The following is a 112,053-nucleotide window of genomic DNA, read 5'->3' as shown; positions in this document are numbered from 1 at the left end:
TTCCACCCCGATCAGGATAAGCCGCCAGGCGGGCCGGTCGGCTTCGGCAAGGCCAGTCCTTTGCGCCGGCGTCAGGCGACGCACATCGCAGGCGAGCACGTGCCGGCAATCGGCGCGATGCCCCCCCTGCCCGTGGCACAGCGTCCATCCCGCCTGCCGCAAATCCCATTGCGGTGCGGGCATTTCTTCGGCAGCGACCCAGCCGAATGTTTTCACATTGCCACTCCCGCCATTGTGGGCTGTGCATGGCAAAGGCAATCGGGCGTGAAGACAAGTCCGGGATGATTGCGGACCCGGTCAATAATGCGCGATCAGGCGGCCGTTGAATTCACACCCATGCTTTGCAGATAGCGTTTGATGTTGCGGGCCGCCTGGCGCAGCCGCTGTTCGTTTTCCACCATGGCAATCCGCACGAAGCCTTCGCCATCCTCGCCATAGCCCACGCCCGGCGCCACCGCGACTTCGGCATGGGTGAGCAATTGCTTGGAAAATTCCAGGCTACCCATTTCCTTGAGCGCCGGTGGCAGCGGCGCCCAGGCGAACATCGAGGCAGGCGGGGCAGGAATGTCCCAGCCAGCGCGGCCGAAGGCTTCCACCATGACATCGCGCCGCTTGTGGTAAAGCTGCCGGTTCTGCTCCACGATGTCCTGCGGGCCGTTGAGCGCGGCAACGGCGGCGGCCTGCATCGGGGTGAAGGCGCCGTAATCGATATAGCTTTTCACCCGCGTCAGCGCGGCAATCAGCGTCTGGTTGCCCACCGCAAAGCCGATGCGCCAGCCGGCCATCGAATAGGTCTTGGACAGGCTGGTAAATTCCACCGCCACATCCTTTGCCCCTTTGACCTGCAGAATCGAGGGGGTCGGCTTGCCGTTGTAATACAGTTCGGAATAGGCAAGATCGGACAGCACCCACACCTTGTGGAAGCGCGCCCAGTCCACCAGCTTTTCGTAAAAGGCCAGATCCACCACTTCGGCGGTGGGATTGCTGGGGTAATTCACCACCAGCACCGTGGGGCGCGGCACGGTAAAGTTCATCGCCTTTTCCAGTTCCGCCCAATAGCGGTCATCCGCCGTGGTCGGCACGTTGCGGATGCTGGCGCCGGCAATGATGAAACCGAATGTGTGGATCGGATAGCTGGGATTGGGGGCCAGAATGGTGTCGCCCGGTGCGGTGATGGCGGTGGCAAGGCTGGCGAGGCCTTCCTTCGAACCCAGCGTCACCACCACTTCGCGTTCGGGATCGACTTCGACGCCCCAGCGCCGTTCGTAATAGGCGGCCTGGGCGCGGCGAAGCCCCGGAATCCCCTTGGACTGCGAATAGCCGTGCGCGCCCGGATCGCGCGCCACTTCGCACAATTTGTCGATCACGTGCTGGGGCGGCGGCAAATCGGGATTGCCCATGCCCAGATCGATGATGTCGCGCCCTTCCGCACGGGCGGCCGCGCGCATCGCGTTGACTTCGGCGATGACATAGGGCGGCAGGCGCTTCATGCGGTAGAATTCGGTATCCATGGGCACTTTCGAAAAGACAGGTTGATAGGCTCTACGCAAATGTGGACGAATCCGCTGCTTTGCGCAACGCGCCGCTAACAGCTTGCTTGCCCTTGCCCAAGAGGGTGCGTGGCAATCTGTGTCTCCTCATCGGCGATTTTCCTGCTTATGCTGACGGCATGAGCAAGGGCAGCGTCACAAAGGGCGGCGGCAGCGATGCCGCGGATATCTTCACCGAACTGCTGCGCATCCAGGGTGAAGCCGCGCGGCAGGTGATGGCGGCCTTCGTCCCCGCCGCCGCCGAAGCGCTGCCGGACAAGCAGGATATCGACGCGCTGGGCGCGTCCATCCTCGCGTTTCAGGACAAGTGGTTCCGCCTCAATTCGCGGCCCGACGGGCAGGGCGGGGCAATGCCTTTTCCCTTCTGGGCGGATCCGGCGCAATGGCTGGACATGGCGCAGGCGATGCAGCGCCAGTTTCCCGCGCTGGACCCGGCGCGGCAGGCGCAATTGTGGGAAGAAGGGGCAGAACTGTGGGATCGCATCCTCGCCCACTTCACGCCAGAGGGTGAGGAACAGGACGCACAGGCCGGCGCGATCGATCCGCATTTCCCACGGGCCGATCGCCGCTTTGCCGATCCGCGCTGGCGCGACCAGCCGGTGTTTGCACTGATCCATCAGACCTATCTGCTGCTGGCCGAACGCGTGGCCGAGGCGGTGGACGCGGTGGACGGGCTGGACGAGGAGGAGCGGGCCCAGCTTCGCTTTGCCACCCGCGCGGCGCTGGACGCGATGAGCCCGGCGAATTTTCCGCTGATGAACCCGGTGGTGCTGGAGCGGACAATCGAAAGCCAGGGCGAAAACCTTGTCAAAGGGATGCAGCGGCTGGCGGCCGACCTGGAAAAGGGGCAATTGACGCACACCGACACCAGCCGCTTCGTGCTGGGCGAGAATGTGGCAGCGACACCGGGCAAGGTGATCTACCGCGGCCGGCTGTTCGAAATCATCCACTACACGCCCACGACCGAAAGCGTGCTGGCGGTGCCGCTGCTGATCTTTCCGCCGTGGATCAACCGGTTCTACATCCTCGACCTGAACCCGGCCAAAAGCTTCGTGCGCTGGGCAGTGGAGCAGGGATTGTCGGTGCTGCTCGTCAGCTGGCGTTCGGCGGATGAAAGCATGGCCGATGTGGGCTGGGATGATTATGTGCGCGCGCAGATCGCGGCGATCGATATCGTGCGCGACCGGCTCAAGGTTCCCGCCGTGCACACTATCGGCTATTGCGTGGCGGGCACCACGCTGGCCGCGACGCTGGCGGTGCTGGCACGCCGGGGGCAGGCCGACAAGGTTGCCAGCGCCACCTTCCTGACCGCACAGGTGGATTTCTCCCACGCCGGGGAATTGAAGCTGTTCATCGACGATGCGCAGATGGAACTGATCCGGCAGGCGAGCCAGGGCGGCTATCTGGATGGGCGCTACATGGCCGCGACCTTCAACCTGCTGCGCGGGACGGACCTCATCTGGAACTACGTGGTCAATCATTATCTGCTGGGCGAGGATTACCCGGCCTTTGACCTGCTGTACTGGAACGGCGATGTCACCAACCTGCCGGCCAAATGGCACCAGGCCTATTTGCAGCATTGTTACCGGGACAATCAGCTGGTGGTGCCCGATGCGCTGGAAGCGGATGGCACGCCGATCGACCTGACGCGCATTACCGTTCCCGCCTATGTGCAGGCGGGGCGCGAGGATCACATCGCCCCGCCCGAAAGCGTGTTCCGGATGCTGGGGCAGCTGCACGGCCCGGTGCGCTTCGTGTTGGCGGGCAGCGGACACATCGCCGGCGTGGTCAACCCGCCATCGGCCAACAAATACCAGTACTGGACCGGCCCGGCGGATGCGCCAACGCTGGAGGATTTTGTGTCCGTGGCGGACGAACACAAGGGCAGCTGGTGGCCCGATTGGCTGGCGTGGGTGGAGAGCCTCAACCCTGCGCGCGTCAAGGCCAGCGGGCGCCGCATTCCCGGCGGCAGGGGGAACCCGGCGCTGGATGATGCGCCCGGTTTGTACGTGCGCCAGCGGTAACGCCGCTCGCTGGTCATATCAGTGCCGCAAAGTGGCCCGATATGACCAAATTGTGCACTGCACCATTTTTCTTGACTTGCGTCCCTTCCATACTTATTGTGCGATGCAACATGACGCATTTGCGCGTCGATGGACGAAGCACGCAACAAAGGTTGAACCATGGCAGAGCAGAGTGAAACAAGGCCCGAAACGCCCGCAAAGGCGGACGAGGCTGCCGTTCCCGCGCCCGCCTCGCCTGTGCCTGTTGTAAAGCAGACAACGCCTGCGCCGGTTGCCACAAAGCCGGCCGATGTGCCCGTTGGCACACCGGCAGCGTCGGCGCCGAAGGAGCCTGCCGCCAAGGCTGCTGCTCCCAAACCGGCGCCCGCCAAACCGGCGCCCGCCAAACCGGCCTCGGCCAAATCCGCAAAACCCGCCTCTCGGCGAGCAAAGCCGGCAGCACGCAAGGCCACCCCCCGGCCTGTGCCTGCTTTCGCCGTCAACTCCACTGTTACCGAATTGAAGGAAAAGATCATGGCTACCAAGAACACCGCTGCCGACCTGACCGGCATGATGAGCAAGTCGATGACCGATGCCGTGGCTGAAATGCAGGCCAAGGCGCAGGAAGCCTATGACAAGGGCACCGGCATGGTTTCGGAAATGACCGAAATGGCCAAGGGCAATGTCGAAGCGCTGGTCGAAAGCGGCAAGATCCTGGCCGCTGGCGTGCAGGACATGACCAAGTCCTATGCCGAAGAAGCCAAGGCCGCTTACGAAACCATGACCGCCGACCTCAAGGAAATGGCGAGCGTGAAGAGCCCGACCGAGCTGTTCCAGCTTCAGGGCAAGATCCTGCGCCGCAATTTCGACGCGATGATGGCCTCTACCAGCAAGGCTCCCGAAAGCGCGATGAAGCTGGCGAACGACGTGATGGCCCCGATCACCGCGCGCGTGAACCTGGCGGTCGAAAAGATTTCCAAGGCCGCCTGAGGCACCTTCACGAACTCTCCCTCGCCGGAATCTCTCCTCTCTCCCTTCCGGCGAAACGAGCGGGCCGGGCAGGCAACTGCCCGGCCCGTTTGCTTTGGCAGCCGATTCCACCCTGCCCCACCCGACCAAGGGCCACGATGCGCGTGCGCCTGCCATGCGGCAAAAATGCGCGCGCCATCTTGCACCCCGCATTGCGGATACGATATTCCAAGGCCCGATGACCTGCCCGTATGATCCCCATCTGTTGCCGCTGGCCGCCTTTCCCGTTTTCGCGGGGGATGACGATGATGCCGGTGATGGTGGCGGGGCAAGCGGTCCCGGCACGGGCGGACAGGTCGGCCTTGCCACCCGCACCCGCACACGGCCCAAGAAGCCCAGTATGTACAAGGTGCTGATGCTGAACGATGATTACACCCCGATGGAATTCGTGGTGCTGGTGCTCAAACGCTATTTCCGGATGGATCTGGAACAGGCGACGCGCGTGATGCTCCACGTCCACCAGCGCGGCGTGGGCGTGTGCGGCATCTTCCCGCTGGAAGTGGCGGAAACCAAGGTCAACCAGGTGATGGACTTCGCCCGCCAGAACCAGCACCCGCTGCAATGCACGCTGGAAAAGGCGTGATTGCGCGCGGGTGAGTTTCGCGCAGGCCTGACAATTTGCGGATTACGTCAACCCGGCTCACGGCGTCGCCTTGCTGTCGGCCACAAGCCGTGCACAGCTTGACCTCTCGCCCGCCCGGCCCGCTTCCCTTAGGACAGCGTCGGCGAACGTCGATGCCGCATTCAGGAACCGGGCTTCAAACGCGTTCACATCGGACAAGGTGGCCGCGCTTAGCTGGTCATTGCCGTCGTTGTTGAAGGGCGCGAAATATTCCGCCAACCGCGACAGGATCGCCCTGCGCGCGGGCAGGTCAAGTACCTCTGGCGCGCCCGCAGCCTCGGAAACCTTCTCCCCTTTCGCCGCATTGTAGTCTTCGATGAAGCTTATGGCGTTATTGTAAAACGCAATTCGTGCTTGGTCACGTTCCACTTCGGCTTGCCTTGTCAAGGTGCAGGTCTCGCCTGCGGCAGGCAAGTAGGAGGAATAGAGGCGCGCCTTATCCACTGTTGCCGTCCAGGCCGCACCGAGATTGCCATCGAGCGAACGTGCCCTGACCCTTGCCAATTCGCGCGTCAGAACGGTGTTGACCTCGCTCAGCGGCGCAGCCCTTTCATTCATCGCGCGCTCCAGATTCTCGTTGAAGGTCGCAAGGGTGGTGAAAGCATAACCGGATGGCCGTGTGCCGGCCGGGTGCTTGACAACGTTGACCGTGAAGTAGGTGCGATTGGCCGTGGCAACGGGACGATCGGAGGTCGAGGGATATTCGTAAAGGCGCCCGTCATTGTGATCGAGACGCAGATTCTGCCAGAGCATATCGGTATTGCGGAATTCTGTGCGCAGAAGGACATAGCGCCCCTCCTCGAAAGGCGCAGATGAGGGGATCGCTTGGCCGGTAGAAGCAGGGTCCAGCACCATCCGGTATTCAAAGATCATGTCGTCGCTGTTCTGTTCCAGCAGCGACGAGCCCAGCGAAAGCAAGGTTTCAGCAACCGGGCCGCCGGGAATAAGGCCCGAACTCGTGCCCAATTCGGCAAGGCGCCGGATGAGCGATTGTGCCGGGCCGCTTGTGCGATCCAGTTCCAGCACGATGATCTGTATACCTACCGGATTGCCGCCATATTCGCTGGGAGCCAGAAGCGGAATGTTCGAAAAGTTGAGATCCTGGCTGGGCGACACGTCATCGCTGTAATAGATCACGCGCGCCGTCGTGACATCCGAAGGGTCGAGGAAGCGCGGGTTCTGATCGCCGAATTCGAACACATTGGCGAGAACCACGATTTCGCCAACCGGGGCCAATGGATTGGGAACGCGCCTGTAGGAGCGCTGGCCTATGCCAAATTCAGACAAGGTGGCGATCAGTCCGTGATCCAGCCGTATCGAATAGACATCGCCCGACTGGATAGGCCGACCGAAGCCTATGTTCTGCCGATCAAGCCGAGCCTCCAGAAAGAGAGTGCATTTTCTGTCTACTGCGGCCCCCCATATGCCAGGGCAATTTTGTTCGTAGTTCACAGCCGCCCTTGCCAGATCGCCGGGCGGGGTAGCCCGGCGATAGGAAATCTCACCCGTGTTGGTATTTGCACACGCGCCCAGCAGGGCGCAGCACGCAAGGGCTGTCAGCTTTTTCATGTTTGATCCCCCAAGACCACCGGATGACGATTCCGGCCAAGTGTGAGAATTTCATGGATTATCCTGCGGACAAAGCGGTAAATGTCCCGCACTTGCGCATTTTCGGCAATCGGGTGCATGACCCGGCCGCCATTCTGCGTTAAGGCGGGGTGGTCCAGTCCAATCCCACACCATCCCCCTGCCGCTTCCACGCCTGAACGAGACCACCCTCCTTGTCCCGCTTCATCACCGCTATAGACCGTTATATCTTCCGGCTCGTGCTGGTGCCGATGCTGGGCATTTTCGTGCTGGCGGCAAGCCTGCTGATGCTGGAGAAGATGCTGCGATTGTTCGAATTCGTGTCCACCGAAGGCGGGCCGATCAACATCGTGTTCCAGATGCTGCTGAACCTCATCCCCGAATATGCCGGGCTGGCGATCCCGTTGGGGCTGATGCTGGGCATCCTGTTCGCGTTCCGGCGCCTCGCCACCACCAGCGAGCTCGACGTGATGCGCGCGGTCGGCTGGTCCTATTTCCGCCTGCTGCGCGTGCCCTATCTGATGACGATTGCGCTGATGGCGCTCAATTTCGCCATTGTCGGCTATATGCAGCCCAAGGCGCGCTTTGCGTATGAGGAGATGGAGTTCCAGCTGCAATCGGGCGCGCTGGGCGCATCGATCCGCGTGGGCGAATTCAACGCGATCGAGGATCGGATGGCTCTCCGGATCGAGGAGAGCCGCGATGACGGACGCCAGCTCGTGGGCATTTTTGCCCGCGTGGCGAATGACAAGGGGCAGGTGCTGTCCATATCGGCGCGCGAAGGGCGGTTTCTGGCCAATCGCGAAGACCGCAACACCATCATCCTGCGGCTTACCGATGGCACCATCATCCATTCGGTGCCCAATGGCAGCCCGCGCGTGCTCAGCTTCAGCCAGCACGATCTGCCGGTCGATCTGCCTGCGCTTGAACGCTTCCGCGCCAGGGGCGAGGATGCGCGCGAATTCGTAATCCCCGAATTGCTCGAAATTGGCTGGAGCCGCGATGCGACGGTTGAGGAACGGCAAAGCAGCCTTGCCAATTTCAATTACCGCATGGTCGAAGTGGTGATGATGATCATGCTCCCGCTGCTGGCGGTGGCGCTGGCGGTGCCGCCCAAACGATCGACATCGGCGCTGGGCATATTCCTGTCGATCGTCATTGTGGTCGCCTATCACAAGATCAACCAATACGGCGAAAGCGTGGCCCAGCTGGGCCGGCTCGATCCCTTTCTGGCGCTGTGGGGGCCGTTTGGGGTGCTGTTCTGCCTGATCGCCTGGATGTTCTACCAAATCGCCTTCGTCCCCGGCGGGCAGCCGATTGGCGCGCTGGAAAATGTCTATGGCAAGCTGGCGCGCAGCGTGAAGAAGCTGCTGCGGCGCGGGGACCGGCGACGGGGCATTACCCATGCCGATGACGCGGATTATGCCGACGCTTCAGAGGAAGGGGGCCTGCGTGCTGCTTGATTTCTTCCCTTCGCGCCAACTGACCTTCTACATCGGCAAGATGTTCGCGGTGCGCATCATCGCGGTGCTGGCCATGCTGGTGCTGGTGCTGATGATGCTCGATTTGCTCAGCCGCACGGGCGACATCCTCGCCTATGCCGGCAATGGCGAGGCGGAACTGCTGCAATATGCCTCGCTGCGGATGCCGCAATTGGTGAAGCGCTTCCTGCCCTATTCGGTGCTGCTGGCGACCATCATCACGCTCGCCACGCTGAACCAGAACAGCGAAGTGACCGCGATGAAAGCGGCAGGCCTTTCAGCCCACCAGATCCTGGCGCCCCTGCTGCTGGTGGCGGTGGTGGTGGCAGGCGCCAGCTTCACCTTCAACGAACGTGTGGTGACGCGGGCGACTGCTACGCTCAAGGCGTGGGAGCGGGTGGATTACGGCACGATCCCCACCGATCCCGATCTGCGCACCAATGTCTATTTCAACGATGGCAACGATGTGCTGATGGCGCGCGAGTTGAGCGGGCAGGGGGCCGGCACGGTGCTGACCGGCGTCACCTTTTACGAACGCGACGATGCCGGAATGATCGCGCGGCAGATTACCGGATCGCGGGCCACCTGGGCCAATCCGGGCTGGCTGCTGGAAGATGCCGAAATTTTCTCCGTCGCCACCACGCAAACCGAAAAGGCCGAGGCACCGCTGCTGGTCGCACCGGGGACCACGCTTGATCAGGTGGCGCTGCGGCGGGTGGATGCCGATGCCGAAACGCTGGCGCAGCTTGCTGCTTCGATTGCCGCGATGAAGGCGGCTGGCCGCCGCACGGCGGAGCTGGAGGGGCGCTGGTGGGCCAAGATTTCCGGCCCGATGTCCGCCATTCTGATGCCGCTGCTCGGCGCGGTGGCGGGCTTTGGCCTTGCGCGCAGCGGCAATCTGTTCATCCGCGCGGTGATCGGCATGGCCTTGGGCTTTGCCTATTTCGTGGTGGAGAACGCCGCGCTGGCCATGGGCAGTTTCGGCGGATATCCGCCGCTGCTTGCCGCCTGGTCGCCTTTCGTGCTGTTCCTGCTGGTGGGCGAGACGGTGCTGATCCGCACCGAGGAATAGCTTAGCGCGGCTCCAGCGTCGTCGCCCCATCCACATTGTATTGCACCGGGCAACCCATCACGAAACGTCCGCGCGCTTCCGCGGTGCGGCAATATTCGCCTGCGGCTTCGATCTGCCGGCGCGTATTGGCGAACACCTGCGTCATCGGGATCGGGCCTGCCCCGTGGACCGGCACATTGGTTTCCGGCGCAATGCCATAATGGCGGATATTGGCGGCATAGGCGCTGCCCCACCAGTGGAGCTGCCACGCCTCATCCGCCAGATCGCCTTCCAGCAAAATCCGCTCGGCCGGCAGATAGCCAAACACGGCATTGGGCATATGGCTGTGTTCGATCACGCGGTAGAGTTCGAGCCGCCGCGTCGCGTCCTCCAGCACCATCTGGTCGTCGACCGGGATGAAGCGCAGCGGATGCGGATGGCGCGAAAGGGCATCGGGGAAATGCACGGCGGGACGCTCCGCCATTTCGCGGATGATGCCTTCATTGCCGCGGTGCGAGATCACCTCCAGCCCGCGCGACAGAGCCGCGCGCAGGCCGCCAGTATGGTCGAAATGGTGGTGGCTCACGATCACCGCCTCCACCTGCTTGCCGGGCACGAGGCGGTTGGCGGCATCGATGCGGAGCAAGGTCTGCGCTTCGCCGCCATAGGCCTCGAACATCACCAGACGGTTCGCAAATTCCACCACCGCGCCGCCCGCGCCGTTCACCCGCACGTCCCACACGCCGGGGGCTAGGCGGGTGACCTCGGCCCGCGGGGCGGGGGCGGGCCGTCCCGCCATGGGAAGCGGGAAGCGCGGCAATTGCTCGGCAGGCACGTTCACACGGTAGGAATCGATCTGGAACATCAGGTTCACCTGATCGCGCCAGTCGAGCACCTGCATCAGCCCCATCGGCAGCTGCACGCCAGCGAACGGGAGATAGCCGGAAAACCACGCCGTCGTCGTCAGATCCCCCAGATTGGTGTGCGGGGCGACCCAGCGGGTAAAGCGCGGCAGGTTGGTGACAGGGTCGATCCCGATCCACGCCGGGGTCCGTGTCATGCTCAGGGTGAAGCGGACGACCAGCAGCCCGTCCTCCTCGGTCACCTCGCCCAGAGTGGTTCCCCGGTGCAGCGCGGCCAGCAGGGCGGACAGCGGGTGGTCGAGCACCTGATCGCGTGTCTGCAAGGTCTCGCGGCGCGGAAAGTCCATCCCGAACAGGCCGGCAAAGGGGAATTCCTGCCCCCAGCGTTCCTGATAAAGCGCCCGGCCGCCGGGGAGCATATCGTCCGACAGATCGAAGGTCCGCTGCACATCGGCAAGCGCTTGCCACTTGGTGGGCGCCAGCGCATCGCCGGTGATATTGCCGCCACCCTGAAAATAGGCGCGCTGGCCAAAGCCGGTGTAGACCACGTTATGCAGGCCTTGCAGCCGCTCCAGCCCGCCCATCGCCTCCGCCGCGCGCGTCAGCATGGCACGTGCGTCTTCCTGCGCCAGCGCCGGGTGCGCAGGGCCGAACGCGGCGCACAGCATCAGGCAGGCAGCGGCAATTATGCGGCGCATGGTCATGGTGGTCCCCTCCCGGCAATCTCTCCGCCGGGGAATAGACCAGCAAGCGCGCCCTGGTGCAACAGGGGCGCTACAGCCGTGAAAACGGGGTTAGCCGCGCCGCATCGTGCTGCGGGCGATCTTCATCACCAGCGGGATCATGCCTTTGTGGTTTGCCCCGTCATAGGTCGAACCGGCCCCCAGATGCGCGGTAATGCGGCGATGCGCTTCGTGCAGCGAGTGATAGGGCAGGCTGGGCAGCAGATGGTGCGTGGCGTGATATCGAAGGCCCACCGGCGCCCAGATCGCCGCCGACCAATGCGGCACATTCACCGAATCGAGATATTGCGCGGTGGTGGACAGGCGATCTCCGTCATTCTCCCACAGATGCGCGACCAGCGTGCGCAACTGGTTGAAAACCGCCACCAGCGAAGTGATCGCCAAGGCGACCAATAGCGGCTTCCACCCCAGCCAAAAGGGCGTGGACATGACGAACAGCGCCCAGATGCTTGCGCCCACCTGCTGCCAGGCGAACCAGCGGCGCTGCTCCTCCGTCTCGGGCGCGCGGCGGCGGAAATCGGGGTTGATCGAAAGCGAGGAGCCGCGCTCCCACGCGAAACGCCGTACCGCCGGAATCACCGCGCCCAGCGGTGCAAGCACACCCCAGCGGAACAGCAGCGCCACCGGAGCCAGCGCGGCAATAAGGATGAAGGCGGGCAGGCTCCACGGCTTCATCAGCGCAAGCGGAAGATATTCGGGATCCTCCGCCGTGCCGTAACGCATCCGCGAATGATGGATGGTATGCACCTGTTCATACATCAGGCTGGGGGTGAGCATCGGGATGCCGACCAGCAGGTTCCATGCGGTGCGGAAGCCCGGCAAGGCGTTGCGATGCAGATGGGTGATTTCGTGAATGAACAGCAGCGCACGATACAGCGCCATCACCGCCACCGCGCCGCTCAGCACCGCCAGCCACACCGGCTGCAACAGGATCGCGCCAGCCAGCGCGGCATAGCCGATCGTGGCAGAGACCAGCATATCGGGCCAATAGATATCCGGCCGGGCCTTCGAGATATCGCGGGTAAGCTCCGCCGCGGCGCGCAACATGGCCATATCGTCCGCAATGGCGGACTTCCTCACCGGCGCGGCGCCGGCCGTGTCGATCGCAGTGGTCATGTTCATCTTGCGGCCTTTGGCCAAACCTTTGCATTTTTGCCCTGTATCCGCTTTGTCGCGGATCAAGGCCAATATTCGGTCACGTATCCGGTTCCACCGGCGCTTGACATCGCCGCCCAAGCACACGCACTGAAAATCGCGCATGAACGCATCAGGGAACACGCAGCTTGAACCACAAAATAGATATCGCACCCGTATCCGGCAAGCGCGACCTCGATGCCTTTATCGATCTGTCTTATCGGCTGAATGCAAATGACCCCAATTGGGTGCCGCCCCTGCGCGCGGATATGGTGGAATTGCTCACCCCCGGCCGCAACCCGTTTCACGACCACGCGCGCGTGCAATATTTCCTTGCCCGCCGCGAGGGCCGGGTGGTGGGCCGCATTTCGGCGCATATTGATGAATTGGCGCTGGCACAGCCGGTGGAGCAGGGCATGGGCCCCGGCACGGGCAATTGGGGGCTGATGGAGGCCGAGGACGAGTCGGTGATGCACGCGCTGATTGGCGCTGCCGAAAACTGGCTGCGCGAACAGGGGATGACACGCGTGGTCGCGCCGCTGTCCATGTCGATCTGGGAGGAGCCGGGCCTGCTGACCATGGGGCACGATCATCCGCCGATGATCATGATGGGCCATCACAACGCCGCCTATCAGGGCTGGGTGGAAAGCGCAGGCGGTTACGAAGTCGCCAAGAAGCTTTACACCTATGATCTCGACCATGTGCGCGAAGGGTTTCCCGAACTCGTCAACCGGATCGTGGCGATGGGGGAGAAAAGCGACCGCATCCGCATCCGCCGCGTGAACAAGGCCGACTTCGAAAACGAGGCGCAGATCATCATCCGCATCCTCAACGAAGCCTGGTCGAAGAACTGGGGCTTTGTGCCCTTTACCGAGCGGGAAAAGGCCTATGCCGGCAAGAAGCTGAAGCCGATCATCCTGGAAGGCACCAACATGATCGCGGAACTGGATGGGGAACCGGTCGCCTTCATGATGAGCCTGCCCGATATCAATACCCGGCTGATCCACATGGGCGGAAAGCTGTATCCGTTCAACTGGATCAAGCTGCTCTGGTGGCTGCGCAATCCGCAATGCGAAAACTTTCGCGTGCCGTTGATGGGTGTGGTGACGCGCCTGCAGAACAGCCGCATGGCCAGCCAGCTCGCTTTCATGATGATCGAATATATCCGTCGCAGCGCCGTGGAATATGGCGCGCGCCGCGCCGAAGTCGGCTGGATCCTGGAGGACAATCAGGGAATGGTGGCGATTGCCGATGCCATCAATTCCAAGCCCAACCGCGAATACACGATTTGGTCGAAGAAGCTGTAGCGGTGCAGGAAAAGGGGCCTTCGTTCGGGGGAGCGGAGGCCCCAAGCGGCGCAGGAAAAAGGGCCTCCGTTCGGGGGAACGGAGGCCCTGGGGATCGTGTCACCGTCGGCTTGGACGGGAGGGGGGTGTCTCGGCGGTGACACTGGAATAACGCCGACCCCGCGGCCCGGTTCCCGCCTGGCGCAACATTTTTATCCTTGGCGATCATGCCCCTGATCCGGCAAAATATGTGTAAGCCGGGAACCGCAGGCGCAGCAGCGCGTTGGGCCGGGGTAGAGTTCAATCCGGGAAGGGACCCTCCATGTCGATCGGGGCTGAAATTGCCGCTCATTTGCCATTCCTGCGCCGTTACGCGCGTGCGCTTACCGGTTCGCAGGCGACCGGCGATGCCTTTGTAAAGGCCACGCTGGAAGCGGCGATTGCCGATGCCGAACTGGCGGAAAGCCTTCGCGGCGGTCGGGTTCCGCTCTATCGCGCCTTCAGCAAGCTGTGGGCCAGCGCTTATCTGGAACCCGTGGGCGATCCGCGCGGCGCTTCGCTGCACGAACTGGCAGCGCAGAACCAGCTTGCCCGCATCACCCCGCCCGCACGCCAGGCGCTGCTGCTGACCACGGTGGAAGATTTCAGCATTGCCGAAGCGGCGCAGATCATTGATCAGGATGAAGAAACCGTCCGCGCGCTGGTGTCAGAGGCGATTGCGGAGATCGACCGCGAAGCCGCGACCAGCGTCCTCATCATCGAGGACGAGCCGCTGATCGCCATGCAGTTGGAAGATCTCGTCTCCTCGCTCGGCCACGAGATTTGCGGCACTGCTGCCACCCGCACACAGGCGGTGGAAGTGGTGGAGGCGCGGATGCCCGGTCTGGTGCTGGCCGATATCCAGCTTGCCGATGGCTCGTCCGGCCTTGATGCGGTGGACGACATCCTCGCCATTGCCGAAGTGCCCGTGATCTTCATCACTGCCTATCCCGAACGCCTGCTGACCGGCAACCGGCCCGAACCGACCTACCTTATCACCAAGCCGTTTCAGGAAGATACGGTGAAGGCTGCGATCAGCCAGGCGCTGTTCTTCGGATCCAGCCGCCCGCTTTGATGCGCTATCCTGTCGCATCCCCTTTGCGGCGGTGCGACAGGAAATACCACGCCAGCGCCATGGATACCGCGCCGCCCAGCAGATTGGCGGCCAGTTCGGCGCCATAGACCGCATCCGCGCCCCATGAGGGGCGCAGGATCATGGCAAAGGGCACCATCACCAGCGCCACGCGCGCCACGGACAGGGCCAGCGCGGTGCCTGCATGGTCGAGCGCGTTGAACGCGCCATTGCCCATGATGAACAGGCCATAGGCGGCATAGCCCCACACGGCGATTTCCAGATAACGCGCGGCGGCATCCACAGTGGCCGGATCGCTGGCAAACAGCCCTGCCAGCCAATGGCGGGAAAAATACAGGATCAGCGCGGCGGCAAAGCCGTAGACTACGCAGAACAGCCCCGCCTGCACCAGGGCAAGGCGCGAACGGTCGGGCAGCCCCGCGCCCCAGTTCTGTCCCACGATTGCCCCGATGGATCCGGACAGCGCCAGCAGCGGCACAACGGCGGCAATCTGCAAGCGTCCGCCAACGCCAAAGCCGGCAATCGCCGCTTCGCCCGCGCCCGCCAGCAGGCCGGTCATCACCGCAAGGCCAACCGGATTGATCGAACTGGTCACCGCCGCAGGCACCGCAACGCGCCCCACCGCGCGCAGCGAAGGGCCAAGATCGCCCCTCAGCAGCAGGCGCGGACGGAACGGCACCTCGCCATTTCGCAGCAGATAAAGGCCCAACGCAGCGCCGATCACCCATCCCGCAACCGTGGCCCATGCCGCGCCTGCGATACCCATGCCCTGCCAGCCGAAAATGCCATGGATCAGGATCGGGTCAAGCGCCCAGTTCGCCCCTGCAAAGCACAGCGATATCAGCGTGCTCCTGGTGGCTGCACCCTGTGCGCGCAGCACCCCGTTCATCCCCGATATCGCCAGTAGCAGCGGAAAGCCCAGCGCATAAGGCAGCATATAAAGGCTGATCTGGCGCAGCATCTCGCCATCCGCTCCCATCGCGCCGAACAGCAGATCGTGTCCCAGCGCCAGCAAGGTGGCGGCCACCAACCCGGTGGCAAGTCCCAGCACCACGCCCAAGGCCGCACAGCGCAGCGCGCGTTCCCGGTCGCCCGCGCCGATTGCCCGCGCCACAACCGAGGATGTGCCCGCCATGACCCCGACGCCCACACTGCCCAGCGCGGTAGAGACAGGGAAGATGAAGCTCATCGCGGCAAGCTCTGTCGCCCCCAGCCAGCCGACATAATAGGCATCGACCAGACCGATGGACATCATCGCGGTGACGCCCACGACCAGCGGCGCGGTCTGCCGCAGGAGATGTCCGGCAATCGAGCCGCGCGTCAGCCGCGCCTGCTGGCTCATCGCTGTGCGGGGAAGTTTGCCATCACGGCGCGATCATGACCTTGCATTGCTGCGTGCGATGTTTGAGCGCTTCATACACCGCAGGCGTTTCGGCAAGCGTTATTGTGCCGGTGACCATCACCCGCGGTTCGACAGCGCCCATCTCCAGCGCCTTGAGCGCGGCCTCATATTCCTGCACGGTGAAGAAGGCGGAGGTGACGAGGCGCACTTCCTTGCTCAGCATGGCAAAGGAATTGAACGTATCTGGCTTCGTGCACAGGCCCAGCAGCAGGATGGTGCCGCGCGGGCGCACCTGCTCCACCCCTTGCGCGATCAGGCCGGGAACGCCGACGCATTCGAACACCACATCGGCCTTGCCGCCCAGCGCGGCTTCGGCACTGGCAACCGGGTTTGCGGGATCGACCACGAAGACATCCGCGCCCATGTCCAGCGCGCGTTCCTGCTGGAAGGTGGCGATATCCTGCACCGCGACGCGGCCCGCGCCCAGCCGCCGCGCCCAGAAGGCGACCGCCAGGCCAATCGGCCCCGCGCCCAGCACCAGCACCTTGTCGCCCGTCTTCATGCCCGACAGGTTCACCCCGTGCAGCGCCACGGCCAGCGGTTCGATCAGCGCGCCATCGGCCAGCGTCAGGCCGGATGGCAGGGGAACGCACTGGTTGGGGCGCGTCACGGCATATTCGGCATAGCCCCCGCCCTGCAGGCCGAAGCCGGTGCACCACTGCACTTCACCGCGCAGGCAATGCGCGCATTGCCCGCAGCTTTTGAGCGGGATGACGCTGACCAGATCGCCCACTTTTGGCCCGGTGGTGTTCTTGCCCAGCGCCACCACTTCGCCGGCGAATTCGTGGCCGAGGATATCGCCGTGCTTGCAGCCATAGGCGGCGTCCTCGGTCATGTGCAGATCGCTGCCGCAAATGCCGCAGCGGCCCACCTTCACCACCAGTTCGCCCGTCCCCGGCGTGGGATCGGGCACATCCTCGAAGGCGAGCGGGGTGTGCAGACCCTGGAAGGTGACGGCTTTCATGAGAGACTATTCCTATTCGGTCCAGATCGGCTGCTCGCCCTTGGCAACCTCGGTCGAGTTCACAAGGATGAAATTGTCCAGCACATCGATCGTGGTGGGGAAGGCGCTGCGCACGCGCGCCTGCATATCGGCGGCATTGGCGGATGCGGCGACAAGGCCCGGCCATGCGGCCAGATAATCGCGGGTGAAGTGGAGGCCGGAAATGTCATCGGGCAGGCCGGGGCGGGCATGGCCTGCCACCACGATGGCGGGGTTGAGCGCCAGCAATTGCTCCACCGTCTCGCTCCACGCGGCTACGGCGGCGGCATCGTGTTCACCCAGCCACAAATGCACTTCGTTGAACACGATGTCGCCCGGCAGCAGCGCGCGGATCGCGGGGATCCACAAGGCGGTGGAGTGGCGGTGATCGCCCATCATCGGCCCCAGAACGCGCAGTTCGTGCCCTTCCAGCATCAGCACATCGCTCGTCAACGCCTGCGGGGCGGAGGGGTAGGCGGGGCCGTTCGCGCCCAGCATCGGGCTCCACCGCACCACCTTGAAAGGCAGGCTGCGCCAGATATCCGCAACCACGGTGGGGTGCGCCACCACGCGGGCATTGGGAAAAGCCTCGGTCAGAACTTCCATCGCAAAGAAGTGATCGGGGTGATCGTGGGTGACGAAGATGTGCGTCAGCACCCTGCCACTGTCGAGCACCATGCCCGCCACGCGATGCGCATCGGCAAGGGTGAAGGGCGGATCGACCAGCACCGCCTCTCGCTCTCCCATGATGAGCGCGGAATTGACGTGGAGCGAGCCTTCGCTGGTGCGCAGCACGTCGATGGTGAGGGGAGGGGGCGCGGTTTCCTGCGCCGCTGCGGGAACCGCCACAAGCACTGCCAGCAGCCAGACAAGCCATTTTCCCATGCGTTCCTCCCCCCGTTTGTGCGGTCGTTTACTCCGCTGCCATGCGCAGAACGGGCTTCACCACATGGCCCGCTTCGCTTGCTTCGATCGCCTCGTTGATCTCGGTGAAGTCGAAGTGCCGGATCAGCCGGTCGAACGGGAAATTGCCCGCCACATGATGGTCGAGCAGTTCGATCAGGAAGGGCGCACCGTCCGAATTGCCACCCAGAATGCCCATCACCGTGCGCCCGCCGCCCATGAAGGCAGCTTCATTGAAGGTGAGGTTGTCGGCCGGATCGCTGGCGCCCACGATGCCGCAAATCCCCTTGGGCGCGAGCAGGCCCCAGGCATCCTCGATCACCTTGTTGATGCCGGTCGTATCGAAGGCATAGCCAAGCCCCTGCGGCACCAGCGCCTTGATCTGCCCGATGGCGTCGTCCTTGGCGTTGAAGGCGTGGGTTGCGCCCAGTTCCCTTGCCAGCGCCAGCCGCTCGTCATTCACGTCGACTGCGATGATGGGGTTCGCGCCGGCGATCTTCGCCGCCATGATCGCGGCGATGCCCACCGTGCCCGCGCCAAACACGGCAATCGGCAGCCCGGCACGCACCTGCATTGCGTTCAGCACCGCGCCCGCGCCGGTCATCAAGCCGCAGCCGATGGGGGCCATCATGTCGAGCGGGATGGAATTGAACCGTTCGGGCAGGACAATCGTGTTGCGTTCATGCGCGATGGCATGGGTGGCAAAGGCGGACTGGCCGAAGAAATTGGCCGCCATCGGCTTGCCTTCGTGATGCATGGTGGGCGTGCCATCAGCCCGTGTACCGCTCCAATTGTGCGGGAAGAAATTGTAGCAATAGGTGGGCGCGTTCACATCGCAACTGGGGCAGGTGCCGCAGGAATTGAAGCTCATCACCACCCGGTCACCCGGTTTGACGGATGTGACGGCGCTGCCCACCGCCTCGACAATCCCTGCGCCTTCATGGCCCAGCACCACGGGCAGCGGCACGGGCAATTGCGCATCGCGCACCGCCAGATCGGTGTGGCAGATGCCGCAGGCGACAATCCGCACCCGGATTTCATCGGGCGCCAGATCAGCCAGTTCCACCGGCTCGATGGTAAAGGGATGGTCGTGCCCGCGGCAGATGGCGGCCTTGGCGGTGGTGGTCATGTTCGGTCCTCAATTCGCCTAACGGTTTCAGTTCAACGGCTTGATCGGCCCCAATTGCATCCCCCCATCGATCATGACGTGCGCGCCGGTCATATAGCTGCCCGCATCCGATGCCAGCAGCAGCGCGAGCGGCTTGATCTGGTAGGTTTCGGCCATGCGGCCCACGGGCACCAGTTCGTCCCACGCCTTCTTGGCTGCGGGGTTCTTCTTCACCCAGCCGTCACCGATATTGGTGACGAAGGGGCCGGGCGCGATGGCGTTCACGCGGATGCCATAGGCGGCCAGTTCATAGGCGGCATGGCGCATGAAATGCTTCACGCCTGCCTTTGCCGCCATATAGGGCACGCCGACAATGGCCTCGTTCACCTCGGCCGCGTTGGAACTGGTGATGACGATGGAGCCGCCCCGGCGGTGTTTATTCGCCTTCATCACGCGGGCCGCTTCGCGCACCGTATGGAATACGCCGTTCAGATTGATGCCGATGCTCTTGTACCAGCGGTCAGGGTCGTAAACGTCGATCTGGCCATCGGGGTTGCGCTTGCCTTCAGGCGTCCAGAAGCCGTTGCCGACATCAAGGCCGGCATTGGCAAAGGCGACATCGCATCCCCCATAGGCCGCGACATGGTGATCGAAGGCGCGCGCCACTTCGGCCAGCTTGGACACATCGCACACATCCCAGCGCGCCTCGTATCCCTGATCCACCAGCCGCGCACATTCGCGCGCCGCGCCCTCGGCGTCGATATCGGTGAGCGTCACCTTCGCGCCCGCTTCGGCCAGCACTTCGGCATAGGCAAGGCCGATGCCGCTGGCCGCCCCGGTGACAAGTCCGGAACGGCCAGTCAGGTCAAACTGGTCGAGCGTCTTTGGCTCACTGCTCACAGATAGAGCTGCCGGTTGATCGGCAGTCCATGTTCCTTGCAGTAGTTTTCGTAGTGGCTCATGAACCACCACACATCGAGCGTTTCGACGAAATTGCCGTTTTCGTCGTAGAACTCGTTGGCGCCCTGCATCCAGAAAAAGGCCTTCATCCCGCCCGGTTCATCGGTGACGAGCGTATGCGCGTGGCCGGGAAACTCCGTGATGAAGTCACCGGGGCCGGCGACCCAGTCATATTCCAGATAGCGGAACGTGCCTTCCAGCCCGATTGCCCACACCATGCCGCGGTGCTTGTGCGTGCCGATCACGCCGGGCGATTTGATCCAGAGGATATTGGCATAGACATTGTTGCGCACATCGAACGCCAGATGGCGGATGGCGGCGTTGTCGCCAAAGGGAACCCAGGGGCTCTCCTCCTCGCTCTGGCCGACATAGGTGCCGGAAATGCAATACTGATCGAGCATCGCCTTGTGCGCTTCGGGCACGCTGACGATCTTGTAGGCCCCGCTGGGGGGTGCCTTCATCCCGCCCAGGCTGGACGGCTTTTCCTGCGTTGCCATGATGGCCCCTCCCTTAGAGATACAGCTTGGGGTTGGGCTTCATCTGGTGATCGCGGCAATGCGTTTCGTAATGGTTGATCATCCAGAACACATCGACCGTTTCCACCAGATTGGCATCGCCATCGTAAAAGTCGATCGGGCCTTCCATCCAGCCGAACAGCTTGCAGCCATTGGGATGTTCGGTGACGAGCGTGTGGCTTTCGCCCGGCACTTCCAGGATCAGCCCGCCGGGGCTGGCGACCCAGTCATACTCCAGATAGCGGACGCTGCCTTCGAGGCACACCATGGTGATCGTGCCGCGGTGGAAATGCGTGCCGATCACGCCGGGGCCCTTCACCCACAGGATGTTGGAATACAGGTTGCGGCGCACGTCGAAGGCCAGATGCTTGATCGCGGCATTGTCACCAAAGGGAACCCAGGGGCTGTCCACATCGGTCAGCGCGTCGATATAGCGGCCGCCGGGCGAGGTGCGTTCGACGATTTCCTTGTAGGGGTAGCCGATATCGACGATTTCGGCCTTGTCGCTGGGGGGTGCGGTCATGGTAGCCATTGGTAACTCTCCCTTACCTGATCAATGTGTCGACATAGGCGGCACCGATGCCAACCTGTTCGTAATGGTCGCGGGCCATTTTCATGTAATCGAACACGTCGAAATGGCCCACCGTGTTCCCCTGTTCGTCCAGCCACATTAGCGGGCCGGAGACGACGAAAAATACCTTCATCGGGTCAGGGTGTTCATAGGCGACGAGGGTATGGCTCTCGCCCGGTGTTTCATAGATGAAATCGCCCGCCGTCGCGGTCCAGTCGTGCTCCAGATAGGCCCATTTGCCGCTGATCGTGTAGGCCCAGATCGGCTTGGGATGGTAATGCCGGTTCACGATGCACGGCTTTTTGGCCATCAGCACATCGGCCCACATATTCAGCGTGGGGCTGATCCAGACGGGCTTGGAATAGACGTTCTCGACAATCGGCACCCAATAGCGCTCGTCACCCTCGGCGATCTTGGCCATATAGGCTTCGGGCATCGCGCCGGGGCGCAGCGCATGGGGCACAGGCGGGGTGCCGGCCCATGGCTCGGTCGTGGGGGCTTCGGGCATTTGCTCTCCTTGCAGGGCTCTCTCACATCCGGCCCCGTCTTGTGCGGGACTCGGCAAGTCCCGGCACTCTAACAGGCGTTAAAGTGCCGGGGAAGCTTCGCCGCGCCGCGCCAGCACGGCGGGGGCGGTTTCCTTCAGACCCATGGCGATGAAGCCACTGACGATCGACAGGCCGATCAGCAGCCACAGGAAGCTGTCCATGCCAAAGGCATCGTTCAGCGCCCCGCCGATGACCGGGCCGAACACGCCGCCCAGCACTTCGCAGCTGCCCATCGCCAGGCCCAGCACGGTCGCGTGATGGCGGGCTTCAAAGGTTTCGGACGGGATGGTGGCCATGAAGATCGGGAACACGCCGTTCACCGCCCACCCTACGAAGAAGATCGCGGCAAGGCCAATCGCCCCGCCTTCCCAATACATCGCGCCCAATGGGCCGAGCACGGCCAGGAAGGGCAACCACACCATCACCGGCTTGCGGCCGATGTAATCGGACAGGCCTGCAATGGTGAAGGAATAGATCGCCGCGGCAATGCCCAGCGACCCCATGATCCAGCTCATCGTGGTGGGGTCATAGCCCTTAACCGTGGTGAGATAGAGCGGCATGAAGGCCCAGGTGGTGACGAAATGCGCCACCATCAAAACGCCCACGACCACACAGATCCACATATTGCGCACCTTCATCGCCGCGCCGATTTCCTTCAGGTAATCGGAGAAGGAGGCGCCAAGGCTCTGCTTGGGCTTGGGCGGGGCCTTGGGCATTTCCGGCTCGCGCAGCATGAACCAGATCATCGCGGCGGAAATCAGGCCCGGCACGGCGGCAAGGTAGAACGCCTCGCGCCAGCTGAACATGGTCGCAAACCACACCAGCACCACCGGCGCGGCAAAGCTGCCCAAAAGGTTGGAGCCCAGATTCTGCGCCACGCCCTGCGCCAGCCCGCGTCGCTTGGGATCGACTTCGGAGGCGACCATCGCATGGCTGATCGGCATCACGCCGCCTTCGGCCGCGCCCATCAGCAGGCGGGCAGCGAACAGGAACAGGAAGCTGGTGGCGATCCCTGACAGGAACGAACACAGCGAAAAGGCCACGGTGGCGATCACCAGCAGCAGCTTGCGCTTGCCCAGGCTGTCGGACAGGCGGCCCACGAAGAAGGCGGCAATCGCCCAGCTGAACGAAAGGCCGCTGGCGAGCAGGCCGATCTGCGTCTGGCTGAGTTGCAGGTCGGGCTCCACAAACGGCATCAGCGCGTTGAGCGCCTGCCGGTCGAAGAACACGATGCCGAAATTGAGCGCCAGCAGGAACACCAGCAGCGTTTGGTAGGCGGGTGAGTTCTTCATCCAGTTGCCGGTGGTTCCGGCTGCGGTATCGGGTGCATGGGCCATTATGTCGTGATCCTCAGGCGAAGGGGCGGATGGGGTCGCGGCCGTCCCAGTTGCGGCTTGCTTCCCAGAAACGGGTGAAGGTTGCGTCCATGCCGGGTGTCACCGGCAGCAGTTCGATGAAGCCGGTGGCAGCGCCGCTGCCATTGTCGAGATAGACCACCTCGCCCCCGGTGGGCACTGCGGCGCGGTACGCCTCGTGCCAGCCGCGCTGCGAATAGGCGGCGACATCGGCTTCCACATCGGCGCAGGCGATCCCCATGTGGTGATAACCGTAACCGCGCGCCTCGATGGTTTCGCGGTAGACCGAAGGGTTGTCATCCAGCGGCTGGATCAGTTCGATCATCATGTGGCCGGCAAAGCCCATCGCCAGCGTCACATCAGCGCGGCTTTCGGCGCCGCGATAGGTTTGGCCCGGCACGAGCAGATGTGGCAGCACGAAGAACGGCCCGGCGCGCATATCGGTAGCCCAGTGGCGGATCGCCGCCTCCAGATCGGGCACGATGAAGGCGGTCTGCGCCACACCCCCCATTGGCTGGCCAAAGCCCAGCTCCTGCGTCACCCGCGAATCCTCCCCGAATTGTCCCGTGCCGCCGGTATGTTTCCGGTCGTGCACCTGCATCGCTCGCAACTCGCGCTGACAAAGTCAACTTCGCTGTGCTATCCGGTTTGCAGGAGAGAGAGGAACACAGCCATGGCCACGCAGATCAAACCCAGCGAAAGCACGCCGCCCATCGATTGCAGCCCGGAAGAATGGCAGGCGCGGCTGGACCTTGCCGCCTGCTACCGCATCTTCGACCACATGGGCTGGTGCGAAGGCATCTACAACCACATCACCCTGCGCGTGCCGGGGGAACGGGACGCGTTCCTGATCAACCCCTTCGGCCTGATGTGGGACGAGGTGACGGCGAGCAATCTCATCAAGATCGACGGCGATGGCAACAAGCTGTCGGACAGTCCGCATCCGGTGAACCTGGCCGGATTTACGCAGCACGCCACCTTCCACCGCGCGCTCGACTGGGCGCACGCCATCGTCCACACGCATACGCCCGATACGATGGCGGTATGCTGTTCGAAAGAGGGGCTGACCCCGACCAACTTCTATTCCTGCTTCTTCGAAGGGCTGGTTGGCTATCACGATTTTGAAGGCATCACCGTGCGCGCCGAGGAAGGCGAGCGGCTGGTGCGCAATCTGGGCAACCGTCAGGTGCTGATGCTGCGCAACCATGGCCCGGTGCTGATGGGCAAGACCATCTACGAGATGTTCTTCCTGTATTATATGTTCCAGCGCGCCTGCGAGGTGCAGGTCAAGACGCTGGCGATGGGCGAGCCGATCGTGGTGCCACCCGAAGTTATCGAGGTGCACCAGCGCGACCGTGACCTGATGCTTGTGGATGATTTCGGCAAGCTGGATTTCCGCGCGTGGACAAGACGGATAGACCGGATCGATCCCAGCTGGCGCAATTGAAGGTAACTTGCTGATTTTATGCCCGCTCTCACGCTCAATGACCGCCCGGTTCAGTTCGATATGGACGCGCAGACCCCGCTGCTGTGGGCGCTGCGCGATGCGGCGAACCTGACCGGCACCAAATATGGCTGCGGCGTGGGCGATTGCGGCGCGTGCATGGTGCTGATTGACGGCGAGGCGCTGCGATCCTGCCTTGTCACTCTGGCCGAGGCCGAGGGGCGCTTTGTCACCACGATCGAGGGGCTGAGCCGTGATCGAAGCCATCCGGTGCAACAGGCGCTGGTGGCCGAACAGGCGATCCAGTGCGGGTTCTGCACGCCGGGCATCGTGATGGCGGCGGCGGCGCTGATTGCGCGTAATCCCTCTCCGTCAGAGGAGGAGATTGTCGCTGCCGTGCCCAATCTGTGCCGCTGCGGCGTCTATCCGCGGCTGGTGGCGGCGATCCAGCGTGCGGGCCGCGTGGCGCGGCGGCGCGAACGCATCGACGCCGCGCCTGCGCCGGGGATCGACCCGGCCGATGCGGCGCTGGCCGTGCCCGCGATGAGCAGATCCCCGGCAGCGGAAGCGGGCGGCGATTAAACCCGCCGCCCCTTTTCGGTATCCTCAGAACCGGATCCGCGCGCTGAGCGTGGCGTTGAAAGGCTCGCCTGGCTGGATGTTGTTGTCGTTGTGCGACGAGGGGTAATAGGTCGCGTCGAACAGGTTTTCGACATTCAGCTGAAGCGTCAGTTCAGGGCTGACATCGTAATACAGCGCCGCATCGACGCGGGCATAGGACGGCAGCTCCACCGCATTGGTGAGCGTGGTGTACTGGCTCGACTGGTGGATCAACCCTGCGCCGATACCGAATTGCCGCGTCAGCTGATAGCGCGCCCAGGCGCTGACCTGATGGCCGGGCACCTGCGCCAATTCGCGGCCCGCCGGGGCAGAGCTGGTGGTGCGGGTGATCTTGCCGTCAAGCAGGGTGTAGCCCAGCGTCAGTTGCAGATCCCTGGACACTTCCCCCGCCAGACTCAGCTCGATCCCCTTGGTTCGCGTGGCCCCGGTCAGGATGATCTGGCCCGGATTGGCGGGATCGGGCGACTGGGTGTTGGTGCGGTCCAGCTGGAACACGGCGGCGGTTGCCACCAGTTCGGGCGTGATCGCGTATTTGACGCCAGCTTCCCAGTTCTCGAACTTTTCGGGCACCAGCGTTTCGGACACCGCAGACAGGACGGTAAACTGGTCGCCTGATTGCGGCAGGAAGCTGGTGGCATAGCTGGCATAAAGCGAAATGGCCTCGGTGGGCTTCACGATCACGCCCAGGCGCGGGCTCCACTTCTCGTCCACCCGCTCACCCGCAAAACCGCTGCGGATGTTGAGCGTTTCAAGATCAAACCGGTCGTAACGCAGGCCCGCCACCAGTTGCACAAGGCCGAAATCGATCTGGTCTTGCACATAGAAGGACAAGGTGTTCAGGCTGGATTCGCTTTCCGAATTGGGAACGATGGTGAAGGCGGGGATTGTGAAGCTGGTGGCCAGCGGCAACGTCACATTGCCCGCGCCGCCAAAGCTGACATTGTTGCGGATGGCGGTGGAATCCTGATCCATCGCCTCTGCGCCCACGAGCAGGGTGTGGGTGGCGGGGCCGGTGGCGAATTCGGCGATCAGATTGGCCTGGCCGATCAGGTTCTGGCGCGTATTGCCGCTTTCATAACCGGACAGGGTGACCGTGCGGGCATTTGCCGGGCCGCCAAGCGCGCCGGGCAGGATATTGCCATAGAACTTGTCGTAATCGGCAAACTGCACCGATGCGTTGAAGCTGAGCGCCTCGCTGAACGCATGATCAATCCGCGCGCGGGCAATGTGCACCTGGTTGGTGCTGGTGTTATACCCGTTGGTGTCACCAAAGAAGACCTTGTCGAACCCGCGCAGCGGCGCGCCGTTCTCCGAAGGGATGCCGCGATCCACCACGCGCCGGTCATCGTCATAGGTGTAGCTGGCGGTCAGCCGCGTATTCGGGCCAAGCTCGGCCGTCAGAGTGGGGGAAATGCCGAAGAAGCGCCCGTCGTAGAAATTGCGGTGGTTGTTCAGTTCCTCATACGTGCCGGTCACGCGCAGTGCCACGGTATCGGTCAGCGGCTGGTTGATGTCCGCCGCGCCCGAAAAGCCGCCGAAGCTGTCCAGGCTGAAATCGGCGCCCACGAAGCTGGTCATCGTGTCAGCAGTCTTCATCACACGGTTGATGGCGCCCCCGCCCGCGCCCCGGCCGAAGATCAGCGCATTGGCGCCCTTGAGCACCTCGATCCGCTCCACATTGTAGAGCGGGCGGTAATATTGCGAATCGTCGCGCAGCCCGTCGATGAAGAAATCGGCGGTCGTGGACTGTCCGCGCAGCACGATCTGGTCGCGGTGCCCTTCGCCCGTGCCCAGCGACACGCCGGTCACGAAACGCAGCGCATCGTTGAGGTTGCGCAAGCCCTGATCCTCGATCTGGTCGGCGGTGATGACGGTGACGGCCTGCGGCACGTTAAGCAGCGGAGTGGGCGTCTTGGTGGCGGTGGAGCCATCATTGTTGACATAGCTTTCGCGCTGGCCGGTCACGATGATCTCGCTGCCCAGATAGTCGCGCTGCGTGTCATCGGCCGCATGGGCGGGAATGGCGACGGCAAGCGCGCTCCCGGCAAGGATGGCGGCGCGAAAACGGATGGCAGAGCGGATCATGTAGGGCCCCTGATATCTTGGAATTCTGTCAGCGCAGAATGTTGTTGCGATTGATTTGCAAGAGCGCCCTATTGCGAATCATTTTCAGTTGCAACAGCAAATCGCGTGGCTTTGCGGATTTCTTCGCCGACCTTGCCGGGCGCGCCCGTGCGACCGCCTGCGAGGCGTCCGGCTGCACCACTTCCAAGGGGAGAAGCGGCATTGGCCCATTGCCAAGCGGCGCCGCATTTGCAATCCGGGGACACGGGATCAACCGGCGTCGGCCCGTGGCACACCATGCCAAGGGGAACGGGTGCGATGAGGAGCAGTTGCCACCTTTATGTCCAGCAATGATATTGCCACGCCGCGCCTGCGCGACCGGATCAGCGCCCGCCTTGCGCGATTGGAGGGCCCCGGCTGGATTTTCCTGCGCGGCTTTCTGGAACATCCGCGCATGGTGGGGGCAATCCTCCCCTCAGGCCCGGTGGTGGTGCGCACCATGCTGTCGCGCGTGGACTGGGCCAATACGCGGCTGTTCGTGGAATATGGCCCCGGTGTGGGCACCTTCTGCCAGCCCGTGCTCGACCGCTTGCCGCGCGATGCGGAGCTGCTGGTGATCGACACCAATCCGCTTTATATTGATTACCTGTCCCGAGCGATAACCGACAGCCGGTTTCACGCCGTGCTCGGCTCGGCCGAGGATGTGGAGGAGATTATCCGTTCAATCGGGCACGAACAGGCGGATTACGTTCTGTCGGGCCTGCCGTTTTCCACGCTTCCCGATGGGGTTGGCCCGGCCATTGCGGCAGCCACCCAGCGCGTGCTGCGCAAGGGCGGCGCGTTCCTCACCTATCAATATGCCAGCGCCGCACGCGATTTGACCGCGCGCTATTTCCCCCGCGTGGAAAGCTGCCGCGTATGGGCCAATGTGCCGCCCTGCCTGCTCGCCTGGGGATGGAAAGCCTGAGCCGCGCCTGCGCCTAGTCGAAGGCGCTGGCCGTTCCCTGTGCATTGCCCGAGAGCTGTTCCCATAAGGATACCAGAATGGCGGTGAGCACCACGGCCACTGCCGCCCCGGCGACGCCATTGATCAGCCCGGTGACAAACAGGCTGCCTGCCAGACCCACCACGGAGAACAGCAGCATGGAAATCACCAGATAGGCGATCATTAGCAGGAAGAAGAACAGCACCAATTGCCGCCGCACAGGCTTAGTCAGGCGCCAGGAACGTTGGAAGGGGGCGATCGGATTGCGCTCCCCCTCCAGCATCACCACCGGCACCACCAGAATGAACCGCAGAGCCAGCGCGAAAAGCACCGCGATCAGTAGGATCACGCCGATTGTTGCAGCGACCGCCTGCCCCACCGCAACCGCCAGAACGGCGCCGATCAATCCCACGGCCAGCGCACCGATGATGACCACCGCGCTGTAACCGATCACCCCGATCGCCAGCGTTCCCAGCAGCACGGGGAAGGCGCGAAGCGACGCACCCAGCGCTTCGCCCACGGTGGGGCGCGACGGGCCAAGCAGCGCGACCATCGCGCCGTAACCCAGCATGGAAAACAGCGCGGCCAGCATCACCACGAACAGCAGCGGCCCCACTTGCGCCGCCAGTTGCTCCGCCATCTGCTCCGGGTCGCCGCCGGGCCCGATCAGCATCCCCATCATGTCCGGCATGGCAATCACCAGAACCAGATTGGGCAGCAGGAAGAAAACCCCGGCGATCAGCGAAAGAAACTGCCAGTTCGCCCGCACCATGGCGAGCGAGTGGGCCCAGGTGCGGTTCATGTCGAATGTCATTATGCGGTTGGCCCTTCACCCCGGTTAGAAGGGGACTTGATAAACGCTTTGCCCTTCGCCACGCAATCGCTTCGAAATGAAGCAAGCCGATCCTGCCTTTCCCGAATGGCGCGTGTCGCCAGAGCCGGTGCCTTACGCGCAGGCGCTGGCCGAGCAGGAGGCGCGCGCGGCGGCCATTCGTGCAGGCTCGGCGGATGAACTCATCTGGCTGCTCGAACATCCGCCCGTCTACACCGCCGGCACCAGCGCCGACCCGGCGGAAGTGCTCGATCCGCGTTTCGAAGTGGTCGAAACCGGGCGCGGCGGGCGGCACACCTATCACGGGCCGGGCCAGCGGGTGACCTATGTGCTCCTCGACCTTGACCGGCGCGGGCGCGATGTGCGCCGGTTCGTCCACGCGCTGGAAGGCTGGGTGATCGCTACGCTGGGCACCTTTGCCGTGGAAAGCTGGGCGGTGCCCGACCGCGTGGGCATCTGGACGCGCGATGTGGACGGAAGCGAGGCCAAGATCGGCGCGATCGGGGTGCGTGTGCGCCGCTGGGTGACACTGCATGGCCTTGCGGTAAACCTTGCGCCCGACCTGTCGCATTTCGGCGGGATCGTGCCCTGCGGCATTGCCGAATACGGCGTGACCAGCCTGGAAAAGCTGGGCATCGCGCTTGCGCCGGGGGCGTGGGATGAGGCATTGCGGGGCACAAGCGGCGCGTTTCTGGCCGCGCTGGAGGATTAACCGATGCCGCCGTTCCGCCGTCTCGCACTTGCTCCGCTCGCCCCCTTGCTGGCACTGGCTGCCTGCGGTGACGGTGCTGCGCCCGTCACAGAGGCTGGCAGCAGTTCGGGCGAAGTGCTGCCGGGATCGATCAGCGATGCCATGCTGCCGATCGACAGCACGCGCAGCGAACCGCCACTGATCGAAGACACGCCCACCGCCCCAGCCACCGGGCCCGCAGGCGCGGCGCCCGCGCAGGCACCAGAAGATATGTCCGAGGCGGAGCCGGAAAGCGCCGCAGACTAGCCAGGCGGTCTGGCAATCAGCCTGCGCTGCCCAGTATCCGCCGCGCCCAATCCAGATGCGGCTTTTCCACCATGCGCCCGTCCAGCGGCAAGGCGCCCGCGCCCGGATTGGCGGCAAACAGATCGGCAATGGCCTGCGCCTGTTCGACCTGTTCGGGCGTAGGGGTAAAGGCGGCATTGATGAATGGCACCTGATCCGGATGAATCGCCAGCATACCGGCAAAGCCATCGGCGCAGGACGCCTCGGCAATCGCCTTCAGCGCAGACAAATCCCGGTAATCGGCATGGATTGTGTCAATCGGCGGCAGATTGCGGCTGCGCGCGGCGAGCAGCACTTGCGCGCGCACCATGCGGAACACATCGGTCCATTGCCCGGCTGTGTCGCGTTTGCGCGCGGCACCGATGGCGCTGGCCAGATCCTCCGCGCCCCACGTCAGGCCCGCGAGGCGCGGCAATTCCTCCCTTGCGTAATCCGGGATGCTGAGAGCCGAAAGCGGCGTTTCGCCCAGTTGCGGCAGGATGCGAGTGGAGCCGGAGGGGATGGCGTTGCGCTGCTCCTGCTCGTAAATCTCGGCGGCCAGAATGCGCAGTTGATCCGGCCCCGCCACCTTGGGCACCATGATGCCATCGGGCTGGCCCTGCATCACCGCGAGCAGATCATCGCGCCACAAATGGCTGCTGAGCGAATTGATGCGGACAAACCGGCCAAACCTGCCGCCGGCGATAACCTGCCGGCTGTGCGCGCCCAGCCACCGCGCCGCAAGGTCACGCGCGGCAGGCTTGGCGGGAAGCGCGACGGCATCCTCCAGATCCACCACGACAATATCCGCGCCCACGCTTGGCGCCTTGGCCAGCTTCGCCTCGCTGTCACCCGGCACGAACAGCCAGGAACGGGTTTTCATTGGCAGGGTCCTCTCCCAAAGTGCCTTAACCGGCTGGCGCTTAGAGGCAAGGCGTTGGAAACACGTGGACGGACAGGGTTAAGCGCGGGGTAGGGGCGCAAGCGCAGGTAGGAAGACTGTCGTTTACCGCGCCCCCAGATCGCCCTTGCCCACGGTGCCGCTGGCCATGTCCAGCATCCGGTCGAGGCTCTGCTTGGCTTTGAGGCGCAAGGATTCCTCAATCTCGATGCGCGGTTCCAGATCGCGCAGCGCGGTGTAGAGTTTCTCCAGCGTGTTGAGCGCCATATAGGGGCAGATATTGCAGTTGCAGTTGCCGTCCGCGCCCGGTGCGCCGATGAAGGTTTTTTCGGGCAGCGCCTTTTCCATTTGGTGGATGATGTGCGGCTCGGTCGCCACGATCAGGGTGTCGCCGGGGAAGGTCTTGGCAAAATTGAGGATGCCGCTGGTCGAGCCGACATAATCGGCATGGTCGATGATATGCGGCGGACATTCGGGGTGCGCGGCGACGGGCGCATCGGGATGTTCGGCCTTCAGCTTCAGCAATTCACGCTCGCTGAAGGCCTCGTGCACGATGCACACGCCCGGCCACAGCAGCATCTCGCGGTTGAACTTGCGCGAAAGGTAACCGCCCAGATGCCGGTCCGGCCCGAAGATGATCTTCTGATCCGCCGGGATCTGCGACAGGATCGTTTCTGCGGATGAACTGGTGACGATGATGTCGGACAGCGCCTTCACCTCGGTCGAGCAGTTGATGTAGGTCAGCGCGATGTGATCGGGGTGGCGTTCGCGGAAGGCGGCGAACTTTTCGGGCGGGCAGCTGTCTTCCAGCGAACAGCCGGCTTCCATGTCGGGCAGCACCACGATCTTGTCGGGTGAGAGGATCTTGGCGGTTTCGGCCATGAACTTGACCCCGCAAAAGGCGATCACATCAGCATCGGTTTCGGCCGCCTTGCGGCTCAATTCCAGCGAATCGCCAACAAAATCGGCCAGATCCTGCAATTCGGGGCGCTGGTAATAATGCGCCAGGATCACCGCGTTGCGTTCCTTGCGCAGGCGGTTGATCTCCGCGATCAGATCGGTGCCGACGGGGTTGGGGGACTGGACGCTCATCTCGGGTTCCTTGCCTGTGTGCCCGCCATATAGCGCGCCCGGCGCCGATTGCATTACCGCTTTGGGGCCGGATACCATTTGTCCGTGTCAAGGCGAACCAGCCCGCGCCGTTCCAGATCGAGGAGGTGGGCGTGCACGCTTTGCGCGGCCGCGGGCCAGAGATATTCGGCCACGCCCTTGTACATCACCGGAACCAGCGCGGCGATGGAGCGCGGTTCTTCGGTGAGCAGCTTCACGATCTGCCGCTCGCGCATCAGGCGGTGGCCGATCATGCCGCGCACAAGCTGACGGGGCTTGGTCACCGCCGGGCCATGCGCGGGGTAATAGATGCGGTCGTCGCGGGCGTAGACCTTGTCGAGGCTGGCCATGTAATCGGCCATGTCGCCATCGGGCGGGACAACGACGCTGGTGGACCAGGCCATCACATGATCGCCGGTGAACAGCGCGGAACTTTCCTCCAGAGCATAGCACAAATGGTTGGAGGTATGGCCGGGGGTGGCGACAGCGGTGAGAGTCCAGCCGGGGCCGCACACCTGCTCGCCATCGGCCAGCACCCTGTCGGGCGAATAGCCCTTGTCGAACGGAGCATCGACGCGCGGCGCGTCGCTTTCGATATGCAGGGGCGCGCAGCCGATAATGGGCGCGCCCGTAATCCGGGCCAGCGGTGCAGCGGCGGGGGAGTGGTCGCGGTGCGTATGGGTGCACATGATCGCCATCACCGGCCGTCCTGCAATCGCGGCCTCAAGCGCAGCCAGATGCGAAGGGTCGTCCGGGCCGGGGTCGATCACTGCCAGCCCTTCCCCTGATCCGACAAGATAGGTTTGCGTGCCGGTAAAGGTGAAAGGCGAACCGTTGGGCGCCAGCACGCGCGCCACCAGCGGTTCCACCTGATCGGCAAGACCCGTAGGCCAGGGTTGCGGGGGCAGCGACATGGGCAAGCCCCTAGCCCGGTCGGGGCACAAGAGTCACCCCTCCCGCTTGCGGGAGGGGCAAGGGGTGGGCATGAAGCGAGCGCGGCATTGCGGTTCGGCCCACCCCCGGCCCCTCCCGCAAGCGGGAGGGAAGATCGATGACCCAAAAGCTGATCCTTGTCCTAGACGAAGGCACCACTTCCACCCGCGCCATGCTGTTCGACAGGGCAGGCACGGTGCAGGGCGTGGCGCAGCGCGATTTGACGCAGCACTATCCGGCTGCCGGGTGGGTGGAGCATGACGCGAACGAGATATGGACGCGCACGCTCGCCTGCGCGCTCGACATGGCAGGGCAGGCGGGCGGCGCCCGAAATATCGCCTCCATCGGCATTACCAACCAGCGCGAAACCGTGGTGGCGTGGGACCGTTTGAGCGGAGAGCCGCTTGCGCCCGCGATCGTGTGGCAGGACCGGCGCACGGGCGAGGCGTGCGCGGCGCTGAAGGCGGCAGGCCACGAAGCGGCGGTGCAGGCAAAGACGGGGCTTCTGCTCGACCCCTATTTCTCCGCCACCAAGATGCGCTGGCTGATCGACAATGTGCCTGCCGTGGCTGATGCTGCGCGCGAAGGGCGGCTGGCTCTGGGCACGGTGGAAAGCTGGCTGGTGTTCAAGCTGACCGGGGGCCAAGCGCATATCACCGATGCGACCAATGCCAGCCGCACCCTGCTGCTGGCGCTGGACGGCGCGGATTGGGACGAGGAACTGCTCGCCCTGTTCGGCGTGCCGCGCGCCTGTCTGCCAGCCTTGTGCGACAATGCGGGCGCACTGGCGACCACGGCGCCGCATTTGCTGGGGGCGCCCGTGCCAATCTGCGGCATGGCAGGCGATCAGCAGGCGGCCACGATCGGGCAGGCCTGCCTTTCTCCCGGCGAGACCAAGGCGACCTATGGCACCGGTGCCTTTGTGCTGGCGAATATGGGCCATACCGTGCCGCGCTCCGCGCACCGCCTGCTGGGCACGGTGTTGTGGCAGCTTGGCGGCCAGCGCACCTATGCGCTGGAAGGGTCGGTTTTCGTCGCCGGATCGCTCATCAAATGGCTGCGTGACAGCCTGGGGGTGATTTCCAGCGCAGCCGAGACCGAGGCGCTCGCGCGATCTGTGCCCGACAATGGCGGTGTGGCGCTGGTGCCCGCACATTCGGGCCTTGGCGCGCCGCATTGGCAACCCGATGCGCGCGGGCTGATCACCGGGCTGACGCTGGGCAGCACGAAGGCGCATCTGGTGCGCGCCGGGCTGGAAGCGATGGCGCACCAGACGGCAGACCTTGCCGCGGCCTTTGCCGCCGATGGCGCGCAGTGGTCGTGCCTGAAGGTCGATGGCGGCATGGTGGCGAATGATTGGATGGTGCAGGACATTGCCGACATCCTCGATCTGCCGGTGATCCGCCCGGCGCTGGCCGAAACCACGGCGCTGGGCGCAGCCATGCTGGCTGCAGTGGGGGCGGGCATTCACGCCAGCCTGCCCGATGCCGCTGCCGCGATGCGTGGTGAGGCGGAACGCTTCATGCCGCAAATGGACGGTGGCACGCGCGCGGCGCGAAATGCGCATTGGCGGGCAGCGCTCAGCCGGATCTAGCGGCTAGAGGCCCTGCACGGCCTGACCCAGCCGCTGGCGAAGGCGGTGCACGGCGGCGGGCTGCATGGTGAATCGGCTTTGCCAAGCCTGATCCAGCCGTTCGATCCGCGCATAGAAGCGCCGCGTGCGCAGAACCAGATCCTGCAGCGGGAGCGGAAGCAGTGCGAAATGTTCCGGTTCGCTTTCGGGCTGGGCGGGCGGCAGGCGGCCATGGCGGCGCAGCTGAAATTCGGACAATTCGCCGGCAAAATAGGCGCGATGATTAAGCAGCCAGGCCAGCGCGTGCATCATTCGCGTGGTGGTGCGCAGCGCTTCGCAGGACAAGGCAATGCGCGCCACTTGCGGGTCGCCGCTCAAGGCGTCGAGCCGTCCCGACAGGTCGAACGCGGCGCGCGCTTCATCCGCCAGCGCCAGCGCATCGCCGTAAAGCGCATCCACGATGGCGGGGCTGATGTCGGCTGGCTCTCCCATAGTTCGATCGCTAGCCTGCGCGGGGCCCTTTCGCCAGTGGTGCAAGACGCAATTCCCCAGATCGAATTGGGTTGTCCCGCCGCGAAACGCTTTGGCGCGAGGCTTCGCGCCCGCGTATCAGGCGATAATGTCGGGCGTGAGGTAATCTTCAAGCAGCGCGATCTGATCCTTCAGCGCCAGCTTGCGCTTCTTCAGGCGCGCGATCTGCAACTGGTCGCCGCTGCCGGTTTCGCTGAGCGCAGCGATGGCGGCGTCAAGATCGCGGTGTTCGACCTTGAGTTGGGTCAGCCGCTTGCGCATTTCCTGTTCGGTCAAGCTGCCATCCCTCATGTGTTTGCGCGTCGTAGGGCCGCATTCTTTCCGGCCCGTCAATGCAACGCCTCGTAGCAGGCCTGCATTGCTGATCTAGGGCTTCTGTGATTTGATGACAATTGCGCGGCTCGTGAACGAGTTGCGAGTCGCGTTTGTGTTCGCTGAGGGTGCCTTTCCCGAAGGTGCCCCTACGACAGGAGAACGCCCATGGAACATTCGCATATCGCTTCCCTTCAGGCCAAGCATGAAGGGCTGGAACGCCGTCTCAAGGAGGAGATGAGCCGACCTGCGCCCGATATGTCGATGATCCAGAAGCTCAAGAAGCAGAAGCTCCGCCTGAAGGAGGAGATTTCGTTCCAGTGATGGCCTTCTGGGCATTGGATTGACCGGCGGCGGCGGCGGTCAGGGTCGGCGGAACAGCCGCGCCCTCTCCGCCTCCGCCAGACCGGGCAAGCCGCCCTGCAAGATGTTCCTGCCCGATTGCCCTGCCGGATTGCCGGCCTGATTGCCGGCCTGATTGAATGACATCGGTGCTATCCCCTTGCCGCAACCCGTTTCCAAAGGCTGCGTAATGCTATAGGCCTTGCTGCCATGCCAGGAGCCGCCGCAGCCGCCAGATCGATCCTTACCCGCCTGCACGAAGTGATGGCCGCGCGCAGCCATGCGCAGGCCAAGCTGAACCAGGTGGTGGAGATCATCGGTGATGCCTTGGATAGCGAGGTGTGCTCGGTCTATCTGCTGCGCGAAGGGATGCTCGAACTCTTCGCCACGCGCGGCCTGAACCAGAGCGCGGTTCACGTCACCCGGCTGGGCATTGGCGAGGGGCTGACGGGCACGATTGCGGCCAATATCGAAACGCTGAACCTGGATGAGGCCGCCACGCATCCCGAATTCCAGTACCGCCCCGAAACGGGCGAGGAAAAGTTCCACTCCTTTGCCGGTGTTCCCATCGTACGGCGCGAGCGGGCGATCGGCGTGCTGACCGTGCAGCACGTGGAGCCGCGCCGGTATGAAGATGTCGAACTGGAAGCCCTGCAAACCGTCGCCATGGTGCTGGCTGAACTGATCCACAATGCCGGGCTGGTGGACGAGGAGGATCTGGGCCAGCGATCAGGGGCGCAAAGCGGGCAGCAGGTGATTGCCGGGCTGGGTCTGGTGAAAGGTCTGGGGCTGGGCAAGGCGGTGTTCCACCAGCCGCGCGTGCATATCGAACAGACCATGGCCGACGATATCGAGGCCGAACGCCAGCGCGTCTACCTCGCCTTTGACAAGATGCGCGAGCAGATCGATCAGATGGCGGGGCAGGCCGATTTCGGTACCGGGGGCGAGCACGAGGAGGTGCTCGAAACCTACAAGATGTTTGCCTACGACGAAGGCTGGAGCCGCCGCATCAACGAGGCGATCGACAGCGGGCTGACGGCCGAAGCCGCGATCGAGCGCGTGCAGCAACGCACCCGTCAGCGGATGCGCGAGATTTCGGATCCGCTGCTGGCCGACCGGATGCACGATCTGGAGGATCTGTCCAACCGTCTGCTGCGCATTGTGTCGGGCCAATTGGGCACGGCGGCCAGCATGGGCCTGCAAGGTGATACGGTGCTGATCGCCAAGAACCTCGGCCCGGCTGAACTCCTCGAATATGACAAGCGCCGCCTGAAAGGCGTGGTGCTCGAAGAAGGCAGTCTGACTGCCCATGTGGTGATCGTGGCGCGCGCGATGGGCGTGCCGGTGATCGGACGTGTGCGCAATGTACGCGGCCTGGTGCGCGAAGGCGATACGGTATTGGTGGATGGCGATGCCGCCTCGGTCACGCTGCGCCCGGCACAGGGTGTGCTCGATTCCTTCGAAACGCGGCTCGCGGCGCGCAAGCAGAGGCTGGCCGAATACGCCAAGCTGCGCGATGTCGAACCCTTCACCCGCGATGGCGAGCGGATCGAGGTGATGATGAATGCGGGCCTGCGCGACGATGTGGCGATGCTGGGCGTGACCGGCGCCGATGGCATCGGCCTTTACCGCACGGAATTCCAGTTTCTCGTCTCGGCGCAATTGCCGCAGCGTGACCGACAGACACGCCTCTACCGCGATGTGCTGGAAGCGGCAGGCGACAAGCGCGTGATCTTCCGCACGGTCGATATCGGCGGGGACAAATCGTTGCCTTATCTCGCCAGCGATACCAGCCGCGAGGACGAAAACCCGGCGATGGGCTGGCGCGCGCTGCGTCTGGCGATGGAACGCGGCGGGCTGATGAAAAGCCAGGCGCGCGCCTTGCTGGAAGCGGCGGCGGGGCGCGAACTCAACGTGATGTTTCCGATGGTGAGCGAACCGTGGGAGTTTGACGAAGCGCGGGCGGTGTTCCAGCACCAGCTCGATTTCCTGCGCAAGCAGCGGCGCAAATTGCCCAGCGCCATTCGCTATGGCGTGATGCTGGAAGTGCCTTCGCTGGCCGAGACGCTCGACCTGTTGCTGCCGCGCATTTCCTTCATCTCGATCGGCACCAACGATCTGACGCAGTTCCTGTTTGCGGCGGACCGGGCCAATCCGGCGCTGGCCGAACGCTATGACTGGCTCAGCCCGGCGATCCTGCGCTTTTTGAAGCGGGTGGTGGTGAATTGTTCGGGCTGGCCGGTGCATCTGGGCGTGTGCGGCGAAATGGGCGGGCGGCGGCTGGAAGCGCTGGCGCTGATCGGGCTGGGCATCCGCCGCCTGTCGATCACGCCGGCCGCTGTCGGCCCGATAAAGGCGCTGGCCCGGCAGGTGGATGCCCGCGAAATTGCCGAGGCGATGAACGGCTGGCTCGCCAATCCGCCGCCCTCGATGCGCGCCAGCCTGCAGGCCTGGGCGGAGGAACGCGGCATCGACGTGGAATAGGCGCAGAATAACGGCGTTCTGGCGTCACTGTCCTTGACTTGTCATGCCTCAGCCGCATTGTGGCGCGCAAAGCTGCGGGGCCCGTTTTGGGACGGGGACTGCGCCAGGGGTCGGCGGGAAATTGATGACCGAACAGATTGAAATGCCTGAAGAGTCGTTGGTGCCCAAGGGCACTGGCGCGCAATTGCGTCTGGCGCGCGAGAAGATGGGTCTCAGCATCGCGCAGATGGCCGAACGCACGCGTATCCCGCAGCGGCAGATTATGGCGATCGAGGCGGGCAATCTGTCCGCGCTGCCCGGCCGCGCCTATGCCGTGGGGTTTGCCCGCACGATGGCGCGCGAATCCGGGCTGGACGAGGAAGCGATTGTCGCCGCAGTCCGGGTGGAACTCGACCAACTCGGCCCCAGCGAACGCGACCAGCGCCAGACATATGAGCCGGGCGATCCCGCGCGCGCGCCGTCCGGGCAGCTGGTGTGGATTTCAGCGATTGCGGTGGTCGTATTGCTGGCGGGCCTGTTCATGGCCGCGCGCGTGCTGTTTGCGCCCGCCGCGCAATTGCCCTCGCTTGTCGACGAGCAGGTGGAGGCGGGACAGTCTGGCGGGGCCGATGCCGCTGCCCCGGCCATGGCAGATGCATCGGGAGCGGTTACCTTCACGGCCAGGGATACGGTCTGGGTGCGCTTTTCCAACAGCGACGGCACGCGTTTGATGGAAGGCGAACTGGCTGCCGGGCAAAGCTACACCGTGCCAGCCGATGCCAGCGGGCCGCGGATCCTGACCGGGCGGCCCGATCTGCTTGAGGTGACAGTGGGCGGGCGGGCGGTGCCGCCCTTGTCCACTCTGCCGCAAACGGTAAGCAATGTGCCGGTTGACGCTGCATCGCTGCTGGCCCGCGCCGCGCCCCCCGCCGCAAGCGTCAGCCCGGCGGCGGTTCCGCCAGCGACGCAGGCCGCGGCCAGCCGCCGGCCGACAGCACCATCCGCCCCGCGCACTGCGGGAACGGCAACCGCAATCCCTGCCGACACGCCTACCGCATCGCCTGAGATTGCCCCGGCGCCCGAACGCGATGCCGGCGGGGCCCAGGAATCGCCGGCGCAATAGACGTTTAGGTAAAGCCCGCAGGGGATTTCGTCCTCGCGCACCTCCCCGCGGCGTGGTTAATCCGCTATTCGGTTGGCAACTGGCAAATGGGGAATAGGGGGCCTGCCCATGCAGCAGCAGGCGGCCCTTGTGAAAGGAAGGATTGGGATGGCTCGCACAATGGCATTCTGGCGCGGATCAGGAACGGCGGTGACCGCATCGCTGATGGCAGTGGGGCTGGCGCTGGGAACGGTGCCGCAAGCTGCGTGGGCGCAAAGCCAGCCCTCGGCCGACCAGCGTCTGCAAAGCATTGAACGCCAGCTGCGTGCCTTGCAGCGGGCGGTCTTTCCCGGCGGTGACCAGCGCTTTTTCGAAGCCGAGATCACCGCGCCTTCGGCCAATGCGCCCACGCCTTCGGCCAATGCGCCCACGCCCGGCGCGCTGACCGGGGTGCTTGACCGGCTGGAAGCGATCGAACTGCAACTGGCCCGGATGACCGAGGCGACCGAGATCAATCAGAACGCGCTGATGCAAATGGAAACCCGCCTGGCTGCGCTGGAGCAACGCGCCGCATCGGCCCCTGTGGCGCAGGCCTTGCCGACGCTGCCGGCCCCTTCGGCCAGCGCTTCGGCCAGCGCTTCGGGCGGTGCGGCAAGCGGTGCGGTTACAGCGCCCGCCGCCGCTGCCGCCGCTGCGCCCGCTGCCGCAGCCCCGGCACCCAGTGCCGAGCGGCTGGCGCGGGTGCAGGCCGTGCTCAAGCCCGCCACCGCCGATCCGGGCGATGACGAATATGTCTATGGCTTCCGCCTGTGGGAAGCGCAGCTCTATCCGGAAGCGCAGCAGCAACTCGCGCTGTTCCTCGAACGTTACCCCAACCATCCGCGCGTCACCTTTGGCCGAAACCTGCTGGGCCGGGCCTATCTGGATGCGGGCGATCCGCGCCGCGCGGCTACCTTCTTCTTTGAAAACTACCAGGCGAACAAGCAGGCCGCCCGTGCGCCCGACAGCCTGCTGTTCCTGGCAGAGAGCATGATTGCGCTGAACGACACCAACCGCGCCTGCATCGCGCTGGCAGAGTTCGGGGAAACCTATCCCGCGCTTGCCACCGGGCGGCTGGCGCAGCAATATGACGCAGCGCGGGGCCGTGTCCGCTGCCAGTAAGGCCATCCCGGCCGAATTGGCGGGGCGATTCAAGGCGGCACTCGATCGGCTGAACGCTGGCGATGGCCGCATTGGCCTTGCGGTCAGCGGCGGGCCGGATTCTCTGGCGATGCTCTTGCTCGCCCACGCCGCCATTCCTGGCCGCTTTGCCGTGGCGACGGTCGATCATGGCTTGCGCCCCGAAGCGACAGAGGAAGGTGCGCTGGTGGCGCAGGTTTGTGCCGTGCTTGGCATTGCCTGCGACATCCTGAGCGTCGATGTGGCGCCGGGCAATGTGCAGGCAGAGGCACGCCGCGCGCGATATGCCGCGCTGGAGGATTGGGCGGTTCGGCAGGGCCTTGCCGCCGTCGCCACCGCGCATCATGCCGATGATCAGGCCGAAACGCTGCTGATGCGCCTCAACCGGGGCAGCGGGCTTGCGGGACTGGCGGGCGTGCGTTCAACGGGTGCGATTGGCAATCTGCGCGTAATCCGCCCCTTGCTCGATTGGCGGCGTGCCGAGCTGGCGGCCATCTGCCGCCTCGCCGCCATCACCCCGGCGCAGGATCCCTCCAACAGCAATGCCGATTACGACCGTGTGCGCATAAGGCAGGAACTGGCGCGGGCCGACTGGCTCGATCCGCTGGCGCTGGCGCGCAGTGCACGCCTGCTGGCCGAGGCCGAGGCGTTTGTGGAGCAGACGGTCGAGGGCGATTGGCTCAACCGCGTTTCGTGCCAGGGACAGCAATGGCGCTTTGCCCCTTGCGTCAGCGCTTTTGCCAATGTCGAGATTGTGCGTCGCATCCTGCGCAGGCTGGGCGGGGAGGTCAGCCGCACTGATCTGGCGCGCATGGTGGAGCGCCTCGCGCAAGGTCAGAGCGCGTCCTTGGCAGGAGTGCTCGCCCGCGTGGAAAATGGCGCGTGGCTGTTCAGCCCCGAACCGCCGCGGAAATCGGGCTAGTTCCGTTGGCGAGCGGCGTGCCAATCCCGGCGCGCTGGCCGTTGGTGATGATCACCCGGTCGCCCACGCGGGCAATCGCGAACAGGCGGCTGGCAAATTCATCCGGCACCCCGATGCAGCCGTGGCTGGCATAGCCGCGCTCCACGGTTGAGCCGCCGTGGATCGCGATCCCGTCCCAAGTCAGGCGCAGCGTCCAGGGCATGGGGGCGTTGTTGTATTTTTCCGATACGTTGTGGCGTTCCTTGGTCAGGATCGGGAAGCTGCCCACGGGCGTGGGATGTTCGGGCGTGCCCAGCATCGCGGCCGCTGCGCCGATTTCATACCCGTTGCGGAAAACGCTGATGACGCGCGCTTGCAAGTCCACCGTGACAACCAGCGGCCCGGCAGGCACGCCTTCATCGTCCCAGTGCCATTCGCCGTAGCGGATCGGGCCGTCGATCGGCAGCACGCGCTTGATGACGAATGGGTTGTCGGCATCGTAAGCAGGCGCCTGTTGCACCACGGGTTCGGAGACAAAGGCGGGTATTTGCGCATGGCGCGCATCGGCGGTGAAATCGATCCCCTCAGCCGCACCCGCCAGCGGCGCTTCCTCGCCCAGCACATCTTCGGCCGCGAGCCAGCTTGCTGTCTCCCGCTCGGTATCGCCTGCGATCAGCGCGTTGCCGCCAAACACGAGCGTGCCGATCATCACCAGCACCACCAGGGTCGTTCCCCCGATCCATTTCACGATTGCGTCCATGGGCGTGATTATGCGCCCGATCTGCCGATAATCCAACGGCTTCCCGGCGCAAGTCCCGATTCTGGACGCCTGACGGGCGAGCGCTTAACGCGCCCTGTCACCCATGCGCGCCGAAAATATTGGCAATCGCGGTGGTGATGCGCAGCGACAGGGCGTGCGCCTGTTCGATCGGATCGATGAAATCGCGCCGGATCGCGGCATAGCCCTGATCCTCGCCTTCCGGATAATCGGTGGGCTCGTCCAGCTGGAAATCGGTGATCTGCGGGAAGCTGGTGGGATAGGCGCGCCTCAGCTGTGCCAGCGCCTCGTCCACGCGCAGGGTGAAGACCATTTCCAGCACATCGTCGCGGCTGACATCGTTGGCGCGGCTGAAGGCGGGCACGCTGACCGCGCGGATGAACATATGCTGGAACAATGCCAGCCGCAGCGCCTGCGCAGCCCCGATCATGCGGCGCGTATCCTCGCTGGCGGGTGCGCCGTTTTCTTCGGGCATCAAGGCCAGCAGACGGTGCAGTTTGAGCGCATCAACGCGCAAGCGGCTGGCAAGGCGGCGGAACACGCCAACCCGGTCGTCCTTCACCAGATATTCGGCCAGATATTCGCACGCCGATGCCAGATGGCTTTCGGTGCCGCGATAGGGGCGGCTGGCCCAATAGGCGGAATTGAACAATTCGCCATAGGCGGCGACCGTCTTCACGCTGGCCAGCGCATTGGCGGCGCGCACCAGGCGGATAAGCTGGCGGCCCCGCTCGCTGTCTTTCAGCAGCGCGGCCATCTCCTCGTAATTGCCTTCCGCCGCTTCGCCTACGCCCGCAATGACATTCACCGGATAGCCCAGCTGTTGCAGCACTGCATTGTGCGGAATCGCGCGGATTTGCCTGAGGCTCATCTCGCGGTCGGCCGAAATGTCGCTTTGCCGGCGCGACACGCGGCTGCCCGTGGGGTTGAGCATCCCCAGGCCAAACGCAGTCACCGCGCGGGCATAGGTGCGGCTTTCCAGATGCGCGCGCTGGTGATCGCGGATGGCGCGGTAAAAATCGAGGGACAGATCGGTGCGCTGGTAGAACACATCCTTTGGCGCATCGGGATCGGTATCGGCGGGGGCGAGTTCGGCAATCCGCGTCAGCGTGGCAAGCGCCAGATCAGGGGTGGCGAACCACAGATACCCATCGCCGCCCTGAAAACTCACCTCCGGCTCCAGCACAATGCCCGCACGGGCAAAACGCCGCCGCGCCCAGGGGCTGAGCGGCCAGGCGAGGCGATCTTCCAGGCTGGCGGGATGCGCGCCGCGCCCCATGCTTTCGCCATGCGTGTTGAAGATCAGTGCAGCGACATCGGCCATGCCGTTCTTCGCCATCGCCTCGGCCAGCCGCCCTTGCAACCGTTCAATGGCAAGGCTTGCCGGAATCTGCCCGACAAAGCGGCCTGCATCCGAAAACCCGGTCTGAATCGCCACCCGGCCACGCGTGCGGGCGTAATCGCGGTAGATTTCCTCGGCCAGCAATTCGTCCAGGAAGCGCCCGCCATGTTCCAGCGCGCTTTCGGTTTCGAACAGGGGCGAGACATCGACCTTGTCGGCAATGCCGAACAGCTTGGCGAAATAGAGCGCGGACAGCAGCGTTGCCGGTTCCTCGCATTCGGCAATCAGCATCCGGATCGGCGCATCGGCGTCCACATGGTGCAGGATCTGCGCCATCGCCAGGAATTGCCGGATCGCGGTGCTGCTTTCGATCGCCAGCGCGGCAAAGTTGGAGCGGTGCGGTGCTACCTGCTCAATCGCGCGGCGCAGGTGGACGATGGCGCCCTTGCTGGCAAGGTCGAGCGTGCCTTCCGGGTCCAGCTTGCGGCGGATCGCATTGCCCAACTGCTTTGCGTTCACGCGAAAATGGATCCAGCCCATGCCAAGCCCGTCGGCGCGCATCGCGGCGGCGAGTGTCTTGAGCGCTACGGCCCGTTCTGTCTCCGACTGGCTCGCTTCAGTTTCCAGCGCCGAAATCAGGGGCCCAAGCGAGAGGAGCTTGCGCGGGTCTTTCGCGGTCAGTCGGTTGGCGGCAACCGAAAGCGCGGCAGGATCCGAAAGGTCGGCGGCAAAATCGTTCGCCCGGTCGGCCGCGTAACCGGCAGCAGGGCGCAATTCCTTCAGCAGCGGATGAGCGGCGTCGATCGCGGCCAATTGCTCGCAATAGCGTGCCAGCCTTTCCGCCTTTTCCGCAAGGCGAAAACCGATGGAGGCCGACCAGGTGATATCGGTGCGCCCGTCCATGTCATAGCCGACCCAGCTGGCGAAGCGGAAGGGCAGCGGGGCCAGTTCGTGCCAGCGTGTCGGCCATGTCTGGGCCGCATGGGCCAGAACGGCGCGCACCACCCGGTCGCGCGCGTCCTGCGCGTGGGCAATCGCGCGCATGGCCTCCGCGTGTTCGTGCGCCAGCGTTACCTTTGGCCGCGCGCCTTGCAGGGAAGCAGGCGTGATTTCACTTCCCGTGCTAGCGGCCTTTGCCAGTGCATCGGTCTGCGCCGGAGTAAGCAGGAAGGTCGGATGCGCGGTAAAGACCGCGTGCAATTGCGGCCGCTGCCAGCGCGCGGCAAAGGCGTCAAAATCGGTTTCGGTAAAGCAGGCGGCGAGCGCAGCGCCGTTGTTTGCGGGATCCACAGGGGACAGCAGGCGGCCAAGATGCCGCGCCCGGTGGGCCAGCGCGCTGCATTCCAGTTCGGTAATCAGCGCGGCGCAATTGGCCAGCGTCAGTTCCCCGCTCTCGATCAGGCGCGACAGGTCGAGCGACAGCTGGAAGACGGGGTTGAACAGCGGCGTTTCGGCTGTGCGCAGGTGCAGATCCTGCAAGCGGTGGGTGAGGTCCGCCAGCGACCTCATCAGCCTTGCGCCCCGCCCAGCGCCGCCGCCTCTGCGGCCAGCGCGTGTATCTCCTCCGGGCGGGCACCTGGCTTCACGATCCAGCTGCCGCCCACGCACAGAACCTGCGGATGGGCCAGCCAATCGGGCGCGGTGGCGGCGCTGATGCCGCCGGTGGGGCAGAACTTGGCGCGAAAGAACGGCGCGGCAAGCGCCTTCAAGGCAGGCAGGCCGCCCGCCGCCATGGCGGGGAAGAACTTGAAGTGTTCCAGCCCCAGATCCATTCCGCGCATGATATCGCCTGCCGTGGCGGTGCCGGGCAGGAAAGGCACGCCTGCCTTGATCGCGGCCTGGCCCAGCGGCTCGGTCAGACCGGGGGAAACGATGAATTCGGCCCCGGCGGACAGCGCCTCTTTCAACTGATCCTTGTTGGTGACGGTGCCGGCGCCCACAATCGCCCCGCGCACCAGATTCATCCGCCGGATCACGTCGAGCGCATTGGCGGTGCGCAGCGTGACTTCGAGCACTTTCAGCCCGCCTTCCACCAGCGCCTCGGCAATCTCGCGCGCCTCGCCCGCATCCTCGATCACCAGCACGGGGATCACCGGTGCGGTGCGCATGATTTTCTCGATCGGGTTCATTGGCCGTGCTCCGCTGCAAAGGCTGCCGCGGCGCCGAACAGGCCGGGCTGGGGATGGGTGATCAGCTTGACCGGGATTTCGGCCATCATCGGTTCAAAGCGGCCCTTGGCGCGGAACCTTTCGGCAAAGCCCGAACGCGGCAGCAGGTCGCGCAGGCGGTAACCCAGCCCGCCCGCGATAACCACGCCCGATGCCCCCTGCGCCAGCGCAATATCCCCGGCCACCGCGCCCAGCGACAGGCAGAACCGGTCCATCGCGGCAGCGGCAAGGCTGTCTGTCCCGTCCATCGCGGCGGTCCAGATCGCCACGTCCGACATGGCCGGCACCGAGCGCCCCTCCATCGCGGCGAGCGTGTTGTAGATCTCCACAATCGCCGGGCCGGATACCACGCGCTCTACCGAAACGCGCAAATGCGCCTTTCGTAGGCGGGTCAGAATCGCATCCTCGATATGATCGAGCGGGGCGAAATCGACATGGCCGCCTTCGGTCGCCTGCACATGGACAGAACCGTGCCCGTCGCGCCGCAGCCACGCCACGCCAAGGCCGGTTCCGGGGCCAAGCACGCTGATCACCCCGCTGGCAGGTAGTGGGCGATCCGGCCCCGCCAGATGCAGGAATTGGTCGTCCGGTGCGGCGGCGACGGCATGGGCGATGGCGGCAAAATCATTGACGAGTGTGAAGGCGTCCACGCCCAGCTTTTCGGGGATCAATGCGGGGCGGATGATCCAGGGATTGTTGGTAAAGCGGATCACCTCGCCGCCCACCGGCCCGGCAATGGCGATGGCCACGCGCGGGGGCAGGGCGCCGCCCATCCGGTCGCGGAAATCCTCCCACGCGGTCTGGAAGCTGGCGTGATCGCTGGTGTGCAGCGTCACCGGATCGTCCAGCGCAATCGCGCCATCGCTGGCAATGCGGGCGATGGCGAGGCGCGCATGGGTGCCGCCGATATCGACCGCGACCAGATCGGTTGCCTGCGCGCCCATCAAAGGCCAGCCGCCGCCATCATCGCGCTGCCGCCCTTTTCGGCCTCATCCGCGCCCAGACGGAACATGGCGAAAATCTCGCGTCCCGTGCCGCTGGCGGGCGGCGGCGGGGTGGCGGGGGTGCGGGTGGAGAGATCGGCTGTGGTCGCCAGCGTTCCGTCGCGCGCGCACAGGCGCACCACATCGCCATCCTGCAGCAGCGAGAGCGGGCCACCGCCCAGCGCTTCGGGGCTGACATGGATCGCGGCGGGCACCTTGCCGCTCGCCCCGCTCATCCGGCCATCGGTGACCAGTGCGACCTTGTATCCCTTGTCCTGCAACACGCCGAGCATGGGGGTGAGCGCGTGGAGTTCGGGCATCCCGTTGGCGCGCGGCCCCTGAAAGCGGACGACGACCACCACGTCGCGGTCCAGTTCGCCCGCCTTGAATGCGGCGGCCACGTCCTTCTGATCGGCAAAGATCCGGCACGGCGCCTCTACCGTATAGCGTTCGGGCGTGATCGCGCTGGTCTTGAAACAGGCGCGGCCCAGATTGCCGGTGACAAGCCGCATTCCGCCATCGGGCTGGAACGGATCGGTCGCCGGGCGCAGCATCGACAGATCGCCGCTTTCCCCCACATCGCGCCAGTTCAGCGCATCGCTGTCCAGCCAGGGTTCGCGCGCATATTCGGCCAACCCTTGCGTGCCAGACGGGTTGCCCACGGTCAGGATATCGCCATGCGCAAGGCCTGCTTTCAGCAATTCGCCCACCACAAAGCCGATGCCGCCGGCCGCGTGGAAGTGGTTCACATCGCCCGCACCGTTGGGATAGACATGGGCGAGCAACGGGACAGCGGCGGACAGTTCGTCCAGATCGGTCCAGTCGATGATCACGCCTGCCGCGCGGGCAAAGGCGGGGATGTGGATCGCGTGATTGGTGGACCCGCCCGTGGCGAGCAGGCCGACGGCGGCGTTGACGATCGCCTTTTCATCCACGCAATGCGCCAGCGGGCGGTAATCGTTGCCTTCGCGCGTGATGGCGGCAAGGCGGTGGATGGCCGCCCGGTCCAGCGCCTGACGCAATGGTGTGCCGGGCTGCACAAAGGCCGCGCCGGGCAGATGCAGGCCCATCAGTTCCATCATCATCTGGTTGGAATTGGCGGTGCCGTAAAAGGTGCAGGTGCCGGGCGAATGGTAGCTTTTCGCCTCGCTCTCCAGCAATTCGGCGCGGCCCACCTTGCCTTCGGCATAAAGCTGGCGGACGGCCTGCTTTTCCTTGTTGGGGATGCCGCTGGGCATGGGGCCGCTCGGCACGAACATCGCAGGCAGCCAGCCGAAGCGCAGGCTGCCCATCAGCAGGCCGGGCACGATCTTGTCGCAAATGCCCAAAAGGGCCACCGCATCATACATATGGTGCGACAGGCCAACGCCGGTGGCCAGCGCAATCACATCGCGGCTGAACAGCGACAATTCCATGCCGTCCGCGCCCTGCGTCACCCCGTCGCACATGGCGGGCGTGGCCCCGGCCACCTGGGCGGTGGCACCCACTTCGCGGGCATAGATTTTCAGCCGCGGGGGATAGGCGCCGTAAGGCTGATGCGCCGAGATGGTATCGTTATAGGCGCTGATGATGCCGATATTGGGGCCCGCGCGGGTGGCGATGGCCTGCTTGTCCTCCTCGGCCGCGGCAAAGCCGTGCGCGAGGTTGGAACAGGGCATTTTCGTGTTGCGATCCGCGTGCCGTTCGCCCTCCTCGGCCATCAGCGCGAGGTAGGCGCTGCGGCTGTTGCGGCTTCTTTCGATGATCCGGTCGGTGACGCGTTCCAGCGCGGGGTGCAAATTACTCATGCCAACTCACTCCATCGCGCTCCGCCAAAGCGATCGCGGCGCTTGGTCCCCACGAGCCTGCGGCATAGGTTTTGGGCGTTATCCCCTCGCGCGCCCAGGTTTCGCGGATGGCGTCGATCCATTGCCATTGCGCCTCCACCTCGTCGCGGCGGACGAACAGCGTCTGGTCGCCTTCGATCAGATCGAGCAGCAGCCGCTCATACGCAATGCGCTTGAACTTGCCCGAAAAGGCATCGGGCATGGCGATATCGAGCGGCACACTGCGCAGCACCATGCCTTGTTGGTCGATGCCGGGCACCTTTGCCATCAGGGTGAGCGAAATGTTCTCCTCCGGCTGGATGCCGATCACCAGCCGGTTGGGCTTCATCTTCGCGCCGGGGAAGATGGAATGCGGCACCTGCCGGAACTGCACGATAATCTCGGTCACGCGGCGGGCCAGCCGCTTGCCGGTGCGCAGGTAAAACGGCACGCCGCGCCAGCGCCAATTGTCGACATGGGCCTTCAGCGCGACGAAAGTCTCGGTGTCGCTGTCGCGGCCCAGCTCTTCGTCATAGCCCGGCACGATCTGCCCGGCGCTGGCGCCGCCGCGATACTGGCCGGTCACGATTTCGTCCGCCGAAACGGCGCGCAGCGCGCGCAGCACCTTCACCTTTTCGTCGCGCACGGCATTGGCGTCGAAACTGCCCGGCGGCTCCATCGCCACCAGCGCAAGGAGTTGCAGCATATGGTTCTGCACCATGTCGCGCAATGCGCCGGCGTCATCATAGAAATCGACGCGGCTTTCCAGCCCCACCGTCTCGGCCACGGTGATCTGCACATGGTCGATATACTGGCTGCGCCAGAGCGGTTCGAAAAACAGATTGGCAAAGCGCAGCGCCAAGAGGTTCTGCACCGTTTCCTTGCCCAGATAGTGATCGATGCGGAAAATGCGGTTTTCCGGGAAGGCGGTTGCCACCGCATCGTTGATCGCGGCCGAGGATGCCAGATCGCTGCCCAGCGGCTTTTCCAGACTGATGCGCGCGCCGTTGCCATCCTTCGAACCGGCAAGGCCCGCACCCGCCAGCCCTTCGATCGTGGGCTTGAACAGGCTGGGGGCGGTGGACAGGAAAATCGCCAGATCCTCTCCCGGCCCGGCCTTTTTCGCCAATTCGGCATAGCCTTCGGGTGCTGTCACATCGAGCTGCTGATAGGACAGGCGGTTAAGGAAATCCGCCATCCCGCCGCGCCGTTCGGCGGGAAGGAACTTTTCCAGCGCATCGCGCGCGAAATTGCGGAACTGCGCATCGTTCATTTCCGAACGCGCGGTTCCCACGATCCGCAGGTCTTCAGGCACCAGCTTTTCGGCGTGGAGCGCACAAAGCGAGGGCAGCAGCATACGGCGCGACAGGTCGCCCGTGGCACCAAACAGCAGCAAGGTATGGGCGCGGCCCGTCATGCGATTCCCCCGCGAAGATCCAATTCGCCGTTCATACTATCCCCTCGTTCATGCTGCGCTGCAATAGAGCGCGGGCAAAAAGTGTCCATCCATCCCGGTGGACAATGTTGTGAGCGCTACCATCGCATTTCAAAAACGGGAAGGGGTGTTGGCGGTGCAAGGCACCAGCGCTCAATCGCGCGCGGTAACCTTTACCTCATGCTCTCCGTATTCGGCGGCACCGAACACGGTCATGAAGCTGACATCGGCGGCATCGTGGCCCACGCCAATCTTGGCCGTATGCGCCGGGTCGGCCATGCCGGTGGCGTCCACCATATGCCACGCCCCGCCGCCCGGCGTTTCCGGATCGGCCAGGAACACCTCGGCCAATGCATGAAAATCGGGTGGATCAACGCCGGGCGCGTAACAGCTGACATAACGCGCCGGAATGGCAGAGGCGCGGGCGAAGGCGATCAGCACATGGGCAAAATCCCGGCATACGCCGCGTCGCTCGACAAAGGTATCAAGAGCGGTGGTGTCGCTGGTGCTGGAGCCGGGGGCATATTCGATCTCGCAGGCGATCCATTCGCGCATCAGATTGATCCGTGCCCCGCCTTGCAGCCCGCCAAACCGCGTGGCGACGAAGCTTTGCAGCCGGTCGGCCTGGCAATAGCGCGAATCGAACAGATAGCCGACCGTTTCGGCAGGCAATTCGTGGGGATCGAGCGCCTGCAATGCGGCAATATCGGCAAGCTGGCGCTGCACCTGCACCTGCGCGCTATAGGATACCGCGAACTCCCCCTCGGCGCGCAGCAGCAGACGCTCTCCAATAGCGTCGGCGGCGGAAACACGCGCGAGGTGGAGCGTCTCGCCAAGCTGGGTATCGGCGCGCAGCACCACCTGTTCGGGCAATTGCGCAGCTTCGAACTGCAACAGCACATCGGTCGGCGTGTCGAGCCGGAAGGTGAAACGGGCGGAAATGTCGAGAGGCATATGCTGATCCCTATGCCTCAACCGCATCCCGGTTCCCACTCCTGTATTCGCGCTGTCAATTATCGGCCAGCAAATGCGCCACAATCTGCCGCCGGTGCGGGTGGGCCCGGTGTTCGGCAAGGTAAATGCCCTGCCATGTGCCGAGCACCATGCGTCCGTCGGCCACAGGAATGGACAGGCTGCTGCCCGTCAGCGCGCTGCGCAGATGGGCGGGCATATCGTCCGGCCCTTCGTCGTCATGTTCGTAGCCTGCGTTTTCCGGCGCAAGCCGATCGAGCCAGCGCAGGATATCGCGCTTTACCGCAGGCGCAGCGTTCTCGTTGATCAGCAGGCTGGCCGATGTGTGGCGGCAGAAGAGCGTGAGCAGCGCGGTTTGCGCGCCTGTCGAGGCGACCCAATCAGCCACTTCGCGCGTGATTTCCACCAGCGCCTTGCCGGAAGTCTGCACCGTGAGAGTGGTGATATGCTGCGGCAAGGTTAGACGATCACGCCGAACAGGTCGTGCGCGTCGGCGTCCTCAATCTCCACTTGCACAAAATCGCCCGCCCGCAGGCTTTCGGGCACATTGCGCAAGTAGACTGCGCCGTCGATTTCGGGGGCATCGGCCTGGCTGCGGCCCGCTGCGCCGACATCGCCGTCTTCGTCCGGCTCGCCCACCTCGTCGATGATGACGGGCAGTGTGCGGCCGATCTTTGCGGCGAGCTTGGCGGCGCTAATCCGCGCGGTCACGTCCATGATCCGGGCGTAGCGCTCTTCCTTCACCTCCTCCGGCACCGGATCGGGCAGGGCATTGGCCGCCGCGCCTTCCACCGGTTCGAACCGGAATGCGCCCACGCGGTCAAGCTGCGCGTCTTCCAGCCAGTCGAGCAGGTATCGAAAATCCTCCTCGGTCTCGCCCGGAAAGCCCACCACGAAAGATGACCGCACCGCGATATCGGGGCAGATCGCGCGCCAGCTTTTCAGCCGTTCGAGCACCTTGGCCTCGTTCGCCGGGCGCTTCATCGCGCGCAGCACCTTGGGGCTGGCGTGCTGGAAGGGGATGTCGAGATAGGGCGTCAGCAGCCCTTCGGCCATCAGCGGGATGACCTGATCGACATGGGGATAGGGGTAGACATAGTGCAGCCGCACCCACGGCGTTTCGCCTTGCGGAGTGCGCAACTGCCCCAGTTCGCGCGCCAGATCGGCCATGTGGGCGCGCACCGGGTGGCCTTTCCACATCCGCTCCTCGTGCCGGATATCCACCCCGTAGGCGCTGGTGTCCTGGCTGATCACCAGCAATTCCTTGGTGCCGGCGGCCACCAGCTTTTCCGCCTCGCGCAGCACGGCGTCCACCCGCCGGCTGGCGAGTTTTCCGCGCAGCGAAGGGATGATGCAGAAGGCGCAGGCGTGGTTGCAGCCTTCGGAAATCTTGAGGTAGCTGTAATGGCGCGGCGTCAGCTTGACGCCGGCGTCATTGGCCGGGATGAGGTCGACGAACGGCCCTTGGCTGGGCGGCGCCGCTTCGTGCACCGCTTTGACCACATCCTCGTATTGATGCGCGCCGGTAATGGCCAGCACTTGCGGGAAACGGGCGCGGATCAGTTCCGCCTCGTCTCCCATGCAGCCGGTCACGATCACGCGGCCGTTTTCGGCAATGGCCTCGCCAATGGCTTCGAGGCTTTCCTCCTTGGCGGAATCGAGGAAGCCGCAGGTGTTGACCAGCACGACATCGGCCCCGGCGTAATCGGCGCTCATCGCGTAGCCATCGGCACGCAGCGAGGTGAGGATGCGTTCGGAATCAACCAGCGCCTTGGGGCAGCCAAGGCTGACCATGCCTACGCGCTTCTGGTCGGGAATTTGGGTCGCCATGATGCGCGGCCCCTACACGCGCGCGCGGCTTTGCGCCAGAGGCGCGATTCAGCAGCCGGCTTCGGTGGTGTCAGTGGGCAGGATTTCCACCACGATATCGCCCGCTTGAAGCGCGCAGGCTGCATCTTCCCAGAAACCGATGGCCTGCCCCTGACGGTAGATGCGCAAGCCCCGCCCGCCACTCTTGAGCTGGCTCAGCGGTTTGCCCACTTCATCGGGCGCAACCGCGCGTTCGACCAGTTGCACCCGCCCGCTGACGCTGGCGAGATCGGCCAGATAATCCGCGATATGCGCACCCTGCGCGCTGCCCGCCAGCAGCAGGCCGGTAAAGCGCACCGGATTGATCACATTGTCGGCGCCTGCCTGCCGCGCCAGAATCTCGTTATCGGCCGCGCGCACCACCACGCTGATCGGCACCTTGGGCGCCAGATGGCGCACCGTCAGCACGATGAGGATGCTGGCATCGTCGCGCCCGGCGGATACCAGCACGCTTTGCGCATTGGCGATCCGCACGGCCATCAGGCTTTCATCACGCGACGCATCGGCGCAGATGACATTGCAGCCCAGTTCCTCGGCTAGCTGCAAGCGTTCCTCGGATGGGTCCATCACCACGATAGTGCGCGGATCGGTGCCGCGCTCGATCAATTCACGCACGGCTTCGGAGCCGGAAACGCCAAAACCCAGCACCACGATATGATCGGTCAGCGTCTTCTGGATGCGGGCCATGCGGAACTTCTCCCAGCTTCGCTTGATGATGAAATTATAGGCCGTGCCCACAAACAGGAACAGCACGAGGATACGTACCGGCGTGACGATCACCGCCTCCACCAGCCGCGATTTGTCGGAAATCGGCGCGATATCGCCAAAGCCGGTGGTGGTGACCGAGATCATGGTGAAATAGACCACGTCAAGGAAGCTGACATGGCCATCATGGTGATCAACCAGCCCGTCGCGGTCCAGCCAGTGGATCAGCACCACAAGGCCGATCAGCGCAAAGGCCATCCCCAGCCGCAGGCCCAAATCGCCCCAGACGGGCACATTCACCGCGCGCCGCAGCGGGGTGAATCGCCGCCGTTCCATCTCCTTGCGGAACAAGAGGCGGCGGGCCATGGTCAATCGCTGAACCTGTCCGCCAGCGCGCCCAGCGCGGCGTAATGGGTGAAATCGAGTTGCAAAGGCGTGACCGACACATAGCCATCGGCCACGGCTTCCAGATCGCTGCCGTGATCGAGCGTGTGCTCCATCTCCTCCAGCCCGAACCAGTAATAGGGCCGCCCGCGCGGATCGGTGCCTTCGATCAGGCTGCCGCGTTCGTAATCATGGAAGCCCTGCCGCGCCACGCGGATGCCCTTGACCTGATCGGCCGCCACATCGGGGAAGTTGACATTGATGAGCGTGCGCTTCGCCATGGGCGTTGCCGCCAGCACGCGCAGCACACGCTCCGCCCAGCCATCGGCGGCAGCGAAATCCTTCACCCCGTCGCGCTGCGCCTGCGACAGGGCAATCGCCGGAATGCCCGCCAACGCGCCTTCCATCGCGGCAGAAATCGTGCCCGAATAGGTGACATCATCGGCCAGATTCTCGCCCGCATTGATGCCGGAAATGACCAGATCGGGCTTCCTGTCGGCAAACAGCTTGCGCAGCCCCAGATTGACCGCATCGGTGGGGGTGCCGGTCACGGCAAAGCGCCGATCCCCGTATTGGCGCAGCCGCACCGGCATATGCAGAGTCAGCGAATGGCCCGCGCCCGACTGTTCCTCTGCCGGGGCGCAGACCCACACATCGTCGGAGAGTTCCGCCGCAATCGCCTCCAGCAGTTCAAGGCCGGGGGCATGGATGCCGTCATCATTGGTGAGGAGGATGCGCATTACTTGGCAGGCACCAGAAGTTCCATCCCGCCGGTATAGGGCAGCAGCGCAGGCGGCACGATCACCGATCCGTCCGCCTGCTGGTAATTTTCCAGCACCGCCACCAAAGTGCGGCCCACGGCGAGGCCGCTGCCGTTGAGCGTGTGCACGAAGGCGGTGCCTTTCGCGCCTTCGGGCCGATAGCGGGCATTCATGCGCCGCGCCTGAAAATCGCCGCACCAGCTGATCGAGCTGATTTCGCGGTAAGTATCCTGCCCCGGCAGCCAGACCTCCAGATCGTAAGTGCGCCGCGCGCCAAATCCCATGTCGCCGCTGCACAGCAGAACCTTGCGATAGGGCAGGCCCAGCGCTTCCAGAACGCTCTCCGCGCTGCGCACCATGTGGTCATGCTCGACTTGCGCATCTTCCGGACGGCAGATGGTGACCAGCTCCACCTTCTCGAACTGGTGCTGGCGGATAAAGCCGCGCGTATCACGCCCCGCCGCGCCAGCCTCGGCGCGGAAACAGGGGGTCAGCGCGGTGAGGCGAATGGGGGCGGAAAGATCGTCCACGATATGCTCGCGCACCGAATTGGTGAGGCTAACTTCGGCGGTGGGGATCAGCCAGCGGCCATCGGTAGTGCCGAACTGATCCTCGAAAAACTTGGGCAATTGCCCGGTGCCGAACATCGCCTCGTCGCGCACCAGCAGCGGCACATTGCATTCGGTATAGCCGTTCTCGCCCGTCTGCTTGTCCAGCATGAACTGCGCCAGCGCGCGGTTGAGGCGGGCCATCTGGCCGCGCAGGAAAGTGAAGCGCGCGCCGCTCATCTTCGCGGCGGTTTCGAAATCCATGCCCAGCGCCGGGCCGAGATCGGCGTGCTCCAGCGGGGCGAAATCAAAGGCGGGCGGGGTGCCCCAGCGGCTCACCTCGACATTGTCCGCCTCGTCCGCGCCCTGCGGCACATCGTCGGCGGGCAGGTTGGGGATGGCGGCGAGAATCTCATCAAGCAGCTTGGCTGCCTGCAGCTCCTCCTCCTCCAGCGCGGGCATGGCGATTTTGAGTTCCGCCACTTCGGCTTTCAGCGCTTCGGCGGCGTCCTTGTCGCCCTTGGCCATCGCCTGCCCGATCAGCTTGGACGCTTCGTTGCGGCGGCCCTGAATCTCCTGCAACCGGGTGGAGAGCGCGCGGCGCGCCTCGTCCATCGCCACAAGGCGCTGCGCCATCGGGTCCAGCCCGCGCGTAGCGAGGGCGGCGTCAAACTTTTCCGGGTTTTCGCGGATCAGGCGGATATCGTGCATGGGTGCGGGCTATGCCCTTGGCGCAGGGGCAATGTCCAGCCTTCAGGCGCGGCAAATCTGCCCTATTTCTTGCAGGTATTCACCCCGATCAGGCTGTAGGCGGGGCAGGTGCGGAAAAGGCCCGTGGCAAGCGGGATCAGGCCCAGCCAGCCCCACGGCGTTTGCGGCCCCACAAAAACCAGCGCGATCAGCACCAGCCCCACCACGAAGCGCAAAATGCGGTCAACGCTGCCTACATTGGTCTTGAACATGGCTTTGCCCTCCTTCTCCTCGCCGCATAGCCTATCCTGACCAATGCCCCTTTGATAGCGGTCAAGTTGCGCCCGCACAGGACGTTGTGCCGTTTTCTGGCATTGGGCCAACCGGATGATTGACAGCCGCGCCCGGTTGAACGAACTTGGGCGCTGCATCAGGAGAAGGGCAAATCGCTCTCGCCAACCTGCCGACCCGGGCAAGGTGGCTCCCGCAAGGGGATGTGGCCGAAGGCAACCAAGCGGGCCTGTCGCGCAACATCGGTTCGTCCTTCTCCCGCACATATGGGGAGTTTACCGATGGACGACACATGGCGGGCCGGCGATCTGGCGCTGTGCATCAAGCAGGGGAAATGGCGCGACAGCGCGACGAAGGATTATGTCGAATTCGGGCCAAAGGCTGGCGCGCTGCTTACGGTTTGCTGGGTCATGGATGGCGAAGCGATGGGGCGCGACCCTGGCGTGCTCCTTAACTTTGCCGCATGGCCGCGCGACTTTTTCGTCGCTCGCAACTTCGTCAAGATCACCCCGGACGCCGAAAGGCTGGACGAGGAAGCGGCCGCCGCCATTCGCAGCGGCACGCCCGTGGCGGAGCCGGCTGCGCAATGACTGCGTTGCCGGGCCAGCTTGTGCGGGTGGGGGTGCTGCACACCCTGTTTGTCTGCAACCGCGATGACGCGCCGTGGGACGCGGCAGCGCGCGGCGAGTTGTGCGACCTTGTCGGCCAGTATTTCGCCAGCTTCACCGTGCAGGAAGCGGTCGGCGCATTCCGTGGCACCCTTGCCCCAACGCTCGCCATTGCGATCGGCAGCGACGATTTGGCGCGCGTGACAGCGCTTGGCCAGCAATTGCGGATCGCCTTCGCGCAGGAAGGGGTGGGACTTGTCAGCCGGGGCGACTATTTCAGGCTGGTGGCCTGAGATATCGGCCCAGGCTGACGGCTTTCTTAAGCGCCGCGCACATCCGCCAGCACGGTGCGCGCGCCCGAAATCAAGAGGCCGATATCGGTGCCGACTGAGGCAAAGGCAAAGCCCTTGGCAAAGGAATCGCGCGCGTGCTGGGGCGACACGGCAAAGATGCCCGCCGGCTTGCCTGCCGCCTTGATCGCCGCCAGCGCCTGATCCACCGCCGCAGTCACTTCCGGGTGGAGTGGATCGCCCAGATGGCCGAGCGAGGCGGCAAGATCGGACGGGCCGATGAACAGCGCATCCACCCCGTCAACCGCAGCGATTTCGGCCACATTATCGAGGCCCGCGCGGCTTTCGATCTGCACAATCAGCGTGATGTGCTTGTCGGCATTGTGCAGGTAATCGGTATCGACGCCGAAATCCGCGCCCCGGCTGGTGGCGCTGGACACGCCGCGAATACCGTGCGGGGGGAAGCGGCAATAGCGCACCAGATTGGCGGCTTGCTCTGCACTTTCCACCATCGGCACCAGCAGGCTGTGCAGGCCAAGGTCGAGATACTGCTTGAACACCACCGGTTCGCCAAAAGCCACGCGCACGATGGTTTCCACCGGGAAAGGCGCAATCGCCTGCGCCTGGCCCAGCAGCGTCTGAATGGTGTTGGGCGAATGTTCGGCATCCAGCAGCAGCCAGTCAAACCCCTGCCGGGCGCAGATTTCGGCGGCGTAATTGTCCGCCAGCGCCTGCCACAGACCGATCAGCGGTTTGCCTTCCCGCAGCTTGTCACGGAAACTGGTCACAAAAACTCCTGCGAATCATAGGGTTGGTTGGCGGGCCTTTGCCGGATTTGACGCCTCTTGGCCAGTGATGGTCGCAATCAATCCAGTTTCAGCATCACGACCGAACGCGCGGGCATCGCCACCTCCAGCCGTCCGCCCGCCAGCCGCGCACCGCCGAATGGCGCAGGCGCAACGGCATCGGGGTTGGCAAAACTGTTGCGCGCATTGACCGCATCACCGGTAAGCACCTGCCCGCTCACGCTGCGCGCGGTCACGCCGGCCAGACCCAGCGAGACGGGGATCGAACGCGCCGGATCGCCATTGGTCAACGCGACATAGATGTTTCCATCGGTGCCGCGCACCGCAGCCGCGCTGACGGCGGGCATGGTATAGGGGCCGAAGGTATAGTCAGGCGTATCCAGTTCCAGCGGCAGCACGGTGCCATCCTGGAACGGCACATACATGGCGAACACATGGAAAGTGGGCGTGCGCACCATTTGCGGCCCGTCGGTAATCACCATCGCCTGCAACACATTCACCATCTGCGCAATCGCGGTCAGCTTCACGCGGTCGGCATAGCGGGCGAAGATGTTGAGGTTGATGCCGGCCAGCACCGCATCGCGCAGCGTGTTGCCCTGTTGCAGGAAACCGGGATTGGTGCCGGGATCGGGTGCATACCACGCGCCCCATTCGTCCACGGCCAGGAACACGCGCTTTTCGGGATCATATTCGTCCATCACCGCAGTGTGTTCGGCCAGCAGGCGGTCCATCTGCCAGGTGGCGGAAAGCTGCTGCGCCCAGCCTTCCTCGGCAAAATCAGTAGCGGAGATGGAGGGCGGCCAGCCGCCCGCGATTGAATAATAATGCAGCGACAACCCGTCGATATGGTCGCGCGCCACATCCATGAACACGCGCGTCCATTCGGTATCCCCGCTGTTCGCGCCTGCCGCGATCTTGGTGATGGTGGTGCCGGCGGGCGCCTTGATGAAGGTGGAAAAGCGGCGCGTGACATCGGCGGCGTATTGGGCGCGCATATGTCCGCCGCAGCCCCACAATTCGTTCCCGATGCCGAAAAATTCGAGGTTCCATGGCTCCTGCCGCCCATTGGCGGCGCGCATCTGCGCCAGGCTGCCTGCGGGCGAGGTAATATATTCCACCCATTCGGCGCTTTCACGCGGCGTGCCGTTGCCGACATTGCCGGAAATGAACGCCTCGGCCCCCAATTGCCGGGCAAGTTCGAAGAATTCATGCGTGCCCACCGCATTGGGTTCTTCCACGCCGCCCCAATGGGTATTGATCTTAACCGGGCGATCTTCCTTGGGGCCAATCCCTTCGCGCCAGTTATATTCGTCGGCAAAGCAGCCGCCTGGCCAGCGCAGCACCGGCACGCGCAATTCACGCAGCGCGCCGATCACATCGCTGCGGAAGCCGCTGACATTGGGGATGGGCGAATCCTCGCCCACATAAAGGCCACCGTAAATGCCGTAGCCCAGATGTTCGGCAAACTGGGTGAAGATGCGGCGGTTGTAGACCGGGCCGGGCGTATCGGCGCGGATCGTGCCGCTGGCCTCCTGCGCGGTGAGCGGGGCAGGCGATGCCATGAGGGCCAGCACCGGCGCGAGGCAGGCTGTGGCCACGGCCTTCAATCGTTTGGTTGCGCTGCGCATCTTTCGGCTCCTCATCCTATTCGTAAAAATCATCGACCCGCACCGCTTCACCCAGCAGGAAAGCGTCGGCCACCAGCGCCAGCGGGGCGAGGTCAAAATCGCTTGTCCCCGCGTCCAGCAGTTCCGCAAAGCGGCGGTAGAGCGCGGGATATTCGGTATCGGGCGCTGCGGCAGGGGCAGCACCGGGCAGCGTCAGCACCGCGCCGCCATTGTCGAGCAGCAGCGGCCCCGCATCGGTATCCACGCGGATGCGCCAGGTCTGTTCGCCCTCCTGCCGGAAATCGAAATCGGCGCGGATTGGCACCCCGTTTGCGCTGCGTAAGGCAAGCTGTGCGGCAATCGGCGTCTGGCAATTGCCGGGCACTTCCAGCTGCGCCCCCTCCAGCATGACGGCATCGGGCAGAATGGCGGTGAGGATGGACAGCGCATTGATACCCGGATCGAACACGCCCATGCCGCCCGCCTGCCAGATCCAGGGCTGGCCCGGATGCCACTGGCGGACATCCTCGCGCCAGATGATCGTGACCTGCTCAATCGCCCGCCCCGCCAGCCATTGCCGGGCGGGTTCAACACCTGCGGCCATGCGCGAGTGCCACGCGGCGAACAGCGTCGCGCCGCTGGCGCTTGCGGCATTGGCAAGCAGCGCGGCCTGCGCCATTCCGGCGGCAGGGGGCTTTTCCAGAAACACGCCGATTCCGCGCGCCAGCAAGGGCAGGGCGAGCGCGGCGCGCATTTGCGGCGGGGTGCAGATTGCGGCCGCGTCGAGCACTATGCCTGCATCCAGCAACGCCCCCGTCGATGTGAAATGCGGTATGCCGGGTAAAGGCGGGGCGACGGGATCAACCGTGGCCGCCAAGGTCAGGCTTTCGCAGCCGGCCAAAGCGGGCAGATGCTGGTCGCGCACGATCTTGCCCAGCCCGATTATGGCGAGTGCATGGCCCATATGTGGCAGTAACCCTTCAATCCGCTAATACTCCGACATATCGGCAAGGCAAGGCGATGGCAATTGCCCGCAATCCTGCTTTGCACGGGCAGTTGCCCTTCGCCGCGCGCGCGCCTAGCAGTGGCGTGTATGGCAGAGGGGAAGACGTCCACATCGGTTTCAGGAGGAGCGGTGACTCCGCGAACTCCGGGCAGGCGGCTGCACGGCGCGGTGGCGCACAAGCTGGGCGTGGCGATCGTATCGGGGCAATATGCACCCGGCGATGTGCTGGCGGGTGAAGTGGCCTTTGCCGAAGAGCTGAACATTTCGCGCAGCGCCTATCGCGAGGCGATGCAGGTGCTCACGGCCAAGGGGCTGGTCGAAAGCCGCCCCAAGGCGGGCACCCGCGTTCTGCCGCGCAGCCGCTGGAACGTGCTCGATCCCGATGTGCTGGCCTGGGCCTTTGCCGGGGCGCCCGACCGCAAATTCGTGCGCGACCTGTTCGAACTGCGCGCAGTGGTGGAACCGGCGGCGGCGGGGCTGGCTGCCGAGCGGCGCGACAAGGCGCAACTTGCCGAAATGCGCGAGGCGCTGGCGCTGATGCGGCGGCACACGCTGGCGTCGGACGAAGGGCGTATGGCTGACCGCGATTTTCACAAGGCGATCCTGCGCGCCACGGGCAATGACGCGATACAGGCGCTGGCCGCAGGCATTGGCGCGGCGGTCAACTGGACAACGCAGTTCAAGCAGCGCGCCCGCGCCCTGCCGCGCAACCCGCTGCCCGATCATGTGCGCGTGTTTGACGCCATAGCTGCCGGAGATGCGGCGGCGGCGCAGGCGGCGATGCGTATATTGGTCGATCTGGCGCTGGCGGATACGCAGGACGCGATGGAGGATGGCGGCAAAGCGGAGCCCGAGGCAGCAGCCGATCAGGCCTGAGCCGCTGCCTCCTCGGTGATTCCTTCCTTTTCGGCGCGGGTGCGCGAGCCCACCAGCGCATACCACAGCACATAGACTTCGCAGGCCACGGTCAACCAGAAGCTGGTTTGCAGGCCAAACTGATCCGCCAGCCAGCCCTGCACCACCACCAGCGCGCCGCCCGCAATTGCCATGATCAGCAGGCCCGATGCCTCCTCGGTCAGCGGGCCAAGCCCCTTGATTCCCAGCGCAAAGATGGCCGGGAATATGATCGAATGGCCAAGGCCGACAAGGATCAGGCACCACATCGCCACCGGCCCGTGCAGCGTGGCAGCACCAATCATCACCAGCATGGCGAAAAGGGCAAAGGCGGCGAGCACATGGCGCGCATTATACCGGCGCATCAGATACGCCCCGGCAAAGCGGCCCACCATCATCCCGCCCCACAGCAGCACCAGATAATTGGCCGCCACCACCGGGGTGATCCCGGCAATATCGGGCTGGATCACAAACAGGATGAACAGGTTCGCAACGCCGATCTCGGCAATCAGATAGATGAAGATCGCGGGCACCGCGAAGACCAGATTGGGATGCTTCCACAAGGACAGCTTCTTGCGCGCCTCCTTGCTCACCCGGCGGGTGGCCGCGCCCAATGCGGGCAGGTTGGACCGCCAGATGATCAGCGCGATGATGAGCAGCACCACCGCGACCATGACATAGGGCAACTGCGTTGCCTGCGCATCGGCCAGCCGCTCCGCCTCGGTCAGTTGCGTGCCTTCAAGCGAGGTGCCGCCCACCGTGCGGTTGAGAATCAGATAGCCGCCAAAATAGGGCGCAAAGAATGTGCCCATCGAATTGAACGCCTGCACCAGCGTCAGCCGCGATTCGGAGCTTTCCGCCGGGCCGATCACCGCGACATAGGGGTTGGCCGCCACCTGCAGCAGCGTGATCCCGCTGGCGATCACGAACAGGGCGAACAATGTGACTTCGAAAGAGGGAATCTGCGCCGCCGGTACCATGCCCAGCGATCCCGCCGCCATGATGCACAGGCCGGTTACCAGCGCAGGCTTGTATCCGATGCGCTGGATCAGCTTGGCCGCGGGGATGGAGGCAACGAAATAGGCGATGAACCACACCGATTCGATCAGCGTGGTCTGCGTGTAATTGAGGTCGAACACGCTGCGCAGATGCGGCAGCAGCGTGTTGTTGATGACGGTGATGAACCCCCACATGAAGAACAGGCTGGCCAGCAGCGCCAGCGCCGGGCCGTAACGCACGCCCGATGAGTTCCCCTGCGGCGCGATTCCCGGATTTGTTTCGACCATTCCCGCTATTCCCCTCCCGCAAGGGCGCATGGCCTTGGTGCCAATGGCCGCTTGCACGCTCTTATTTTGTCGGAGTATATGCGGCGAAACAGATCGTCAATATCCGCCGGAGGGGGAAAATGTCCGTGACCACACAGCGCTCTAACGGGGGCACAATGCGCCAGAAGCTCGCAACGCTGATGCTGGCCGGCACCGCGCTTGCGCTGCCGGGAACCGCGCTGGCGGGTGAAGCCGTGCGCGAACGCGCGGGCCAACTTGCCGATGGCAGCGTGGTCGAAGCGGTCACGCTGACCAACGCAAACGGCGTTTCCGCGCGCGTCATCACCTATGGCGCGACGCTGCAATCGCTGGTGATGCCGGGCCGCGATGGCGTGATGGCGGACATCGTGCTGGGGCATGACGATGTCGCCGATTACGAGCGGTTTCCCAATTACCTTGGCGTCACCGTAGGCCGTTTTGCCAACCGCATCGGCGGGGCGCGTTTCACGCTGGACGGGCGCGAATATGTGCTGCCCGCCAATGATGGCAGCAATTCGCTCCACGGCGGGGGCGCGGGGTTCGACAAGGTGAACTGGCGCATCGTCTCGGTCGAAAGCGGGCCGGTGGCGCGCGTTGTCATGGCGATGGAAAGCGCGGATGGCGATGCGGGCTATCCCGGCAATCTGGATGTGCGGGTGACCTACACGCTCGATGATGACGGGGCGCTGGGCATCATTTTCGACGCGGTGACCGATGCGCCCACCGTGGTGAACATGACCAACCACGCCTTGTTCAACATGGCCGGTGCAGGTTCGCCCACCAGCGCGCTGGAAAATGTGCTGACCATTCCTGCCGCCGCCTTCACTCCGGTTGATGGCGAGCTGATCCCCACGGGCGAACTGCGCGCCGTGGAAGGCACCGTGTTCGACTTCCGCACGCCCCGCCGCATTGCCGATGGGGCGCGGCAGACCACGGACGAGCAGATCCTGCTGGGCCGCGGCTATGACCATAACTTTGCGCTCGACAAGGGGCTGACCGCCACCCCCGGCCTTGCCGCCCGGCTGGAAGACCCGGCATCGGGCCGCGTGCTCGAAGTGTTCACCACGGAACCCGGCGTCCAGTTCTATTCGGGCAATTTCCTCGATGGCACGCTGGTGGGCCGTGATGGCCTTGCCTACCGCCAGGGCGACGGCATCGCGCTGGAACCGCAGAAGTTTCCCGATGCGCCCAACAAGCCGGGCTTCCTGTCCGCCCGCGTCGATCCGGGCCAGCCTTACCGCCACCACATGATCTACCGCGTATCCTGCGCCTGCGAATAACCGAGAAGATGAGCGAAAACACAATGCCCAAGAAGCTGCGGTCGCGCGAATGGTTCGCCAACCCCGACAATATCGACATGACCGCGCTCTATCTGGAGCGGTATCTCAATTTCGGCCTGAGCCTTGAGGAATTGCAGGGCGGCAAGCCGATCATCGGGATTGCCCAGACGGGCAGCGACCTTTCCCCCTGCAACCGGCACCATCTGGTGCTGGCCGAACGCGTGCGCGAGGGTATTCGCGAAGCAGGCGGCATCGCCATCGAATTTCCCGTCCACCCCATTCAGGAAACGGGCAAGCGGCCCACCGCCGGACTGGACCGGAACCTTGCCTATCTGGGTCTGGTCGAGGCGATTTACGGCTATCCGCTGGATGGCGTGGTGCTGACCACGGGGTGCGACAAGACCACGCCCGCGCTGCTGATGGCGGCGGCAACGGTGAACATTCCCGCCATCTGCCTGTCGGTTGGCCCCATGCTCAACGGCTGGCACAAGGGCGAGCGGACGGGTTCGGGCACCATCGTGTGGAAGGCCCGCGAAATGCTGGCCAAGGGCGAGATTGACGATGCGCAGTTCATCCGCCTCGTCGCCTCCTCCGCGCCGTCCACCGGCTATTGCAACACGATGGGCACGGCCACCACGATGAACTCTCTGGCCGAGGCGCTGGGGATGATGCTGCCCGGTTCCGCCGCCATCCCCGCGCCTTACCGTGACCGGCAGGAATGCGCCTGGCGCACCGGCCGCCGCATCGTGGAGATGGTCCACGAAGACCTGAAACCCTCTGATATCCTCACGCGCGAGGCGTTCCACAACGCCATCGTGGTCAATTCCGCGATTGGCGGTTCCACCAATGCGCCGATCCATCTGTGCGCGATTGCCCGCCATATGGGCGTGGATGTGCCCTTGCAGGATTGGGAGGATGTCGGCCACGATGTGCCGCTGCTCGTCAATCTGCAACCGGTGGGCGAATATCTGGGCGAGGATTATTACCGCGCAGGCGGCGTGCCTGCCGTGGTCGGCCAACTGCTTTCTGCGGGCCTGATCCATGCCGATGCGATGACGGTGAACGGCCGCACCATCGGCGAGAATTGCCGCGATGCGGTGATCGAGGACGAGAAGGTGATCCGCCCGATCAGCCAGCCGATGGCGGAGAAGGCCGGCTTCCTTGTGCTCAGCGGCAATCTGTTTGGCGCAGCGATCATGAAGACCAGCGTGATCGGCCCCGATTTCCGCGCGCGCTACCTGTCCAACCCGGATGACCCGGAAGCCTTTGAAGGCACCGCCGTGGTGTTTGACGGGCCGGAGGATTACCACCACCGCATCGACAACCTCGAACTTGGGCTGGATGAGAACTCCATCCTGTTCATGCGCGGCGCAGGGCCGATCGGTTATCCCGGCTCTGCCGAAGTGGTGAATATGCGCCCGCCTGCCTATCTGCTGGCGCAGGGGATTGATGCGCTGCCCTGCATTGGCGACGGGCGGCAATCGGGCACCAGCGGCAGCCCGTCCATCCTCAATGTCAGCCCCGAAGCCGCCGCCGGTGGCGCGCTGGCACTGCTCAAAACCGGCGACAAGGTGCGCGTAGACCTGCGCCAGCGCCGGGTCGATGTGCTGGTGGACGAGCCTGAGATGCAGCGCCGCCGGGAGGAACTGAACGCAGCGGGCGGTTACGCTTATCCGCCGTCGCAAACGCCGTGGCAGAAGATCCTGCGCGATCTGGTGGGGCAGATGGATACCGGCGCCATTCTGGAAGGCAGCGAAAGCTTCCAGCGCATCGCGCAGACGCGCGGTATCCCCCGCAACAACCACTGAGACATAACATAAGGCAGGAGAGGCGTGATGCGGCAGGGAGGTTGGAACTGGGCCGCTGGCCTGTTGGCTGCAACCGCGCTGGCCGGCGCGGTGCCGGCCGTGGCGCAGGCGAGCGGCGCGGCGGTGGAAGCCCGCACCATTGATCCGCTGGCCGCCACAGGCCGGTGGAGCGCCTTTTCCGGCGGCCATGCTCCGCTGCCGCCGATGGGGTGGAACAGCTGGAACGCCTTCTACCACGATATTGACGAGGAAAAGGTGCTCGCCGCCGCGACCTATATCGTGGAGAGCGGCCTTGCCGCGCGCGGATACCGTTACATCAATATTGATGATGGCTGGTGGCTGAAACGCGATGTGGATACCGGCCGGATGGTCATCAACACGGCGAATTTTCCTTCTGCCGCGTCAGGTGATGGCACTACCAGCTTTCGCCCCTTCACCGACCGGCTGCACACCATGGGCCTGAAAGTGGGCATCTACAGCGATATTGGCCGCAATTCCTGCGGGCAGACATTCGGCCATGGCGCGGCGAACAATCCGCAAGGCAGCGTGGAAGAGCGCGAAGTGGGCCTATACGGCCATGTCGATCAGGATATCGCGCTGTATTTTGGCGAATGGGGCTTTGATTACATCAAGGTGGATGGCTGCGGCATTCGCGGCATGGGGGCGGGCAATCCCAATGTCGCCGCCGGGATTTACCGCGAGTTTGAACCGCTGATTGATGTCGATTCGATCGGCAACACCAATGTTCCGGCCGTGCAGGCGCTGTTTGGCGAAGTGCGCGATGCGCTGGCACGGCACAATCCCGATGGCGATTATGTGTTTTCGCTGTGCATCTGGGGCAGTTCGGATGTGCGCAGCTGGGCGCATAATTTCGGCAATCTCTCGCGCACGAGCGAGGATATCTCGCCGCATTGGGGCCGGATGCTGCACAATCTGGATTCCGCTTCGCGCCGGGAACTCTATGCCCAGCCGGGGAACTGGAACGATCCCGATATGCTGTTTGTCGGCACGGGCGATTTCGATGCGAACCATCTGGTGGAGGCGCGCAGCCATTTCAGCCTGTGGGCGATGCTGAATGCGCCGCTGATCATCGGCTTTGATATGCGGCAGATGACGCCCGAACTGCTCGCCATTCTGGGTAATGAGGAGATTATCGCGCTCAACCAGGATGCGGGCGGCAATCAGGCTGTGCTGGCGTTTGATACCGATGATATCCAGATATTCGTCAAGACGCTGGCCGATGGCAGCAAGGCGACAGCGCTGTTCAACCGCACCTCGGCCCCGCTCGATGTGGTGCTTACCGCCGATCACCTGAAACTGCGCGGCGATCAGCCTGTCGCGCTGCGCGATCTGTGGAGCGGGGAGACGAGCGGCTTTACCGGCGAGATGACGCTGACCCTGGCCCCGCGCGAAACGCGCGTGTTTGCCGCCAGCGGAGCGCGCCGGCTGGATGGCGGGCTGTATCTTTCGGAAATGCCCGGCGCGATCAATGTGGCCGAAGATGGCGTGGTGGAACCCGAACACGATCCGCTGGTCCACCGTGGTATCCTGCCTTGGCAACAGACACGCGGGGTGGGCGACAGGCACCGCTACACTGGCTGGGGCGGGGCGCGCGCGGACAGCACGCCGCACGGGCAGGCGCTGCGCGTCGCCAACCGCGATTTTGCCACCGGCATCGGCGCGCTCGCCAATTCGCGGCTGGAACTGCGCAATAGCGGCTTTGCCCGGTTCCGGGCGGAAGTGGGCGTGGACGATACCAGCGTGGATACGGGCACGCGGGTGCGCTTTGAAGTCCATGGCGATGGGCGGCTGCTGGCGCAGAGTGACTGGGCCGGATTTGGGGAGGCGCCAAAACGGCTGGAGGCGGATGTGGCCGGCACGCAGATCGTGGAGATCATCGCCCGCAGCGAAAGCGCACCCGCCCGCGCGCTGTCCGTGGTATGGGGAGAGGCCGCGCTGCTGCGGTGAGGCTGCGCCAGTCACCTGGCTTGGCCGGGTGATCGGAGAGGGAACCTTTGAGCAGCAACGACTTGACGCTGACATTCCACGGCGCGGCGCGCACCGTGACCGGGTCGTGCCACCAATTCCGCCATCGCGGGCGCGATCTGCTGGTTGATTGCGGGATGTTCCAGGGTTCGCGCACGCTGGAGCGGCTGAACCTCGAACCCTTCGCCTTCGATCCATCGCGCCTGGATGCGGTGATCGTGACCCATGCGCATATCGATCACAGCGGCCTTCTGCCCAAGCTGGCGGCGGCAGGCTTTACCGGGCCGATCTGGTGCACCGGGCCCACGCGTGACCTGCTGGAACATATGCTGGCCGATGCGGCGCGCCTGCAGGAATACGAAACCGAGCGGCACAACCGCCGCCGCGACCGTGCGGGCGAAGACCCCTTTGACCCGCTGTTCACGGCCGAGGATGCCGCCGCGGCCTTTGCCCTGTGCCGCACGGTCGATCTGGAGGAAGAGTTCCTGCCCGCACCGGGATTTCGCGCCCGGTTGTGGAATGCGGGGCATATCCTTGGTTCCGCTTCGGTGGAGCTGGAAGCGGGCGGGGTGAGCGTGCTGTGTTCGGGCGATCTGGGGCCGGACAACAAGGCGTTCCAGCGCGACCCGCAGGCCCGCGCGGGCTTCGATCACGTGATTTGCGAGAGCACCTATGGCGGCACCGTGCGCGAACCGCTAGCGATGGAGGAAAGGCGGCGCCTGCTTCAGGCCGAAGTGGAGGCAGCACTGGTGCGCGGGGGCAATCTGGTGATCCCCGCCTTCGCGCTGGAACGTACGCAGGAATTGCTGCTGGATATGGGCCGTCTGCTGTCGGATCGGGCCATCCCGCCGGTGCCGGTGTTCATCGATTCGCCGCTCGCCATCCGCATCACCGGGGTCTTTGCCCGTTATGCGCACGAGTTGGAGGACACGGGCAAGAGCGACATTTTTGCCCATCCTGCCTTTCACTTCGTCACCGATGTCGCCGGGTCGGTGGCGCTCAATTCGGTGTCGGGCGCCATCATTATTGCTGCATCGGGAATGTGCGAAGGCGGGCGCATCCGCCATCATCTGGTGCACAATCTGCACCGGCGCGATTCGACCGTGCTGTTCGTGGGCTATCAGGCGCAGGGGTCACTGGGGCGGGTGATAATGGAGGGCGCGCAGCGGGTGCGGATCAGCGGGCAGGATGTGCGCGTGCGCGCGCAGATCCGCAGCCTGCAAGGCTATTCCGCCCATGCCGACCAGACCGAATTGCTCGCCTGGATCGCGGAAGCCAGCCCGATTGCCGGCTCGCTGTTTCTCGACCACGGCGAGCAGGAGGCGCAAGAGGCCATGCGGCGCGAATTGCAGCGCCGTTTCCCGCAACTCAATGTGCGACTGCCCGAAATTGGCGAGGAATATCTCCTCCCGCCGGGGGAACCTGCCCTGCGCAGCGCGACGGGGCGAACCGATCTGGGCGATGCGCTGGGGCGCGACTGGCAAAACGATTATGCGGCCTTCGCCTCCTCGCTCAAGCAGGATCTGGCGCGGCTGCAAAGCGACCGGGAGAGGAAAGAGGCCATCGCCCAGATGGCGCGCATCCTGCAATCCTATGCCGCGCACAAGGAGCGGCGCCGCAGAGGCTGATCAGCACTCCCCCGCGCGCGCGATCAAACCGTCCAGCGCGCTGCGTCCTTCGCGCAAGGACGGGAGGATTTGCCGCAATTCGCCCCGCGTGATCTGCCGCCCGCCTTCGCTTTCCCGCGCCTGGGCTTCCACGATGCAGTGCAGCGCGGCGACCAGCGCCAGCAGGGGATTGCCCGCATGGTTGGCCTGTGGCAGCGGCACCGCGCGGGCATTGCCCAATGCCAGCACCGGATCGATCGCGCCGGGGCCAAATTCCTGTTCGATCCGCAGCAGCAGGGCCGGATCAAGGCTGGTCAGGCGGTTGCGCGCATTGCGCACGGTGGAAGCCGAACAGCCAATTTTGGCCGCCAGATTCCGGTCGGCCAGCCCGTGCGCGCGGCGGATGTGGCCGATGATCTCGCACACTGCCTCGCGATAGGCATCTGCGGTGATCGCCTTGCTGGTCATGCCGGTGCCATCCTTCTTGCACGGTGCCTGTTGCGCAACATCCTATGCGCCTGCGCACAAGCTTGTCCAAGACCCTGCGCGCAGCTTTGCCTTATCGTGAAGAGGATGAACCTTCACAGACGCGATTTTCTGTGCGGCCTTGCCGCGATCGCCGGTGCCAGCGCCTTTCCCGGAAGGGCCGCCGCACCTGTTTCCCTCGCCAGCAGCGCGTCGTCCCGGGCGCAGTCATCCGCTGCCAGCCTTTCCCTTGCCGCGCCGCCGGGCTGGCCGGATCGCGCCCGCGTCATGTGGCAGGATGCCATGGCCGCGCTGGAACGGCACGGCCCGCGCGCGGCGCGTGACAGGCTGGCCATTGCCGACTTCGGCGCCCCATCGGCCCAGCCGCGCCTCTATCTGGTGGATCTGGAGGCGGGCAAGTTTCAGGCGCTCCATGTCACGCATGGATCGGGTTCCGATCCGCGGCACACGGGATTGCTGCAAAGCTTCTCCGACCGGCCCGGTTCCAACGCGACCAGCCAGGGGGCTTTTCTGACGCGCGATTATTACACCGGGCGGCACGGACATTCGCAGCGGCTGGAAGGCCTCGATCCCACCAATTGCAACGCCCTGGCCAGGGCGATAGTCCTTCATTCCGCCTGGTATGCCGAACCCGATGTGCTGGCGCGCACCGGGAAGCTTGGCCGCAGCCAGGGGTGCCTCGCCTTTTCCGGGCAGGATCTGGCACAGGTGTTCGGCTTCCTTGGGGAAGGGCGGCTCATCTACAGCGGCAAGGCGGCCACGGCCTGACCCCGCAAACCATGCCGAGGCGAAGCTTGCTCCATCTGCTCAGAATGTCTGAAAAGATGGTGGGCGCGGCAGGGATTGAACCTGCGACCCCACCCGTGTGAAGGGTGTGCTCTACCGCTGAGCTACGCGCCCGCCGGGACATTTGCTGTCCGGACAGGGGCGCGCCTTTGCCATGGCTTTGGGCGGCTGGCAAGCGCTCAATTGGCGTTCATTCGGCCAAAATTGAGCGCAAGGCGCGTTGCCACAAGGCTTGCCCACCATGCAGGTTTGCGCGCAGCGCCGGGGCATCGCCGGTGCAGGGCAGGCACAGCGCCTGCGCGCCGGTGCTGGACATCAACCGATTCATATCCGCCACCACGCGGGCCATTGTGGTTTGCTCCTGCCCCGCGATCAGTGCGGATACGCTGGAGAGCACGGGGGCCTCGGCGCGCGCATGGGCAGACTGGCCGGTCAGGATCCCTGCCAGCATTGCCTTGAACGGATCGGGCGGGGTGGCTAGGAACCGTTCCTCCCACTCGCCTTCGGCAAGCCCTGCCTGCTCCGCTGCCCAGGCGATGGCCGCATCCAGCCCGCCAAACTGGTCAACCAGGCCCATTTGCCGCGCCGATCCGCCGGTCCAGATTCGTCCTTGCGCCAGTTCGTCAGCGCGCGCTGCCGAAACACCGCGCGCCTCGGCCACCAGGCTCACGAAGCGGCCGTAAATGGCCTGCGTCTCCGATTGGAGAAGCGCGTCGGTCTCGGGTGTAAAGCCGCCCAGAATATCGGGCTGGCCCGAAAGCGGCGTGGTGCGCACGCTTTCGGCATTCACGCCGTAACGGCCCAGAATAGTCTCGAAACTGGGCACCATTAGCACCACGCCGATCGAGCCGGTCAGCGTTTCGGGTTCGGCAAAAATGCGTTGGCCTGCAGTGGCGATCCAGTAGCCGCCGCTGGCCGCCATATTGCCCATCGAAATGACGACGGGAATATCCTGTTGCCGATACCGCATCAGCGCGCGGCGGATGGTTTCCGACCCGGTTACCGTGCCGCCGGGCGAATCGATGCGCACCACAAGCGCGGCCAGATCATCGTCCAGCGCATCTTCCAACAGGGCGGTGATGCGCGCGGCCCCTGCGCTGCCCGGCCCGGCATTGCCATCGCTGATTTCGCCCGCGATGGTGATGATGCCGATGGCCTTCTTGCTGCCGCCGGTCAGGCTGCGCAGGCCCCCGCCTTCGCCTTGCGCACTTGCCGCCATCCACACATCGAGATCGGTCGCCGCAAAGGCGCCGGGCCGCTTGTCCAGCCGGTCCTTGCCGGCCACTTCCACCAGCCGCATCGCCCATTCCTCGCGCGTGCCGAGACGGTCGACCAACTTTGCCTCCAGCGCCACGCGGGCCAGATCGCCGCCCGCCTGCTCCGCTGCCGCGACAAGGCCGGTGCTCACCGCGTCCAGATTGGCATCGGGCCGCGCGCGGCGCACATGGGAGAGAAACTCCTCCCACATCTGCGCGGTATAGGTTTCCAGATTCTCACGCAAAGCCGGCGACATGGCGGAATTGGTGAACGGTTCGCCCGTGCCCTTGTAAGTGCCGACCTGATAGACATGGGCGGTAATGCCGAACCGTTGCAGCGCATCGGCATAGAACAGGATGCTTCCGCCGGGGCCGCGCACCGCCACGCCGCCCATGGGATCAAGCCATACCTCGCTCGCCTGCGCGGCCAGCAGCACCGCATCATCGGCCATCGCCACGCCATAGGCGATCACCGGCTTTTCGGAGGCGCGAAAGCGCGCCAGCGCCTCGGCCACTTCGCGCACCGAGACGGCCGGCCCGCCGGTGAAGGTGGACAGATCCAGCGCGATGGCCTTGATCCGATCATCCGCAATCGCCGCGTCAATGGCGCGGGTGAGGTCGCGCGCGGCATATTCCTGCATCGGCAGGGTGCCCGACAGCAATGTCTGCACCGGATCGATGACCGCCGGCTCCTCCACGATCTGCCCGTCCAGTTTCAGCAGCAGCGCGCCTTCACGCACCTGCGCCGGGCTGGGCCGCGCACTAAGGGCGGCGAACAGGACGCCGAAAAACAGCAGCAGGAACAACAGGGCCAGCGCATCCTTGATGCCCACCAGCAGCCGCCACACCTTGCCTGCGAAACTCATATATCTGTCCGTATTCGTTGATCTGCGCGCCACGCTAGGGATGAAGCCGCGCATGATCCAGCCGAAACCGCTTGAAGCGGTGATGCGGCTCGATTAGGGGCTTGGCTTTAATGACATCGCTGCAAACCCCCACGCCATCTGCACGCTATCCAGCGGGCGGACGGGCCTTTCCGCACCGCGACCTGATCGCCATCGGCGCGCTGCAATCGCACGAAATCCTGTTCCTGCTCGACGAGGCGGAACATTGGGTGCGGTTCAACCGCCAGCCAACGAAGCATTGCGACGCGCTGGCGGGCCTCACCATCATCAACGCCTTCTTCGAAAACTCCACGCGCACGCTGCTGTCGTTCGAAATCGCGGGCAAGCGGCTGGGCGCGGATGTGGTGAATATGCACGCCGCGCAATCGAGCGTGAAGAAGGGCGAAACGCTGATCGACACGGCCATGACGCTGAATGCGATGCGCGCGGATGCGATGGTGATCCGCCACGGCTCCAGCGGGGCGGTGGGGCTGATCGCGGGCAAGGTCGATTGCCCCGTGCTTAACGCGGGCGACGGGCAGCACGAACATCCGACGCAAGGGCTGCTCGATGCCCTCGCGCTGCGCCACGCGCTGGCCGAACGCGGGGAGGCGAGCAGCGACGGGCAGCTGACTGGCCTCACCGTTACCATTTGCGGCGATATCCTGCACAGCCGCGTGGCGCGTTCGAACATCCTGTGCCTGCAGGCGCTTGGCGCCACGGTGCGCCTGTGCGCCCCGCCTGCGCTGATGCCTGCCGGGGTTGCGGCGATGGGCGTGGAGGTGTTCCACAATTTCGACGCCGCCTTGGCGGGCGCGGATGTGGTGATGATGCTGCGCCTGCAGAACGAGCGGATGGACGGGCAGTTCATTCCCAGCCCCCGCGAATACCGTCACCTTTATGGCCTTACCCGGCAAAGGCTGGCGCGGGCGCGGGCTAACGCCATCGTAATGCATCCCGGCCCGATGAATCGCGGGGTGGAGATCGACAGCGACGTGGCCGATGACGCGCGCCATTCGATCATCACCAATCAGGTGGAAATGGGCGTGGCGATCCGCATGGCCTGCCTTGACGTGTTGACACGCAAGGCGCGCGGTATCCCCGGATGGGGTGAAGGGGAATGGGTATGAAACAGCAGCGCCCCATTTCCATCACTGGCGGCACGCTGGTCACACCGGCAGGGCTGGCAGAGGCCAATCTGCGGCTGGTGGACGGCCTGATCGATGCCGTTGGCGCGGCGGTTGCCGAAGGCGACGAGGTGGTCGAGGCGCGCGGCCTCCTTGTCACGCCGGGCCTTGTCGATTGCGGCGTGTTCGCGGTGGACAAGCCGGCCTTCCATTTCGGCGGGATCACGCGCGCCGCGCTGATGCCCGACCAGTCGCCCCCGCTCGATCACCCCAGCCGCGTGCGCTATGCGGCGCAGAGCGGCAAGCCCGATCTGTGGGTGCATCCGCTGGCCGCAGCCACAGTAGCGCTTGGCGGCACGCATCTGGCCGAAATCGCGATGATGCGCGATGCGGGCGCGCGGGCGATCGCCACCGGGCGCACCTGGATCGCGGATTCGGGCGTGATGCTGCGTTTGCTGCAATATGCCGCCATGCTCGACATGGTGGTTGTATCCCATGCCGAGGATGGCGGGTTGGCGGGCCGCTCCGCCTCTGCAACGGCGGGCGAAATGGCGACGCGGCTGGGCCTGCCCTCTGCGCCTGCTGAGGCCGAGGCGCTGGCCGCCGCGCGTGACATTGCGCTGGCGGAGATGACCGGGGCGCGGCTGCATCTGCGCCAAGTCACCACGCGCGGTGCGCTCGATCTGGTGCGCGCGGCACAAAAGCGCGGCGTGGCGGTGAGCGCGGGCGTCACGCCGGCGCATTTCATGCTGTCCGATCTGGCGCTGGCTGGTTTCCGCACCTTCGCCCGCCTCTCGCCGCCCTTGCGGTCCGAAGATGACCGGCAGGCCGTGCTGGAGGCGCTGGCCGATGGCACGATCAGCGTGGTTGCCAGCGGGCACGATCCGCGCGGGCCGGAAGACAAGAACCTGCCCTTTGCAGATGCCGCGCCGGGCATGGCCGGGGCCGAAACGCTGCTGGCCATGGTGCTGACGCTGGTGCGCGATGGCGTGATCGATATGCCGCGCGCTTTCGATCTGGTGGCGCGCAATCCTGCTCACCTGCTGGGTGTGCCTGCGGGAGCGCTGGAAGCGGGGCTCGAAGCCGATGTGGCGCTGGTCGACCCTGAGCGCCCCTGGGTGGTGGATTCGCGCAAGATGGAAGCGAGCGCGGGCAATACCCCGTTCGACCGGCAGCCGGTGCAAGGCCGCGTCACCGCCCTGTGGAAGGGCGGCGTGCGTATAACGCGCTGATGTCTTTAATGCCTTAGCGGCTGGCCATCCGGATTCCGCGATCCACCGCGCCGGGAAGCGGGCTCGCCGCGGCCCAGCTGATGCAGCCATCGCTGCTGCGGGCGTTGATCTGGCCGCACATGGCGCGGCTGGCGCTGCGGTCAAACCCGCCCGCCGACACGCGGAAGTAGCGGCGTCCATTCACCACCGCCTCGGTAATCACCATCTCGTGGTTGGCAAGCTGCGGATGGCGGCTGACATAGATGCCCCATGCGCGGCGTGCGCCCTGTTCGCTTGAGAAGCTGCCCAATTGCACCAGATGCGAACCATCGCCGGCGCTCCGGCGGGTGGCCGGTGCTGCGGGAGTGGCTGCCTGGGCGCTCTCGCGCGGCTGCGCGGCGGCGGCATAGCGGTTGGTGACAGGGGCAGCAGGGCGGGTGGCCGGTGCGGCGGTCGAAGTCGCGCGGTCGGCAACGGCAAAGCTGCTGGCGTCGAGAGCGGGTGTTGCGGTCTGGTTCTGCGTTTCGCCGGAAAAGGCCTGCGCGAAACTGGTGCTGGCAGCCATGCGGGATGTTTCGGGTACCGAGACTGGAGCCATGGCGGGAAGGGGCGCGCGTTCTGTCAACGACGCGCTGCCCACGGCGGGCAATTCGCGGCCGTTGGCAGGCACTGCCATCGCGAGAGGGGCGGGCGATTGGGGAGCAGCGGCAAGAGCGGGCATCGGGGCTGCGGGCGCCTGCGTCGCGGCAAGCGCGGTAGCCTCTGCCCCCAATTGCTGCGGCGTGGGCGTGTTGGACAGCGCCAGATGCAGCGGCTGGCCCGCATCGCGCACCCCAGCGGGCACACCCAGCAGGCGGGCCACGCGCTGTTCGTAAGCTTCGGGCGCCGCCATCGCCGCCCATTGTTCCATCCGCGCACCAACCTGATCGGCGGGCACGTCCTGCGATGCCATCAGGCGCGATTCGCGCCACCGGCCCGCCACGGCATAGGCATAGGCGAGATTCTGGCGCATCTTCACCGTGTCGTCGCCGCCGCGAATGGCGTTGGTCATCAGGTGGATGCCGCGATCGGGTTGGCCTGCCAGCGCCAGTGCCAGGCCCAGATCGGCCACCGGCAGGCGACCTTCCCATGCGTTGAGCAATGCGCCGGCCTCGGTGTATTTGGCCTGCGCGGTCAGCGCGAGCGCGAGGCTGAGCGCGGTGCGCGGGCTGTTGTCGCCCAGCATCATCGCATCGGTAAAGGTCGTCTCTGCCGAAGCGAAACGCCCGGCATCAAGATAGGCCTTGGCCAGCAGCGCGCGGGTGGCGGCGTTGTGCGGATCGGCCTGCACGGCCTGTTCGGCCAGACGCAGCGCACGGTCGTGGCGGCCCTCGGCCATCGCGGTTTGCGCAGCAGTGGCCGCGGCATCGGCGGATTGCGGCACCGTGGTGGCGCAGCCAGCCAGCAGCACCGATGCCATCGCGGTGCCAAAGGCAAGCCCGGTCAGGCGAAGGCGGGTGTCGGTCGTGTCCATGATACGCGTCTTTCCCTCAATCCTGCGATTTGCGGCGGCCACGGCCGGAACGGGACGAAGCCCGACCGGGCGCCCGCACCTTGGCGGCAAGTTCGTCGATTTCCGGCATTTCGGCCAGAAGGCTGTCGAGCGCGCGCGTCACGATGGCCTGCGCACTTTCGCCGTTCACCGTGCTGGCAAGGCGCAGGCGCAGATGGCGTTCGGCATCCAGACGCAGCGTGAACGCGGCGCGCCGGGCGGCATCGTCTGGCCGCTCCTGTTCCTGCATCGCGGCAAGGTTCGAATCGGCAATGCGGTGCACCAGTTCGTGTTGCTGGCGGCGCACGGCGGGTTCGACAGCCGGTGCGCTTTCGCTTTGGGTCGGAGCAGCCGAGCCTGTCGCAGCAGCCATGCCGGTCGCAGCAGGCGTTTCGTCGCCCATGTCGTTCCAGCCCAGCGCTTCCTGGCTGGCGGCAAGCTCGTCCATCGCATCAAGATTGCCGCGCGAATCGGCATCGAGCTGGACGCGCATCGCCGGCTTGGCCGTGCCCTTGCGGGCCAGCAGCAGCGGCCCGAGGGACGCAAAGGATTTGACTTCGCCCACTGCCGCCCTCGCCATGTTATTGCGCCACGCGGCGGCCAAAACCGCCTTGCTGCGGTCGGGCAATACCATTGCCCGCCACCATCTTGGTGCCAGGGGCGGCAAACACGGTGCGGCGGAAGTTCTTTTCCAGCCGGTCGGCAACATAATGCCACAGGGCGACAACTTCCTGTGCGCTGCGGCCTTCGGGATCGACTTCCATCACCGTGCGCCCGTCAATCATGCTGGCGGCAAAATCGGTGCGGTGGTGAATGGTGATGGGCGCAACGGTGCCGTGCTGGCTGAGCGCAACCGCCGCTTCGGAGGTGATGCGCGCCTTGGGGGTGGCGGCGTTCACGACGAAGATCAGCGGTTTGCCCGCGCGTTCGCACAGATCAACCGTGGCACCCACGGCGCGCAGATCGTGCGGGCTGGGGCGTGTGGGAACCACCATCAGTTCGGCCACCGAAATGACCGACTGAATCGCCATGGTAATGGCCGGCGGCGTATCGATCACCGCCAGCTTGAAGCCCTGCTGGCGCAGAATCGCCAGATCGTTGGCCAGGCGCGCAACAGTGGTCTGCGCAAAGGCGGGAAATTCCGCCTCGCGTTCGTTCCACCAGTCTGCCAGCGAGCCTTGCGGATCGATATCGATCAGAACCACCGGGCCTGCCCCTGCGCGCTGCGCCTGCACGGCGAGGTGCCCGGCAAGCGTGGTCTTGCCCGATCCGCCCTTCTGAGATGCCAATGCCAATACCCGCACTGAGGTGTCCCCCTGAGAAATCCGGCCGGGCAAATGGGTTGCTCCGGCGCTTCACTGACAGGGAGTTCGCAGATCACCGTTTATTTTGGGTTAAGGGCGCGGAAATAGATGAACAATGCCCGTTGCCGGGTATCGGATGCGATGGCTTGCCGCAGGCGGAGCGTCCGCTTGGCATGGCGGCATAAATCTTTTGCTAATTGCTGGTTTACTATGATGATGCCGATTGTTCCTGCGGGCGGGCTGCACGCAGGCCCGATATGGCACCGCAATTTGCAAGAGGGTTGATTGATGGCACGCGCGGCACACAGGACATGGGTTGCAGCAGCCTTGCTGGGCACTGCGGCCTTGGCAGCGCCGGCTCTGGCCGATGTGCGCGGAGGCGTGGATGCATGGGGACGGGGCGATTACGCGGCGGCCGTGGCAGCGTGGGAAGGCCCCGCGGCGACCGGCGATGCCGATGCCATGTTCAATCTGGCGCAGGCTTACCGGCTGGGCCGCGGTGTGCCGCAGGACGAAGCGCGGGCCGAAGCGCTGTATTTCCGCGCAGCGCAAGCGGGCCATGTGCAGGCGGCTGATACATACGGGCTGATGCTGTTTCAGGCAGGCCGCCGGGCAGAGGCGCTGCCCTATGTGGAAGATGCCGCGCGCCGGGGCGATCCGCGGTCGCAATATCTGCTGGGAATTGCGCATTTCAACGGCGACATGGTGGAGCGGGACTGGGTGCGCGCCTATGCTCTGCTCACCCTCGCCAATTCGGCGGGGTTGCCGCAAGCTGGCCCTGCGATTGCGCAGATGGACGAACATATCGCGCTGACTGACCGGCGCCGGGCCGCGGAATTGGCCGAGGCCATGCGCGCCGAGGCACTCGCTGCACGATCGGCGGAGCTGGCGGCGGCCGATCTGGCGCTGCGCGCATCGGGCGACAGTTCGGCCAGCGCATCGCCTGTCGCCGCATCCAGCCCACGCGTGCCGCGCCCCATTGCCAGTGTCGCGGTATCGCCCTCGGTCGCTGCGGCGCGTTCTGCCATCGCAGAAGCGCGCAGCGCCACCGGAACCGACAGCCCGGCACAGGCGGGCGCCACCTTTGCGCAGGCCGAACCGGCGGCGCGCCCGGCAGCACCTGCGGCACCTCCCGCCCCTGTGCGGGCAGCCCCTGCCGCTGCGGCTGCGGCATCGCAAGCCGCCACCGGCGGGCCGTGGCGCGTGCAACTGGGCGCGTTTTCGGTACGGGCCAATGCCGAACGGTTGTGGAGCCAGCTTTCGGGCCGTCCCGAATTGGCCGGGGCGGAACGCATGATGGTGGCATCGGGCAATGTCACCCGGCTTCTGGCGGCCGGCTATGCCAGCCAGGCCGCCGCGCAGAACGCCTGCAACGCGCTGAAGCGCGGCGGGACCGATTGCCTTGTGACCCGCAACTGACCTAAGCGCGGCCTTTCAACAAGGAAGGCCTGCTTGGAACCGCCATCTTCCCCACCGGCTACCCCCGTTCCCACGCAGGAGAGGCTCGTCGCGCTCGACCTGATGCGCGGCATTGGCGTGCTGGGCATCCTGCTTGCCAATGTCACCGCCTTTGGCCATGTCGATATCGCCTATTACTGGCCCGGCGCGCTGCCCAATGGCGGCAATGCGGCCGACCGTTGGATCTGGCTGGTGCAATTCGTGGCGGTGGACGGGAAGTTTCGCGGCCTGTTCACGCTGCTGTTCGGGGCGAGCCTGCTGCTGTTTGTCGAGCGTGCCAGGCAAAGTGCGGGCGGCGATAGCGCGGCGGTGAAGTTGCAGGTGCGGCGGCTGATCCTGCTGGCGCTGATCGGGCTTGCCCATTTCGCGCTGCTGTTTCGTGGCGACATCCTGTTCACCTATGCCTGCGGCGGGCTGGGCGCGCTGCTGTTCCTGCGCCTGCCGGCCGAACGGCTGCTGGCAATCGGGCTGATATGGGCTGTTGTGGGTGCCGGGGTTCAGGCGCTGGCCTTCCTGACGCCGGCCATGGTCGAGGCAGGGTTGAGCGCAGCCCCGCCTCATGTGGTGGAGTATTATGCCAGCTTCTGGCAGGCGCAACTTGAGGAGGCGTCGGCCCAAGCGGCGGTCTTGGGGCAGGGCAGCTATGCCGATGTGCTGGATTACCGGCTGACCGAGGAAGCGGGCCTTGTTGCCTATTACGCGCAGCTTGCGCTGTATGAGACGATCCCCCTGATCCTGATCGGTTTGGCCCTGTTCCGCGGCCATGTGATGGGAAGGCAGGCGGATGACGGCTCGGTCATGTTGATATCGCGCCCAGCGGCGGTTGGACTGGCGCTTGCGGGCCTGATCGCCAATCTGGCGGCCGGGCTGTGGGTGATGGGGCAGGGTTTCACGCCCTATGTCACGCAGTTGGCCTTTTTCGGGCTGGGGCCGCTGGCGAATATTCCGCTGCTGCTGGGCGGTGCGGTGCTGCTGGCGCGCTGGGCCGCGCGGCCGCATACGGGCTGGCTGGCCGCGCGGTTGGTGCTGGCGGGGCGCATGGCCTTGTCCAATTATGTCGGCACGTCCTTGGTCATGATGCTGGTATTCCAGGGCTGGGCCGGTGGGCTGTTCGGCAGCCTGCACCGGGCAGAATTGTTGCTGGTGGTGCTGCTGGGCTGGGCACTGATGCTCACCTTCTCGCGCGTCTGGCTCGGCCGGTTCCGGCAGGGGCCGCTCGAATGGATATGGCGTTGCGCCACCTATCGCCGGATGTTTGCCAACCGCCTGCCGCGCTAGATAACGGCGCGAGTGATAATCGCTCGCAATAATGCTTGCTATTGAAAGCGACTCGCATTAACCCTTGCACATCGTCGGCAAGGTGTCTTTCGCCCATGTATATCTGCATATGCAATGCCATTCGCGAGACCGATCTGCGGGACATGGCGCGCCGCAGCGGGGGCTGTGCGGAAAGCGTCTATGCCGCGCTGGGCAAGCGGCCCAATTGCGGGCAATGCCTCGACGATGCGAACGAGCTGATTGCCGAAGAGCGCGAGTCCATCGCGCCGGCCACAATCGCGGCCTGATTTGCATTAGCGCGCCTATCCTGACACGCATTCGCAAAAGCCCGGTTTTCCGCCGTTTTTGACATATCGTCACACGGGTTTCGCTTGCCAGAATGCTCCTGCGCGCGCCTATGATCCGGCCATTGGATCAATCAGGAGACCTACGCCATGAAGGGCGATGACAAGGTTATCGACTATCTCAACCAGTGCCTCACCAACGAACTGACCGCGATCAACCAGTACTGGCTGCATTACCGCGTGCTCGACAATTGGGGCATTGCCAAGCTGGCCGCATACGAACGCCACGAATCGATTGACGAAATGAAGCACGCCGATGCGCTGGCGGATCGTGTGCTGTTCCTGGGCGGGCTGCCCAATTTCCAGGCGATCCACAAGCTGAAGGTGGGCGAGACGGTCGAGGAAATCCTCAAGGCCGATCTGGCGCTGGAAATGGAAGCGCTGCCGGTGCTGCGCGACGCGATCGAATACAGCGAAAGCGTGCGCGATTACACCAGCCGCGACCTGTTCGCCCACATCCTTGAAAGCGAGGAGGAGCACGTCGATTTTCTGGAGAAGCAGTTCGACATGATCGCGCGCATGGGCCTGGAAAACTACGTCCAGTTGCAGAGCAAGGCGGCGGGCGAGGAATGATCCCTCTTCCGTTCTAGCCTATCTGCCAATACCCCCCGGCTCCGCCCCTTTCGCGGTGGAGCCGGGCAATCTGCCGGTCGCCATCCCACAATTCCACATCGCCGTGCGGGCGATTGATATCCGCCACCACCAGTCCGGTTGCCAGATTGGGCACCTCCAGACTCACCCTGTCGCCGCTATGCGTGCCTTCGCGGAAATATTCGATCCGGTAATGTGCCATGGCCCGACTCCCCAGGCTAACCGCCCCAAGGGAAGTTCTGCCTCAGCCCTGTGAATTGCAAGCGTCAGCGTTTGCGGTCGAACGGGTTTTTCGGGCTTTTCAGCGTAAGCCGAACCGGAACCGCGCCAAAACCCAGTTCGCGCCTTATGCCGTTCACCAGATAGCGTTCGTAACTGGTGGGGAGCTGGTCCAGCCGTGTTCCAAAGATGACGAAGCGCGGCGGGCGGGTGCTGGTTTGCGTGATATAGCGCAGCTTGATCCGCCTTCCGCCGGGTGCGGGCGGCGGGTTGGTGGCCAGCGCCTCGTCAAACCAGCGGTTGAGGCCGGCCGTCGGCACGCGCCGGCTCCACGCCTCGCGCAATTCGAACGCGGCGGACAGCATCTGGTCCAGCCCCTTGCCCGTCTTGGCCGATACCGCCAGCAGCGGCACGCCCTTCAATTGCGCCAGCCCTTCATCGAGCGCGGCGCGCACGCCGTTGAACAGGCCGCTGGCATCTTCGGCCACATCCCATTTGTTGATCGCCACCATCAGCGCGCGGCCTTCCTCCAGCACGAGATTGGCGATCTTGAGATCCTGCACTTCCAGCCCGCGCGTGGCATCCAGCAGCAGCACCACGACTTCGGCATAATCAATCGCGCGCTTGGCATCGCTGACCGACAGGCGCTCCAGCTTGTCCTGCACCTTGGCGCGCTTGCGCATACCGGCGGTGTCGACCAGCCTTATATCGCGCACTTCGCCGCTCCTGGGATCGGTCCATTGCCAATCGACCGAGATGGAATCGCGCGTGATGCCCGCTTCCGGCCCGGTCAACAGCCGGTCTTCACCCAGAAGGCGGTTGATCAGCGTGCTCTTGCCCGCATTGGGGCGGCCGACAATGGCGAGGGAGAGGGGCGCTGTGGGATCGTAGTCCTCCTCCTCGTCCTCTACCGTCAGATCCTCGGGCGAATCTTCCCACTCCTCACCGTTCTCCAGCGCTTCGGCGCGCAGCGCGGCGCGTTCGGCGCGGGCCTCGGCACGCTGTGCACGGGCGCGGGTGGCATCGGCGGCCTTGGCCACTTCCGCCTCGTATTCGCGTTCGAGCAGATCGCCCTTGTCGGCGATAATGGGAACCAGAGCGGCATAGACCTCGGCCATCCCCTCGCCATGTTCGGCCGACACGCCAATCGGTTCGCCCAGGCCCAGCGCATAGGCCTCCAATATGCCCGCATCGCCCGCGCGCCCTTCGGCCTTGTTGGCGAGCACAAGGGTGGGGACGCCCTGGCCGCGCAGCCAGCGGGCGATTTCCTCGTCCAGCGGGGTGATCCCGGCGCGGGCATCGAACACGAACAGCGCCGCATCCGCGCCCTTCACCGACAACTCGGTCTGGGCACGCATCCGGCCGGGCAGGGTTTCGGGATCCTCGTCCTCCCACCCGGCGGTGTCGACCGCTTCAAACTCCAGCCCCATCAGCCCCGCATGGCCAAAACGCCGGTCGCGCGTCACCCCCGGCTGGTCATCGACCAGCGCGATCTTCTTGCCCACCAGCCGGTTGAACAGGGTGGATTTGCCGACATTGGGCCGGCCAACAATGATGACCTGAGGGTATTTGCGCTGCGCCATAGGGGGTGCGGTGGAGGCAGAGGGGCAGTTTGGCAAGCTTAACTTGCCCCTCAATGCGTGCGGCGGCTTACCAGACGCCCGTGTTTTCCATGCTTGCCCACGGCTCCTGCGGCTCCTTCGCGCCGCCCTTTTGCAGCAGTTCGATGGAGATGTTGTCGGGCGTGCGGATGAAGGCCATGTGCCCGTCGCGCGGGGGACGGTTGATCGTCACGCCCGCATCCATCAGCCGCTGGCAGGTGCCGTAGATATCGTCCACCGCATAGGCGAGATGGCCGAAATTGCGCCCGCCGGTATAGGTTTCGGGAGCGCTGCCATCTTCCGGCGGCCAGTTATAGGTCAGTTCCACCTCGGCCACGTCCTCCTGACCTGGCGCGGCGAGGAAGACCAGCGTGAAGCGGCCCTTCTCGCTCTCCTTCCGGCGCACTTCCTCAAGGCCCAACAGGCTGAAAAAGCGCAGCGTTTCGTCCAGATCGGTCACACGGATCATGGTATGGAGGTAGGAAATGCTCACGGAAAAACTCCATTCATCGCTATTCAAGCACGGTTCATCGCTGCCATAAGATATGGGGATGCGCGCCACCATCCTCAAGCGCAACCCTTGGCGTGTGCCAGCGAAGGAACCCAACATGACCGGGAATAGCGAAGAACTCGTGCCGTCCGCCACCCCTTTCTGGAAACGCCCGCCCGGCCCGCTGGTTTTGAGCGCTGCGGCGATCCTGTCGCTGGGCCTGGTGGCTGGGGGATATCTGCTGGGCGATGGCCTTACGCGGATGAAGCTGGCCGAGCGCTCGGTTACCGTGCGCGGGCTTGCCGAGCGCGATGTGATGGCGGATCTGGCCACCTGGACCATCTCCTATTCCGCCACGGCGGCTGACATGGCGAGCGCGCAGGCCAGCGTTGACCGCGATACCGCCAGCATCCGCGCCTTCTTTGCCGGGCTGGGCTTTCCGGAGGACGCGGTGCAGCCCACAGGCGCCAATGTGTCGAGCTTCACCATGGACGGGGTCACCCGCTTCACCGTGCGCCAGCGCATGACCCTGCGCACCACCGATATCGAACGGGCCCAGCGCGCGGTGCGCGAGCAGAGCGATCTGGTGCGGCGCGGGGTGCAGTTGGAGGAAGGTTCGGCCATGGCTTACACCTTCACCAGGCTGAACGACATCAAGCCCGAGATGGTGGCAGAGGCGACGCGTGATGCGCGTGCCGCGGCGGAACAATTCGCGCAGGATTCCGGCGCGGGCGTGGGCGGCATCCGGCAGGCGACGCAGGGCTATTTCGAGATTTATGCCCGCGATGGCGATGGCGGCGGCTGGGGGGTGGCCGATACGCCGTTCAAGAAGGTGCGCGTGGTGACCACGGTGGATTTCTACCTCGATTGAGCGCGGGGGGGGGCACGAAAAAGCCCGCCCTGTTGCCAGGGCGGGCCAATCCGTTTGCGTATCAGGCAGCTATCAGAAGCTGGCCGACAGGGTCACAACAACCGCGTCATCGACGAAGTTGTAGGGAGCCGAATTGCCTTCCGCGCCGACATAGGCAACGCCCAGCGACAGGGTTTCACCCAGACCGACCGACGCGCCGATCGAGTAATCCCACGCCTTGGAATTGGCGGTGTAGGTCAGGAAGCCATCGGTGTAGCCCAGGTGACCGTCGATCGAGATCGGGGTGCCCGGCAGGCCGACGCTGACATCCGAGTAGATGTAGAAGTTGTCGGTGTTGCTCAGCGAATCCTGCTTCGGCGCATAGGCCACGCCCAGCGTCAGGCCAGCCGGACCGGCTTCAAAGCCGACCGAGGAGTAGAGTTCGTAATAGTCGAAATCACCCGCGCCGGCATTCGGATACAGGTAGAAGATGCCGCCGACATCGAAGGTCACGCCGGGGGCGACTTCGCTCGACCAGCCGCCGTAGATGTCCAGTTCGGTGTGGCCGTAGCCGACGGTGGTTTCGTCGATCGACGAACCCCAGGTGCCGACATAGAAGCCAGCCGGCAGCGCCAGGTCGATACCACCCTGAATGGCGATGTCACCGCCCGACAGATCGACGCCGCGGAAGCGGTATTCGCTGACGATGGCGGCATTGGCGGAGATTTCGACGCCAATGTCCTGCGCGGCTGCAGGAGCAGCGACGAAAGCGGAACCGGCGAGAACAGTAGCAGCCATCAGGCTGCGAACGGACGTAAGCATGAGCAATATCCCTCAATTGCTGTGGTTAAACAGGATGCCTCGTCCCACCTGCGTGAAAGCGTTCCGGCCTCTTTAATTTGAAGGCGGGCCAGTAGCCGCAAGCACCCATGGAAAGTGCCCATCGGTGCTGCGTTGCACAAGTTCAATTGCGCAATGCAGCGCGAATCGGCGCAGAAGTGTTGATTTCTTGCACCAGTATGACACTGCACCAGTGCAGAAGCGCAACGCGCGCCGCAAGCACGGGCAAAAAACGACCGCGCCTGTTGAAACGAGGGGCTGCCGATCCCAATGACAACAGCGAAAGGCGAACAATCCGCAATGCTGCAATTCCTCCGTTCACTCTTTTCGCCCTCATCTTCCGGGCCTGTTGCCCATATACCGCAGGGGCAGCGCGTCTATGCCGTGGGCGATATTCATGGCCGGCTTGATCTGTTCGAGGCGCTGGCCGGTGCGATCGAGGCGGATGATGCCCGCGGCACTGCCGATACCACGGTGATCCTGCTGGGCGATCTGGTCGACCGGGGGCCGGCTTCGGCCGGCGTGCTGGCGCTGGCTCGCGAATGGCAGGCGCGGCGCAAGGTGCGCATCCTGTACGGCAATCACGAGGAATTGCTGGTAAAGAGCCTCACCAGCCTGGAGACCATGCGCCATTTCCTGCGCCATGGTGGGCGCGAGACAATGCAGAGTTTCGGCATCTCCGCAAAGGTTCTGGCCAGCGCACCGGTGGACGAGTTGCAGGAGCTGTGGACGGCGACGGTGCCTGCCGATGTGCTGGATTTCATCTCCGGGTTCGAGGAGATGATCCGCATTGGCGATTACCTGTTCGTCCATGCCGGGATCAATCCGGCAACGCCGCTGGCCTCGCAGAAGGTGAGCGATCTGCGCTGGATCCGCGAGCCGTTCCTGAGCCATCCCGATCCGTTTGAGGCGGTGGTGGTGCACGGCCACTCGATTACCGACCAGCCGCAGGACAAGGGCAACCGCATCGGCATTGACACCGGCGCCTATTCCAGCGGACGCCTGACCGCGCTGGTGCTGGAAGGCGCCACGCGCCGCTATATCGAGGCGGTCGAAGCGGACGGTGAAATCGGCATCAGCCATCGCGCCCCGGCCTGAGCGCGACTGAAAGATACCTAAAGGTGCCAGGGGGCCTGTAAGCCGGGTTCTGTACCGCCGACGGTATCCTGAAAACAGGACCGTATCGGCGGCGGCAGCCATTCATCTGGGCGGCCCGTTGCCGGACGCGCTCTGGCAACCAACCCGGGTCCCAGCGGGGCGAAGCACCCCTGCCGTTCTTGCGATTGGCGCGGGACCCCTATTTGGTCTTGCTCCGGGTGGGGTTTGCCATGCGGGCCCTGTTGCCAGCGCCCCGGTGCGCCTTTACCGCACCCTTTCACCCTTGCCTGTGCCCCGGATCAGGTCCGGGGCCATCGGCGGTCTGCTCTCTGTGGCACTTTCCCTTGACCCTTGGCTTGCGCCGCCGGCCCGGCGGGCGTTACCCGCCACCCTTGCTTCGTGGAGCCCGGACTTTCCTCGATCCCTTGCGGGACCGCGGCTGCCCGGCCCCCTGGCCCAGCCGATATAGGCAGGGCGGCGCGCTTTGACCAGCCGCCGCCCGTCCACGCGCCTATTCCGCGTCCGGCGTGGCGAGCAGATAGCGCCAGATGGCAGCGCCAATCACCGCCCCGATCAGCGGTGCGGCCCAGAACAGCCAGAGCTGCCCCACCGCTGCCGTCTCGGCATAGAAAGCCACGCCGGTGGAACGCGCCGGATTGACCGAGGTGTTGGAAACCGGGATCGAGATGAGGTGGATCAGCGTGAGCGCAAGGCCAATGGCAATCGGCGCAAAGCCCGCCGGTGCCCGCGCCGATGTGGCGCCCAGGATCACGATCAGGAAGCCTGCGGTCAGCACCACTTCGATCAGCAGCACGGCTTGCAGCGAATAGCCGCCGGGCGACAGATCGCCAAAGCCGTTGCTGGCAAATCCGCCGGGGCTCCACCCGGCCATGCCCGATGCGATGACAAACAGCGTGCCCGATGCCGCAAAGGCGCCCAGCACCTGTGCGGCCCAATAAGGCAACAGATCATTCCAGCCGAAGCGCCCGCTCACCGCCAGCCCCAGCGATACGGCCGGGTTGAAATGCCCGCCCGAAATATGCCCCACGGCATAGGCCATGGTCAGCACGGTGAGACCAAAGGCAAGCGATACGCCCGCAAAACCGATTCCCAGTTCCGGAAAAGCCGCCGCCAGAACGGCTGACCCGCAGCCGCCGAACACCAGCCAGAAAGTGCCGAAAAACTCGGCAAAAAGCTTCTTTTGCATCCCCGTTCCCCCTACCTGCGTCCGCCATTTGCGGCGTGACAGGGCGAAGGGTAACCCCGAATCGGAAAATTGCCTAATGCAATGTTAAATAGGCATAAAGCTCTAGCGCGCGCGCCCCTCGTCCCGATCCAGCAACAGCTGGAACAGGATCGCGCGGCATTCGCCATCGGGCAGGCCGTCGATCACATCAGGCCGCCAGCGCCGCTGAAACGCCTCGATCGCTTTCACGGGATCGGAAATGTCATAGCCGAACCGTTCCAGCGCCAGCAGGAACGCGCCGTCATTGCCAAACGGATCGCCCAGATCCAGCCGTTCGGGCTGCGGCAGGCACAGCTTGTATCGCGCCAGCCGCGCCCACGGGAACAGCTCGCCCGGATCGACCTTGCGCGCGGGCGCTATGTCCGAATGGGCAACCACATTGGCGTAAGGGATCTTGTAGCGGCGCACGATCGAATCGAGCAGCGGGATCAGCGCCTCGATCTGGGCATCGGCAAAGGGGCGGTATCCCAGCGCGTGGCCGGGGTGATCCAGTTCAATCCCCACACTGGCGCTGTTCACATCCGATTGCCCGCGCCAGAACGATTTGCCTGCGTGCCAGGCGCGCTTTTCCTCCGGCACCAGGCGGATCACTTCGCCTTCTTCGGTGATGCAGTAATGCGCGGAGACTTCGGCTGCCGGGTCGCACATCCGTTCCAGCGCGGCCTCGACCGGCTTCATCTCGGTATAATGAAGCACCACCATGGTGATGGGGCATTTGCGCTCGTTCCAGTTGGGCGAGGGCACTTCGCGGTGAACCAGCGGATCGCGGGGAAACGGGCTGGGCATCGCGGGAAGCCTGTATCAGCCGATCAGGCCGTCGGGCGCGGGCAGGGTGACACCTACCACCAGCGCATCGGGCGCGTGCGCCACCTGCAGGCTGCCGCCTTCCTGCGCCACCAACAGATGCACCATGTGTGCGGGCGCAGTGCGGCCCGACAATTCGGATGCCGCCAAGGTGCCATCCAGCGCGCGGCCGATCGATTCGTCGAATGCCACGCGCGGCCCGCTGGCGCGCATGGCGATTTCGGTGACCTTGCCCTTTGCCGTGTCGCGCATTTCCGCCGCCACCGCCAGCACCCCGCCGCGCACCAGCGAATCCATGCCGATGGCCGCCAGATTCAGCAGCACCTTGACCGCCGGCTTGGGCAGACTGCCCAGCGGAACCGCCCAGTCGAGCTGCAACCGCTCGTTCGCGGCCACCAGCGCGCCGATCAATGTGCGCGGTTCGTCGGTGGGCACCATTTCGCCAAAACCCCCGGCCGCGCCGAAAGCCAGCCGGAAGAATTTCAGCTTGTCCGCGCTTACCCGTGCGCTTTGTTCCAGCAGCTCGATACAGCGCTGGCGCATTTCGGGGTCTTTCTCCTCGGCCAGCAGTTCCAGACCGTTATTGATCGCGCCCACAGGGCTGAGCAGATCGTGGCAGAGCCGCGAACAGAGCAGGGCAGCAAGATCAAGCGAAGATGTCATCGAAGGTTTCCGGGCCTTTAAGGAAGGGGCACTTGGCGGCTGACTTAGCGATGCGGCCTTGTCCTGCAAAGGGTTTCCGGGGCTTTCCCGGCGCCTTTTGCATACCGCGCAGGGCGAATTGCCGCTATGGCGCGGCCGATATGGCGGATAACGGCACCACGATCGCAGGCACGCTGGAGGCAGCAGGGCGGCTGGACAAATTGCTGGCCGAGGCAAGCGGCCTGTCGCGCGAGCGGGTGAAGGCGCTGATCGCGGAAGGACAGGTGACCGTGTCCGGGCAGCAGGCCACCAGCGCATCGGCCAAAGTGGCGGCAGGTGCGGATTATGCCATTGCGGTGCCGCCGCCCGATGATCCACAGGCTCACCCACAGGATATCCCCCTGGTTGTGGTCTATGAGGACGCCGATCTGATCGTGATCGACAAGCCCGCCGGCATGGTGGTGCACCCGGCTGCCGGAAATGCCGATGGCACGCTGGTGAACGCGCTGCTGCACCATTGCAGCGGGCAATTGAGCGGCATTGGCGGGGTGGCGCGGCCGGGCATCGTGCACCGGATCGACAAGGATACATCCGGCCTGCTGGTGGTGGCCAAGAGCGACCGGGCGCATGAGGGACTGGCGCGGCAGTTTGCCGATCATTCGCTGGAACGCGCCTATCTGGCGGTGTGCCAGGGGCATCCATCGCCGCCGCAGGGCACGATTGCGAAGCGGCTGGGCCGATCGGATGCCGATCGCAAGAAGATGGCCGTGCTGCCCGACGATGCATCGCGCGGCAAGCACGCCGTCACCCATTACCGCACGCTGGAAAAGCTGGATGGCTGCACGCTGATCGAATGCCGCCTGGAAACCGGGCGCACCCACCAGGTGCGGGTTCACCTTGCGTCAATCGGTCATGCGCTAGTGGGCGACCCGGTCTATGGCAGAACACATTCGCAATTGCGGCCGATTCTCGCCCGGTTGGGATTCCAGCGGCAGGCGCTGCACGCCGCCGTGCTCGGCTTTGTTCACCCGGCAACGGGCACATCCCACCGCTTCGAAAGCCCGCTTCCGCCCGATATGCGGGAACTTATCGACCAATGCGGTCATTCAAATCGATGAATTGCGTCCTACATTGCGTGCCGTTCGTCTATATGGATGGACCAACAGGTGGCCGCTAAACGTCAGGTGCCCAGCAGGGGCCGGCATCAGGCGGTCGACAACAGAAAGGTTCAGGTAAACCGTGAGCAACAATCGCACCACCATGCCAGTCTTGAGCGGGGAGCAGAGCCTCAACCGCTATCTGGCCGAAATCAAGAAGTTCCCCGTGCTGACGGCCGAGCAGGAATATATGCTCGCCAAGCGTTACCGGGAACATGACGATCCCGAAGCCGCCGCGCAGCTGGTGACAAGCCATCTGCGCCTCGTGGCGAAGATCGCGATGGGGTATCGCGGCTATGGCCTGCCGGTGAGTGACCTCATTTCTGAAGGCAATGTGGGGCTGATGCAGGGCGTCAAGAAGTTCGAGCCTGATCGCGGCTTCCGCCTTGCCACCTATGCGATGTGGTGGATCAAGGCGAGTATGCAGGAATTCATCCTGCGCTCCTGGAGCCTCGTCAAAATGGGCACCACCGCCGCGCAGAAGAAGCTGTTCTTCAACCTGCGCCGCATGAAGCGCCAGATGGAAGCCTATGAAGATACCGACCTGACGCCGGAGGAAGTGGCCAAGATCGCCACCGATCTGGGCGTGCCGGAACAGGAAGTGGTCAACATGAACCGGCGCATGATGATGGGCGGCGACGGCTCGCTCAACACGCCCATGCGCAATGGCGAGGAAGGCAGCGGCGAATGGCAGGACTGGCTGGCCGATGACCGCCCCTTGCAGGATGTGGTCGTCGCCGAGGCCGAAGAAGCCGATATGCGGCGCGAAATGCTGGTGGAGGCGATGGAAAGCCTGAACGAGCGTGAGCGTCACATTCTGACCGAACGGCGTCTGGTGGACAATCCGCAAACGCTGGAGGAACTCAGCCAGCAATACGATGTCAGCCGCGAACGCATCCGCCAGATCGAAGTGCGCGCGTTTGAAAAGTTGCAAAAGGCGATGCAGCGGATTGCCAGCGAACGCCTGCTGCCCGCAATGGCGTGATCGACCAGCCATGATTTGCGAAAGGGCCGGGCGGGCGCGTCCGGCCCTTTTGATTCGGGAAACCATTCGCTAGAGCCGGGCGATGGCCACCCGCATCGCCCTGTGGATCGCAAAGGCACTAGCCGTGTTCGTCGCGCTCAGCCTGGTGCTGGTCGTGCTGTTTCGTTTTGTGCCCGTCACCTACACGCTCACCATGCTGCTGGACGAAAACGCGGTGACACGCGATTGGGAGCCTTTGAGCCGGATCGACCGGAACATGGTGTCTGCCGTGATCGCAGCCGAGGACAGCAAGTTCTGCACGCATAACGGTTTTGATACCGAAGCGATCGAGCAGGCCATCCAGGAACGCATGGCGGGCGAGCGCGAGCGCGGCGCCTCCACCATCAGCCAGCAGACCGCCAAGAACGTGTTCCTGTGGCAGGGCGGCGGTTTTTTCCGGAAAGGTCTGGAAGCCTGGTTCACCTTTCTGATCGAAACGCTGTGGACCAAGCGGCGGATCATGGAAGTCTATCTCAACGTTGCGGAAACGGGCATTGGCACATACGGTGTGGAGGCCGGGGCGCAGCGCTATTTCAACAAATCCGCCGCGCGCCTTTCGCGGGACGAGGCCAGCCGCATGGCCGCTGCCCTGCCCAGCCCGAAACGGCGCGAAGTGGTGAACCCCACCGGCTTTACCCGCCGTTATGGCAACACGATCGAAGCGCGGATCGGCGTGGTGCGCCGCGACGGGCTTGACGCCTGCGTGTACGATTGACGCGCGATGGGCGGGGGGCATCATCATCACGGGCATGGCCATGATCATGACCCGGTAAACCACGACCGCGCCTTTGCGATCGGCGTAGTGCTCAACACCGCCTTCGTGGTGGTGGAAGCGGTGTTCGGCATCCTCGCCAATTCGATGGCGCTGATTGCCGATGCGGGGCACAATCTGTCCGATGTGCTGGCCCTGCTTATCGCGTGGGGGGCCAGCCTTGCCGCGCGGCGCCCACCAAGCGCCCGCTATACCTGGGGGCTGAAAAGCTCCACCATTCTTGCCGCGCTCGCCAATGCCATGCTGCTGCTGGTGGCGATTGGCGCGATCCTGTTCGAGACGGTTCTCCGCCTGATCGATCCGGTGGAGCCGCAGGGCTGGACGATGATCTGGGTGGCGGGCGTGGGCATCGCGATCAACACCGCCACCGCGCTGATGTTCATGCGCGGGCGTAAGGGCGACATCAATATTCGCGGCGCTTTCCTGCATATGGCTGCCGATGCTCTGGTTTCGGTGGGCGTGGTGCTGGCGGGCGCGGTGATATTGCTCACCGGCTGGGCGCTGATCGACCCGCTGGTGAGCCTGGTGATCGTGGCGGTGATCGCGGTGGGCACATGGGGCCTGCTGAAAGAGAGCGTCAAGCTGGCATTGGGTGCGGCACCGGCCAATGTCGATGTGGCGGCAGTGCGCGGCTTTCTGGCAGGCCTTCCCGGCGTTGCCAGCCTGCACGACCTGCACATCTGGCCGATGAGCACCACCGAAACCGCGCTGTCCGTGCATCTCATCATGCCCGGCGGGCATCCGGGGGACGCCTTCCTGCACGATCTGGCCGAGGAACTGGCGCACCACCACGCCATCGGCCATGTAACCGTGCAGGTGGAGGTGGCGGGCGCCGATTGCGGGGGCTGCGGCTAGTCGTCCCGCTGGCGCAGGGCGAAATGCAGATGGCCAGCATGAACCGCCAGCAGGCCTAATCCGCCCAGCAGGATTACGGGCAATGCCGCCGCCCTCTCTTCGGGCGGGGTCAACCATGCCAGCAGTACCGCCAGAGCCAGCAAGACCAGCGTGCCAAGCACAGGGATAATCGCCAGTCCCACACGCGGCGGGGCCCATGAATTGGGCTTCCCGTCAAAACCCCAGTTCATGACCATGCGCCTGCGTCCCGCAAAGCGCGGGCGATATTGCGCCGAAAGCCACCAGAGCGCGGCGGAAAACCCCGCCGCGAGCAGAAAGGCCGCAGCGATCAGGCTGCTTCTTCCTTCTTGGCTTTCTTGCCGTCCATCACGCGCACCGGCTCCTTGCGGCCGTGGACGACATCGGCATCCACCACCACTTCGGAAATCCCATCCATGCCGGGCAGGTCGAACATGGTGTCGAGCAGCAGCGCCTCCACGATCGAGCGCAGGCCGCGCGCGCCGGTCTTGCGGGTTATCGCCTTCTTGGCGATTTCCTCCAGCGCCTCGTCGGTGAAGGTGAGGGTCACATCCTCCAGCTCGAACAGGCGGGCATATTGCTTGACCAGCGCGTTCTTCGGTTCCTTGAGGATGGTCACCAGTGCTTCGACATCGAGGTCGTGCAGCGTGGCAATCACCGGCAGGCGGCCGACGAATTCGGGGATCAGCCCGAATTTCAGCAGATCTTCCGGCTCGCACTTTTGCAGCATTTCGCCCACGCGCGCCTTGCTGGGATCGGACACATTGGCGCCAAAACCGATGCTGCGCTTTTGCAGGCGATCACCGATGATCTTTTCCAGCCCCGCAAACGCCCCGCCGCAGATGAACAGGATGTTGGTGGTGTCCACCTGCAGGAACTCCTGCTGCGGATGCTTGCGCCCGCCCTGCGGCGGCACGCTGGCCGTGGTGCCTTCCATCAGCTTGAGCAGCGCCTGCTGCACGCCTTCGCCGCTGACATCGCGGGTGATGGAGGGGTTTTCCGACTTGCGGGTGATCTTGTCGATTTCGTCGATATAGACGATGCCCTGCTGCGCCTTTTCGACATTGTAGTCGCTGGCTTGCAGCAGTTTCAGGATGATGTTCTCCACATCCTCGCCCACATATCCCGCTTCGGTCAGCGTGGTGGCATCGGCCATGGTGAAGGGCACATCGAAGGTGCGCGCCAGCGTCTGGGCCAGCAGCGTCTTGCCGCTGCCGGTGGGGCCGACGAGCAGGATGTTGGACTTGGCCAGTTCGACATCGTTCGACTTGCCCGAATATTTCAGGCGCTTGTAATGGTTGTGCACCGCAACGCTGAGCACTTTCTTCGCGCGGTCCTGTCCGATCACGTAATCGTTCAGCGTTTCGAAGATTTCGCGCGGCGTGGCGATTTCGCCGTCCTTCTTGCCCGCGACGCCGCCCTTGGCTTCTTCGCGGATGATGTCGTTGCACAGTTCCACGCATTCATCGCAGATGAACACAGTGGGGCCGGCGATCAGCTTGCGCACCTCGTGCTGGGACTTGCCGCAGAAGCTGCAGTAAAGGGTGCTCTTGCTATCGGATCCGCTCAACTTGGTCATAACCTTCCTTGCTGCGCCATACGGACGGGATGCCCGCCAAAGCACAGGACTCGCCGCGGCAGTGTAAACCGCGCGCGCGATATATCAATCAGGCCCTGTCCTATATCCCCGCGCCTTGCGCCAGCCTGAAAGGACAGGGTTGCCAAAATGCTACAGATGGGCAGGGGTTTCCTTACTCCGGCGCGCCGCCCGTTCCTGGTGCCGTTTCTTCCCCGTCGGTCTTGGGCCGGTGGGCAAACACGGCATCGACAAGGCCAAAAGCCTTCGCTTCGTCGGCCTCCAGGAAAGTGTCACGGTCCATGGCGCGTTCCACCGCTTCCAGGCTCTGCCCGGTATATTTGACATACAGGTCGTTCATCCGCGCCTTGATGCGCAGGATTTCCTTGGCCTGAATCTCGATATCCGACGCCATGCCGCGCGCGCCGCCGCTGGGCTGGTGGATCATGATGCGGGCATTTGGGAGCGCCACGCGCATACCCGGCTCGCCCGCGGCCAGCAGGAAACTGCCCATCGATGCGGCCTGCCCGATGCACACGGTGCGCACCTTGGGCTTGATGTATTGCATCGTGTCATGGATCGCCATGCCCGCCGTCACCACGCCGCCGGGCGAGTTGATGTACATCGAGATGTCCTGGCTGTTCTCGCTTTCCAGAAACAGCAGCTGCGCCACGATCAGGCTGGCCATGTTGTCTTCGATCGGGCCGGTGACAAACACGATGCGTTCGCGCAGCAGGCGGCTGAAAATGTCAAAGCTGCGTTCGCCGCGGCTGGTGCTTTCCACCACCACAGGCACCAGCGCGCCGGTAACGGGATCGGGAGAAAAACGGTCGCGGCTGTCGCCGAACAGATCGAACATGAATGCCCTCGCAAGTAATCAGATGGCGCCTATGTCGCGCCTGATGGCGTGATGTGCAAGGGGGGCGGAAAATTGTCCGCAACAGCGCGAGGCTTCGGGCCATATTGCCAATGCCGGTGGGGCGGCGCAGACATGGCGCATGAAACACCGTATCCTCGCCGCCGGACTTGCCGTTGCTGTCCTTACCCCATCCCTTGGCGCGGCGCAGGGTTCTTTGCACTCCCACCCGGTTCCGGATTACGCGCTGCCCGCCAGCTATCTGGAACGCATCGCCGCACGGGACGACGCCGGGCCACTGCTCAACGCCGTCATCGTGCAGGCCACCACCGCCGAAGATGCTCTTGCATCGGTGGTTGACCCGTATGGCCCTCTGTTTGCGCGCAGTGTTCTGGTGAAGGACAATATCGAGACCCGCGAATGGCCCACCACCGCTGGATCGCTGGCGCTGGCAGCCAACATGACCGGGCGCGATGCGCCGCTCATTTCCCGCTTGCGGCAGAGCGGCGGCGTGGTGCTGGGCAAGACGAACCTGTCCGAATGGGCCAATATCCGCAGCTCCCGCTCCTCCAGCGGGTGGAGCGCAGTGGGCGGGCAGACGCGCAATCCGCACGCGACCGACCGCAGCCCCTGTGGCTCCTCCAGCGGCAGCGGGGCGGCGGTGGCAGCGGGTCTGGCATGGGCGGCGATCGGCACAGAGACCGACGGGTCGATCACCTGCCCCGCCAGCGTGAATGGGATTGTGGGATTCAAGCCCACGGTCGGCATGGTCAGCCGCACGCATATCATTCCCATCAGCCACTCGCAGGATACCGCCGGGCCCATGGCGATGCGCGTGCGCGATGCCGCGATGCTGCTTACGGCAATCGCGGGCAGCGATCCGGCAGACCCTGCCACTGCCGACGCCGACGACTTTGCCCGCGATTTCACCGCCGGGCTGGACACCGCTTCACTCGCAGGCGTGCGCATTGGCGTGCTGCGCGGGCAGATCGGCGGCCATGAAGGCGTGGCTGCGGTATTTGCGCAGGCGCTGGCCGATCTGGAGCGGGCGGGAGCGGTTCTGGTGGATATCGAATACGCCCCCGACCCGCAGATGTGGGCGGATGAATATACGGTGCTGCTGTATGAATTGCGCGAGGGGCTGGACGCCTATCTCGCCGGATCGCCTGCCGATATTCCGGTGCGTTCGCTGGACGATGTGATCGCCTTCAACCGCGCCAATGCGGCCGCCGAAATGCGCTGGTTCGGGCAGGACATTTTTGAAACCGCCGCCCAAACCACCGATACGCAAGCCTATGCCGCCGCGCGCGCCAATGCGCTGCGGCTGGCAGGGGCAGAGGGAATCGACCGGCTGCTGGCACAGCATGATGTCGCGCTGCTGATCGCGCCCACCGAAGGCCCGGCCTGGCCGATCGATCTGGTGCTGGGCGACCATTTCACCAGCGGCATCGGCGCGGGCAGTCTGGCGGCGATTGCCGGATATCCGCATCTGACCGTGCCGATGGGCGCGGTGGAGGGCCTGCCCGTGGGCCTGTCCTTCATCAGCCACAAATGGAGCGATCACCGCGTGTTGCAGGCGGGCGCAGCCTTTGAACGGGCGCGGACCGCCGCCCTGATGCACCCGCGTTTTGCCCCGTGGTCACCCGACGGGGAATGACAGTTTGTTACATTAAGCCCGTTGCCACCCCTGTCCCTTGGGTCTAGCGGGGCCGGACTTAGTCAACTTGCTGCACCAAGGGGGATGCAAAGCTGCTTTCAAACTGCCAGAACCGGTCGGGTCGCGTCGCCATGGCTGTCGCCATGCTGAGCGGCGCTGTGCCAGCATTCGGGCAAGAAGCGGCAGAGGCGCAGGCGCAGGTGCCGGTCAATCCGGGTGATCTGCTTGCCAACCCCGCCGCAGAAGATGCCGCCCCCCTTGCCGCCGAACTGGCGCTGACCAATGCGCCGCGCGTCTATTACCCTGCCGACTTTGCCCGCGTGGCACCGCGCACCGCGCTGGACATGGTGCGGCAGGTGCCGGGCTTCCAGATCAGCGGCGGCGGGCCGGGCGGCGGCGGGCGTGGCTTTGGTGAGGCGAGCGGCAATCTGCTCATCAACGGCGATCGTATCTCCAGCAAATCGAACAGCGTGCAGGATGAACTGGCGCGCATCCCGGCGGCCAATGTGGTGCGTATCGAGATTGTCGACGGAGCCAGCCTGCAAATCCCCGGCCTTTCGGGCCAGGTCGCCAATGTCATTGCCCAGACCAGCACCATTGCCGGCAATTTCAGCTGGCGGCCGCAAGCCTCCACCGGCCCCGCACCCATCGGCTGGAGCGAGGGCGACATATCCGCGCGCGGCACCTATCGCGGCGTTGATTACTCGCTGGGCCTGTCGGTCAATACCTTCATCCGCGGATCAGAAGGGCCCGCGATCTTCACCTATGCCGATGGCACGGTGGACCCGCGTTTCAACACGCAGGCAGGCAATTTTCGCAGCCCCCAGATAACCGGCAGCTTCGCCTTTGAACCCGCGGCCGATGTGAAGGTGAACCTCAACCTGACCGGCGGGCTGGTGATCTTCCGCAGCTACGAAAACGAAAGCCGCATCACCGGCAATCCGCTGCCCGATTATCTGGAGGCGCTGCGCACGCAGAATAACGAGCGGCGCTATGAACTGGGTGCGGATGTCGAATTTCCGTTTCTGGACGGGCGGCTGAAGCTGATCGCGCTCGAAAGTTTCCGGCGCGGCAATTTTCGCACGCAGGCGCTGTTTGATGTCGGCAGCGATCCCACCTTCGGGACGCGTTTCACCCGGCAAAGCGACACGGGCGAGCGGATTGGCCGCGCGGAATATTCGTGGGCCATGCTGGGCGGCGACTGGCAATTGTCGGCCGAGGCGGCGTTCAACCGGCTGGACAATGTGGGCAGCCTGTTCATCTACAGCCCGGCGCAAACGGCGTTTGTCGAAATCCCCTTCCCGGCCGGCAAGGGCGGCGTGCGCGAGGACCGGTACGAATCGATCCTCAGCTACGGCACGCAGCTTGCCACCGGGCTGAGCCTGCAAATTGGCGCAGGCGCGGAACATTCCACCATTTCGCAGACGGGCAGCAACGCGCTGTCACGCACCTTCCTGCGGCCCAAGGGCTCGCTCTCGCTGGCGTGGGCAGCGGCGGACGGGCTGGATATCAGTTTCCGCCTGGCGCGGCGTGTGGGGCAGCTCAATTTCGGCGATTTCCTCGCCAGCGTGAACCTGTCGGAAAACAACCAGAATTCGGGCAACAACCAGCTGCGTCCCGATCAAAGCTGGGAAAGCGAGATCGAGATCACGCGCAATTTCGGCGTGCTGGGATCGGCCACGCTGGCGGTGTTCGACCATCGGGTGGAAGATTTCATCACGATCATTCCCACAGCTGGCGGGCTGGAATCGCGCGGCAATATCGACCGGGCGCGCCGTTATGGCCTGCGCTTCAACGGGCGGCTGCAACTGGGCCCGGCGGTGGGCTGGCAGGGCGCGCAACTGGATGCGCGGGTGACGGCAGAGGACAGCTCGCTGATCGATCCTGTCACGGGCGAGAAGCGCCGCTTCGACCGCAATTCGCCCTTCGAACTGCGGCTGGATCTGCGCCACGACGTGCCGCAAACCACCTGGGCCTGGGGACTGGAGTTTCGCCACACAACCAACGCGCTCGCCTATCGCGTGGCGGAGGTGACGCTCGATTACAACGTGCCCACTTTCGGAGCGGCCTTCGTCGAGAACAAGGATGTGCTGGGGCTGACGATGCGGCTGCGCGTGGGCAATCTGTTTGACGGGCGCAACGTGATGGTGCGCACTATTTATGACGGGCCGCGCGACACCGCGCCGGTGCTGTTCACCGAGGACCGCCGCCTGAAAATCGGGCAAGTGTTCAATTTCAGCGTGTCGGGCAGCTTCTAGGATACGAAAAAGGGCGACCCGTCGCCGGGCCGCCCCTTTCCCAACCACACTTGCGGCGGCGCCTTACTTCTTGGCCGCCGGCTTCTTGGCGGCGGGCTTTTCCTCGGCCGGAGCGTCTGCCTTCTTCGCGGCTGCCTTCTTGGCCGGAGCCTTCTTTTCGGCGGCGGGCTTTTCGGCTTCGTCAGCCTTGGCTTCCGCCTTCTTGGCGGCGGGCTTCTTGGCCGCAGCCTTCTTCGCCGGCTTCGCGTCGGCGGCGGGCGTTTCTTCCGCTTCGATCGCGGCTTCCAGCTCCTCGCGGGTGACTTCGCGGGTCGTCACTTCGGCCTTGTCGAACAGGAAATCGACCACCTTGTCTTCATACAGCGGAGCGCGCAGCTGGGCCTGCACCATCGGTTCGCTGCGGACATATTCGATGAAGCGCTGGCGATCTTCCGCACGGTATTGCGCGGCGGCCTGCTGGATCAGCATCGACATTTCCTGGGCGGTGATTTCCACGCCATTGGCCTGGCCGATTTCGGACAGCAGCAGGCCCAGACGCACACGGCGTTCGGCAATGCGCTTGTAATCGTCCTTTTCCGCCTCGATCTCGGCGCGGGCGGCTTCGGGATCGTCTTCACGCGCGGCTTCGGCCTGCAGCTGCTGCCAGATCTGCGCAAACTCGGCCTCCACCATGGTCGGCGGCACGGGGAAATCGTGATCGGCGGCCAGCTTGTCGAGCAGCTGGCGCTTCATCTGCGTGCGGGTGAGGCCGGCGGTTTCCTGCTCCAGCTGGATGCGCACCAGATCCTTCAGCTTGTCGAGGCTTTCGAGGCCCAGCGACTTGGCGAAGTCCTCGTCCACCTTGGTCTCGTCCTCGACCTTCACCGCCTGCACGGTGATGTCGAATTCGGCGTCCTTGCCCTTGAGGTTTTCCGCCGGATAATCGGCGGGGAAAGTGACGGTGATCGTCTTCGTGTCACCGGTCTTCACGCCCACCAGCTGATCTTCGAAGCCGGGGATGAACTGGCCCGAACCCAGCACCAGCGGGGTATTCTCGGCCTTGCCGCCTTCGAATTCGACACCATCCACCCGGCCCACGAAATCGATGATCAGCTGATCGCCATTGGCGGCCTTCCTGGTCTTGGCGGCGTCCTTCCAGCTCTTCTGGTTGGCGGCAAAGCGGGCCAGCGCCTCGTCCAGATCCTTGTCGGTAACCGGCACGACCAGCTTTTCCAGCTTCAGCCCGTCAACCGAGGGCGCTTCGATTTCGGGAAGCACTTCGACTTCCACCGTCAGCTGGGCGTCCTTGCCCTGTTCATAGCCTTCGGCCATGTCGACGCGCGGTTGCAGCGCGGGGCGCAACGCCTTTTCGGCAATCAGGCCGTTGACCGATTCGCGCAGCGCGGTGTTCAGCGCGTCGGAATGCAGCGCCTCGCCATGCATCTTGCGGATCAGATTCGCCGGCACCTTGCCCGGACGGAAGCCCGGCATCCGCACCTGCGGCGCGATCTTCTTCACTTCGCTGTCGATCCGCGCCTCGATATCCTTGGCCGGGATGGTCAGCGTGTAAGCGCGCTTGAGGCCGTCATTGCTGGTTTCAACGATCTGCATTGGGTAACCTTCTTTTCAAACCGATCTGAGGCCGGAAACGGGGAAACGGGACGGACGCTGGTGCGGGCGAAGGGACTCGAACCCCCACATCTTGCGATGGCAGGACCTAAACCTGCTGCGTCTACCAGTTCCGCCACGCCCGCAAGGCCGACGAATTCTCCCAGGCCACGTGCCTGACAAACAGGCGCTCGCCCTTAAATGCGCCCGCGCAAAAGGGCAAGCGGCCATTGGGCTGATACGGGCCGGGCAGGGGGCAAGCCGGGGCGGCTTGATCTGATGGCGGGGCAGCGGCTAAGCGCAGGCGCATGACAGACGAAACCTCCAGCGCTCCGCCACAGGATGCCCAGCCCGCTCCCGAAACCAATCCTGCCGCCGCATCGGGGGCCGACATGCCGCCCGATCATCTGGCAATCGATCCGGCCAGCCCGTTCTTCGATGCCGAGAAACTGCGGCGCGGCGTGGGCATCCGCTTCAAGGGCCGGGTGCGCACCGATATCGAGGAATATTCGGTGTCCGAAGGCTGGGTGCGCGTGCAGGCCGGCAAGGCGATGGACCGGCGCGGCCGCCCCCTGACCATCAAGCTGAGCGGCCCGGTGGAGGCCTGGTATGAGGATCTGGGCGAGGACGCGCCGGTCAACAAGGCCTGATTTTTGAACGGCGATGCACCCATGGCGGGCTGGCGTGATCCGGCCCGCCTTTTTGCATAACCTGCGCTGGCCAGACGATTCTTGCAGGCTGTCCCGTTCACCCCATTGCCTTTTTTGCCATCTGGGTTAGGCCGGACAGAATAGGTAGTCGCGCGTAGGGTGCGCAGGCTGCCCGGGGCATAACAGGCGGGACGCAAGGGGAAGATGGGCGACTGGACGTTGCTGCATTGGCTGGCGCTGATGGAGCGTGAACTCTTGCTGTTCGCCGGGGTGTTCTTCCTGATCGGTGCGCTGGATGAATTGCTAGTCGATGGCCTGTTCGGCTGGCTCAAGCTGTCGGGTCACGCGAAGCGGCTGGTGGTTGACCGCGAGGATCTGCGGTGCCGCCATTTGGCGGGCACGGCGGCGGTGTTTATCCCGGCCTGGCGCGAAGACCGGGTCATCGGCCACACCATCGCCCACGCGCTGCAGGCCTGGCCGCAGGCCGATTATGTCATCTATGTTGGCATTTACCGCAATGACACGGCCACGCTGGAATCTGCCATGCGCGGCGCAGGCACTGACCGGCGCGTGCGGCTGGTGGTGCATGATTGCGACGGGCCCAGTACCAAGGCCGATTGCCTGAATCGCCTCTATCGCGCGCTGGAAGTGGACGAGACGCGGCGCGGGCGGCCGGCGCGGCTGGTCCTGCTGCACGATGCCGAGGACATGGTTGATGCGGCCGAACTGGCGTTGATCGACCGTGCGGTGGATCACGCCGAATTCGTGCAGATCCCCGTCCTGCCCCTGCCGCAGCCGCAATCCCGCTGGATCGGCAGCCATTATTGCGAGGAATTTGCCGAGGCGCACGGCAAGACCATGGTGGTGCGCAACTGGCTGGGCACCTGCCTTCCCGCCGCCGGGGTTGGCTGTGCGATCGAGCGGGGGATGCTGCACCGGCTGGCACAGCAGATGCGCCGTGCAGATCCGGGATCGCCCTCTCCCGGCCCGTTCTCGGTCGAATCGCTGACGGAGGATTACGAGATCGGGATGCGGGTCCATGCATTGGGCGGGCGTTCGCGCTTCCTGCGCGTGCACGGCGATGACGGATCGCTGATCGCCACGCGCGCCTTCTTTCCCGCGCGGCTCGATCAGGCGGTGCGGCAAAAGGCGCGCTGGGTGCACGGTATCGCCTTGCAGGGATGGGACCGGCTGGGCTGGGGAACGGGTTCGGGCACTGCACCGGAAGCGCGGCCTGTCACGGGCATGGGGCGCCTGCTCGAAGGGTGGATGCGGCTGCGCGACCGGCGCGGGCCATTTGCCGCGCTGGTGCTGGCCTGCGGATACAGTTTCTTCGCGTTGACCGCGTTGTTCCTGTTGCTCGACTTTGGCGGGCTGTCCCGTCCGTGGCAGGCGGATCCGCTGCTGACATTTCTGGTATCAGCCAATCTGGCGGCATTCATCTGGCGGGCGGCCTGGCGTTTTGCCTTTACCGCGCGCGAACATGGCTGGATCGAAGGTGTGCGGGCCGTGCTGCGCATTCCGGTTGCCAATGTGATCGCGATCATGGCGGGGCGGCGGGCGCTGGCGGATTATTGGCGGCAGTTGCGCGGGGGCGCGCTGCATTGGCACAAGACCCTGCATGACATCCATCCGGCCGCTCCACTGGATGCGGCGGAGAAACCGCTTGCGCCCGCACACTGGCGCAATGGCGCGATGTCCGGCCGCGGGTTTGCGGCATGAACGGTTCGCACAACGCCCACACTGCCCACACCGCCGCCCGGGGACAGCCGCTTATGCTGCTGGCTTTGGTGCTGGCCGGGTGGGTTGTGCTGCGCGCCTTCACCTGGGCGCCTCCGCTGGCCGAATTGGGCCCGATCGCCCCGCAGATCGCGGCACGTTTCGTGGCCGATCCGAAGCCCGTTCCCCGCCCCCGCGCGCCTGCCCCGGAAACCAAAAGACGTTTGCCACAGGACACAGGCGCGCTGTCCGGCCCGTTCGACCCTGCCGACTGGAACCCGGCTCCGCTTGGGCTTGCGCCGCCGCTCGCGCCCGACGCTGCGCCGGAACCGCCATCCGCGCTGCCTTCCGTCCTTGCCGCGCCTGGTGATCCCGCAGCAGAAAGCAGGCGTGGGAGAATGTCCGCAAACAAGGCGGCAAGGCCCGTCCAGCCGAAAATAGCGGCCGGACACGCGCTGCTTATGGCGGCGGGCTTTTCCCAGATGCGGTTACTTCCCGAAATCGCGCAGTTTTATTCCGTCGCCGCCGCCGCGATGCAGGCGAGCGGGATTGCGCCTGCTGCCCCGAACGTGGCCGCCGCGCCCCCGGCTGCCGCTGCGCGCAGTTCCGCAAGCAATGCAAGCCGCTGGAGCGCGGATGGCTGGCTGATGTGGCGCGAGGATACCACCACGCCGATCACATCGGGCCGCCCCTCCTATGGCCGCAGCCAGGCGGGCGCGGTTGTCCGCTTCGATCTGGCCGCCGCCTCGCACCAGCGCCCGCAGGCCTATCTGCGCGGCGCGGTGGCCTTGCAGGGTGCGCGCGAGGAGGAGGCAGCGCTGGGCCTGTCCGTCCGCCCGCTCGCCGCGCTGCCGTTGCGCGTGGCGGGCGAAGTGCGCGCGGCAAGCCGGGCGAATGGCAACGAAGTGCGCCCGGCGGTCTTCGCGGTCAGCGAGCTGCCGGTCCAGCGCCTGCCGGCGGGCTTTGCGGCCGAAGCCTATGTGCAGGCGGGCTATGTCGGCGGGCGCGATTCCACCGCCTTTGTGGACGGGCAGGCGCGGCTTGACCGGGCGGTTGCCGGGAATGCGGATGGCTTTGACCTGCGCGCCGGTGCCGGTGCCTGGGGCGGCGCGCAAGCGGACGGCGCGCGGCTGGATGTGGGGCCAAGCGCATCGCTGGCCTTCCGCCTGGGCGATGCCCGCGCCCGGCTGGCGGCCGATTACCGCTTCCGCGTGGCGGGCGATGCCGAGCCTGCGAGTGGCCCGGCGCTCACACTATCCGCCGGTTTTTGAGGCAAAGGCGCCGTTCACCTTCTATCCAGCCGGACTATGGGTTAGGCGGGTGGTATGGATGTCTATCTGCCCATCGCCAATCTTGCGGTGAACGGTCTGCTGATCGTGCTGCTGGGCGGTGCCACGGGAATTTTGTCGGGCATTTTCGGTGTGGGTGGCGGTTTTCTCACCACCCCGCTGCTGATCTTCTACGGCATCCCGCCCACCGTTGCCGCGGCTTCCGCCGCCACGCAGGTGACGGGTGCCAGCGTGTCGGGCGTGATTGCGCAAAGTCGCCGGGGCGGGGTGGATTACAAGATGGGCGGGGTGACCGTGGCGGGCGGCCTGCTGGGGTCGCTGCTGGGCGCGCTGATCTTCAATGTGCTCGAAGCCTGGGGCCAGATCGATGTGGTCATCTCTGTCCTCTATGTCCTGCTGCTGGGCACGATCGGCGCGCTGATGGGGCGCGAAAGCCTATCCGCGATGAACCGCCGTCCCGAAGACGCACCGCGTCCCGCCAAGCGGCGGCACCACCCGCTGATCGCCAGCCTGCCGCTGCGCTGGCGGTTCTATCGCTCGGGCCTCTATATTTCCCCGCTCGCGCCGCTGTTGCTGGGCATGGTGGTGGGCATATTGACCATGCTGATGGGCGTTGGCGGCGGGTTTATTCTGGTTCCGGCCATGCTCTACATCCTGGGGATGAGCGCGAATGTCGTGGTGGGCACCAGCCTGTTCAACATCCTGTTCGTGACGATGATGAGCACTATGGTCCATGCCCTCACGACGCAGGCCGTGGATCTGGTGCTGGCGGGGCTGCTGCTGATCGGATCGGTCAGCGGCGCGCAGATCGGCACGCGGATCGCGATCAGCGCCAAGCCCGAATATCTGCGGCTGGCGCTGGCGGTGATCGTGCTGCTGGTGGCGCTGCGGATGCTGTTCGGCCTGGGCGTGGTGCCGGATGAGGTATATACCGAGGTGCCGTTGTGAGGGGGCTGGGGATCTTTGCCGCACTGCTGGCGGTTCTCGCGGCGCTGTGGGCGCCACCGCTGCGCGCGCAGGCCGATCCCATTCTGGTGACCGAGATCAGCCAGCACGAAGTGTTGGTGCGGCAGGGCTTTACCGGGGCGGAATTGCTTCTGTTCGGCGCCATTCTGGAACCGGACGGGCGGCGAGGGGGCGATGATTACGATATCGTGGTGATCCTGCGCGGCCCTTCGCAGGCGATCCGCATCCGCGAGAAGCAGCGCATTGCCGGCATCTGGGTGAATGCGGAGGCCACTTCGTTCCGCTCGGTCCCGTCCTTCTTTGCACTGGCCAGTTCCGCGCCGGTGGCCGAGATTGTCGATCCGCGCACCGCGGCGATTTACGAATTCGGCCTCGATCAGTTGCAGCTTTCGCCCACCGGCACGATCGACCAGGCGCAATATGACCGCTTCACCGCCGGGCTGGTGGATCTGCGCCGGCGGCTGGGCCTGTTCCAGCAGAACGAGAACAGCGTCACCATTTCCGAAGGCGTGCTGTATCAGGCCCGCATATCGTTGCCATCCAACGTGGTGGTGGGCAGGTATGTCGCGGAAACCTTCGCCGTGCGCGACGGGCGGGTGATCGCCTCGGCCAGTGTGGATGTCGATGTGCGCAAGGAGGGGTTTGACCGCGTGGTGGCCGAACAGAGCCAGGAGAACGCCTTTGCCTATGGTTTGCTGGCGGTGGCGATGTCGGTGTTCATGGGCTGGGCCGCGGGCCGCCTCTACGCCTTGGTCTGACGCCTGCCGGGACTTGCCCCGCGCAGCCAATGGTTTGAAATTGACCTGATATTAACCTCGCGTGCCTAGGTCGGAAGGTGGATAATCTGCCACCGGATAACGCACAACATGAACGAAATGCCGCGGTCGCCCTTTCCCGAAGCTCCGGTGCGGGATTATCCGCATGGCGCGCGCACTCCCGCCGCCGATGTAACGCCTGCGGCGGCGCGGGGCACGGAACAAGGCGACGTCGCGCATTCGGACAACCGGATGCAGCCCATTGGCGTCGTGCTGGAAATCGCCGGTTCCGGCTCGCAGATTGCGCTCGACATGGTGCGGCTGAACGAGTGCATGGAGGATCCCGATCCCTCCATCGCGCTGGCGGGCCAAGTGGGCAGCCAGATCAAGATCCGCACCCGCGACGGCTGGCTGCTGGCCAGCGTGCGCAACCAGCGGCGCGACCGCCGGGGCGACAGCAACGCCGTGGTCGCCAATATCGACTTCATGGGCGAGGGGATGGAGGAACGCCTGACCGGGAAGATTCACGGCTTCCGCCGCGGCGTCACCCGCTATCCCATCCCCGGCGCGCTGGTCTACCCGGCCAGCACCGATGATCTGCGGCAGATCTATTCGAGCGACGGGCGCAGCGCGATCGAGATCGGCACCGTCTATCCCACCACCGATATTCGCGCCGGGATTTATGTCGATGCGCTGCTGGGCAAGCATTTCGCGCTGCTCGGCTCCACCGGCACAGGCAAATCGACCAGCGCCGCGCTTCTGCTGCACCGCATCTGTCAGGCGGCGCCACAGGGCCACATCGTGATGATCGACCCGCACGGCGAATATTCCGCCGCGTTTCGCACCACGGGCACCATTTTCGACGTGTCGAACCTGCAAATGCCCTATTGGCTGCTCAACTTCGAGGAGCATTGCGAAGTGCTGCTGAAATCCAGCGGCAACGATCTGCAGGAAGACAAGGACATCCTCGCCAAATGCCTGCTCGCCGCGCGCTCGAAGAACCGCATGGCGCAGCAAATGGGCAAGATCACCGTCGATTCGCCCATCCCCTATCTGCTCAGCGACCTGACCAATATGTTGCAGGACGAAATGGGCAAGCTGGACAAGGCGACCACCACCGCGCCGTATATGCGCATCAAGACGAAGATCGAGGAACTGAAGGCCGATCCGCGGTATCAGTTCATGTTTTCCGGAATGCTGGTGGCCGATACGATGGCCAAGTTCATCGGCAAGGTGTTCCGTATGCCCGGCGACGGGCGACCGATTTCGATCATCGACGTGTCGGGCGTGCCATCGGACATTACCTCCACCGTGGTGGCGGTGCTTTCCCGCATGGTGTTCGACTTTGCCATCTGGGGCCGGCAGGAAAAGACCCGCCCCATCCTGCTGGTGTGCGAGGAAGCGCACCGCTATGTCCCCAACGAACGCAATGCCGACGGATCCAGCGTGGGCCGCATCCTTTCGCGCATTGCCAAGGAAGGGCGCAAATACGGCATCAGCCTTGGCCTTATCACCCAGCGCCCCAGCGACCTTGCCGAAGGCGTGCTGTCGCAATGCGGCACGATCATTTCGATGCGCCTCAACAATGACCGCGACCAGGCTTTCGTCAAGGCCGCCATGCCCGAAGGCGCGCGCGGTTTCCTCGATTCGATTCCCGCCTTGCGCAACCGCGAATGCATCATCTGCGGCGAAGGCGTGTCGATCCCCATCCGCGTCAGCTTCGACAATCTGGAAGAGGCCAAGCGCCCCGCTTCCGAAGATCCCAGCTTCCTCCAGCTGTGGAGCGAGCACGGCGGCGAGGAAGAACAGGTCGACCGCGTGGTGCAGCGCTGGCGCACGCAGGGAAGCTGACGCTTCCCTGCCGACTTGCTTCTTCCGCACGCCCATCCGGGCGCGCGGTCCTCGGTGCTGTTCCCTTCCCCCGGATCAAGTCCGGAGTACGGGGCACCTGCGGGCGGGCGTTGGCCCTCTGGTTCCGGCTGGTCACCGGAACATTGCAGCGCATTCCAACCGCGCGGGCCGATCACAGATCGGGCACCATGCGCCCGGCGGGTTGCCCGTCAGCATGGGCCTGTTCCTGCGCCTCTGCCGCCGTTTCGGCATGGGCGCGTTCGCGCCAGGGCAGCTTGGCATAGGCCCACCACGCCAGCAGCAGCGCGGAAAAGGCCGACACCGGAAAGCTCCACCAGATCGCATCCGATCCCAGCGCGTCATAGGTAAGGTAATAGAAGCCCAGCCGCACCGGGTAGAGCGACACGGCCAAAATCGCCAGCGGCACCCACACCGCACCAGCCGCGCGCATCACCGATGTCAGGATCATCGTGACGCCAAAGATGATGAAGTTCCAGCTGGCGAGAAACTGGATATGCCGCGCCATGTCCACTGCCGGGCTGTCCGGCCCCAGAAACAGCACCAGCGCAGGCCGATCAAACGCCAGCAGCAGCGCAGTGACAAGGCCCGTCATCGCAAACTGCACCCACATCCCTGCGCGCGTCAGGCGGGCAATGCCGCCCCACTTTCCCGCGCCGATATATTGCGCGGCCATCGCGCTGACCGCGCCGCCAATCGCCATGGACGGCATCTGGATATAGGTGAACAACTGCATCGCCGCGCCATAGGCGGCGGTCATCATCAGCCCTTCCTGGTTGACAAGGCCGACCACGATAATGCCCGATGCGCTCATGATCAGCATCTGCGCGCCCATCGGCACGCCTTTCGCCAGAATATAGCTCATTTCCGCCGGATCAGGCCGCAGATAGGACAGCTCCTTCCCGCGCAGGCGCAGCGGCAGATCGCGGAGGTAGACATACACGACCATGGCGCCAAAGCTGGTTACCGAGGCGATCACCATGGCCAGCGCCGATCCGGTAATCCCCAGCTGCGGAAACGGCCCCCAGCCGGTGATCAGCAGCGGGTTGAGCGCAATGTCGAGCACCACGGTCAGCCCCATGAAGATCAGCGGCGTTTTTGCATCGCCCGATCCGCGCAGGCCCATCTGCAATATGATCGACGCCATCACCACCGGCATCGAAACGAACAGCATCCGCAGGTAATCGAACGCCATCTGCCGCGCCACGCCCGGCGTGCCCAGCAGATCGAGCAGCGAGGCGGTGAAGAGGAAGCCCAGCACGGCAATCGCCGTCATCACCAGAAAGCTGAAACCCACCACCGTGCCGAATGTGCGGCGCGCACCGTCAATATTGCGCATCCCGAAACGCTGGCCGATCTTCACCGTGCCCGCCATGCCCAGCCCGAATGCGGCGGCAGACAGCAGGAACATGATGATATTGGCATTGGCGGTGGCGGCCAGCGCTTCTTCGCCAATCAGGCGGCCGACCCAGATCGAATTGATCGTGCCGTTCAGCGATTGCAGCACATTGGCCAGCAGCGTGGGCACGCTGAACAGCAGCAGCGTGCGCGTGATCGGCCCGGCGGTCAGATCGCCGCGAAAGGCAGGGCGGGCCGGTGCATCTTGTGCCCCGGCATCAAAATCACTCATGTTCCCCGCGTGTCCCCGTAAAGGTGAATGTGCAGCCGGTCGCTTAGCCGGAAACCGTGGCGCAGGCATAGCGGCGCGAGCCAGCTTTCGCGTTGCCGCAACGTTTCGCTGTCCGTCCCTTCGGGCATCAGGAAAATGCGGGCAGGCGAGATGGCGTGGGTGCGCTGAAGGGCCAGCACCTCCTCCACATCATCGCTCTGGGCTATCACGAACTTGAAAAAGGCGCGCGGCTCGCGGCCCCAGTGCGCCAGCCTTTCGGGGATCAGCGCCAGTTCTGCCGGATTGCCGCTATGCGCCAGTTTGGGGCTGACATTGTATTGGCTGACGCAGGCATCGAGCGCGGCGGGCGGGGCCACTGTGCCGTTGGTCTCGATCTCCACCATCATGGCGGGCAGCAGAGCGACCAGTTCGGCCAGCCGCGCGCCTTGCAACAGCGGCTCGCCCCCGGTGATGACAAGGCGGTTCTGCCCCAGCGCCGCGATGCGCTGCGCCACATCGGCCAGCGGCAATACGATCTGGTTAGCCCGGCGGTCATAGGTCGCGCCGCCGCGGTGCGGGCGGTTATCGCCTTCGAAATGCCATGTGTAGGGCGTGTCGCACCAGGTGCAGGCAAGGTTGCAGCGCGACAGCCGCAGGAAAGCGACAGGCATCCCCGCGCTTGGCCCTTCGCCCTGAAGGCTGGCGAAAATCTCCGGCCCGCCGGTGTCATCGGTGGCGAGGGCGAGCGTCATGCAAGCCCCCTCCACATCAGGGGAGGGGATTGGGGGAGGGGGCGGGCGGTCACGCACGAAAGTGACGAAGTTGACATCGTGACAATCGCCAAATTCCCATGCAACCACTTGTTCAAAAAGGCGAAAATGCCCAAAAAGCGAAGTTGACACCTGCGTCGGGCAAAACACAAAAGGGCAAGGCGTCTGGCGCGGATCATTTCGCCCGCGCCATGCCCTATCGCCGCCCTGTAGGAAATCGCCCTTACCCCAACCGCGCCAAGGCCGCCGCCAGCCGCTCGGCCTCGGCCTTGTGCATCGCATGGTCGGCGCGCGCCTTTTCGACCGCTTCGGGCTTGGCTTTTTCCACGAAGGCGGCGTTGTTCAGCCGCCCTTCGAGCGATCTGGCTTCCTTGGTGGACACTTCCAGCGCCTTTTGCAGGCGGGCCTTTTCGGCGGCGATGTCGATCACGCCTTCGAGCGGGACGACGATGTTGGCATCGCCTGCACCCACCTGCATTGCCGCGCCTGCCGGGGCGGGTTCGAAACGCACGCCGTTCAATCGCGCCAGCCGCTCGATCGCGGCAGGGTTGCGTTCGACAATGCCGCGCGTGGCGGGGCTGGGATCGGGCAGATAGGCATCGAGCTTTGCGCCCGGCGCAATGCCCAGTTCGTTGCGGGCGGTGCGCATATTGCCGATCAGCGCGATCAGCCATTCGACTTCGGCCTTGGCCGCGGCATCGACGCTGGCCGCAGGGGCGGGCCACTGCGCCAAGATCAATTCGTAGGGGCGCTCGCCCGCTGCGTGCCACAATTCCTCGGTGATGAAGGGCATGAAGGGGTGCAGCATCACCAGAATCTGGTCGAGCACCCATCCGGCGACGGCCTTCGTCTCGGCGTCGAAATTGCCCTTCACCAGCTCAATATACCAGTCGCAGAACTGGTCCCACACGAAGTGGTAGATCGCGTTGGCAGCGGCATCGAAACGCAGATCGGCCAGCGCCTTGTCGATCGCGGCCACGGTTTCCACCACTTCGCCCACGATCCATTTGTTCACCGCCGATGTGGCGGGAGGCGCGGCGAGGGTGGTGCTCGCGCCGATGCCGTTGCTCTGGCAGAAGCGCGCCGCGTTCCACAGCTTGGTGGCGAAATTGCGGTAGCCTTCGACGCGGCGTTCATCCATCTTGATGTCGCGGCCCTGGCTTTCCATCGCGCACATGAAGAAGCGCAAGGCGTCCGCGCCATAGGCGTCGATCAGGCCGAGGGGATCGACCACATTGCCCTTGGACTTGGACATCTTCTGCCCGTCCGGCGCGCGCACAAGGCCGTGCAGATAAAGGCGCGGCCACGGGTTCTGCCCGGTCATGGCGTGGCCCATCATCATCATCCGCGCATCCCAGAAGAACAGGATGTCAAAGCCCGATACGAGCAGGTCGTTGGGATAGTGGCGGGCCAGCAGGCCCCCACTCCCCTTTGGGGAGGGGGTTGGGGGGTGGGGGTTCGACGCGGGCGCGGTAAGGGGCCGCCCCCCCCCCCCCCCCCCCCCGGGGGGGGGGGGGGGGGGCCCCCCCCCCCCCCCCCCCCCCCCCCCGGGGGGGGGGG

The 112,053-nt window shown here is 64.7% G+C and carries 106 protein-coding genes, 2 tRNA genes, 1 other RNA gene and 1 riboswitch (1 of these 110 only partly in view); of the genes, 46 read left to right on the top strand and 63 right to left on the bottom strand.

The features are described from left to right. Both WFP44_RS14330 and WFP44_RS14325 read right to left on the bottom strand, forming a co-directional pair. A protein-coding gene (locus tag WFP44_RS14330; RefSeq protein ID WP_336927298.1) for a winged helix-turn-helix domain-containing protein crosses the window boundary here: on the bottom strand, positions 1–216 show its 5' end (the start). The gene continues 573 nt to the left of window position 1, outside the view; the window shows 216 of its 789 coding nt (coding positions 1–216); the start codon lies at positions 214–216; the stop codon falls past the left edge of the window. A 95-nt stretch (positions 217–311) separates the two neighbouring features. Then, positions 312–1,511 (bottom strand): LL-diaminopimelate aminotransferase, encoded by a 1,200-nt coding sequence (locus WFP44_RS14325; protein WP_336927297.1) that lies wholly within the window; start codon positions 1,509–1,511, stop codon positions 312–314. A gap of 158 nt (positions 1,512–1,669) precedes the next feature. On the opposite strand from WFP44_RS14325, the gene WFP44_RS14320 reads away from it, so the two are divergent. From WFP44_RS14320 to clpS, 3 genes are all read left to right on the top strand, one after another. Beyond that, entirely contained in the window at positions 1,670–3,574 is a 1,905-nt protein-coding gene (locus WFP44_RS14320) for a PHA/PHB synthase family protein (protein ID WP_336927296.1), read from the top strand. 513 nt (positions 3,575–4,087) lie between these two features. Next, complete coding sequence (locus tag WFP44_RS14315) at positions 4,088–4,543, top strand: phasin family protein (protein ID WP_336927294.1); 456 nt, start codon at positions 4,088–4,090, stop codon at positions 4,541–4,543. Positions 4,544–4,760: 217 nt separating this feature from the next. Further along, on the top strand, positions 4,761–5,165 hold the full coding sequence (gene clpS, locus WFP44_RS14310; RefSeq protein WP_336927293.1) for an ATP-dependent Clp protease adapter ClpS: 405 nt from the start codon (positions 4,761–4,763) through the stop codon (positions 5,163–5,165). A 57-nt stretch (positions 5,166–5,222) separates the two neighbouring features. On the opposite strand, the gene WFP44_RS14305 is transcribed toward clpS, so the two are convergent. Continuing rightward, positions 5,223–6,773 carry a hypothetical protein gene (locus WFP44_RS14305; RefSeq protein WP_336927292.1) on the bottom strand — a complete coding sequence of 517 codons (1,551 nt, stop codon included), beginning with the start codon at positions 6,771–6,773 and terminating at the stop codon, positions 5,223–5,225. A 212-nt stretch (positions 6,774–6,985) separates the two neighbouring features. Between WFP44_RS14305 and WFP44_RS14300 the strand changes: the two genes are divergently transcribed. Next, complete coding sequence (locus tag WFP44_RS14300) at positions 6,986–8,254, top strand: LptF/LptG family permease (RefSeq protein ID WP_336927291.1); 1,269 nt, start codon at positions 6,986–6,988, stop codon at positions 8,252–8,254. Then, positions 8,244–9,344 carry an LPS export ABC transporter permease LptG gene (lptG, locus tag WFP44_RS14295; protein WP_336927290.1) on the top strand — a complete coding sequence of 367 codons (1,101 nt, stop codon included), beginning with the start codon at positions 8,244–8,246 and terminating at the stop codon, positions 9,342–9,344. The genes WFP44_RS14300 and lptG overlap by 11 nt, the downstream gene beginning before the upstream one ends. A 1-nt stretch (position 9,345) precedes the next feature. On the opposite strand, the gene WFP44_RS14290 is transcribed toward lptG, so the two are convergent. Continuing rightward, positions 9,346–10,890, bottom strand: coding sequence for an MBL fold metallo-hydrolase (locus WFP44_RS14290; RefSeq protein WP_336927289.1), 1,545 nt, complete (start codon positions 10,888–10,890; stop codon positions 9,346–9,348). Between the two features lie 90 nt (positions 10,891–10,980). Continuing rightward, entirely contained in the window at positions 10,981–12,051 is a 1,071-nt protein-coding gene (locus tag WFP44_RS14285; RefSeq protein WP_377923091.1) for a fatty acid desaturase family protein, read from the bottom strand. A gap of 161 nt (positions 12,052–12,212) precedes the next feature. Here WFP44_RS14285 and WFP44_RS14280 point away from each other — a divergent pair, with 161 nt between their 5' ends. Then, entirely contained in the window at positions 12,213–13,370 is a 1,158-nt protein-coding gene (locus WFP44_RS14280; RefSeq protein WP_336927288.1) for an N-acetyltransferase, read from the top strand. 301 nt (positions 13,371–13,671) lie between these two features. Continuing rightward, positions 13,672–14,463: a response regulator gene (locus WFP44_RS14275; protein ID WP_336927287.1), complete on the top strand. Its 792-nt coding sequence runs from the start codon at positions 13,672–13,674 to the stop codon at positions 14,461–14,463. Between the two features lie 4 nt (positions 14,464–14,467). Here the strand turns inward: WFP44_RS14275 and WFP44_RS14270 are convergent, their stop codons facing one another. The 10 genes from WFP44_RS14270 to WFP44_RS14225 all read right to left on the bottom strand — a co-directional run bounded on the left by WFP44_RS14270 (position 14,468) and on the right by WFP44_RS14225 (position 23,426). Then, positions 14,468–15,823 carry an MATE family efflux transporter gene (locus WFP44_RS14270; RefSeq protein WP_336927286.1) on the bottom strand — a complete coding sequence of 452 codons (1,356 nt, stop codon included), beginning with the start codon at positions 15,821–15,823 and terminating at the stop codon, positions 14,468–14,470. Between the two features lie 22 nt (positions 15,824–15,845). Further along, positions 15,846–16,847 (bottom strand): alcohol dehydrogenase catalytic domain-containing protein, encoded by a 1,002-nt coding sequence (locus tag WFP44_RS14265; protein ID WP_336927285.1) that lies wholly within the window; start codon positions 16,845–16,847, stop codon positions 15,846–15,848. Between the two features lie 12 nt (positions 16,848–16,859). After that, positions 16,860–17,750 (bottom strand): MBL fold metallo-hydrolase, encoded by an 891-nt coding sequence (locus WFP44_RS14260; protein WP_336927283.1) that lies wholly within the window; start codon positions 17,748–17,750, stop codon positions 16,860–16,862. Between the two features lie 28 nt (positions 17,751–17,778). Then, positions 17,779–18,897: an NAD(P)-dependent alcohol dehydrogenase gene (locus WFP44_RS14255; protein ID WP_336927282.1), complete on the bottom strand. Its 1,119-nt coding sequence runs from the start codon at positions 18,895–18,897 to the stop codon at positions 17,779–17,781. 27 nt (positions 18,898–18,924) lie between these two features. Continuing rightward, positions 18,925–19,776 (bottom strand): SDR family oxidoreductase, encoded by an 852-nt coding sequence (locus tag WFP44_RS14250; protein ID WP_336927281.1) that lies wholly within the window; start codon positions 19,774–19,776, stop codon positions 18,925–18,927. Then, a complete protein-coding gene (locus WFP44_RS14245; RefSeq protein WP_336927280.1) occupies positions 19,773–20,333 on the bottom strand; it encodes a 2,4'-dihydroxyacetophenone dioxygenase family protein in 561 nt (186 codons plus the stop codon). The genes WFP44_RS14250 and WFP44_RS14245 overlap by 4 nt, the downstream gene beginning before the upstream one ends. 13 nt (positions 20,334–20,346) lie before the next feature. After that, positions 20,347–20,883 (bottom strand): 2,4'-dihydroxyacetophenone dioxygenase family protein, encoded by a 537-nt coding sequence (locus WFP44_RS14240; RefSeq protein ID WP_336927279.1) that lies wholly within the window; start codon positions 20,881–20,883, stop codon positions 20,347–20,349. A 13-nt stretch (positions 20,884–20,896) separates the two neighbouring features. Beyond that, positions 20,897–21,430: a 2,4'-dihydroxyacetophenone dioxygenase family protein gene (locus WFP44_RS14235; protein WP_336927278.1), complete on the bottom strand. Its 534-nt coding sequence runs from the start codon at positions 21,428–21,430 to the stop codon at positions 20,897–20,899. Positions 21,431–21,508: 78 nt separating this feature from the next. After that, entirely contained in the window at positions 21,509–22,807 is a 1,299-nt protein-coding gene (locus WFP44_RS14230) for an MFS transporter (protein WP_336927277.1), read from the bottom strand. 13 nt (positions 22,808–22,820) lie between these two features. Further along, the gene (locus WFP44_RS14225; protein WP_336927276.1) at positions 22,821–23,426 is read right to left on the bottom strand and encodes a VOC family protein; all 606 of its coding nucleotides are present in this window, start codon (positions 23,424–23,426) and stop codon (positions 22,821–22,823) included. A gap of 72 nt (positions 23,427–23,498) precedes the next feature. Between WFP44_RS14225 and WFP44_RS14220 the strand changes: the two genes are divergently transcribed. Both WFP44_RS14220 and WFP44_RS14215 read left to right on the top strand, forming a co-directional pair. Next, on the top strand, positions 23,499–24,272 hold the full coding sequence (locus WFP44_RS14220; protein WP_336927275.1) for a class II aldolase/adducin family protein: 774 nt from the start codon (positions 23,499–23,501) through the stop codon (positions 24,270–24,272). A gap of 18 nt (positions 24,273–24,290) precedes the next feature. Next, a complete protein-coding gene (locus tag WFP44_RS14215; protein WP_336927274.1) occupies positions 24,291–24,851 on the top strand; it encodes a (2Fe-2S)-binding protein in 561 nt (186 codons plus the stop codon). Positions 24,852–24,875: 24 nt separating this feature from the next. Here WFP44_RS14215 and WFP44_RS14210 read toward each other — a convergent pair whose 3' ends face one another. Beyond that, a complete protein-coding gene (locus WFP44_RS14210; RefSeq protein ID WP_336927273.1) occupies positions 24,876–26,975 on the bottom strand; it encodes a TonB-dependent receptor in 2,100 nt (699 codons plus the stop codon). A gap of 28 nt (positions 26,976–27,003) precedes the next feature. Beyond that, the gene (locus tag WFP44_RS14205) at positions 27,004–27,177 is read right to left on the bottom strand and encodes a hypothetical protein (protein WP_336927272.1); all 174 of its coding nucleotides are present in this window, start codon (positions 27,175–27,177) and stop codon (positions 27,004–27,006) included. A gap of 117 nt (positions 27,178–27,294) precedes the next feature. Between WFP44_RS14205 and WFP44_RS14200 the strand changes: the two genes are divergently transcribed. Further along, positions 27,295–27,921, top strand: coding sequence for a class I SAM-dependent methyltransferase (locus WFP44_RS14200; RefSeq protein WP_336927271.1), 627 nt, complete (start codon positions 27,295–27,297; stop codon positions 27,919–27,921). Positions 27,922–27,934: 13 nt separating this feature from the next. Here the strand turns inward: WFP44_RS14200 and WFP44_RS14195 are convergent, their stop codons facing one another. Beyond that, positions 27,935–28,753 carry a glycerophosphoryl diester phosphodiesterase membrane domain-containing protein gene (locus WFP44_RS14195; RefSeq protein ID WP_336927270.1) on the bottom strand — a complete coding sequence of 273 codons (819 nt, stop codon included), beginning with the start codon at positions 28,751–28,753 and terminating at the stop codon, positions 27,935–27,937. Positions 28,754–28,829: 76 nt separating this feature from the next. On the opposite strand from WFP44_RS14195, the gene lipB reads away from it, so the two are divergent. Together lipB and WFP44_RS14185 are read left to right on the top strand one after the other, a co-directional pair. Then, complete coding sequence (lipB, locus tag WFP44_RS14190; RefSeq protein ID WP_336927268.1) at positions 28,830–29,483, top strand: lipoyl(octanoyl) transferase LipB; 654 nt, start codon at positions 28,830–28,832, stop codon at positions 29,481–29,483. 3 nt (positions 29,484–29,486) lie between these two features. Then, on the top strand, positions 29,487–29,768 hold the full coding sequence (locus tag WFP44_RS14185; protein ID WP_336927267.1) for a hypothetical protein: 282 nt from the start codon (positions 29,487–29,489) through the stop codon (positions 29,766–29,768). Between the two features lie 16 nt (positions 29,769–29,784). On the opposite strand, the gene WFP44_RS14180 is transcribed toward WFP44_RS14185, so the two are convergent. The 3 genes from WFP44_RS14180 to WFP44_RS14170 all read right to left on the bottom strand — a co-directional run bounded on the left by WFP44_RS14180 (position 29,785) and on the right by WFP44_RS14170 (position 32,711). Next, on the bottom strand, positions 29,785–30,669 hold the full coding sequence (locus WFP44_RS14180) for an HpcH/HpaI aldolase/citrate lyase family protein (RefSeq protein ID WP_336927266.1): 885 nt from the start codon (positions 30,667–30,669) through the stop codon (positions 29,785–29,787). A gap of 123 nt (positions 30,670–30,792) precedes the next feature. Beyond that, complete coding sequence (gene nadA, locus WFP44_RS14175; protein WP_336927265.1) at positions 30,793–31,779, bottom strand: quinolinate synthase NadA; 987 nt, start codon at positions 31,777–31,779, stop codon at positions 30,793–30,795. Between the two features lie 53 nt (positions 31,780–31,832). Beyond that, positions 31,833–32,711, bottom strand: coding sequence for an MBL fold metallo-hydrolase (locus WFP44_RS14170; RefSeq protein WP_336927264.1), 879 nt, complete (start codon positions 32,709–32,711; stop codon positions 31,833–31,835). Between the two features lie 137 nt (positions 32,712–32,848). On the opposite strand from WFP44_RS14170, the gene glpK reads away from it, so the two are divergent. Further along, positions 32,849–34,324 (top strand): glycerol kinase GlpK, encoded by a 1,476-nt coding sequence (gene glpK, locus WFP44_RS14165; protein WP_336927263.1) that lies wholly within the window; start codon positions 32,849–32,851, stop codon positions 34,322–34,324. 3 nt (positions 34,325–34,327) lie between these two features. Here glpK and WFP44_RS14160 read toward each other — a convergent pair whose 3' ends face one another. Together WFP44_RS14160 and WFP44_RS14155 are read right to left on the bottom strand one after the other, a co-directional pair. Next, the gene (locus WFP44_RS14160) at positions 34,328–34,795 is read right to left on the bottom strand and encodes a DUF1465 family protein (RefSeq protein WP_336927261.1); all 468 of its coding nucleotides are present in this window, start codon (positions 34,793–34,795) and stop codon (positions 34,328–34,330) included. Positions 34,796–34,912: 117 nt separating this feature from the next. Then, a complete protein-coding gene (locus tag WFP44_RS14155; protein ID WP_336917650.1) occupies positions 34,913–35,110 on the bottom strand; it encodes a YdcH family protein in 198 nt (65 codons plus the stop codon). A gap of 204 nt (positions 35,111–35,314) precedes the next feature. Here WFP44_RS14155 and WFP44_RS14150 point away from each other — a divergent pair, with 204 nt between their 5' ends. Then, the gene (locus WFP44_RS14150) at positions 35,315–35,470 is read left to right on the top strand and encodes a DUF465 domain-containing protein (protein WP_336927259.1); all 156 of its coding nucleotides are present in this window, start codon (positions 35,315–35,317) and stop codon (positions 35,468–35,470) included. Positions 35,471–35,509: 39 nt separating this feature from the next. Here WFP44_RS14150 and WFP44_RS14145 read toward each other — a convergent pair whose 3' ends face one another. Beyond that, positions 35,510–35,635, bottom strand: a complete 126-nt coding sequence (locus tag WFP44_RS14145; protein ID WP_336927258.1) for a hypothetical protein — start codon at positions 35,633–35,635, stop codon at positions 35,510–35,512. A 63-nt stretch (positions 35,636–35,698) separates the two neighbouring features. On the opposite strand from WFP44_RS14145, the gene ptsP reads away from it, so the two are divergent. The 4 genes from ptsP to tilS all read left to right on the top strand — a co-directional run bounded on the left by ptsP (position 35,699) and on the right by tilS (position 41,154). Then, entirely contained in the window at positions 35,699–37,972 is a 2,274-nt protein-coding gene (gene ptsP / locus WFP44_RS14140) for a phosphoenolpyruvate--protein phosphotransferase (RefSeq protein WP_336927257.1), read from the top strand. 124 nt (positions 37,973–38,096) lie between these two features. Further along, entirely contained in the window at positions 38,097–39,074 is a 978-nt protein-coding gene (locus WFP44_RS14135) for a helix-turn-helix domain-containing protein (protein ID WP_336927256.1), read from the top strand. Positions 39,075–39,221: 147 nt separating this feature from the next. Continuing rightward, the gene (locus tag WFP44_RS14130) at positions 39,222–40,214 is read left to right on the top strand and encodes a tetratricopeptide repeat protein (RefSeq protein WP_336927254.1); all 993 of its coding nucleotides are present in this window, start codon (positions 39,222–39,224) and stop codon (positions 40,212–40,214) included. Further along, positions 40,180–41,154 carry a tRNA lysidine(34) synthetase TilS gene (gene tilS, locus WFP44_RS14125; RefSeq protein ID WP_336927253.1) on the top strand — a complete coding sequence of 325 codons (975 nt, stop codon included), beginning with the start codon at positions 40,180–40,182 and terminating at the stop codon, positions 41,152–41,154. Before WFP44_RS14130 ends, tilS begins: the two co-directional genes overlap by 35 nt. On the opposite strand, the gene WFP44_RS14120 is transcribed toward tilS, so the two are convergent. From WFP44_RS14120 to WFP44_RS14060, 13 genes are all read right to left on the bottom strand, one after another. Further along, positions 41,123–41,893 (bottom strand): L,D-transpeptidase family protein, encoded by a 771-nt coding sequence (locus tag WFP44_RS14120; protein ID WP_336927252.1) that lies wholly within the window; start codon positions 41,891–41,893, stop codon positions 41,123–41,125. The two genes, tilS and WFP44_RS14120, sit on opposite strands and share 32 nt — an antisense overlap. 97 nt (positions 41,894–41,990) lie before the next feature. Beyond that, complete coding sequence (locus WFP44_RS14115) at positions 41,991–44,762, bottom strand: phosphoenolpyruvate carboxylase (RefSeq protein WP_336927250.1); 2,772 nt, start codon at positions 44,760–44,762, stop codon at positions 41,991–41,993. Beyond that, the gene (gene eda / locus WFP44_RS14110; protein ID WP_336927249.1) at positions 44,762–45,382 is read right to left on the bottom strand and encodes a bifunctional 4-hydroxy-2-oxoglutarate aldolase/2-dehydro-3-deoxy-phosphogluconate aldolase; all 621 of its coding nucleotides are present in this window, start codon (positions 45,380–45,382) and stop codon (positions 44,762–44,764) included. The genes WFP44_RS14115 and eda overlap by 1 nt, the downstream gene beginning before the upstream one ends. Continuing rightward, a complete protein-coding gene (glk, locus tag WFP44_RS14105) occupies positions 45,379–46,365 on the bottom strand; it encodes a glucokinase (protein ID WP_336927248.1) in 987 nt (328 codons plus the stop codon). The genes eda and glk overlap by 4 nt, the downstream gene beginning before the upstream one ends. Beyond that, positions 46,365–48,191: a phosphogluconate dehydratase gene (gene edd, locus WFP44_RS14100; protein ID WP_336927247.1), complete on the bottom strand. Its 1,827-nt coding sequence runs from the start codon at positions 48,189–48,191 to the stop codon at positions 46,365–46,367. The genes glk and edd overlap by 1 nt, the downstream gene beginning before the upstream one ends. Next, on the bottom strand, positions 48,184–49,626 hold the full coding sequence (gene zwf / locus WFP44_RS14095; protein WP_336927245.1) for a glucose-6-phosphate dehydrogenase: 1,443 nt from the start codon (positions 49,624–49,626) through the stop codon (positions 48,184–48,186). The genes edd and zwf overlap by 8 nt, the downstream gene beginning before the upstream one ends. Before the next feature lie 171 nt (positions 49,627–49,797). Next, complete coding sequence (locus tag WFP44_RS14090; protein ID WP_336927244.1) at positions 49,798–50,598, bottom strand: transglutaminase-like domain-containing protein; 801 nt, start codon at positions 50,596–50,598, stop codon at positions 49,798–49,800. A gap of 55 nt (positions 50,599–50,653) precedes the next feature. Next, on the bottom strand, positions 50,654–51,073 hold the full coding sequence (locus WFP44_RS14085) for a secondary thiamine-phosphate synthase enzyme YjbQ (protein ID WP_336927243.1): 420 nt from the start codon (positions 51,071–51,073) through the stop codon (positions 50,654–50,656). Between the two features lie 2 nt (positions 51,074–51,075). Then, the gene (gene rimO / locus WFP44_RS14080) at positions 51,076–52,446 is read right to left on the bottom strand and encodes a 30S ribosomal protein S12 methylthiotransferase RimO (protein WP_336927242.1); all 1,371 of its coding nucleotides are present in this window, start codon (positions 52,444–52,446) and stop codon (positions 51,076–51,078) included. Between the two features lie 48 nt (positions 52,447–52,494). Then, complete coding sequence (locus WFP44_RS14075; RefSeq protein WP_336927241.1) at positions 52,495–53,556, bottom strand: potassium channel family protein; 1,062 nt, start codon at positions 53,554–53,556, stop codon at positions 52,495–52,497. A gap of 2 nt (positions 53,557–53,558) precedes the next feature. Continuing rightward, on the bottom strand, positions 53,559–54,314 hold the full coding sequence (surE, locus tag WFP44_RS14070) for a 5'/3'-nucleotidase SurE (protein WP_336927240.1): 756 nt from the start codon (positions 54,312–54,314) through the stop codon (positions 53,559–53,561). Continuing rightward, positions 54,314–55,594, bottom strand: coding sequence for a serine--tRNA ligase (gene serS, locus WFP44_RS14065; protein ID WP_336927239.1), 1,281 nt, complete (start codon positions 55,592–55,594; stop codon positions 54,314–54,316). Before serS ends, surE begins: the two co-directional genes overlap by 1 nt. 62 nt (positions 55,595–55,656) lie before the next feature. After that, complete coding sequence (locus tag WFP44_RS14060; protein ID WP_336927237.1) at positions 55,657–55,845, bottom strand: YgaP family membrane protein; 189 nt, start codon at positions 55,843–55,845, stop codon at positions 55,657–55,659. Between the two features lie 150 nt (positions 55,846–55,995). Further along, positions 55,996–56,097: riboswitch (SAM-I-IV-variant riboswitch) on the top strand. A gap of 48 nt (positions 56,098–56,145) precedes the next feature. Here WFP44_RS14060 and WFP44_RS14055 point away from each other — a divergent pair. Together WFP44_RS14055 and WFP44_RS14050 are read left to right on the top strand one after the other, a co-directional pair. After that, complete coding sequence (locus WFP44_RS14055) at positions 56,146–56,454, top strand: hypothetical protein (RefSeq protein ID WP_336927236.1); 309 nt, start codon at positions 56,146–56,148, stop codon at positions 56,452–56,454. Further along, positions 56,451–56,765 (top strand): hypothetical protein, encoded by a 315-nt coding sequence (locus tag WFP44_RS14050; protein WP_336927235.1) that lies wholly within the window; start codon positions 56,451–56,453, stop codon positions 56,763–56,765. Before WFP44_RS14055 ends, WFP44_RS14050 begins: the two co-directional genes overlap by 4 nt. A gap of 26 nt (positions 56,766–56,791) precedes the next feature. On the opposite strand, the gene WFP44_RS14045 is transcribed toward WFP44_RS14050, so the two are convergent. The 3 genes from WFP44_RS14045 to WFP44_RS14035 form a co-directional block, all read right to left on the bottom strand. After that, a complete protein-coding gene (locus tag WFP44_RS14045) occupies positions 56,792–57,550 on the bottom strand; it encodes an HpcH/HpaI aldolase family protein (protein WP_336927234.1) in 759 nt (252 codons plus the stop codon). Positions 57,551–57,627: 77 nt separating this feature from the next. Continuing rightward, positions 57,628–59,196, bottom strand: a complete 1,569-nt coding sequence (locus tag WFP44_RS14040; RefSeq protein ID WP_377923093.1) for an alpha-N-arabinofuranosidase — start codon at positions 59,194–59,196, stop codon at positions 57,628–57,630. 16 nt (positions 59,197–59,212) lie between these two features. Then, the gene (locus WFP44_RS14035) at positions 59,213–60,139 is read right to left on the bottom strand and encodes a Gfo/Idh/MocA family protein (RefSeq protein ID WP_336927231.1); all 927 of its coding nucleotides are present in this window, start codon (positions 60,137–60,139) and stop codon (positions 59,213–59,215) included. Between the two features lie 129 nt (positions 60,140–60,268). Here WFP44_RS14035 and WFP44_RS14030 point away from each other — a divergent pair, with 129 nt between their 5' ends. Then, on the top strand, positions 60,269–61,057 hold the full coding sequence (locus tag WFP44_RS14030) for a FadR/GntR family transcriptional regulator (protein ID WP_336927230.1): 789 nt from the start codon (positions 60,269–60,271) through the stop codon (positions 61,055–61,057). On the opposite strand, the gene WFP44_RS14025 is transcribed toward WFP44_RS14030, so the two are convergent. Further along, positions 61,048–62,361: a sugar MFS transporter gene (locus tag WFP44_RS14025; protein ID WP_336927229.1), complete on the bottom strand. Its 1,314-nt coding sequence runs from the start codon at positions 62,359–62,361 to the stop codon at positions 61,048–61,050. The genes WFP44_RS14030 and WFP44_RS14025 overlap by 10 nt on opposite strands. A 155-nt stretch (positions 62,362–62,516) precedes the next feature. Between WFP44_RS14025 and WFP44_RS14020 the strand changes: the two genes are divergently transcribed. From WFP44_RS14020 to WFP44_RS14005, 4 genes are all read left to right on the top strand, one after another. Further along, a complete protein-coding gene (locus WFP44_RS14020) occupies positions 62,517–63,659 on the top strand; it encodes an aldose epimerase family protein (RefSeq protein ID WP_336927227.1) in 1,143 nt (380 codons plus the stop codon). 8 nt (positions 63,660–63,667) lie between these two features. Continuing rightward, positions 63,668–65,467 carry an IlvD/Edd family dehydratase gene (locus WFP44_RS14015; protein ID WP_336927226.1) on the top strand — a complete coding sequence of 600 codons (1,800 nt, stop codon included), beginning with the start codon at positions 63,668–63,670 and terminating at the stop codon, positions 65,465–65,467. Between the two features lie 27 nt (positions 65,468–65,494). Continuing rightward, complete coding sequence (locus WFP44_RS14010; RefSeq protein WP_336927225.1) at positions 65,495–67,435, top strand: NPCBM/NEW2 domain-containing protein; 1,941 nt, start codon at positions 65,495–65,497, stop codon at positions 67,433–67,435. Between the two features lie 155 nt (positions 67,436–67,590). Continuing rightward, complete coding sequence (locus WFP44_RS14005; RefSeq protein ID WP_377923097.1) at positions 67,591–69,081, top strand: MBL fold metallo-hydrolase RNA specificity domain-containing protein; 1,491 nt, start codon at positions 67,591–67,593, stop codon at positions 69,079–69,081. Here WFP44_RS14005 and WFP44_RS14000 read toward each other — a convergent pair whose 3' ends face one another. Further along, positions 69,082–69,528: an XRE family transcriptional regulator gene (locus WFP44_RS14000; RefSeq protein ID WP_336927222.1), complete on the bottom strand. Its 447-nt coding sequence runs from the start codon at positions 69,526–69,528 to the stop codon at positions 69,082–69,084. It lies immediately after the preceding gene. A 105-nt stretch (positions 69,529–69,633) separates the two neighbouring features. Between WFP44_RS14000 and WFP44_RS13995 the strand changes: the two genes are divergently transcribed. Next, positions 69,634–70,314 (top strand): murein L,D-transpeptidase catalytic domain family protein, encoded by a 681-nt coding sequence (locus WFP44_RS13995; protein ID WP_336927220.1) that lies wholly within the window; start codon positions 69,634–69,636, stop codon positions 70,312–70,314. A gap of 57 nt (positions 70,315–70,371) precedes the next feature. Here WFP44_RS13995 and WFP44_RS13990 read toward each other — a convergent pair. Together WFP44_RS13990 and sppA are read right to left on the bottom strand one after the other, a co-directional pair. After that, a tRNA-Val gene (locus WFP44_RS13990) sits at positions 70,372–70,446 on the bottom strand. Between the two features lie 76 nt (positions 70,447–70,522). Beyond that, positions 70,523–72,454 carry a signal peptide peptidase SppA gene (gene sppA / locus WFP44_RS13985; RefSeq protein ID WP_336927218.1) on the bottom strand — a complete coding sequence of 644 codons (1,932 nt, stop codon included), beginning with the start codon at positions 72,452–72,454 and terminating at the stop codon, positions 70,523–70,525. Between the two features lie 110 nt (positions 72,455–72,564). Here sppA and WFP44_RS13980 point away from each other — a divergent pair, with 110 nt between their 5' ends. Further along, positions 72,565–73,602 carry an aspartate carbamoyltransferase catalytic subunit gene (locus tag WFP44_RS13980; RefSeq protein WP_336927217.1) on the top strand — a complete coding sequence of 346 codons (1,038 nt, stop codon included), beginning with the start codon at positions 72,565–72,567 and terminating at the stop codon, positions 73,600–73,602. Next, the gene (locus tag WFP44_RS13975) at positions 73,599–74,831 is read left to right on the top strand and encodes a dihydroorotase (RefSeq protein WP_336927215.1); all 1,233 of its coding nucleotides are present in this window, start codon (positions 73,599–73,601) and stop codon (positions 74,829–74,831) included. The genes WFP44_RS13980 and WFP44_RS13975 overlap by 4 nt, the downstream gene beginning before the upstream one ends. Positions 74,832–74,844: 13 nt before the next feature. On the opposite strand, the gene WFP44_RS13970 is transcribed toward WFP44_RS13975, so the two are convergent. From WFP44_RS13970 to WFP44_RS13960, 3 genes are read right to left on the bottom strand one after another with little or no spacing between them, the layout of a single operon-like run. Further along, complete coding sequence (locus tag WFP44_RS13970; protein ID WP_336927213.1) at positions 74,845–76,323, bottom strand: tetratricopeptide repeat protein; 1,479 nt, start codon at positions 76,321–76,323, stop codon at positions 74,845–74,847. Between the two features lie 16 nt (positions 76,324–76,339). After that, the gene (locus WFP44_RS13965; RefSeq protein WP_336927212.1) at positions 76,340–76,921 is read right to left on the bottom strand and encodes a hypothetical protein; all 582 of its coding nucleotides are present in this window, start codon (positions 76,919–76,921) and stop codon (positions 76,340–76,342) included. Between the two features lies 1 nt (position 76,922). Beyond that, a complete protein-coding gene (locus WFP44_RS13960) occupies positions 76,923–77,645 on the bottom strand; it encodes a ParA family protein (RefSeq protein ID WP_336927211.1) in 723 nt (240 codons plus the stop codon). A gap of 288 nt (positions 77,646–77,933) precedes the next feature. Between WFP44_RS13960 and WFP44_RS13955 the strand changes: the two genes are divergently transcribed. From WFP44_RS13955 to bfr, 4 genes are all read left to right on the top strand, one after another. Beyond that, positions 77,934–79,064 (top strand): SPOR domain-containing protein, encoded by a 1,131-nt coding sequence (locus WFP44_RS13955; protein ID WP_336927210.1) that lies wholly within the window; start codon positions 77,934–77,936, stop codon positions 79,062–79,064. 33 nt (positions 79,065–79,097) lie between these two features. Beyond that, on the top strand, positions 79,098–80,381 hold the full coding sequence (locus WFP44_RS13950; protein WP_336927209.1) for a DUF418 domain-containing protein: 1,284 nt from the start codon (positions 79,098–79,100) through the stop codon (positions 80,379–80,381). Between the two features lie 95 nt (positions 80,382–80,476). Further along, the gene (locus WFP44_RS13945; RefSeq protein WP_336927208.1) at positions 80,477–80,668 is read left to right on the top strand and encodes a (2Fe-2S)-binding protein; all 192 of its coding nucleotides are present in this window, start codon (positions 80,477–80,479) and stop codon (positions 80,666–80,668) included. 147 nt (positions 80,669–80,815) lie between these two features. Then, the gene (bfr, locus tag WFP44_RS13940) at positions 80,816–81,298 is read left to right on the top strand and encodes a bacterioferritin (RefSeq protein WP_336927207.1); all 483 of its coding nucleotides are present in this window, start codon (positions 80,816–80,818) and stop codon (positions 81,296–81,298) included. A gap of 13 nt (positions 81,299–81,311) precedes the next feature. Here bfr and WFP44_RS13935 read toward each other — a convergent pair whose 3' ends face one another. From WFP44_RS13935 to WFP44_RS13925, 3 genes are all read right to left on the bottom strand, one after another. Continuing rightward, positions 81,312–81,518: a hypothetical protein gene (locus WFP44_RS13935; RefSeq protein ID WP_336927206.1), complete on the bottom strand. Its 207-nt coding sequence runs from the start codon at positions 81,516–81,518 to the stop codon at positions 81,312–81,314. Positions 81,519–81,582: 64 nt separating this feature from the next. Beyond that, entirely contained in the window at positions 81,583–83,118 is a 1,536-nt protein-coding gene (gene der / locus WFP44_RS13930) for a ribosome biogenesis GTPase Der (RefSeq protein WP_336927205.1), read from the bottom strand. A gap of 67 nt (positions 83,119–83,185) precedes the next feature. Further along, positions 83,186–83,605 carry a VOC family protein gene (locus WFP44_RS13925; RefSeq protein WP_336927308.1) on the bottom strand — a complete coding sequence of 140 codons (420 nt, stop codon included), beginning with the start codon at positions 83,603–83,605 and terminating at the stop codon, positions 83,186–83,188. 139 nt (positions 83,606–83,744) lie between these two features. Here WFP44_RS13925 and WFP44_RS13920 point away from each other — a divergent pair, with 139 nt between their 5' ends. Next, a complete protein-coding gene (locus WFP44_RS13920) occupies positions 83,745–84,497 on the top strand; it encodes an SIMPL domain-containing protein (RefSeq protein ID WP_336927204.1) in 753 nt (250 codons plus the stop codon). Positions 84,498–84,569: 72 nt separating this feature from the next. On the opposite strand, the gene WFP44_RS13915 is transcribed toward WFP44_RS13920, so the two are convergent. After that, positions 84,570–85,298 (bottom strand): TorF family putative porin, encoded by a 729-nt coding sequence (locus WFP44_RS13915; protein ID WP_336927203.1) that lies wholly within the window; start codon positions 85,296–85,298, stop codon positions 84,570–84,572. Between the two features lie 402 nt (positions 85,299–85,700). On the opposite strand from WFP44_RS13915, the gene WFP44_RS13910 reads away from it, so the two are divergent. After that, the gene (locus WFP44_RS13910; RefSeq protein ID WP_336927202.1) at positions 85,701–86,414 is read left to right on the top strand and encodes a metallophosphoesterase; all 714 of its coding nucleotides are present in this window, start codon (positions 85,701–85,703) and stop codon (positions 86,412–86,414) included. Positions 86,415–86,436: 22 nt separating this feature from the next. Here the strand turns inward: WFP44_RS13910 and rnpB are convergent. From rnpB to WFP44_RS13890, 4 genes are all read right to left on the bottom strand, one after another. Then, an RNA gene (rnpB, locus tag WFP44_RS13905) (RNase P RNA component class A) lies at positions 86,437–86,869 on the bottom strand. 56 nt (positions 86,870–86,925) lie between these two features. After that, entirely contained in the window at positions 86,926–87,621 is a 696-nt protein-coding gene (gene aqpZ, locus WFP44_RS13900) for an aquaporin Z (protein ID WP_336927200.1), read from the bottom strand. A 102-nt stretch (positions 87,622–87,723) separates the two neighbouring features. Beyond that, positions 87,724–88,446 carry an N-acetylmuramoyl-L-alanine amidase gene (locus tag WFP44_RS13895; RefSeq protein WP_336927199.1) on the bottom strand — a complete coding sequence of 241 codons (723 nt, stop codon included), beginning with the start codon at positions 88,444–88,446 and terminating at the stop codon, positions 87,724–87,726. A gap of 15 nt (positions 88,447–88,461) precedes the next feature. Continuing rightward, a complete protein-coding gene (locus WFP44_RS13890) occupies positions 88,462–89,127 on the bottom strand; it encodes a histidine phosphotransferase family protein (RefSeq protein ID WP_336927198.1) in 666 nt (221 codons plus the stop codon). A gap of 140 nt (positions 89,128–89,267) precedes the next feature. Between WFP44_RS13890 and WFP44_RS13885 the strand changes: the two genes are divergently transcribed. The 4 genes from WFP44_RS13885 to WFP44_RS13870 all read left to right on the top strand — a co-directional run bounded on the left by WFP44_RS13885 (position 89,268) and on the right by WFP44_RS13870 (position 92,914). Beyond that, positions 89,268–90,224, top strand: coding sequence for an RluA family pseudouridine synthase (locus tag WFP44_RS13885; protein WP_336927197.1), 957 nt, complete (start codon positions 89,268–89,270; stop codon positions 90,222–90,224). 142 nt (positions 90,225–90,366) lie between these two features. Beyond that, positions 90,367–91,248 (top strand): RNA polymerase sigma factor RpoH, encoded by an 882-nt coding sequence (gene rpoH, locus WFP44_RS13880; RefSeq protein WP_336927306.1) that lies wholly within the window; start codon positions 90,367–90,369, stop codon positions 91,246–91,248. 82 nt (positions 91,249–91,330) lie between these two features. After that, positions 91,331–92,002, top strand: a complete 672-nt coding sequence (gene mtgA, locus WFP44_RS13875) for a monofunctional biosynthetic peptidoglycan transglycosylase (RefSeq protein WP_336927196.1) — start codon at positions 91,331–91,333, stop codon at positions 92,000–92,002. Between the two features lie 6 nt (positions 92,003–92,008). Continuing rightward, positions 92,009–92,914, top strand: coding sequence for a cation diffusion facilitator family transporter (locus WFP44_RS13870; protein WP_336927195.1), 906 nt, complete (start codon positions 92,009–92,011; stop codon positions 92,912–92,914). Here the strand turns inward: WFP44_RS13870 and WFP44_RS13865 are convergent. The 3 genes from WFP44_RS13865 to WFP44_RS13855 all read right to left on the bottom strand — a co-directional run bounded on the left by WFP44_RS13865 (position 92,911) and on the right by WFP44_RS13855 (position 95,367). Continuing rightward, positions 92,911–93,144 (bottom strand): hypothetical protein, encoded by a 234-nt coding sequence (locus WFP44_RS13865; protein WP_336927194.1) that lies wholly within the window; start codon positions 93,142–93,144, stop codon positions 92,911–92,913. The two genes, WFP44_RS13870 and WFP44_RS13865, sit on opposite strands and share 4 nt — an antisense overlap. A gap of 98 nt (positions 93,145–93,242) precedes the next feature. Next, positions 93,243–94,511 carry an ATP-dependent Clp protease ATP-binding subunit ClpX gene (clpX, locus tag WFP44_RS13860; RefSeq protein ID WP_336927193.1) on the bottom strand — a complete coding sequence of 423 codons (1,269 nt, stop codon included), beginning with the start codon at positions 94,509–94,511 and terminating at the stop codon, positions 93,243–93,245. A 172-nt stretch (positions 94,512–94,683) separates the two neighbouring features. Further along, positions 94,684–95,367: an ATP-dependent Clp protease proteolytic subunit gene (locus WFP44_RS13855; protein ID WP_336927192.1), complete on the bottom strand. Its 684-nt coding sequence runs from the start codon at positions 95,365–95,367 to the stop codon at positions 94,684–94,686. Between the two features lie 139 nt (positions 95,368–95,506). Between WFP44_RS13855 and WFP44_RS13850 the strand changes: the two genes are divergently transcribed. Continuing rightward, positions 95,507–97,021, top strand: coding sequence for an amidase (locus WFP44_RS13850; protein ID WP_336927191.1), 1,515 nt, complete (start codon positions 95,507–95,509; stop codon positions 97,019–97,021). Between the two features lie 131 nt (positions 97,022–97,152). Continuing rightward, complete coding sequence (locus tag WFP44_RS13845; protein ID WP_336927190.1) at positions 97,153–99,279, top strand: TonB-dependent receptor plug domain-containing protein; 2,127 nt, start codon at positions 97,153–97,155, stop codon at positions 99,277–99,279. A gap of 63 nt (positions 99,280–99,342) precedes the next feature. Here WFP44_RS13845 and tig read toward each other — a convergent pair whose 3' ends face one another. Further along, entirely contained in the window at positions 99,343–100,869 is a 1,527-nt protein-coding gene (tig, locus tag WFP44_RS13840; protein ID WP_336927189.1) for a trigger factor, read from the bottom strand. A gap of 58 nt (positions 100,870–100,927) precedes the next feature. Further along, positions 100,928–101,012 (bottom strand) — tRNA-Leu (locus tag WFP44_RS13835). A gap of 162 nt (positions 101,013–101,174) precedes the next feature. On the opposite strand from WFP44_RS13835, the gene WFP44_RS13830 reads away from it, so the two are divergent. From WFP44_RS13830 to WFP44_RS13805, 6 genes are all read left to right on the top strand, one after another. Continuing rightward, the gene (locus WFP44_RS13830; RefSeq protein ID WP_377923094.1) at positions 101,175–101,516 is read left to right on the top strand and encodes a DUF3297 family protein; all 342 of its coding nucleotides are present in this window, start codon (positions 101,175–101,177) and stop codon (positions 101,514–101,516) included. A 204-nt stretch (positions 101,517–101,720) separates the two neighbouring features. Then, on the top strand, positions 101,721–103,238 hold the full coding sequence (locus WFP44_RS13825; protein WP_336927187.1) for a glycosyl transferase family protein: 1,518 nt from the start codon (positions 101,721–101,723) through the stop codon (positions 103,236–103,238). Positions 103,239–103,291: 53 nt separating this feature from the next. Then, entirely contained in the window at positions 103,292–104,506 is a 1,215-nt protein-coding gene (locus WFP44_RS13820; RefSeq protein ID WP_336927185.1) for a hypothetical protein, read from the top strand. A 54-nt stretch (positions 104,507–104,560) separates the two neighbouring features. Then, a complete protein-coding gene (locus tag WFP44_RS13815; protein ID WP_336927183.1) occupies positions 104,561–105,472 on the top strand; it encodes a sulfite exporter TauE/SafE family protein in 912 nt (303 codons plus the stop codon). Then, the gene (locus WFP44_RS13810; RefSeq protein WP_336927182.1) at positions 105,469–106,248 is read left to right on the top strand and encodes a TIGR02186 family protein; all 780 of its coding nucleotides are present in this window, start codon (positions 105,469–105,471) and stop codon (positions 106,246–106,248) included. Before WFP44_RS13815 ends, WFP44_RS13810 begins: the two co-directional genes overlap by 4 nt. A 117-nt stretch (positions 106,249–106,365) precedes the next feature. Beyond that, positions 106,366–108,096 carry an ATP-binding protein gene (locus WFP44_RS13805; protein ID WP_377923098.1) on the top strand — a complete coding sequence of 577 codons (1,731 nt, stop codon included), beginning with the start codon at positions 106,366–106,368 and terminating at the stop codon, positions 108,094–108,096. Positions 108,097–108,268: 172 nt separating this feature from the next. Here WFP44_RS13805 and WFP44_RS13800 read toward each other — a convergent pair whose 3' ends face one another. From WFP44_RS13800 to WFP44_RS13790, 3 genes are all read right to left on the bottom strand, one after another. Then, positions 108,269–109,744 (bottom strand): MATE family efflux transporter, encoded by a 1,476-nt coding sequence (locus tag WFP44_RS13800; protein WP_336927178.1) that lies wholly within the window; start codon positions 109,742–109,744, stop codon positions 108,269–108,271. Further along, on the bottom strand, positions 109,741–110,475 hold the full coding sequence (locus WFP44_RS13795) for a 7-carboxy-7-deazaguanine synthase QueE (RefSeq protein WP_336927176.1): 735 nt from the start codon (positions 110,473–110,475) through the stop codon (positions 109,741–109,743). The genes WFP44_RS13800 and WFP44_RS13795 overlap by 4 nt, the downstream gene beginning before the upstream one ends. Before the next feature lie 241 nt (positions 110,476–110,716). Beyond that, a partial coding sequence (locus tag WFP44_RS13790) for a class I tRNA ligase family protein (protein ID WP_419716507.1) occupies positions 110,717–112,053 on the bottom strand: 1,337 nt, incomplete at its 5' end.

The sequence above is a fragment of the Alteraurantiacibacter palmitatis genome (assembly GCF_037154115.1).
Classification (GTDB): Bacteria; Pseudomonadota; Alphaproteobacteria; order Sphingomonadales; family Sphingomonadaceae; genus Alteraurantiacibacter; species Alteraurantiacibacter palmitatis.
Note: the sequence above shows the minus strand (reverse complement) of the source record. Positions and strands in the feature narration are given on the sequence as shown.

What these genes read in the sequence shown, in the direction of transcription:
- WFP44_RS14325 (WP_336927297.1), bottom strand. Translation starts at nt 1,511, where the DNA reads ATGGATACCGAATTCTACCGCATGAAGCGCCTGCCGCCCTATGTCATC.
- WFP44_RS14320 (WP_336927296.1), top strand. Translation starts at nt 1,670, where the DNA reads ATGAGCAAGGGCAGCGTCACAAAGGGCGGCGGCAGCGATGCCGCGGAT.
- WFP44_RS14315 (WP_336927294.1), top strand. Translation starts at nt 4,088, where the DNA reads ATGGCTACCAAGAACACCGCTGCCGACCTGACCGGCATGATGAGCAAG.
- clpS (WP_336927293.1), top strand. Translation starts at nt 4,761, where the DNA reads ATGACCTGCCCGTATGATCCCCATCTGTTGCCGCTGGCCGCCTTTCCC.
- WFP44_RS14305 (WP_336927292.1), bottom strand. Translation starts at nt 6,773, where the DNA reads ATGAAAAAGCTGACAGCCCTTGCGTGCTGCGCCCTGCTGGGCGCGTGT.
- WFP44_RS14290 (WP_336927289.1), bottom strand. Translation starts at nt 10,890, where the DNA reads ATGACCATGCGCCGCATAATTGCCGCTGCCTGCCTGATGCTGTGCGCC.
- WFP44_RS14285 (WP_377923091.1), bottom strand. Translation starts at nt 12,051, where the DNA reads ATGAACATGACCACTGCGATCGACACGGCCGGCGCCGCGCCGGTGAGG.
- WFP44_RS14275 (WP_336927287.1), top strand. Translation starts at nt 13,672, where the DNA reads ATGTCGATCGGGGCTGAAATTGCCGCTCATTTGCCATTCCTGCGCCGT.
- WFP44_RS14270 (WP_336927286.1), bottom strand. Translation starts at nt 15,823, where the DNA reads ATGAGCCAGCAGGCGCGGCTGACGCGCGGCTCGATTGCCGGACATCTC.
- WFP44_RS14265 (WP_336927285.1), bottom strand. Translation starts at nt 16,847, where the DNA reads ATGAAAGCCGTCACCTTCCAGGGTCTGCACACCCCGCTCGCCTTCGAG.
- WFP44_RS14260 (WP_336927283.1), bottom strand. Translation starts at nt 17,750, where the DNA reads ATGGGAAAATGGCTTGTCTGGCTGCTGGCAGTGCTTGTGGCGGTTCCC.
- WFP44_RS14255 (WP_336927282.1), bottom strand. Translation starts at nt 18,897, where the DNA reads ATGACCACCACCGCCAAGGCCGCCATCTGCCGCGGGCACGACCATCCC.
- WFP44_RS14245 (WP_336927280.1), bottom strand. Translation starts at nt 20,333, where the DNA reads ATGGCAACGCAGGAAAAGCCGTCCAGCCTGGGCGGGATGAAGGCACCC.
- WFP44_RS14240 (WP_336927279.1), bottom strand. Translation starts at nt 20,883, where the DNA reads ATGGCTACCATGACCGCACCCCCCAGCGACAAGGCCGAAATCGTCGAT.
- WFP44_RS14235 (WP_336927278.1), bottom strand. Translation starts at nt 21,430, where the DNA reads ATGCCCGAAGCCCCCACGACCGAGCCATGGGCCGGCACCCCGCCTGTG.
- WFP44_RS14230 (WP_336927277.1), bottom strand. Translation starts at nt 22,807, where the DNA reads ATGGCCCATGCACCCGATACCGCAGCCGGAACCACCGGCAACTGGATG.
- WFP44_RS14225 (WP_336927276.1), bottom strand. Translation starts at nt 23,426, where the DNA reads ATGCAGGTGCACGACCGGAAACATACCGGCGGCACGGGACAATTCGGG.
- WFP44_RS14220 (WP_336927275.1), top strand. Translation starts at nt 23,499, where the DNA reads ATGGCCACGCAGATCAAACCCAGCGAAAGCACGCCGCCCATCGATTGC.
- WFP44_RS14215 (WP_336927274.1), top strand. Translation starts at nt 24,291, where the DNA reads ATGCCCGCTCTCACGCTCAATGACCGCCCGGTTCAGTTCGATATGGAC.
- WFP44_RS14210 (WP_336927273.1), bottom strand. Translation starts at nt 26,975, where the DNA reads ATGATCCGCTCTGCCATCCGTTTTCGCGCCGCCATCCTTGCCGGGAGC.
- WFP44_RS14205 (WP_336927272.1), bottom strand. Translation starts at nt 27,177, where the DNA reads ATGCCGCTTCTCCCCTTGGAAGTGGTGCAGCCGGACGCCTCGCAGGCG.
- WFP44_RS14200 (WP_336927271.1), top strand. Translation starts at nt 27,295, where the DNA reads ATGTCCAGCAATGATATTGCCACGCCGCGCCTGCGCGACCGGATCAGC.
- WFP44_RS14195 (WP_336927270.1), bottom strand. Translation starts at nt 28,753, where the DNA reads ATGACATTCGACATGAACCGCACCTGGGCCCACTCGCTCGCCATGGTG.
- lipB (WP_336927268.1), top strand. Translation starts at nt 28,830, where the DNA reads ATGAAGCAAGCCGATCCTGCCTTTCCCGAATGGCGCGTGTCGCCAGAG.
- WFP44_RS14185 (WP_336927267.1), top strand. Translation starts at nt 29,487, where the DNA reads ATGCCGCCGTTCCGCCGTCTCGCACTTGCTCCGCTCGCCCCCTTGCTG.
- WFP44_RS14180 (WP_336927266.1), bottom strand. Translation starts at nt 30,669, where the DNA reads ATGAAAACCCGTTCCTGGCTGTTCGTGCCGGGTGACAGCGAGGCGAAG.
- nadA (WP_336927265.1), bottom strand. Translation starts at nt 31,779, where the DNA reads ATGAGCGTCCAGTCCCCCAACCCCGTCGGCACCGATCTGATCGCGGAG.
- WFP44_RS14170 (WP_336927264.1), bottom strand. Translation starts at nt 32,711, where the DNA reads ATGTCGCTGCCCCCGCAACCCTGGCCTACGGGTCTTGCCGATCAGGTG.
- glpK (WP_336927263.1), top strand. Translation starts at nt 32,849, where the DNA reads ATGACCCAAAAGCTGATCCTTGTCCTAGACGAAGGCACCACTTCCACC.
- WFP44_RS14160 (WP_336927261.1), bottom strand. Translation starts at nt 34,795, where the DNA reads ATGGGAGAGCCAGCCGACATCAGCCCCGCCATCGTGGATGCGCTTTAC.
- WFP44_RS14150 (WP_336927259.1), top strand. Translation starts at nt 35,315, where the DNA reads ATGGAACATTCGCATATCGCTTCCCTTCAGGCCAAGCATGAAGGGCTG.
- WFP44_RS14145 (WP_336927258.1), bottom strand. Translation starts at nt 35,635, where the DNA reads ATGTCATTCAATCAGGCCGGCAATCAGGCCGGCAATCCGGCAGGGCAA.
- ptsP (WP_336927257.1), top strand. Translation starts at nt 35,699, where the DNA reads ATGCCAGGAGCCGCCGCAGCCGCCAGATCGATCCTTACCCGCCTGCAC.
- WFP44_RS14135 (WP_336927256.1), top strand. Translation starts at nt 38,097, where the DNA reads ATGACCGAACAGATTGAAATGCCTGAAGAGTCGTTGGTGCCCAAGGGC.
- WFP44_RS14130 (WP_336927254.1), top strand. Translation starts at nt 39,222, where the DNA reads ATGGCTCGCACAATGGCATTCTGGCGCGGATCAGGAACGGCGGTGACC.
- tilS (WP_336927253.1), top strand. Translation starts at nt 40,180, where the DNA reads ATGACGCAGCGCGGGGCCGTGTCCGCTGCCAGTAAGGCCATCCCGGCC.
- WFP44_RS14120 (WP_336927252.1), bottom strand. Translation starts at nt 41,893, where the DNA reads ATGGACGCAATCGTGAAATGGATCGGGGGAACGACCCTGGTGGTGCTG.
- WFP44_RS14115 (WP_336927250.1), bottom strand. Translation starts at nt 44,762, where the DNA reads ATGAGGTCGCTGGCGGACCTCACCCACCGCTTGCAGGATCTGCACCTG.
- eda (WP_336927249.1), bottom strand. Translation starts at nt 45,382, where the DNA reads ATGAACCCGATCGAGAAAATCATGCGCACCGCACCGGTGATCCCCGTG.
- glk (WP_336927248.1), bottom strand. Translation starts at nt 46,365, where the DNA reads ATGGGCGCGCAGGCAACCGATCTGGTCGCGGTCGATATCGGCGGCACC.
- edd (WP_336927247.1), bottom strand. Translation starts at nt 48,191, where the DNA reads ATGAGTAATTTGCACCCCGCGCTGGAACGCGTCACCGACCGGATCATC.
- zwf (WP_336927245.1), bottom strand. Translation starts at nt 49,626, where the DNA reads ATGACGGGCCGCGCCCATACCTTGCTGCTGTTTGGTGCCACGGGCGAC.
- WFP44_RS14090 (WP_336927244.1), bottom strand. Translation starts at nt 50,598, where the DNA reads ATGCCTCTCGACATTTCCGCCCGTTTCACCTTCCGGCTCGACACGCCG.
- rimO (WP_336927242.1), bottom strand. Translation starts at nt 52,446, where the DNA reads ATGGCGACCCAAATTCCCGACCAGAAGCGCGTAGGCATGGTCAGCCTT.
- WFP44_RS14075 (WP_336927241.1), bottom strand. Translation starts at nt 53,556, where the DNA reads ATGGCCCGCCGCCTCTTGTTCCGCAAGGAGATGGAACGGCGGCGATTC.
- surE (WP_336927240.1), bottom strand. Translation starts at nt 54,314, where the DNA reads ATGCGCATCCTCCTCACCAATGATGACGGCATCCATGCCCCCGGCCTT.
- serS (WP_336927239.1), bottom strand. Translation starts at nt 55,594, where the DNA reads ATGCACGATATCCGCCTGATCCGCGAAAACCCGGAAAAGTTTGACGCC.
- WFP44_RS14060 (WP_336927237.1), bottom strand. Translation starts at nt 55,845, where the DNA reads ATGTTCAAGACCAATGTAGGCAGCGTTGACCGCATTTTGCGCTTCGTG.
- WFP44_RS14055 (WP_336927236.1), top strand. Translation starts at nt 56,146, where the DNA reads ATGGACGACACATGGCGGGCCGGCGATCTGGCGCTGTGCATCAAGCAG.
- WFP44_RS14050 (WP_336927235.1), top strand. Translation starts at nt 56,451, where the DNA reads ATGACTGCGTTGCCGGGCCAGCTTGTGCGGGTGGGGGTGCTGCACACC.
- WFP44_RS14040 (WP_377923093.1), bottom strand. Translation starts at nt 59,196, where the DNA reads ATGCGCAGCGCAACCAAACGATTGAAGGCCGTGGCCACAGCCTGCCTC.
- WFP44_RS14035 (WP_336927231.1), bottom strand. Translation starts at nt 60,139, where the DNA reads ATGGGCCATGCACTCGCCATAATCGGGCTGGGCAAGATCGTGCGCGAC.
- WFP44_RS14030 (WP_336927230.1), top strand. Translation starts at nt 60,269, where the DNA reads ATGGCAGAGGGGAAGACGTCCACATCGGTTTCAGGAGGAGCGGTGACT.
- WFP44_RS14025 (WP_336927229.1), bottom strand. Translation starts at nt 62,361, where the DNA reads ATGGTCGAAACAAATCCGGGAATCGCGCCGCAGGGGAACTCATCGGGC.
- WFP44_RS14020 (WP_336927227.1), top strand. Translation starts at nt 62,517, where the DNA reads ATGCGCCAGAAGCTCGCAACGCTGATGCTGGCCGGCACCGCGCTTGCG.
- WFP44_RS14015 (WP_336927226.1), top strand. Translation starts at nt 63,668, where the DNA reads ATGAGCGAAAACACAATGCCCAAGAAGCTGCGGTCGCGCGAATGGTTC.
- WFP44_RS14010 (WP_336927225.1), top strand. Translation starts at nt 65,495, where the DNA reads ATGCGGCAGGGAGGTTGGAACTGGGCCGCTGGCCTGTTGGCTGCAACC.
- WFP44_RS14005 (WP_377923097.1), top strand. Translation starts at nt 67,591, where the DNA reads ATGTTCCAGGGTTCGCGCACGCTGGAGCGGCTGAACCTCGAACCCTTC.
- WFP44_RS14000 (WP_336927222.1), bottom strand. Translation starts at nt 69,528, where the DNA reads ATGACCAGCAAGGCGATCACCGCAGATGCCTATCGCGAGGCAGTGTGC.
- WFP44_RS13995 (WP_336927220.1), top strand. Translation starts at nt 69,634, where the DNA reads ATGAACCTTCACAGACGCGATTTTCTGTGCGGCCTTGCCGCGATCGCC.
- sppA (WP_336927218.1), bottom strand. Translation starts at nt 72,454, where the DNA reads ATGAGTTTCGCAGGCAAGGTGTGGCGGCTGCTGGTGGGCATCAAGGAT.
- WFP44_RS13980 (WP_336927217.1), top strand. Translation starts at nt 72,565, where the DNA reads ATGACATCGCTGCAAACCCCCACGCCATCTGCACGCTATCCAGCGGGC.
- WFP44_RS13975 (WP_336927215.1), top strand. Translation starts at nt 73,599, where the DNA reads ATGAAACAGCAGCGCCCCATTTCCATCACTGGCGGCACGCTGGTCACA.
- WFP44_RS13970 (WP_336927213.1), bottom strand. Translation starts at nt 76,323, where the DNA reads ATGGACACGACCGACACCCGCCTTCGCCTGACCGGGCTTGCCTTTGGC.
- WFP44_RS13965 (WP_336927212.1), bottom strand. Translation starts at nt 76,921, where the DNA reads ATGGCGAGGGCGGCAGTGGGCGAAGTCAAATCCTTTGCGTCCCTCGGG.
- WFP44_RS13955 (WP_336927210.1), top strand. Translation starts at nt 77,934, where the DNA reads ATGGCACGCGCGGCACACAGGACATGGGTTGCAGCAGCCTTGCTGGGC.
- WFP44_RS13945 (WP_336927208.1), top strand. Translation starts at nt 80,477, where the DNA reads ATGTATATCTGCATATGCAATGCCATTCGCGAGACCGATCTGCGGGAC.
- bfr (WP_336927207.1), top strand. Translation starts at nt 80,816, where the DNA reads ATGAAGGGCGATGACAAGGTTATCGACTATCTCAACCAGTGCCTCACC.
- WFP44_RS13935 (WP_336927206.1), bottom strand. Translation starts at nt 81,518, where the DNA reads ATGGCACATTACCGGATCGAATATTTCCGCGAAGGCACGCATAGCGGC.
- der (WP_336927205.1), bottom strand. Translation starts at nt 83,118, where the DNA reads ATGGCGCAGCGCAAATACCCTCAGGTCATCATTGTTGGCCGGCCCAAT.
- WFP44_RS13925 (WP_336927308.1), bottom strand. Translation starts at nt 83,605, where the DNA reads ATGATCCGTGTGACCGATCTGGACGAAACGCTGCGCTTTTTCAGCCTG.
- WFP44_RS13920 (WP_336927204.1), top strand. Translation starts at nt 83,745, where the DNA reads ATGACCGGGAATAGCGAAGAACTCGTGCCGTCCGCCACCCCTTTCTGG.
- WFP44_RS13915 (WP_336927203.1), bottom strand. Translation starts at nt 85,298, where the DNA reads ATGCTTACGTCCGTTCGCAGCCTGATGGCTGCTACTGTTCTCGCCGGT.
- aqpZ (WP_336927200.1), bottom strand. Translation starts at nt 87,621, where the DNA reads ATGCAAAAGAAGCTTTTTGCCGAGTTTTTCGGCACTTTCTGGCTGGTG.
- WFP44_RS13895 (WP_336927199.1), bottom strand. Translation starts at nt 88,446, where the DNA reads ATGCCCAGCCCGTTTCCCCGCGATCCGCTGGTTCACCGCGAAGTGCCC.
- WFP44_RS13890 (WP_336927198.1), bottom strand. Translation starts at nt 89,127, where the DNA reads ATGACATCTTCGCTTGATCTTGCTGCCCTGCTCTGTTCGCGGCTCTGC.
- WFP44_RS13885 (WP_336927197.1), top strand. Translation starts at nt 89,268, where the DNA reads ATGGCGGATAACGGCACCACGATCGCAGGCACGCTGGAGGCAGCAGGG.
- rpoH (WP_336927306.1), top strand. Translation starts at nt 90,367, where the DNA reads ATGCCAGTCTTGAGCGGGGAGCAGAGCCTCAACCGCTATCTGGCCGAA.
- mtgA (WP_336927196.1), top strand. Translation starts at nt 91,331, where the DNA reads ATGGCCACCCGCATCGCCCTGTGGATCGCAAAGGCACTAGCCGTGTTC.
- WFP44_RS13870 (WP_336927195.1), top strand. Translation starts at nt 92,009, where the DNA reads ATGGGCGGGGGGCATCATCATCACGGGCATGGCCATGATCATGACCCG.
- WFP44_RS13865 (WP_336927194.1), bottom strand. Translation starts at nt 93,144, where the DNA reads ATGAACTGGGGTTTTGACGGGAAGCCCAATTCATGGGCCCCGCCGCGT.
- clpX (WP_336927193.1), bottom strand. Translation starts at nt 94,511, where the DNA reads ATGACCAAGTTGAGCGGATCCGATAGCAAGAGCACCCTTTACTGCAGC.
- WFP44_RS13855 (WP_336927192.1), bottom strand. Translation starts at nt 95,367, where the DNA reads ATGTTCGATCTGTTCGGCGACAGCCGCGACCGTTTTTCTCCCGATCCC.
- WFP44_RS13850 (WP_336927191.1), top strand. Translation starts at nt 95,507, where the DNA reads ATGAAACACCGTATCCTCGCCGCCGGACTTGCCGTTGCTGTCCTTACC.
- WFP44_RS13845 (WP_336927190.1), top strand. Translation starts at nt 97,153, where the DNA reads ATGGCTGTCGCCATGCTGAGCGGCGCTGTGCCAGCATTCGGGCAAGAA.
- tig (WP_336927189.1), bottom strand. Translation starts at nt 100,869, where the DNA reads ATGCAGATCGTTGAAACCAGCAATGACGGCCTCAAGCGCGCTTACACG.
- WFP44_RS13830 (WP_377923094.1), top strand. Translation starts at nt 101,175, where the DNA reads ATGACAGACGAAACCTCCAGCGCTCCGCCACAGGATGCCCAGCCCGCT.
- WFP44_RS13825 (WP_336927187.1), top strand. Translation starts at nt 101,721, where the DNA reads ATGGGCGACTGGACGTTGCTGCATTGGCTGGCGCTGATGGAGCGTGAA.
- WFP44_RS13820 (WP_336927185.1), top strand. Translation starts at nt 103,292, where the DNA reads ATGCTGCTGGCTTTGGTGCTGGCCGGGTGGGTTGTGCTGCGCGCCTTC.
- WFP44_RS13815 (WP_336927183.1), top strand. Translation starts at nt 104,561, where the DNA reads ATGGATGTCTATCTGCCCATCGCCAATCTTGCGGTGAACGGTCTGCTG.
- WFP44_RS13805 (WP_377923098.1), top strand. Translation starts at nt 106,366, where the DNA reads ATGCCGCGGTCGCCCTTTCCCGAAGCTCCGGTGCGGGATTATCCGCAT.
- WFP44_RS13800 (WP_336927178.1), bottom strand. Translation starts at nt 109,744, where the DNA reads ATGAGTGATTTTGATGCCGGGGCACAAGATGCACCGGCCCGCCCTGCC.
- WFP44_RS13795 (WP_336927176.1), bottom strand. Translation starts at nt 110,475, where the DNA reads ATGACGCTCGCCCTCGCCACCGATGACACCGGCGGGCCGGAGATTTTC.